General features: G+C 57.4%; 65 protein-coding genes and 1 tRNA gene (1 of these 66 only partly in view). 38 read left to right on the top strand and 28 right to left on the bottom strand.

All coding sequences use genetic code 11. The features are described 5' to 3' along the window. Window positions 1–11 precede the first annotated feature (11 nt). The 7 genes from RDK48_RS02800 to RDK48_RS02770 all read left to right on the top strand — a co-directional run bounded on the left by RDK48_RS02800 (window position 12) and on the right by RDK48_RS02770 (window position 8,509). Window positions 12–686, top strand: coding sequence for an HD-GYP domain-containing protein (locus RDK48_RS02800; RefSeq protein WP_298994460.1), 675 nt, complete (start codon window positions 12–14; stop codon window positions 684–686). Window positions 687–1,081: 395 nt separating this feature from the next. Next, window positions 1,082–2,701: a peptide chain release factor 3 gene (locus RDK48_RS02795; RefSeq protein WP_298994083.1), complete on the top strand. Its 1,620-nt coding sequence runs from the start codon at window positions 1,082–1,084 to the stop codon at window positions 2,699–2,701. Between the two features lie 327 nt (window positions 2,702–3,028). Continuing rightward, entirely contained in the window at window positions 3,029–4,132 is a 1,104-nt protein-coding gene (locus RDK48_RS02790; RefSeq protein ID WP_298994085.1) for an SGNH/GDSL hydrolase family protein, read from the top strand. Continuing rightward, complete coding sequence (locus tag RDK48_RS02785) at window positions 4,132–4,542, top strand: SxtJ family membrane protein (RefSeq protein ID WP_298994087.1); 411 nt, start codon at window positions 4,132–4,134, stop codon at window positions 4,540–4,542. Before RDK48_RS02790 ends, RDK48_RS02785 begins: the two co-directional genes overlap by 1 nt. A gap of 24 nt (window positions 4,543–4,566) precedes the next feature. Then, the gene (locus RDK48_RS02780; RefSeq protein ID WP_192111728.1) at window positions 4,567–4,716 is read left to right on the top strand and encodes a DUF5989 family protein; all 150 of its coding nucleotides are present in this window, start codon (window positions 4,567–4,569) and stop codon (window positions 4,714–4,716) included. Between the two features lie 48 nt (window positions 4,717–4,764). Further along, window positions 4,765–6,624, top strand: a complete 1,860-nt coding sequence (locus RDK48_RS02775) for a carbamoyltransferase (protein WP_298994088.1) — start codon at window positions 4,765–4,767, stop codon at window positions 6,622–6,624. A gap of 640 nt (window positions 6,625–7,264) precedes the next feature. Beyond that, window positions 7,265–8,509 carry a diguanylate cyclase gene (locus RDK48_RS02770; protein WP_298994090.1) on the top strand — a complete coding sequence of 415 codons (1,245 nt, stop codon included), beginning with the start codon at window positions 7,265–7,267 and terminating at the stop codon, window positions 8,507–8,509. A 71-nt stretch (window positions 8,510–8,580) separates the two neighbouring features. Here the strand turns inward: RDK48_RS02770 and brnQ are convergent, their stop codons facing one another. Then, window positions 8,581–9,882 (bottom strand): branched-chain amino acid transport system II carrier protein, encoded by a 1,302-nt coding sequence (brnQ, locus tag RDK48_RS02765; RefSeq protein ID WP_298994092.1) that lies wholly within the window; start codon window positions 9,880–9,882, stop codon window positions 8,581–8,583. A gap of 294 nt (window positions 9,883–10,176) precedes the next feature. Beyond that, window positions 10,177–10,605 carry a molybdopterin-binding protein gene (locus RDK48_RS02760; protein WP_298994094.1) on the bottom strand — a complete coding sequence of 143 codons (429 nt, stop codon included), beginning with the start codon at window positions 10,603–10,605 and terminating at the stop codon, window positions 10,177–10,179. 454 nt (window positions 10,606–11,059) lie between these two features. Here RDK48_RS02760 and RDK48_RS02755 point away from each other — a divergent pair, with 454 nt between their 5' ends. Then, window positions 11,060–12,433 carry an NAD(P)/FAD-dependent oxidoreductase gene (locus RDK48_RS02755; RefSeq protein WP_298994095.1) on the top strand — a complete coding sequence of 458 codons (1,374 nt, stop codon included), beginning with the start codon at window positions 11,060–11,062 and terminating at the stop codon, window positions 12,431–12,433. Between the two features lie 215 nt (window positions 12,434–12,648). Beyond that, window positions 12,649–13,998 (top strand): NADP-specific glutamate dehydrogenase, encoded by a 1,350-nt coding sequence (gene gdhA / locus RDK48_RS02750; protein ID WP_298994097.1) that lies wholly within the window; start codon window positions 12,649–12,651, stop codon window positions 13,996–13,998. A gap of 162 nt (window positions 13,999–14,160) precedes the next feature. Here gdhA and RDK48_RS02745 read toward each other — a convergent pair whose 3' ends face one another. The 5 genes from RDK48_RS02745 to RDK48_RS02725 all read right to left on the bottom strand — a co-directional run bounded on the left by RDK48_RS02745 (window position 14,161) and on the right by RDK48_RS02725 (window position 20,555). After that, window positions 14,161–14,724 (bottom strand): GNAT family N-acetyltransferase, encoded by a 564-nt coding sequence (locus tag RDK48_RS02745; protein ID WP_298994099.1) that lies wholly within the window; start codon window positions 14,722–14,724, stop codon window positions 14,161–14,163. Between the two features lie 34 nt (window positions 14,725–14,758). Next, the gene (locus RDK48_RS02740; protein WP_298994101.1) at window positions 14,759–15,268 is read right to left on the bottom strand and encodes a nitroreductase family protein; all 510 of its coding nucleotides are present in this window, start codon (window positions 15,266–15,268) and stop codon (window positions 14,759–14,761) included. A 243-nt stretch (window positions 15,269–15,511) separates the two neighbouring features. Continuing rightward, the gene (locus RDK48_RS02735; protein WP_298994102.1) at window positions 15,512–17,809 is read right to left on the bottom strand and encodes an FAD-dependent oxidoreductase; all 2,298 of its coding nucleotides are present in this window, start codon (window positions 17,807–17,809) and stop codon (window positions 15,512–15,514) included. 20 nt (window positions 17,810–17,829) lie between these two features. Continuing rightward, window positions 17,830–19,461, bottom strand: a complete 1,632-nt coding sequence (locus tag RDK48_RS02730; RefSeq protein WP_298994104.1) for a glutamate synthase-related protein — start codon at window positions 19,459–19,461, stop codon at window positions 17,830–17,832. Then, window positions 19,449–20,555, bottom strand: coding sequence for a glutamate synthase (locus tag RDK48_RS02725; RefSeq protein WP_298994106.1), 1,107 nt, complete (start codon window positions 20,553–20,555; stop codon window positions 19,449–19,451). The genes RDK48_RS02730 and RDK48_RS02725 overlap by 13 nt, the downstream gene beginning before the upstream one ends. A gap of 598 nt (window positions 20,556–21,153) precedes the next feature. On the opposite strand from RDK48_RS02725, the gene RDK48_RS02720 reads away from it, so the two are divergent. The 6 genes from RDK48_RS02720 to RDK48_RS02695 all read left to right on the top strand — a co-directional run bounded on the left by RDK48_RS02720 (window position 21,154) and on the right by RDK48_RS02695 (window position 28,470). Beyond that, window positions 21,154–22,908 (top strand): methyl-accepting chemotaxis protein, encoded by a 1,755-nt coding sequence (locus tag RDK48_RS02720; protein ID WP_298994108.1) that lies wholly within the window; start codon window positions 21,154–21,156, stop codon window positions 22,906–22,908. A 233-nt stretch (window positions 22,909–23,141) separates the two neighbouring features. Continuing rightward, a complete protein-coding gene (locus RDK48_RS02715; RefSeq protein WP_298994110.1) occupies window positions 23,142–24,101 on the top strand; it encodes a hypothetical protein in 960 nt (319 codons plus the stop codon). A gap of 92 nt (window positions 24,102–24,193) precedes the next feature. After that, the gene (locus tag RDK48_RS02710) at window positions 24,194–25,759 is read left to right on the top strand and encodes a carboxylesterase/lipase family protein (protein WP_298994112.1); all 1,566 of its coding nucleotides are present in this window, start codon (window positions 24,194–24,196) and stop codon (window positions 25,757–25,759) included. A 102-nt stretch (window positions 25,760–25,861) separates the two neighbouring features. Then, window positions 25,862–27,475, top strand: coding sequence for an NADP-dependent glyceraldehyde-3-phosphate dehydrogenase (locus RDK48_RS02705; RefSeq protein WP_298994115.1), 1,614 nt, complete (start codon window positions 25,862–25,864; stop codon window positions 27,473–27,475). A gap of 472 nt (window positions 27,476–27,947) precedes the next feature. Beyond that, entirely contained in the window at window positions 27,948–28,256 is a 309-nt protein-coding gene (locus RDK48_RS02700) for a cytochrome C (RefSeq protein WP_298994117.1), read from the top strand. A 138-nt stretch (window positions 28,257–28,394) separates the two neighbouring features. Next, window positions 28,395–28,470, top strand: a tRNA-Val gene (locus RDK48_RS02695). A 122-nt stretch (window positions 28,471–28,592) separates the two neighbouring features. Here RDK48_RS02695 and RDK48_RS02690 read toward each other — a convergent pair. The 4 genes from RDK48_RS02690 to RDK48_RS02675 all read right to left on the bottom strand — a co-directional run bounded on the left by RDK48_RS02690 (window position 28,593) and on the right by RDK48_RS02675 (window position 39,642). After that, window positions 28,593–32,207 carry an alpha/beta fold hydrolase gene (locus RDK48_RS02690; protein WP_298994119.1) on the bottom strand — a complete coding sequence of 1,205 codons (3,615 nt, stop codon included), beginning with the start codon at window positions 32,205–32,207 and terminating at the stop codon, window positions 28,593–28,595. A gap of 318 nt (window positions 32,208–32,525) precedes the next feature. Further along, complete coding sequence (locus RDK48_RS02685) at window positions 32,526–35,588, bottom strand: S8 family serine peptidase (protein ID WP_298994120.1); 3,063 nt, start codon at window positions 35,586–35,588, stop codon at window positions 32,526–32,528. A gap of 543 nt (window positions 35,589–36,131) precedes the next feature. Next, a complete protein-coding gene (locus tag RDK48_RS02680) occupies window positions 36,132–37,202 on the bottom strand; it encodes a 2,3-butanediol dehydrogenase (protein WP_298994121.1) in 1,071 nt (356 codons plus the stop codon). A 352-nt stretch (window positions 37,203–37,554) separates the two neighbouring features. Then, complete coding sequence (locus RDK48_RS02675) at window positions 37,555–39,642, bottom strand: sigma-54-dependent Fis family transcriptional regulator (RefSeq protein ID WP_298994123.1); 2,088 nt, start codon at window positions 39,640–39,642, stop codon at window positions 37,555–37,557. A gap of 394 nt (window positions 39,643–40,036) precedes the next feature. On the opposite strand from RDK48_RS02675, the gene RDK48_RS02670 reads away from it, so the two are divergent. The 18 genes from RDK48_RS02670 to RDK48_RS02585 all read left to right on the top strand — a co-directional run bounded on the left by RDK48_RS02670 (window position 40,037) and on the right by RDK48_RS02585 (window position 60,087). Beyond that, on the top strand, window positions 40,037–41,275 hold the full coding sequence (locus RDK48_RS02670) for a dihydrolipoamide acetyltransferase family protein (RefSeq protein WP_298994125.1): 1,239 nt from the start codon (window positions 40,037–40,039) through the stop codon (window positions 41,273–41,275). A gap of 16 nt (window positions 41,276–41,291) precedes the next feature. Next, window positions 41,292–41,654 carry a Lin0512 family protein gene (locus tag RDK48_RS02665; protein WP_022660107.1) on the top strand — a complete coding sequence of 121 codons (363 nt, stop codon included), beginning with the start codon at window positions 41,292–41,294 and terminating at the stop codon, window positions 41,652–41,654. A gap of 35 nt (window positions 41,655–41,689) precedes the next feature. Next, complete coding sequence (locus tag RDK48_RS02660) at window positions 41,690–42,652, top strand: thiamine pyrophosphate-dependent dehydrogenase E1 component subunit alpha (RefSeq protein ID WP_298994129.1); 963 nt, start codon at window positions 41,690–41,692, stop codon at window positions 42,650–42,652. A gap of 62 nt (window positions 42,653–42,714) precedes the next feature. Then, the gene (locus RDK48_RS02655) at window positions 42,715–43,680 is read left to right on the top strand and encodes an alpha-ketoacid dehydrogenase subunit beta (RefSeq protein WP_374042245.1); all 966 of its coding nucleotides are present in this window, start codon (window positions 42,715–42,717) and stop codon (window positions 43,678–43,680) included. 125 nt (window positions 43,681–43,805) lie between these two features. Continuing rightward, window positions 43,806–44,819, top strand: coding sequence for an ATP-NAD kinase family protein (locus tag RDK48_RS02650; protein WP_298994134.1), 1,014 nt, complete (start codon window positions 43,806–43,808; stop codon window positions 44,817–44,819). Between the two features lie 48 nt (window positions 44,820–44,867). Then, entirely contained in the window at window positions 44,868–45,182 is a 315-nt protein-coding gene (locus RDK48_RS02645; protein ID WP_298994136.1) for a DUF6506 family protein, read from the top strand. Between the two features lie 99 nt (window positions 45,183–45,281). Continuing rightward, a complete protein-coding gene (locus tag RDK48_RS02640) occupies window positions 45,282–46,061 on the top strand; it encodes an acetoin reductase (RefSeq protein ID WP_022660102.1) in 780 nt (259 codons plus the stop codon). 70 nt (window positions 46,062–46,131) lie between these two features. Next, window positions 46,132–47,511 carry a dihydrolipoamide acetyltransferase family protein gene (locus tag RDK48_RS02635; protein ID WP_298994138.1) on the top strand — a complete coding sequence of 460 codons (1,380 nt, stop codon included), beginning with the start codon at window positions 46,132–46,134 and terminating at the stop codon, window positions 47,509–47,511. 67 nt (window positions 47,512–47,578) lie between these two features. Beyond that, entirely contained in the window at window positions 47,579–48,943 is a 1,365-nt protein-coding gene (lpdA, locus tag RDK48_RS02630; protein WP_298994140.1) for a dihydrolipoyl dehydrogenase, read from the top strand. A gap of 106 nt (window positions 48,944–49,049) precedes the next feature. Beyond that, window positions 49,050–50,639 (top strand): lipoyl synthase, encoded by a 1,590-nt coding sequence (gene lipA, locus RDK48_RS02625; protein WP_298994142.1) that lies wholly within the window; start codon window positions 49,050–49,052, stop codon window positions 50,637–50,639. 10 nt (window positions 50,640–50,649) lie between these two features. Further along, window positions 50,650–52,680: a cytochrome c3 family protein gene (locus tag RDK48_RS02620; RefSeq protein ID WP_298994144.1), complete on the top strand. Its 2,031-nt coding sequence runs from the start codon at window positions 50,650–50,652 to the stop codon at window positions 52,678–52,680. 30 nt (window positions 52,681–52,710) lie between these two features. After that, window positions 52,711–53,136 (top strand): glycine cleavage system protein H, encoded by a 426-nt coding sequence (locus RDK48_RS02615; protein ID WP_298994146.1) that lies wholly within the window; start codon window positions 52,711–52,713, stop codon window positions 53,134–53,136. Window positions 53,137–53,139: 3 nt separating this feature from the next. Then, window positions 53,140–54,408, top strand: a complete 1,269-nt coding sequence (locus RDK48_RS02610) for a (Fe-S)-binding protein (protein ID WP_298994148.1) — start codon at window positions 53,140–53,142, stop codon at window positions 54,406–54,408. Between the two features lie 146 nt (window positions 54,409–54,554). Beyond that, window positions 54,555–56,135, top strand: a complete 1,581-nt coding sequence (locus tag RDK48_RS02605; protein WP_298994150.1) for a DUF116 domain-containing protein — start codon at window positions 54,555–54,557, stop codon at window positions 56,133–56,135. 4 nt (window positions 56,136–56,139) lie between these two features. After that, window positions 56,140–57,210, top strand: coding sequence for an NAD(P)/FAD-dependent oxidoreductase (locus tag RDK48_RS02600; protein ID WP_298994152.1), 1,071 nt, complete (start codon window positions 56,140–56,142; stop codon window positions 57,208–57,210). After that, window positions 57,197–58,234 carry a radical SAM protein gene (locus RDK48_RS02595; RefSeq protein ID WP_298994154.1) on the top strand — a complete coding sequence of 346 codons (1,038 nt, stop codon included), beginning with the start codon at window positions 57,197–57,199 and terminating at the stop codon, window positions 58,232–58,234. Before RDK48_RS02600 ends, RDK48_RS02595 begins: the two co-directional genes overlap by 14 nt. Window positions 58,235–58,305: 71 nt before the next feature. Next, window positions 58,306–59,394, top strand: coding sequence for a radical SAM protein (locus RDK48_RS02590; protein ID WP_298994156.1), 1,089 nt, complete (start codon window positions 58,306–58,308; stop codon window positions 59,392–59,394). A 96-nt stretch (window positions 59,395–59,490) separates the two neighbouring features. After that, entirely contained in the window at window positions 59,491–60,087 is a 597-nt protein-coding gene (locus tag RDK48_RS02585) for a GDSL-type esterase/lipase family protein (protein WP_298994158.1), read from the top strand. Here RDK48_RS02585 and RDK48_RS02580 read toward each other — a convergent pair whose 3' ends face one another. The 3 genes from RDK48_RS02580 to RDK48_RS02570 form a co-directional block, all read right to left on the bottom strand. Next, on the bottom strand, window positions 60,088–60,972 hold the full coding sequence (locus RDK48_RS02580; protein WP_298994160.1) for a MerR family transcriptional regulator: 885 nt from the start codon (window positions 60,970–60,972) through the stop codon (window positions 60,088–60,090). A 167-nt stretch (window positions 60,973–61,139) separates the two neighbouring features. Then, window positions 61,140–61,409, bottom strand: a complete 270-nt coding sequence (locus tag RDK48_RS02575) for a hypothetical protein (protein ID WP_192111684.1) — start codon at window positions 61,407–61,409, stop codon at window positions 61,140–61,142. 6 nt (window positions 61,410–61,415) lie between these two features. Then, window positions 61,416–62,504 carry a hypothetical protein gene (locus tag RDK48_RS02570; RefSeq protein WP_298994162.1) on the bottom strand — a complete coding sequence of 363 codons (1,089 nt, stop codon included), beginning with the start codon at window positions 62,502–62,504 and terminating at the stop codon, window positions 61,416–61,418. Window positions 62,505–63,075: 571 nt separating this feature from the next. Here RDK48_RS02570 and RDK48_RS02565 point away from each other — a divergent pair. After that, on the top strand, window positions 63,076–64,182 hold the full coding sequence (locus RDK48_RS02565; RefSeq protein ID WP_298994164.1) for a 1-propanol dehydrogenase PduQ: 1,107 nt from the start codon (window positions 63,076–63,078) through the stop codon (window positions 64,180–64,182). Window positions 64,183–64,304: 122 nt separating this feature from the next. On the opposite strand, the gene RDK48_RS02560 is transcribed toward RDK48_RS02565, so the two are convergent. The 14 genes from RDK48_RS02560 to RDK48_RS02495 form a co-directional block, all read right to left on the bottom strand. Beyond that, window positions 64,305–66,389 carry a right-handed parallel beta-helix repeat-containing protein gene (locus RDK48_RS02560; protein ID WP_298994166.1) on the bottom strand — a complete coding sequence of 695 codons (2,085 nt, stop codon included), beginning with the start codon at window positions 66,387–66,389 and terminating at the stop codon, window positions 64,305–64,307. A gap of 24 nt (window positions 66,390–66,413) precedes the next feature. Beyond that, on the bottom strand, window positions 66,414–67,448 hold the full coding sequence (locus RDK48_RS02555; protein ID WP_298994168.1) for a glycosyl hydrolase family 18 protein: 1,035 nt from the start codon (window positions 67,446–67,448) through the stop codon (window positions 66,414–66,416). A 77-nt stretch (window positions 67,449–67,525) separates the two neighbouring features. Further along, entirely contained in the window at window positions 67,526–72,448 is a 4,923-nt protein-coding gene (locus RDK48_RS02550; protein WP_298994170.1) for a hypothetical protein, read from the bottom strand. Continuing rightward, a complete protein-coding gene (locus RDK48_RS02545) occupies window positions 72,448–74,445 on the bottom strand; it encodes a hypothetical protein (protein WP_298994172.1) in 1,998 nt (665 codons plus the stop codon). Before RDK48_RS02545 ends, RDK48_RS02550 begins: the two co-directional genes overlap by 1 nt. 3 nt (window positions 74,446–74,448) lie before the next feature. Then, window positions 74,449–76,281 carry a glycosyltransferase gene (locus RDK48_RS02540; protein WP_298994174.1) on the bottom strand — a complete coding sequence of 611 codons (1,833 nt, stop codon included), beginning with the start codon at window positions 76,279–76,281 and terminating at the stop codon, window positions 74,449–74,451. 142 nt (window positions 76,282–76,423) lie between these two features. After that, the gene (locus tag RDK48_RS02535; RefSeq protein ID WP_298994176.1) at window positions 76,424–77,161 is read right to left on the bottom strand and encodes a hypothetical protein; all 738 of its coding nucleotides are present in this window, start codon (window positions 77,159–77,161) and stop codon (window positions 76,424–76,426) included. A 95-nt stretch (window positions 77,162–77,256) separates the two neighbouring features. Then, window positions 77,257–78,021: a malonyl-ACP O-methyltransferase BioC gene (gene bioC / locus RDK48_RS02530; protein ID WP_298994178.1), complete on the bottom strand. Its 765-nt coding sequence runs from the start codon at window positions 78,019–78,021 to the stop codon at window positions 77,257–77,259. After that, the gene (locus tag RDK48_RS02525; protein ID WP_298994180.1) at window positions 78,018–78,686 is read right to left on the bottom strand and encodes a pimeloyl-ACP methyl esterase BioG family protein; all 669 of its coding nucleotides are present in this window, start codon (window positions 78,684–78,686) and stop codon (window positions 78,018–78,020) included. The genes bioC and RDK48_RS02525 overlap by 4 nt, the downstream gene beginning before the upstream one ends. Further along, the gene (locus tag RDK48_RS02520) at window positions 78,676–79,845 is read right to left on the bottom strand and encodes an 8-amino-7-oxononanoate synthase (RefSeq protein ID WP_298994182.1); all 1,170 of its coding nucleotides are present in this window, start codon (window positions 79,843–79,845) and stop codon (window positions 78,676–78,678) included. Before RDK48_RS02520 ends, RDK48_RS02525 begins: the two co-directional genes overlap by 11 nt. Before the next feature lie 341 nt (window positions 79,846–80,186). After that, complete coding sequence (locus RDK48_RS02515) at window positions 80,187–81,677, bottom strand: 4Fe-4S binding protein (RefSeq protein ID WP_298994184.1); 1,491 nt, start codon at window positions 81,675–81,677, stop codon at window positions 80,187–80,189. Window positions 81,678–81,680: 3 nt separating this feature from the next. Continuing rightward, complete coding sequence (locus RDK48_RS02510) at window positions 81,681–83,090, bottom strand: aldo/keto reductase (protein ID WP_298994186.1); 1,410 nt, start codon at window positions 83,088–83,090, stop codon at window positions 81,681–81,683. Between the two features lie 234 nt (window positions 83,091–83,324). Then, window positions 83,325–84,089, bottom strand: coding sequence for a nickel pincer cofactor biosynthesis protein LarB (gene larB, locus RDK48_RS02505; protein WP_298994188.1), 765 nt, complete (start codon window positions 84,087–84,089; stop codon window positions 83,325–83,327). A 90-nt stretch (window positions 84,090–84,179) separates the two neighbouring features. After that, the gene (locus RDK48_RS02500; protein WP_308587790.1) at window positions 84,180–85,043 is read right to left on the bottom strand and encodes a LarC family nickel insertion protein; all 864 of its coding nucleotides are present in this window, start codon (window positions 85,041–85,043) and stop codon (window positions 84,180–84,182) included. A 161-nt stretch (window positions 85,044–85,204) separates the two neighbouring features. Next, a complete protein-coding gene (locus RDK48_RS02495) occupies window positions 85,205–85,741 on the bottom strand; it encodes a flavodoxin family protein (RefSeq protein ID WP_298994191.1) in 537 nt (178 codons plus the stop codon). Window positions 85,742–86,083: 342 nt separating this feature from the next. Between RDK48_RS02495 and RDK48_RS02490 the strand changes: the two genes are divergently transcribed. From RDK48_RS02490 to RDK48_RS02475, 4 genes are all read left to right on the top strand, one after another. Next, window positions 86,084–87,037, top strand: coding sequence for an AraC family transcriptional regulator (locus tag RDK48_RS02490; protein ID WP_298994193.1), 954 nt, complete (start codon window positions 86,084–86,086; stop codon window positions 87,035–87,037). Between the two features lie 229 nt (window positions 87,038–87,266). Next, a complete protein-coding gene (locus RDK48_RS02485) occupies window positions 87,267–88,259 on the top strand; it encodes a MoxR family ATPase (protein ID WP_298994195.1) in 993 nt (330 codons plus the stop codon). A gap of 3 nt (window positions 88,260–88,262) precedes the next feature. Further along, window positions 88,263–89,696 carry a VWA-like domain-containing protein gene (locus RDK48_RS02480; RefSeq protein WP_298994197.1) on the top strand — a complete coding sequence of 478 codons (1,434 nt, stop codon included), beginning with the start codon at window positions 88,263–88,265 and terminating at the stop codon, window positions 89,694–89,696. A 73-nt stretch (window positions 89,697–89,769) separates the two neighbouring features. Beyond that, window positions 89,770–89,821 carry the beginning of a hypothetical protein gene (locus RDK48_RS02475; protein ID WP_298994199.1) on the top strand. 431 nt of this gene lie beyond the right edge of the window, so only the first 52 of its 483 coding nucleotides appear in the window; its start codon is at window positions 89,770–89,772; the stop codon falls past the right edge of the window.

Below are 89,821 nucleotides of genomic sequence, written 5' to 3'. Positions count from 1 at the left end.
AAGGATACGTAATGTTGTGTCATTCCCGCCTTAACCTTGCCGAATGTGCCACCCGCCACGAAAAACTCGTTCCTTGCAGCTCTGCTGTGACAGAAATCATCCACCAGCTTGCGGAATCACTCGGCAAAGCCATAGACGCCAAGGATACCTATACCCTCGCCCATTCAGAAGAAGTTGCCATCATCTCGCAGTCTTTGGCCCTTGCAATGGGTCTGGGGCACCAGGTTGCCGACATAATCCATGTGGCCGGGCACCTGCATGACCTTGGCAAAATTGGCGTTCCTGACGACATTCTGGCCAAAACATCCGCTCTTGCTCCCAAGGAATGGCTGGCGATCCGCAAGCATCCAGACATGGGGGCCGACATCCTTGCTCCCATAGCCTGCCTGCGGGATTGCGGCATTGTGGATATGGTACGCGCCCACCACGAACGTTTTGACGGCAACGGTTACCCGCAGGGGCTTAAAGGCGGGCATATTCCCCTGGGCGCACGCATCATCACTGTTGCGGATAGTCTTTCTGCCATGCTGCAATCCCGCCCATACCGCCAGGCCAAGAGCTTTGACGAGGCCTGCCGTGAAATAATAAAAGGTACTGGCAGCCAGTTTGATCCGGATGTGGTCAAAGCCTTTATGAGCATCAGGGACAGGCTGCGCGACCTTGTTGCCATGTTGCGTGTGGGCTGAACATCCATCAATAAGTGCCAGAAAGTCCAGCATACGGTGTTGGCGCAACATCCTTCACAGGTTTGTAACCTGCTGAACCTGCGGCTCACACTGCAGCCGGGCATCTGCAATTCAAGCAGTCACCCCATGTAAACTGTTTGACTGCCTTAAAGTAAGTGGTTAAATTGTCGTTTTGGCAAATGAACGGCCCACGCTGTGTTTCGTGAGGTTTTGTCCTCGCGGTGTGGATGCGGATGGTTGCAGCGCAACGCAAACGCACGGCATTCGCCGTGCTGCTTTTTTGCCCAAGCCCGCGCAACCAGCCAGCTCTTATTATGCGGCAGACCTTTGCGCCGCTATGTAGCCGGATTCTGACCCCCCGGCACACTCCTGACCTCTGAATTCCAGGCAGACTTATGCAAACAAACATATCTTCGGCCATGAGTCGCGAAGCGCTCAGACGCCGCACTTTCGGCATTATTTCCCACCCTGACGCAGGCAAGACAACCCTCACGGAAAAGCTGCTGCTGTTCGGCGGGGCCATCCAGATGGCGGGCGCGGTCAAAGCCAAGAAGGCCCAGCGCCATGCCACATCTGACTGGATGGAAGTTGAACGCGAGCGCGGTATTTCTGTTTCATCATCAGTGATGAAGTTCACCTACGCCGACCATATCATAAATCTGCTTGATACGCCCGGTCACCAGGACTTTTCAGAAGACACCTACCGCGTGCTCACGGCTGTGGACTCCGCCCTCATGGTCATTGACTCGGTCAAAGGCGTTGAAACGCAGACCCGCAAGCTCATGGAAGTGTGCCGCATGCGCGACACGCCCATTCTGACCTTTATCAACAAGCTTGACCGCGAAGGCCGCGATGCCTTTGACCTCTTGAGCGATATTGAGCAGACCCTGGGCATTCAGGCCGCGCCCATGACCTGGCCCATTGGCATGGGCAAGAGCTTCCAGGGCGTGTACGACATTGAGCGGCAGGCCATCCGCTTTTTTGCGGAGGACGGCAAAAAAACCTCCCGCCCCAAGGAAGCTCTGGTCATCAACGGATTGAACGATCCGCAACTTGCCGAACTGATTGGTGAAGACGCCGCCGAGCAACTGCGAACGGAAATTGATCTGCTGGAAGGCGCGGGCTTTCCTTTTGACAAGGAACTGTACCTCAAGGGCAAGCAGACCCCGGTATTTTTTGGCAGCGCGGTCAACAATTTCGGCGTTCAGGAACTGCTCGACACCCTTGTGCGTCTTGCGCCCGGCCCCATCCCCCGCGTGGCGGAATGCGCCACGGGCGAACGTGTGGTCAATCCGCTTGAAGAAGATTTTTCCGGCGTTGTTTTCAAGATTCAGGCAAACATGGACCCCGCCCACCGTGACAGAATTGCCTTTATGCGCATCTGTTCCGGCAGGTTCGAGCGCGGCATGAAGGTCAAGCACCATCGCATCGGCAAAGAGGTGCAGCTTTCGCGGGCAATCACCTTTATGGCGCAAGACCGCGAAGGCGTTGAAGATGCATGGCCCGGCGACATTATCGGTTTGCATAACCACGGTACCCTGAAAATCGGTGACACGCTCACAACCTCGGAGCCGCTCAAGTTTACGGGTATTCCCAACTTTTCGCCCGAGCATTTTCGCCGTGTGCAGCTGGCTGACCCCATGCGCTCCAAGCAGCTTGCCAAAGGGCTGAAACAGCTTGCGGAAGAAGGGGCCATCCAGGTTTTTCGCCCGATCACTGACAGCTCGCATATTCTTGGCGCAGTGGGCGTGTTGCAGTTTGACGTTATCATTGCCCGGCTCAAGGCCGAATACGGTGTTATTGCCCTGTACGAGCCCTGCCCCATTTCTGCCGCGCGCTGGATAACCTCCAATGACAGGGCGGCGCTGGAGTCCTTTAAATCCGACCAGCAGTCGAACCTCGCCTACGACGGCGACGACTGCCTTGCCATCCTTTCCAGTAACGAATGGCGGCTCTCGCGGATTATTGAAGAATGGCCGCAGATAACATTCCACACCACACGTGAAATCAGATAGCCAGACAAAAACTCCAGCTGTTCACACCTGCATAAAATTGAATAACCGCACAAAATCCTGCAAAAAAGGTTTTTTGTGCGGTTATTTTCAATTCTGATTACATAGTGAGGTGCCGCAGGCCGTACCTTATGGGGATATAGAGTTTCTGCCCTCACAAAACCATGCTTGAAAAATTGGCAAAGCAGGCATATATGGTCTACTTGATTATGCTTACGCTTTGGCCTTCCCGTTCAGGTGCTCCCTCGGTGAGGAAGCCCCCACGCCTGAACCCCGAAACTTTCTTTCAACCACTCCTTTATGCTAAAAAGATTCCTGATTTTTCTGTTTATGCTGATAGCCATGCTTGAGGTGGCATCCTATTTCTACATCAAGTATATAAACACAAACATTCAGATGCCGTCTTACAGTCTGGTGAACGTTAACAGCAAGTTCTGGACGTTCAGCGACGAGCATTTTGGCGTATGGCACCACCCTTCATCCACATATTTGCACAAAAAGGCCTGCTTCACGGCCCAGTACGCTTCCAATGCCCTTGGCATGCGCGACAAGGAGCGCACCATGGATGCAGACCAGCCGCGCGTTGTTATTCTAGGCGATTCTTTTATTGAAGGATGGGGCAACAGCTCGGAAGACAGGCTCTCCAACCTGCTTGAGGCTTCGACCGGCAAGGAAGTGCTCAATTTTGGCACTTCCGGCGGTTTTGGCACCATTCAGGAATGGCTGCAATACAAGCATATGGTTAAACAGTTCAGGCATGATGTTGTTCTGCTGGGTATTCTGCCCCGCAATGATTTTGAAGATAACAGCCTGGATTTCTACTACACTCAGGACACGGACGATTACCGCCCATATCTGGTTGGCGATTATCCTGATTACAAGCTTTTTTACCCGGTTAAGAAGCTGCCCCAGCCGACTAAGGTTCAGGCCTTGGTCAAGAGCTTCAAACTCTCCCTGCTGGAATGGAGCTGCCTGTACCGGGTTGCTATTTATCTGAATGATTTCAAGATCGAAAACATGAAGCTTGTCCCCCGCTGGACACCTGAAAATACCGGTGATCCTTCGGGCGGCTCCATGTACTATTCTGTGCCCGAGAACGAATGGAACATCATGCGCTATTCACTGGAGCAGCTTGTGGCCGAAGCGGGGAACCGCAAGGTTATTCTGTTCACCATCCCTGCCTATCAGGATTTTGAACACTATGACGGCAAGGAGCCGCCCCTTGCCCGCAAGCTGCGCGAACTGGCCGGGCGCACCGGCGCGACTTATGTGGACTTGATGCCTGCCATGCTTGCACGCGGCGTCAAATACCCCGACCTGTATTTCAGTTGCGACAAGCACTGGAATGCCTTTGGCAACGCTGTTGCCGCAGACATTCTTGAGCCGTACGTGCGGGCCGCCCTGCAATCATCCCCCGCTGCAAGAGGAAACTGATGCAACACCGCAAACTACATTTCGGCTTTTTTCCTGCTGCCGTGAGCAACAAGGAATGCGCCGATACCGCTATGGCCATGACATTGATATGTCTGTTGGCTGTCATGTTCACCCGGTCGCTCACCCTGTTGCCCCTTGCTCTGGGGCTGCTGCTGGCGGGCATGGTCTGGCCCCGCTTGTACTCGCCCCTGGCAAAGATCTGGCTGGGCCTTTCCCTGCTGCTTGGCTCCGTCATGTCGCGTTTGCTGCTGAGCGTCATATTTTTTGTTGTGGTGACCCCGCTGGCGCTTGTCATGCGCCTTTTCGGGCATGACCCCATGCGCCGCAAAGGCTGGAAAAAGAGCACGGATTCCACCTTTGTTTCGCGCGACCATACCTTTGAAGCAAAAGATCTGGAACATCCTTTTTAGGATTTGTTCTTTCAGGAGATACCAATGGATTTTCTTAAAGACCTGCTGCAATTTTTTATGCAGCGCAAAAAATTCTGGCTGCTTCCCCTTGTGCTCGTTCTGCTGCTGTTTGGCGTGCTTGTAGTGATGACCAGCGGCTCGGCCATAGCGCCCTTTATTTACTCTGTTTTTTAACAGCATCTGGTCAGGCGCACCCAGCGCCAACGACACATGGGAGCCTTCATGCCCAGAGCCATTCTTGGCATTTCTGCCTATTATCACGACTCCGCAGCCGTGCTGCTGGTGGACGGTAAAATTGTGGCAGCCGCTCACGAAGAGCGCTTTTCACGCATCAAACACGATTCCGGATTTCCCAGCCACGCAGCTGCCTACGTGCTGCGCGAGGGCGGCCTGAATATTGCCGATCTTGAGGCAGTGGCTTTTTACGACAAGCCCTACCTCAAGTTCGAGCGCCTGCTTGAAACCTACAACGGCTTTGCCCCGGCTGGCCTGCGCAGCTTTCTTTCCGCAATCCCCGTCTGGATCAAGGAAAAGCTGTTCATGCGCTCCATGCTGCGCGAGGCCATCGCCAAGCTCGGCCCCGGCTCGCCCAAAATGCTTTTTCCTGAGCACCATCTTTCGCACGCTGCCAGCGCCTTTTATCCTTCGCCCTTTGACAGGGCCGCCATCCTGACCATTGATGGCGTTGGCGAATGGGCAACCACCACCATTGGCCTTGGCGAGAACGCCAGCATCCGCATCCTTAAAGAGCAGCAGTTCCCCCACTCGCTGGGCCTGCTCTACACGGCTTTTACCGCGTACTGCGGCTTCAAGGTCAATTCGGGCGAATACAAGCTCATGGGGCTTGCTCCGTACGGCGATGGCGACATGGAGCTTGTAGGCAGGCTCAAAAAAGCCATCTGCGACAGCCTTGTGGACATTCGCGAAGACGGCTCCCTACTGCTGAATATGGAATACTTTGACTATGCCACTGGCCTGCGCATGTACAAGCGCGACAAGTGGGAAAGGCTGCTGGGTATTCCCCCTCGCGATGCGGAGAGCGAAATCTGTCAGGAATACATGGCCCTGGCGCTGGCTATCCAGCAGGTGACGGAAGACATCGTGCTCAAGCTGGCCCACACAGCCCGCGAGCTGACCGGCTGCGACAATCTGGTCATGGCGGGCGGCGTGGCCCTGAATTGCGTTGCCAATGGCCTGCTGATACGCAGCGGCATCTTCAAGAATGTATGGATTCAGCCCGCCTCCGGCGACTCTGGCGGGGCACTGGGCGCTGCGCAGGCTGCCTGGCATATCTGGGGCGGCAACGAGCGTCCATCCCCCAACGGCATTGATGCCATGCAGGGATCCTATCTTGGGCCGGAGTTTTCGCGCAACGACATTCTGCGGGTTGCGCGCCGTTTTGACGCGCCCTATACCGAATACACCAACCTCGAAGAACTGTACTCCACAGTAGCCCAGCACCTGGCAGACGGCTCTGTGGTTGGCTGGTTTCAGGGCCGCATGGAATATGGCCCTCGCGCCCTGGGCGACAGATCAATTCTGGGCGACCCCAGAAGGCCCGAAATGCAAAAAAAGCTGAACCTCAAGATCAAGTTTCGCGAGGGATTCCGCCCTTTTGCGCCTTCTGTGCTTGAAGAATACTGCGCCGAATGGTTTGATCTTGACGCCAAGTCCCCCTACATGCTGGTGTGCGCTCCTGTGGCGCAGAAGCACCGCACGCAATTGCCGGAAAACGTACGTGAGCTGCCGCTCTACGACAGGCTGTATCTGCAACGCTCCACGGTCCCGGCCATCACGCATGTGGACTGGTCTGCCCGCATCCAGAGCGTTTCGCGCAGCACCAATCCCCGTTACTGGGGGCTGATAGACACGTTCCGGCGTGAGCAGGGCTGCCCCATGGTCGTCAACACCAGCTTTAACGTGCGCGGCGAACCCATTGTCTGTACGCCGCTGGATGCGTATACATGCTTTATGCGCACAGAAATGGACTTTCTTGTGCTTGGTGACATGATTTTTGACAAGCGCAACCAGCCAGAGTGGCAAGAAAAGATAGACTTCAAGTCTATGTTCACCCTCGACTGAAGCACTGCGGCATCAGCGCGTAAACCAAGAGCGGAACCCCATTTAGGAGTTCCGCTCTTGGTTTACGCGCTGAAATTGCACACTGTCAGAATGGCATCAGTATGCTCACGCAGAGTAAAAAAAGCTATTAATAATTGTTTATACAATCAAGTAATCTTATTGCCGTTCGCAAAAATATTATATAATTTGACAGCAGATCTATTTCAATTTCTATAATACCTTATACACAAGATGCATCACATGCATGTGACCTGGTAAATTGGGAGCTAGTGTGGAATTACACATTCCAACAATATTTGTAATGTTGGTTGCAGGTTGCATTACCCTTGCAGTATCTACGCTTGCGGCTTCTGAACGCCATGCAGGCGATGGACTACGCGAATGGGGTCTGGCCCTTTGCATTCATGCTACAAGTTATATTCTCTTTACCCTGCGTGGAAATATTCCAGATTTTTTATCTGTTGTGTGCGCAAACACTTTTTTTTCTATTTCCTATGCAATTTTTTACTATGCTGTTCATATTTTTCTTGGCATACATCCGCGAAACAGATTTCTATTTTGGGGGCCTCCCCTGGTCACAACGGTTGGTGTTCTGATTTCCTTTAATTCTGTGGTCTTTCGCGTTCTGTTGGTCAATGCAATGCTGGCTGTTCAGGGTTTTCTGGTGCAAAAGGCACTGCTGAGCTACAAGTTTGAATTCTCTGTGCGTGGGCGCAACCTGATGGTATTTGGCATTGGGCTATCAATCCTCTCGCTTGCGTGGAAATTCTGTGTAGCCATTATTGCCCCCAGTGAGGTAATGAGCATTTTTCTGACCACACCGGCGCAGGTAACACTGTACATTGTCACATTTATTTCTTTGATCATGGTATCAAACGGCTTTGCGCTCATGGCAAAGGAGCGCTCAGATGCGGCCTTGCGTAAGGCGGCCCTGCTGGACAGACTGACCGGCTGCTGGAACCGTGTACGCATTGAAGAGATTTTGCAGCAAGAGATGGCGCGCATGCACCGCTATGGGCATCCGGTTACGCTGTTGATGCTGGATCTGGACAACTTCAAGCGTATCAACGACCAGTTCGGCCACATTGCTGGCGATGAGGTGCTGCGAGGGGTTGGCAGGTTGCTGTGTACAGACATACGCGCAACTGACGTGCCGGGACGCTGGGGCGGAGAAGAATTTGTTGTGGTTTTACCCTCCTCCACTTTTTTTGATGCCGTAACCCTCGCGGAGCACATACGCGATCATCTTGAAAAACTGCATTTTTCTTTTAATGCAAGAGTTACAGTAAGCATTGGCGTGGCAGCCTGTCGGGCAACTGATACTATGGAAGAATGGATGCAACGGGCAGATATGGCTCTGTACAGAGCTAAAGTTAGTGGCCGCAATCAGGTCAGGGTGGAGGATCTGGACGGCAGTATCAGCAATTTTATTTGCAGCCCTTCAAGCGCATTGCGCCTTCAGTGGAGCGAAACATACGAATGCGGGCATGAGGAGATTGACAGGCAGCACCGCAATCTGTTTGCAACAGTCAACAACCTGCTGCAACTGGACAGCTCCGGCGCTGACAAAAAAGCAATTACCGCCGCCGTTGAAGGCCTGTTGGCGGACACGGTGGAGCATTTTCAGTTTGAGGAGCACATCCTGAACCAGATCGGATACCCGGATGCGCCCTCGCACTTGCAGGCGCATCAGCGCCTGCTGGACAGAGCCAACATCCTTCTGGCCCAGTTTCAGCGCGATGGTGCAGGCCTTGCGGCCTTGCTCCGTTTTATGATTTACGAACTCACAGCCCAGCATATCATGATTGACGACAGGTGCTTTGGCAAAATTGACGCTACAGCGCCTGGAACGCCCGCCCCGTCGCATGCTGCTGATCATGGCTAATCAGCGCTGATCTTGACTTCCGCAAAAGAGATGCGAGGCGCAAAGCGCCAGCAGCAATAGCTGCCTGGATACTACGCCCTGCCTTTGCCCTGGCGCACAAAAAAACCTGCAATGCCAAAAATCAGGGCGGGCAATATCCAGCCCAGCCCCACAGATTCAAAAGGCAGCAGGGCTGTCAGCTTGATGGGCAGCCCAAAATCTTCAAGCACGCTCAGGCCGCTGCTCAGCAAAGCGCCAACCGTAGCAAAACGGAAGATGTTGTCGTTCTTGATGTACTTATCAAACAGTGAAAGCACGATAACAGTCAAAGTGCCTGGGTACAGAAAAATCAGCACTGGCGCCGCAAGCGAAATGATGCTGTCCAGCCCCACGTTTGAGGCCACCATGCTGAACAAACCAGTGGTGATGACCACAGCCCTGTAACTGAAGCGCCCCTTGCTGAACTGCGAAATAAAGGTGCCCGTGGTGCCTATCAGCCCCACAGCCGTTGCCATGCAGGAAACACTTATCACTACAGCCAGCAGCCAATTGCTGGCACGCCCAAAAAGCCCGCCCACAAGGCTGGATACCAGCGCGCCTTTTTCCGTATCAGCCGGATACAGGCCGGAACCTGCCGCACCAAGATAGCACAGCCCGCCGTAGATTATGAACAACAGCACCCCTGCCACAAGGCTGGACAGGCCAACGGAAAGCGCCTTCTGACTGCCTGAGGTATAGCCCTTGGCCTTGAGCGTATTCACGATAATAAAACCGTAAACCAACGCGGCCATGACATCCAGAGTCTGATATCCGGCGAGAATGCTGTTCCACGCAACCTTGGCGTCATGCACGTTGGCGTCGATTTCTCCCAGCGGCCAGGCTACGGCGGCGCATACAATCAGGATAAAACCGCCGATCTTGATGGGTGAAAGGTAGCGGGCAATGGCGTCCACCATATTTGATTCGCGATACGCCAGTAAGGTAGAAATGCCAAAAAAAGCCGCTGAATAGAGAACCTTGGCAAGGCTGAACCCCTTTGACGAGTAGCCAAGCGGCGCAAAAGAAATGGCAAAGGCGGTAGCCCCGGTACGTGGAATGGCCAGCAACGGCCCAATGCACATAATGATTGCCAACATCATGAGCATAGCCGGGGTTCCGCCAAGCCTGTAAAAAAGCCCTTCCTTTCTGTCAATGCAAGAAGAAGCCAGCATGGCGTAAATGGTCAGCAGGGCAAGGCCCACATCTGCCGCGTAATAGCACAAAAAACCCGTGAACCACTGCGATCCCGCCGTCAGGCCAATGTAGGGGGGAAAAACCACATTCCCCGCGCCAAAAAGCATGGCGAACAAGGCCGCCCCAACCACAAATGAATCGCGCACGAGTTTTTTGTTCATAAAATTCCAGTAGTACGAGTATTACAGGGGGTCTGCCCTTTGCCGAGGCGCGGCGCAAGCCACCCGCGCCGCCTCAAATATCAGAAGGCGAGGCCGCAGGCTATATGGTCAGGTCAAATTTTTTTGGGTCAGGCGCGGCAGGTGTTCAAAAATAATAACTTTTCAGTATGTTATATACGCATTATATACGCAGGACAGAGCAAAAAATTCGGCTCTGCCGTTTATTGCAAACAGCAGAGCCGCTACCGGTCAAGGCCAGTGAGAATGGCCCTAACCTAAACTCGATGAATCGATCTATTTGGCTACAGCAAGAATAACCTGCGAGGCCTTAACAATGGCGGTAACCTTTTTGCCGGGTTCCAGGCCAAGGTTCTTGATGCTGCCCATGGTCACAATGGAGGCGATGGAAGCGCCGCCGGGCAGTTCAACGATAACCTCGGCATTGACCGCGCCGGGGGTGACCTTGCTCACGGTACCGGCAAACTGGTTGCGAGTAGAGAGCAGGTAGTTTTCTGCATCATTCATCAGCAGCACAAAGCTGGCCTTGATGAGAGCCATTGCGCTGGTGCCGGGCTTAAGGCCAAGATTCTTGGTGCTCACCTTGGTAATGGAAGCAACAATGCTGATCCCGCCTTCAACGGACAATTCCACTTCATCATTGACTGCGCCGGAGTTAACGGCAACAACTTTTCCGGAAAAAACGTTTCTTGCGCTGGTTTCCATATGATTCTCCTTCAGTTTGCGGAGTGACTTCAATAATCGGGGGGAGGACAACCTCCGCTTTGTATGGAGCAAGACTACAGGCTTTGCAGTAAAATAGCCAACCACTCGCAGCGTTACATTGATAAATATTAATATTCTGTTATTTCATGCGATTAAATTATCACGATTTTAATTAAATGCGTGATTATAAAAAATATTTTTTGGATGCCCCGGCAAAAGCACAGCGCCACCTCGATACACAGAATATGCAGTCTATCGCCGCCGCCAGAGCGCGCATGGTGACAATGTGTTCAAGACACCGTACTATGCTCAGCCACAAGCCGAGTTCTACTGCGCCTAGCGCGGAGCCAGCGGCCTTTCCCTACAACAGCAGCCTTCAGTGGGGCCATGACAGCCACGCAGTGATTAACCGTGCGTGTGACACATGCCCAACTGCCAATATCCGGAGAAGCGCATGAATACGTTTGATGTTGTCATTATCGGCGGCGGGCCTGGCGGAGCCAAGGCCGCAGGTATACTTGCCCGTGGCGGGAAATCCGTGGCGCTGGTGGAAAGCACCCATATGGGCGGCGTATGCCTTAACTGCGGCTGCATCCCTACCAAGCTGCTGCTGGGCGCAACCGCTCCTGCGGGATTGCTGCGTGGTCTTGAGCGCCAACGCGTAGCCAAGGGCAGCATTGAGGTGGATTACGATGCTCTGCAAAAACGCATTCAGCGTTTTGTCAAAGCCTCGTCCCAGACCTTGAGCAAGGGATTGGAGCAGCTTGGCGTAACGCTTATTGAAGGCCGCGCCGCCTGCACCAGCCCCTCGGAGGTTTTGGTGACAGCCGCAGACGGCACGGTGCTGAATCTGCGGGCAGAACACATAATCCTTGCTGGCGGTTCCCGATCCGCTGCATTCCCTGGCATGACGCCCGACCATGATGCCGTTCTGGACAGCACGGACATGCTGCGCGTGCCCGCTGTGCCGGAAAGCCTGATTGTTGTGGGCGCGGGGGCCATCGGCCTTGAAATGGCCGACTTTTTCAACGCAATGGGCAGCAAGGTCACCATTGTAGAAGCCGCACCCCACCTTGCCCCAACGGAAGATGCCGATCTTGGTCAGGAAATGGCAAAGCTCCTTGGCAAAACCGGCATAACCTGCATCACAGGCGTTAAGGCTGCATCGCTGACAACGCGCGAGGGCGCGGCTGTGCTCGTACTTGAGGACGGCAGGGAACTGACCGCCGCCAAGGCTCTTGTGGCTGTAGGCAGAACGCCCAACACTGATAATCTTGGAGCGGAAAAAGCCGGATGCACGCTTCAGGCGCGCGGGTTCATCACTGTTGACGAGCACCTTATGGCTGCCCCAAACGTTTACGCCATTGGCGACATTAACGGACAAACCCTGTTGGCGCATGCTGCGGAGCATCAGGGCGCGTATGTGGCGCGGCGCATTATTGGGGCGCAAAGCGGCCCTTACGCTTCCGGGCCGGTGCCTTCCTGCGTTTACGGCAGCCTGGAAATCATGCGTGTGGGCATTACCGCCAGGCAGGCCCAGGCCCAGAGCGGCCCGGTGGCTGTTTCCAAGGCGCAACTCATGGGTAACGCCATTGCCCAGGCCGGGGGCGACGCGTCCGGCTTTATCAAAATTGTGTGGCAGAACGACAGCATTGTCGGCATTGCAGCTCTGGGGCACGGGGTTTCGCACCTTGTCACAGCGGCGCAGTTGCTGCTCATAGGCCAATACCACGGCTCTGCGCTCAATGCCTTCATGTTTGCGCACCCGACACTGGACGAAGCGTTACACGCTGCGCTGGAGGCGCCACAAGAACCTTTTGCTGGCTGATGCCATAAATTTTCCCATTCCCGTCATTCAGCCCCGGTCAGCCTCTCAAGCCGACCGGGGCTTTTTGTCGCAAACGTCACATCCCCCATATCGGATTACGTATTTTTTTAAATTCTTGTCAAACTGCATCATCTTGTCTAAAAAAAACCTGCTTGAATCAATGTTATGCGGAAATTTTTTCGTGCAATCCTTATCCCCCCTATCAGGAGAGCAACATGCCTTATGTTGAACGAGTGTTAAATAACCTTAAAGAAACCTATCCCCATGAACCTGTTTTTTTGCAGGCTGTACAAGAGGTGTTGCAAAGTCTGCAGCCCATCCTGGACAAGCAAACTGAATACGCAAAAATGAAAATCCTTGAGCGGATTGTGGAGCCGGAACGCTGCGTCTCCTTCCGCGTACAATGGATGGACGACACAGGACAGGTTCAGGTTAACCGGGGTTATAGGGTTCAGTACAACTCGGCTCTTGGCCCGTTCAAGGGCGGTCTGCGCTTTCACCCCAGCGTGAATCAGGGCGTGCTGAAATTTCTTGGTTTTGAGCAGATTTTCAAAAACTCGCTCTCGGGCCTTGCCATCGGCGGCGCCAAGGGCGGCTCTGATTTTAACCCCAAGGGTAAATCCAAGACGGAGATCATGCGCTTCTGCCAGGCATTCATGACGGAACTCTGGACGCATATTGGCGCAACAGTTGACGTGCCAGCTGGCGATATTGGCGTGGGCAGTCAGGAAATCAGCTTTCTTTTTGGGCAGTACAAGCGCCTGACTCGGCGCTACGAGGGTGTACTTACCGGCAAAAATCTGCTCTTTGGCGGCTCGCTGGCGCGGCCTGAAGCCACAGGCTACGGCGCTGTGTATTTTGCCCAGGCCATGCTTGATGCGCGCGGCCAGAGCCTTGAAGGCAAGGTCTGCACGGTTTCCGGCGCGGGCAACGTGGCTATCCACTGCTGCCAGAAGCTTATTCAGGTGGGCGCAAAGCCTGTGACCGTTTCCGACTCGCGCGGCATGATCTATGACCCAGAGGGCATCAGGCTGGACGTGCTCAAGCAGGTGAAAGAAATTGAGCGCGGCCCCCTCACCCGCTATGCGGAGCTGGTTTCTTCCGCCAAATACACGCCTGTGGCGTCTTATCCCGCGGGTCGCAATGCCGTGTGGAACGTGCCCTGCTTTGCGGCTTTTCCCTGCGCGACGCAGAACGAACTGAACATTGCGGACGCGGAAACCCTGCTGGCCAACGGCTGCGGTTGCGTGGCAGAAGGTGCAAACATGCCCTCTACGCTTGACGCAGTGCATGCCTTTATTTCTTCCGGCATCGCATACGGCCCCGCCAAGGCCGCCAACGCGGGCGGCGTGTCGGTCAGCCAGCTTGAAATGGCGCAAAATGCCAGCATGCAGCGCTGGACGTTTGAAGCGGTGGACAACCAGCTCAAGCACATCATGTATGATATTCACCAGCGTGCCGCTGCCACTGCCGCAGAATTCGGCCACAAGGGCAACCTTGTGATGGGCGCGAACATTGCGGGCTTCCGCAAGGTGGCTGACGCCATGATCGCCCTGGGCGTGTAGCACTACGATTGGCAGTCATGCCCTGAGTATGCCTGACCGGCAAGTATGACAAAAAGCCTGCTGCGTTGCGGAATATTCCTGAGAAGGACAAATTCCGTACCGCACAGGCTTTTTTTGTGATTACGCTATGCTGCCGCAATTTTTTGCGCAGCTGCCTCGCGATTACAGTGCCTTGGTGGTGTCACCAGGGCCCAGTGCCCGCTGCATCAGCACAACATCAACCCATTGGCCGAGCTTGTAGCCAGCAGACTGGAGCAAACCCGTGTGCCTGAAGCCATGCGCCGCATGCAGGGCAATGGAACCAGCGTTGCCGCTGTGGCCGATAACAGCCACCATCTGCCGCCAGGGGCCGCGCTCGCACCTCTCAATGAGCGTTTGCAGCAGCGCATGCCCAAGTCCTTGCCCCATGGCCTCTTGCGCAACATAGATGGAATCTTCAAGGCAAAATCTGTAAGCCGACCGCGCACCGTACAGACCAGCGTAGCAATAGCCCACAACGGTATTGTCCTGCCGGGCCACCAGATAGGGCAAACCAGATGCAAGCACTGCCTGACGGCGGCGCTCCATTTCTTCCACACTGGGCGGCAGCTCTTCAAAAGTTGCCAGCCCGTGCAGCACATGCCAGGCATAAATGCCCTGTACTGCCGCCATATCATCCGGTTGCGCGTCATCTACAATAATGTGCGGCGCGCAGCCGGCGCTGGAGTGCAATGGTTGTGAATCCATGAGTGCAGGCCTCAAGGTTGCGGAGTAGCGATGTTTACCAGCCGTTCAGATGAACCTTGCTTTCGTTGAATCTGTCCGCCTCGGCAAAAGGCTGCGCAGGGTGCCCCATAACCACAAGACCAAGCATGTTGATCTGGGCCGGAACATTGAGCAGTTCGCGGATGGGTTCAACGCGGTCTTCAAAGGGGTACATGCCGCACCACACCGTGCCAAGGTTCAGGCCGCGCGCGGCAATCAGCATGTTTTCCAGAGCAGCCGTGCAGTCCTGCTGCCAGTAGCCGGGAGCTTTGGCTTCATCCGGATTGGCGCAAACCACAATCACCACAGGCGCTTCGGCGGCCATTTTGGCATAAGGGTGCCGCTCGGCAATGGATGCCAGCAAAGCTTTGTCGCGCACAACCACAAAGTGCCAGGGCTGTTTGTTGTGTGCGCTGGGCGCGCACATGGCGGCCTTGAGTACGAGCTGCAAATCTTCATCGCTCACAGGCTCAGCCGTGAATTTACGTATGCTGCGGCGGGTAAACAGCGCTTCAAAAACATCCATTGAAATTCTCCTGAAAATGCTGGCAGTGAAACCGCATACTGCGATTGCGCGCAAACCAGGGCGAAATGCAGCGCGGACTGAATACAGATAAACTGTGCCTTCCGCCAGTATGCAATAATTTTGCCTCAAACAAAAGTGCAGGATGCCCGACACTGGCGGCGCAAAAAGCCCCCTCTCTTACCCGTGTGGCGGGAGAAAGGGGGCTTTGCGTTCATTCAGGGCAGACAAAAGCCCGCCAGAGGTCTAGCTCATGTCCCAGTTGGGATACATGGTCCAGATGCCGCAGGGGCAGATGCCTGCGCAGATGCCGCAGCCGATGCAGCGGGCAGGATTAGAAACGTATTCAAATCCGCCGCCAGCGGTTTCGTTGCGGTCGATGGCCTTTTCCGGGCAGGATTTGAGGCACATCTTGCAATCGCGGCAGGTGCCGCAGCTCACGCAGCGGGAGAATTCATCCTGCGGCGTAGGCAGCTCACGGTCATGACACTTGGCAAAATAGGCCGTGTGCAGACGCGTGGAAGGCACGAGCTTTTTCTTTTCCGGCGTGTAGGTTTCGCCGCGCACAAAGGCATCAGCGGCAAAGGCGGCATCGCGGCCCGTGCCAATGGCATGCACCAGCAGACCGGGCTTGATAACGTCGCCCACTGCAAAAACGCCGTCCATGATGCTGAGGTCGGGCTTGGGCACGATCCATTCGCGGAACTTTTCCAGACCTTCCGGCAGGAAGGAGAGGTCGGGCGATTCGCCAATGGTGATAATGACCATCTTGCCGGGAATGAGCGTCCCTTCCTGGGTGATGATGCCGTTATCGGTGACTTCCTTGGTCTGCACGGGCCACACAAGTTTGCCGCCCAGTCCTTCAACATGCTCAATTTCGTGAGCAAAGGCGGCGGGCTTCTGCACGTCGATGCAGGTCACCTGCTTGGCGCCCATGGCGTATGCGCCCACAGCGGCGTCCATACCCGCGTTGCCGCAACCGATAACAATCACGCTGTCGGGCACGGCGGGCTTTTCGCCCTTGTTGATGGCCTTCAGAAAGTCGATGCCAGCCACGATCTTTTCGTGACCGGGCCAGGGGAAGATGCGCGGCACATGCCCGCCGGTGGCGACCACCAGAGCAGAGTGCTTTTTGCGCAGTTCCTCGAACTTTTTGGCGTCAACAGGGCAATTGTTCACAAAGGTCACGCCCATGTCCTCAATGCGCTTGAGTTCCTTGCGCAGCAGGTCATGGTTCAGACGGGCACGGGGAATCACCTGCTCAAGCTTGCCGCCCATAACGGAATCGGCTTCGTACACGGTGACGTCGTGGCCCAGCCGGGCGAGCTGCCAGGCAGCCGTGAGGCCGCCAACACCGCCGCCGATCACGCCAATGTGCTTGCCGGTGCGGGTTTTGGGCTTTTCGACCGTGATATCCGCAGAATAGGAACCGAGCTTGCCGATCTGCACAGGGCTGTCCAGATCAGTGCGCGTGCAGCTCTGCATGCAGGGGTTGGGGCACACGCTGCCGCAGACGGAACCGGGGAACGGCGTGTAATCCAGCACCATGCGGTAGGCTTCTTCCACATTACCTTCACGCAGAAGGTTAAGTCTGCGCTGGGTGGGGATGGACGCCGGGCAGTTGAATTCGCAAGGGGCGGCATACTCGGCGTTCTGCCACATGGGCACACGCAGGCGGTAATCGCCGCGCGCCACCAGGCCGTTGACCATAAAGTCATCGGGGGCCACATCGCTGAAAATACCGCTGGGTATCCATTCCTTGCTGCGGAACTGCCCAAGGCTCAAGACTTCCTTCTGGCCGCGCTCCTCAAACGGCAGCGGCGTGATCTTCTGCCACTGGCTCCAGTCGCACAGTTCGCTGCGCAGGCTGGGCTGATCAATGGCCATCAGAAAGTCGTCAAGACCAGCATCAAGCCAGGCGATATCTTCATCGTCCAGGGGATTAAGGCGCACGTCCTTGGGCAGCTGTCCAACAGGCCCACGGAAGTAAACAGCACCGCCAACCATGCCGACGCAGGAGCGTTCGCCCATGACCGAGGCAATGTTCTGGCTGTCATGGCCGCACACAACGGCCTTGCCGCCGCCCATGAATTCAAAAGAGAAGCTGCCCACGCTCTTGAGCACCCAGAGTTCCGGGGCTTCATAAAGGGGGTCGTGCTTCATCAGGGAGCCTGAGCGGGTACCCGCGCGGCCACCAATGTAAACAGTACCGGCTGCCGCGCAGTGGGCCGCAGTGTCACCCGCATCGCCGCGCACCACAATGCGCCCGCCCGCGTTCAACCAGCCTACGTCCGCCGAGGCGGAGCCTTCAACCAGGATTTCGGTGTTGGGCAGGCACATGGAGCCTACCCGCTGACCGGGGTTGCTGACCTTGAAGGTCAGCTTTTTTCCTTCCTTGTTCCACAGGGGGCCGCCGATATCGTGCTGGCCCGAGGCCTCAATATAAAAGTCAGTCTCACCCTTCTCTACCGCCGCCTCAATGGCCAGCAGCAAATCCTGGGTGGACATGCGCTTGTGTTCGTCTACCGTGCTAACGCGCAGCATGTTCTGCTCCTCGCCAAAATCTAACAGGCGTACTGGATATCCAGCTTGTCGGCCACAGCCTTGTCCGTGGTAACCAGGGCGTCGGAACGCCCAACCGGCAGCGAACTGTTGCCCACAGGGGCCAGCAGCTTGCGCAGTTCGGAGTCAAAGGCCAGCATGTAGTCCACAATGTTCTGCGCACCCCTGTCCACATCCAGCCTTTTGACCAGACGCGGATCCTGGGTGCATATGCCCGTGGGACATTTGCCGGTATTACAGGCATTGCAGCGGCCATGCTCATTGCCGACGCAGCCCAGCAACTGGATGAGGATCTTGCCGATGATAACGCCGTTGGCGCCAAGGCAGATCATCTTGAAGGCATCCGCAGCCGCGTTGCCGGTCAGGCCTATGCCGCCGCCAGCCCACAGGGGAATCTGCCCCTGAAGACCCTGGGCAACGGCAGCCATGTAGCAGTCGCGCAGCTTGGAAACAATGGGATGCCCGGTGTGCTCCAGCGAAACCTCGTTGGCAGCGCCAGTGCCGCCCTGAATGCCGTCGATGAAGAACCCGCCGCAGATCTTGTAGGGATCGCGCAACAGGTTGTTGTAGACGGAAACAGACGTGGCAGATGCCGCGCACTTGATAGCCACCGGCACGCGGAAGCCAAAGGCCGCATTGAGCGAAAGGTGCATTTTCTGCACGGATTCTTCAATGGAATACAGGCCCTGATGGTTCGGCGGCGAATGCAGGGTCGCCTTGGGTACGCCACGGATGGCCTGAATGTGCGGAGCCACCTTGGCTGCGGGCAAGAGGCCGCCGTCGCCGGGTTTTGCACCCTGACCAATCTTGATGAGCACACCCGCCGGGTCGGTCTTCATACGGGGCATGGCCTTGATGATGCGGTTCCAGCCGAAGTGACCGGAGGCGATCTGCAGGATCATGTACTTGAGCTGGTCGGATTCCAGCAGCTTGATGGGCATGCCGCCCTCGCCCGAGCACATGCGCACAGGCATGCCGCAGTGTTCATTAAGATAGGCTGCGGCAAGGGCAATGGCTTCCCACGCGCGGGTGGAGAGCGCGCCGATGCTCATGTCGCTGAAGATGGCGGGGTAAATCCAGTGCACCGGGGGGGTGCGCTCGGTCAGCACAAGGCTGTCGCCGTCAACGCGCAGGGGCAGTTCCTTGGCAAGCATGACGCGGCCAAGGGGGGAGCGGATATCAAAGGTGTGACGCTCGGAATCCAGCGCGGGGTCGGTCATCTGGCTGATGCGGCCCACAAAGATGGAATCGAGCGTGCGCGGCGGGTTCAGGTTGGTGCGCCCGCCCCGTTTGACGGGGCCGTGGTGACGCGCCAACAGGGGAAACCGCGTATCCTGGTTGCGCACGGGTTTGATAGCCGCGTTGGGACAGATTTTTTCGCACATGCCGCAACCCACGCAGGCGTTGGGTATGCTGGCCTTTTGCATGATGACCGGGCGCGCGGAATGTTCCTGCGTCGGGTCGGGAAAGGCCTTGCGCGAAAGCGTGATGCTGCGGCGCATCATGCCCACTTCAATGGCGTTGAAAGTACACGCCGCCACGCACGAGCCGCACATGGTGCACAAATCGGGGCGGTATTCTATCTTCCAGCGCAGGTCGTTAACACTTACGTCCTGAGTTCTTACTGATTCCATCGCTGCACCGCCAGATCGTTGTCAATAACCACCATTTCCCGCTCATTGGGATAGATGTCGTTGGAGATGTCGCGGTCAGGCATGATGGCGTTCAGACCGCAGACCTCGGAGGCGATGGCCACCATGTCCGAGTTTACGCCCACAACAACGGGCCGCAGCTTTTTGGAGTCGCAGCAGGTAATCATCTTGCCGTCAGGCAGAAGGCCGATGATGGTGTTGGGGCCGTTGATCTCCAGATGCGCGAGGGATTCGCGAATAAGATTCAGCACCTTGCGGTCAGCGCGCTGTTCCGCCTCCACAAAAGGCAGGGGCGTGATCACGTGCTTGTAATACTTGATGGGCCAGCGCAGCTCATGCAAGACATAATGCAAGGTGTACAGAAAGTTCTGCGAGTCGGATTCAAAACCCACATAACCCCTGTGCAGCGACTTCTGGAACTCTTTGTTCTTGGTGAAAAAAGTGTTCTCGCCGTTGGCGCACACAGTGTAGCCCTGCAAAAAGAAGGGATGCGCAGCGTAACGCACGATGGCGTAGTTGGTATTCTGGCGGCACTGGGTCACGATGTTGCGCGCGGTCAGGCGGCCATCGTCTTTCCATAGTCGAAAATATACAGCTATGTCGGCAGGATCACCGATTTCTTTAAGGGTCAGTACATCGGGCCAGAACGAATAGACAAAGCCATTCTTTTTCTCGGCCAACAAGCCCCGCAGCTCAAGGCGTGTGTCCAGCAGCAGGTTTTCGCGTTCTTCCTGACTACGGGAACGGTATTCCTCGGGGTAGTCATAGTTGCGGAAGACGTAACGGGGCATGGCCTCAATCTTGAGGCCGGGGCGTTTGTCCACTTCAGGCACCCACTGGGCAACCTGCACAAAACCCTTTTCTTCCATGTAGTCGTTGACCAGTTGCACACCCTCGGGGGTGCAGGCCAATGAAAGCAGGGGCTTGTCTTTGTAGTGGCTGAACACGCCCTCCAGGTCTTGCATAACCATAGCAAAACCGGAGTTGTCATGCCCTTCCTGCTGCGGCAGCATTAGATTGAGCGCCATTGAGGGGGGTACAGGCGTCTTGCTCTTGATGGAACCAATTCTGCACATAGCTGTTAACCTCGGGAAAATGCGTCACTTGAAGACCAGCCCGCAAAACTGGGCTACAGGGACGCGAATGAACCCTCTCGTAGGGTGCAAAGTTGACTGACCTTTTGGTATAGTCTGAAGACATGACCAAAACGCACCACGAGTTGAAGCATGGGACTGTCAAAAGACAGCCTCTGCGCTCCAACCGGCGGATCCACACTGGCGGTTGCGTTCGGCCTCTGGCGCAGGGGGGAAATTGAGTTTGCTACAAACCTTTTCGATGGGCAAGAATAAATTGAGGCCCTGCATCAAAAAAAAGTTACAGTGTTTAAGTTTTGATACCATGCACAAAAACTGGTGTTGATATGTGAAAAATCTAGTAAAGTTCTGCAAATATCTCTGGATGTGCATTTTTTTTTGCAAATTTGACATATTGCCATAACATAATGTTGGCATTATCCGATATTTTTCTTAGAATCAGACTCAGATGGGCATAATTTAAGCCCTTTTAAAAAGAATTTGATAACGCATTTCATAAAATATGGTTATTCCCCCTGCGAGGTAAAAGATGAATGTGAGAATGTGGCTTGTTACCCTTTGCTGTGGGTTTGTCGTAGGCATGGCGACCCTTTTTTTCACCAACACCCACATGTCCACACTGGTTTTTACGGAAGTAACCATTCCCCAGCTTTCGTCGGCATTACAGTCAAAGTATGAGTACGGCCTGAAAAGTGTTGTTGATGTTGCCGCCCAAGACCTTGCCGACAGGCTCAAGGGGGTTACCGACCCCAAGGAGCAGTACGCGCTGATTGAAAAATACACCGATTATCAGCGTTTCTTTCCCAACGACGAGGGCTACCTGTTTACCTATAAAACAGACGGCACTCGTATAAACGTGCCCACCAACAAGTCGCAGAACGGCAAAAATGTTATTGATCTCAAAGACAGCGATGGGGTCTATTTTATACGCGAGTTGATTGAAGCCGCCAAAAAGGGCGGAGCGTTCGTGGCTTACCGCTTTGACAAGCCGGGGGCTGGCATACAGCCCAAACTGGCCTACACACGCATGATACCAGGCACTGATGTTATTATCGGCACTGGCGTGTATATCGACAGCGTAGAGGCGGAACGCACTCGCGTTGCCAACCTGGTTGCCGAGAGAAACGACCATTACGATAATCTTGAGCTGCTTATTTGCGGGGGCATCCTTGCTGTCATTCTTGGCTTTGCATGGCTGATTACCCGCATTATCTGTCGGCCCCTGCGGCAAATTACCGTTGAAGCAGAAAAGGTCGCCCAGGGTCAGGAGGCCGCCCTGCCCACGCTCAAGGCATCCTGTCCGCTCGAAATCCGGCGGCTTAATAGTTCGCTGGGCATGATGATAGAAAACCTGCATGGCCGCATTCAAGAAGCAGCCGACAAAACCCGTCAGGCCGCCGAAGCCCTGGATCACGCAAAAGTAGCGCAGACCGCTGCCGAAGAAGCCAAACTGCGCGCAGAATCGGCCCGCAGGGAAGGCATGCTCGCCGCCGCCCATCAGCTTGAATCCATTGCCGAGGCGCTCTCCTCCGCTTCATCTGACCTCTCGCACCAGATCAAACGCTCTGATGAAGGCGCGGAAGAATCTTCCAAGATGCTTTCTGGCGCAGCCACCGCCATGAATGAAATGAACGCCACGGTTCAGGACGTTGCCAGAAACGCCGGGCTGGCATCGGGCGCATCGCTCGAAACCCGCGACAAGGCTCTTGCTGGCGCAAAGATCGTACAAAACGCCGTGGAAAGCATCACCGAGGTGCAGACCCACTCGCTTTCGCTCAAGGAAGACATGAACCGCCTGAACGAGCACGCGCAGGCCATCAACCAGATTATGGGCGTTATTTCCGACATTGCTGACCAGACCAACCTGCTGGCGCTGAACGCGGCCATCGAGGCCGCCCGTGCTGGCGATGCCGGCAGGGGTTTTGCCGTTGTGGCTGACGAAGTGCGCAAGCTAGCAGAAAAGACCATGGTTTCCACAAGCGATGTGGCCAAGGCCATTCAGGCCATTCAGGACAGCACCGCCAAAAGCATGCAGGGCGTTGAAAACGCTGTGGGTTCCATCGGCGTGGCCACGGATCTGGCCGGGCAATCCGGCGAGGCCCTGCAAGGCATTGTGGAGGTTGTGACCGCCACGGCTGATCAGGTGAATGCCATTGCCGCCGCCAGTGAAGAGCAGTCGGCAGCAAGCGAAGAAATCAACCGCAGCATTGTTGAGGTCAACGAGGTTTCGCGCCTGACGGCAGAGGCCATGAATCAGGCTTCCACCGCCGTTGCCGACCTCACCGAGCAGGCCAAAAAGCTCGCCGCCCTGATTCAGGAGATGAAGCAGGGCTAGGCCTGTCCTCCCCCGCCATCCAGGCTCCCGGTTTGCGCTTGCACGGCGCAGACCGGGAGCCTTTGTTTTATGTATGAATGCTTCTTGCCGTATTATTGTACTTATTGACGAGGTATTCTATGTTTTCATATACAAAAGAATGTTACTGGTGCAGCACAAAATGCATGCACGAATAAGTCCACCAAGGCATTTTCAATATATTTCTGTGAAAATCCCGTAGTATCGGAGTACCCATGAAAATTGAAATGGGAGAATCGCTGATAAGAACTTGGATACGCCATTGCATAGGTTGCCAAATGGCTGAGCTGAACTGGAAACCATCGCCAAAGTGGCCAGCCGAAATTACTCCTGAGCTTGAACAATGGTTTAATGAAGGTAAGGTTCAATTTTCTGAAGAAGTTGTTAAAAAGACATCAAACCTTACACAGTTTCTTGGTCAAGCCGAAATTGATGTACTTGGTATACGAGTTGCCCAAGGGAAAGTTGAAAAAATTATCGCTGCTGATATCGCATTCCATACGAAAGGATTGCAATATGGCTTAAAGGACGCAACAACGGCAAGGGTCATTAAAAAAATGTTCCGTACCGCGCTGACGCTTGAACGCCACTTCCCCGGCATTCCGGCTAAAATTTTGTTCCTGTCCCCAAAAGTAGCTCCTTCAAGAGAGTCTGATATCAATGATGCGGCACAAATTCTGCAAACATTCTTTGATGGCCGTCGCAAACACTTTTTATTCAGCACAATTATCAATAATGATTTCAAAGGCAAAGTCCTGGACGAAATTATCTTACTTCAAAATAAAGTGGCTGACACGAGCGAACTTTTTCTGCGTGCTGTGCAACTGGTGGCACTCTTCAGCCAAAGATCGCAAACCCCACCACCCAAGCCAACCAATACTTCCCAAATGCCAGACTCCACAGTGCATGTTCAAACGCTTCCCATTGAACTGATTCCTAGTGACCACAAGACATTCAAAGCTTTGCTTCTCAAACACCGCAAGGCAACAAGGTATGAGCATTATCAGGATGGAAAAATTGAAGAAAAACCATGGAATGCTATCCAACTTTCTGAGCGTTCCGATATTGTAGGCAATTTGCGAAGCAGAAAATGCTACAAACAGGGAACATGGCAAAAACGCGGCATCTCAAAACTGGTAGTTAAAATTAACAGTTCTGATGTTCAGTCGGGATAATCACGACAGTTTTCATTTTGCGGCTATTCCAAAAGTTACTGATGTGATAAGGCTGAATATGACCGGACATTGTCCTGACATGGGAAACTGTTATGAAAAACCGCATCCTCATCCTGGTGGTGTTGCTCTTGTGCGCCTGTGCCCGCCCAGTATCCCGTCATGAAACGTCCGCTGACACTCTTGCAGCCACACAGTATGGCGAAGTGCAAGGTTTTGCGGCGGCTGGCGTCAAAACATGGCTTGGCATTCCTTATGCCGCACCGCCTGTAGGTGAACTGCGTTTTCGGCGCAACCAGCCGCCTACCCCCTGGCAGGGCGTTAAAAAGTGCGCAGCCTTTGGCAACAAGCCCATCCAGTACATGAACATGTTCGGGCTTGAGCGTTCGCGGGTTCCCGCCAGCGAGGATTGCCTGTACCTCAACGTGTGGGCGCCCCTGACCGCCGCCAAAGACGCCAAGCTGCCTGTATTCGTATGGATATACGGCGGCGCGTACCACATGGGCGAAGGCAGCGACCCCATGTATGACGGCGCATCCTTTGCCAGAGACGGCGTGGTATTTGTCAATTTCAACTACCGCGTCGGCCCCTTGGGTTTTTATGATTTTTCCATGTACGACAAGAGGTTTGAATCCAACTGCGGCGTTTCAGACCAGATTGCCGCCCTGCGCTGGGTGCGGGACAATATCGCCGCATTTGGCGGCGACCCGAACAACGTGACCATAGCGGGCGAATCCGCAGGCGGCACGGGCGTGTACAACATGCTGGCATCGCCCGCTGCAAAGGGGCTGTTCCAGAAGGCCATCGCGGAGAGCGGCGTCACAGGAAATACCGAATCCCGCCGCATGGTCGAGATGAACAACGCCATCTTTTTTGAAAAGCTGGGTATCAATCCGCGCACAGACATTGCCAAATTACTGGAAATGCCCGCGCAGGACATGCTTGCGGCGGCTACGTTCACGCTCAAGGAAGGCCCGCGCCGCCACCCCGGCATCTTCATGCCCGGCCCGGTCAAGGACGACCTGCTGCCCCTGCACCCGTGGGAAGCCATGGCCCAGGGCAATGCCCGCGACGTTAAGGTCATTCTTGGCACCAACCGCAACGAAGGCACGCTGTTTGCCCTGCTGGGCCTGCTGCCCAAGGACTGGCAACAGGTGGAAAAGATGCTGCGCGATAACGGCGCGGCTGCCAGTATCCCTGCGGTCTCGGAGCTGTACGCCAGCGAAAAAGGCATGAAAAAACTGACGACCCTCGCGGGCGACCGGGCCTTTGTGGTGGATATGGTCAAAAGCGCCGATGCCCAGAGCTCCTTTAACCGCACCTACGTGTACCGCTTTGACTACGCCCCCTTGCTGCCGGAGCTGTTCTTGCTGGGCGCGGCACACTCAACGGAGATTTCCACCGCGCTTGCCACCAATGATCATCCCTTCTGGCTGCTCACGCCCGCATCTCGCCGCAAGGAGCTTACGCAATCCATGCACGGGGCCTGGCTGAACTTTGTAAAAACGGGCAATCCCAACGGCCCCGGCGTTGCGCCCCTGTGGCCTCAATACGAGGCAGGGCGACGGCTCACCTACATTTTTGACCAGGCTAACACCGTGGAATCGAATCCCCACGGCGCAGTCTATGAGGTGTGGAAAGATATTCAACTGTACCAGTAAGTTGCGGGTCGGCTTCATTGACATGGAGCGCTCGGCTTCTTACCCTCCACACGACAACAACTTTTTCACTGCTTTCATCTGCTGAAAGTTCAGGAGGCACACATGACCGAAGCCAATACCCAGCCCGGCGCTGATTTTTCGCCGGATGTGGACAATATACCTGAAGATTGCGTTCTTGAGCCACTTCACGAGCGCCGCTATCTTGTGGGCGGGCGCTTGCTTGAGTGGAATGGCCCTATGCACACCGTGCATTCGCCCCTGTATGTGAACGGTGAGCAGCGCGTCATCGGCTCCTGCCCGGAACTGACCGAGGCGGAATCTCTGACGGCAGTGGAAGCCGTAACCAAGGCGTGGGACAATGGACGCGGCGCATGGCCCACCATGCGAGTGGAAGACCGCATTGCCCGTGTGGAAGAATTTGCCCGCCGCATGATAGCTGTACGCGATCAAGTGGTGCGCCTGATGGTGTGGGAAATCTGCAAGCCGCTCAACGATTGCCGGGCGGAATTTGACCGCACCATTGACTATATCCGCGCCACTGTGGACGCCCTTAAAGACCTTGACCGCGCCTCCTCGCGCTTTGTGATCGAGAGCGGCATTTACGCCCAGATCCGCCGCGCGCCGCTTGGGCCGGTGCTGTGCATGGGGCCGTTCAACTATCCGCTCAACGAAACCTTCACCACGCTTATTCCGGCCCTGATCATGGGCAACCCGGTTATCGTCAAAACGCCCCGCATCGGCAAGCTGCTCTACGCGCCCCTGCTTGAGGCCTTTGCCGACTGCTTCCCCGCCGGGGTGGTGAACATCCTCTTTGGCGACAGGCGTGTGGCCATTCCCGCGCTGGAATCTGGCCGCATCAGTGTGCTGGCCTTTATCGGTTCAAGCCGCGCGGCCGATGCCCTGCGCCGTCACCATCCCTCGCCCCACAGGCTGCGTTGCGTGCTGGGGCTGGACGCCAAAAACGCAGCCATCGTGCTGCCCTGCGCCGATATGGATTTGACCGTGTCAGAGGCCGTGACCGGGGCGCTGAGCTTTAACGGGCAGCGCTGCACGGCCCTGAAGATCTTTTATGTGCACGCCTCGCGCACTGAGGAATTTCTGGCAAAATTCAGCGAGGCCATTGCCGCCCTGCCCATGGGCCTGCCCTGGAAGCCGGGGGTCAAAATCACCCCTCTGCCCGTGCCCGGCAAGATAGACGACCTGCGTGAACTGGTGGACGAAGCAATTGCCAAGGGCGCGCGCATTGCCAACCCGCGCGGCGGCACCTTTGACCGCACCCTGTATTACCCCACGCTGGTTGCGGGCGTTACCGCAGACATGCGCCTGCACACGGAAGAACAGTTTGCCCCTGTGGTGCCTGTGGTTTCGTACAATGATGTGTCGGAAGCCGCAGAGGCGGTGATAGCCTCGCCCTTCGGTCAGCAGGTCAGCATATTCGGCACTGACCCCGATGCCGTGGCTGCACTCATCGACCCCATGGTCAATCAGGTGTGCCGCGTCAACATCAACAGCCAGTGCCAGCGCGGGCCGGATACCTTCCCCTTCACAGGCCGCAAGGACTCTGCGGAAGGCACGCTTTCTGTCAGCGATGCGCTGCGCGCCTTCTCCATCCGCACACTTGTGGCAGCCAAGGGTTCCGCACCCAACAAGGAACTGATTTCGGACATCGTTCGCAACAGAAAATCCAACTTCCTATCCACGGATTTTCTGTTCTAACTTCTGAAATTGCAGGTGAAATAAAACTTGAAGTGAAACTTTAAATGGCGTTTATTGGTCTGCTCCCCGTCTGGTGGACAGATTAAAAAGGGCCAAAGCGAATAATCAAACGGCCAGCTTTTTCCGAAATTCTATCGGAGAGAGCTGGCCGAGACTTTTTTAAACTCCCTCCGTGTTGTAACGCATCTGCCTCTGCTTCCTTGGAATGGATATGCGGATTGTGCAGAACTTCCACGCAAATGCATCATTCTGAGGTGTAAAAAATGATTCCATACAGGCCATTATGCAGTTGGTCGTCCAGCGAGAATGACTGGCGTGTCAGGCTTGCAAGCTGCCGCAAGCCTACGCAGTAGAGCCGCATAATACCCCTTGTGGTGTGCTGGCCTTGAAGCATATGCTGAATGAGACCAAAAGTCTGGCTGCTGTGCGGTCAGGCTGGCTTTTCAAACAGAGTAACCCACTGGAGGGTTCCATGACCTTTTCTGCTAACTCACTGAAAATTCTTTTGGCTGCCGGGCTGCTGCTGGCTGGTACTGCGGTTGCGGCTCAGGACAGCGCGGGTACAGGGGAGGAGATGTACAACAAGCTGTGCTCGGGCTGTCATTCGGCCAGCCCTGCGGCAATGAAGGGCAAACCTGTAGATTCGCTGGTGGCTGGCATGGAAAGGGTCAAAAACCTGAGCAATGCCACAGGTGCCGCAGCCCGAATGCAACAGACGGTGCAGGGCCTGACCCCCGCGCAGATGAAGGATATTGCGACGTATCTTAACCAGATGAAATAACTGTAATCGAAGCAAAGTATCAGGCTGGTATTCTGACAGCCCCGGCACATCGACCGGGGCTGCTCTAGTGAAACGGCAAAATTGCGCTTGCAATGTGCTGAATAACAGGGCATATAGCTGCCTGTGCTACGCTGTTTCGGGCAGTTAGCTCAGTTGGTTGAGCACCGCCCTTACAAGGCGGGGGCCACAGGTTCAAGTCCTGTACTGCCCACCAAATATGAAAGGGGTTATCCTAAACGGATAGCCCTTTTTTGCATGTAAAAACTCCCTTCTAGTCATATCTATAGCATAGCGCCGTTATGCGTGTGTCCACGCTGCGGGATGCTGATGTCGGCCTCACCCCATCGACATCCCGCACTCATCTTCCTCTGTCGGCACATCTTCACCCTGCTGCCCTAAAAAATCGCAGATATGCTCTGCCACGCCATCAGCAAGGCCGGGTGAAAGCATGCTTTGATGCGTGCCCGCAGTCCAGCGGAGGGTGATGTTTTTCTCAGGCAAAAAGCGGCTCCAGCCCTGATACTGGTCGTTAAAATCAATGTAAGGATTACTGGCAAAATCCAGAGCGCGGATATACAGAATACGCAGGTCAGACGGCGTTGGGTTGTCATAACGTGCTGCGGCAATGGTATTGAGCCTGTATGTCTGCAACAGGTTTTCCATCTGCGCAGGGCTGAAATTGGGCGGCAGCAGCCCGGCTTTTTCGCCGCATTCCAGCAGATACGTCATTCTCTCAGCCCTGTTCATGGCCCGCAGTTTGTCCACATCAAAGGCCAAGGCTTCATGGAGATGGTTTTTCAGCAGTTCCACATCGCCCTTGGCGGCAAGCTGCTTGTCCCTGGTATTGTCCAGCACTGTGTCGAGAATCAGAACCGGGCCAGAGTCGCCCCCGAGCGCGGCATACTGGCAGGCCGCCTCATAGGCCAGAAGGCCGCCGAAACTCCAGCCGCCAAAAACGATGTTCTCCGTGGCTACCTTGAGGATTTCATCCAGATAAATCGCGGCCAAATCCTGAACACTGTGCAGCTCCGTATTCAGAACAGTTTTTTCAGCCTGAAAGCCCGCAGGCTCCACGGCATAGAGGGTGTAGCGCCCACCCAGCAGCCGGGCCAGATCGCTGTAGCAAAACACGCTGCCCCCCACAGGATGAAACAGAAAGAGATTTTTTCCGCCTTCACAATGGCAAAGCTTGATGATGGGGCTGTTGCGCACGCCTGCCTTACCCTCTACAAGCTCTGCCAGCCGTGCAATGCTGGAATGTGCCATCAGTTCGTTGACGGCAATATGAACGCGCAACTCTTTTTCAATCATGGCAACAAGGCGTACGGCCATGATGCTGTGCCCGCCCATGCTGAAAAAGCTGGCCTCCGCATTGATTACATCCATGCCCAGCAGCCGCTTCCAGATGGCGGCAAGAGTCTGCTCCACAGCCCCTTGCGGGCAGCGCCCTGCAACGGCCTCTGCCCTGCCCAGCGGGGACGGCAGCGCCCTTTTATCCACCTTGCGGTTGGGCGAGAGGGGCAGCTCCGCCATCGGCACAATATAGTCCGGCACGCAAAAGGGCGGCAACTGCTGCTCAAGATAGCTGCGCAAATCAGCCGGATTCACAGCACCCACTACATAGGCGGCGAGACTTTTGTCGTTACCAGCCTGATAAAAGTCCGCCGCCACGGCCAGCTGCCGCACACCGGGAAAGCTCCCAACGGCCTTTTCGACCTCGCCGATCTCGACCCTGTTGCCCCTGATCTTGACCTGCTGATCTTCCCGGCCCCGGTAGTACACAAGGCCGTTCTGAATAAAGCCATTGTCGCCAGTGCGATAGCAGCGCCGCCCGGCATATTCGGTAAAAGCATCGGCGCTCTCGCCATTCAGATACCCGCGCGAAACACCCGCTCCCGCGATCCACAGTTCTCCGGTAACAGAGTCCGGCACCGGGCGCTGATGTTTATCCAGCACAAAAATGTTCACGCCTTCAAGCGGTCTGCCAATGGGAAAGGCCGTAAAATCCGCATGATTGGTGCGGTCAATGCGAAAGGCGCTGCTGTCTACCGTGCATTCTGTTGGGCCGTACACATTGAACAGCACCACATCTTCATTGCCGGGTATGGCATAAAATTTTTGAATGACATCTGGCCGCAGCACCTCGCCAGCCAGCAGCACACGTTTGAGCGGCAGGGGCTGGCGGTGCTCCTGCAAATAGTCCACCAGCACATTAAAAAAGGCCGGGGTCATGTCGCACAGGTCAATGCCTTTTTTGCGGGCGCAGGCGCAAAATGCCGCAGGATTTTTGCGCTCCTCGTCTGCCATGACATACAAGGGCTTGCCGCAAAACAGTGAAACCGCCAGTTGCTGGATGGACGCATCAAACGAGAGCGGCGCAACCAGCCCCACAGTGCCGCACCCTTCTGAAAACTCCCGCAGGGCATGGATGATGTGCAGGAGGTGGCGGTGCTCCACCACAACGCCCTTGGGCTGCCCTGTGGAGCCGCTGGTGTAGACAATATAGGCGGCAGCGTCCGGCCTGACCGCCGCAAGCGGGGCAACTGGGCAGGCATCCATATCCCTCAGGCCAAAGCTCTCTCGCATGGCTCTGGTTCCGTGGGGTCTGGCATCATGAGCGCTTCTGCAAATCTGCACGTCATACCGAAAGACATCCGACTGACCATTGTCAGAGGGCGCGGGAGCCGCAGCGGGTGAAAATTTCACCTCAACCGGATATGGGCATTCTGCCGACCAGGCACTAAAGAAACGCCGTGGCACAAACAGCTCTGCCGAGCCCTCAAAACGCAGCAAGGCCGACTGATCGCCCGTAGCAAGAGCATGCTCCCTGATGGCTGCCCGCAGGTCGTCCTTGCGGTCCATATCGCGCACAGCGCCCACAAAAATGCTACCGCCCGCCGTGAGGCGTTCTACCGCGTGGTCAAGCACCCTGCGCAGATAATTGTAACCGGGAAAGCAATCCACAACGCCGTTGAGCACCACAAGGTCAAAGCGCTCGTCGAAAAAGCAGATGTCTATGGCTTCCATGCGGTGGATAGTCACAGAAGCGCCGCAGGGCAAGGCCTGCACCCTGTCCAGTTCATTTCTGGCAATGTCGACCGCCGCGTACCGGCTGGCGGCAGAGGCAAGAGCCTGCGCCACCACGCCGGAGCCGCTACCGACATCAAGCACGCTTTTGCCGCTGGACTGTGCACTTTTGGGGATGCTGCCGGGGGCACGGTTGGGGGCCAGACCTGTTTTTTGCAGCACGCTGCCAGCCATACGCTCAAGCTGCGACAGATCAAGGGGGTGTGCATCCACATCGTCCAGCCAACCGTGGTCGCTGCCCTGCTCTGCAAGGTGCTCCCAGTATTCCGTGCTGCTCAGGCCGCCACTTTCCAGCACATCCGTAAAATTGGGGGCGTCCAGACAAAGCACGTGGGCAATGTTGGGGTTGCGGTAACGATGATATTCCGCCTGGGGCAGAGAAGCGCTGTCCGTCACCAGCAACCGCACGGGCCTGAGCATGGCTTCCTGACGGAGGCGCGGCAGTTCGCGCTCCACGGGCACATACACGGCACCGGCCCGCATGATGCCAATGGCGGCGGCAAGATACATGGCTCCGCGCTTGCAGAGCACCCCCACTGCCGCTTCCGGCCCATAGTTTTTGGCCTGCACAAAGGCGGCTATGCGCGCGGAAAAATCCTTCAGTTCTCTGAAGCCCAGGCTTTTTCCGCCACCAGAAAGGGCAATGTTGTCCTGGTTCTCATCTGCAATGGAACAGAACAGGGCTTCAAAGCCGGCCCACCTGCCAGACAAGCCAGACATACTGGATGAACACGGCATGGCATTGCCAGCAGTGGAGAGGCTTGAAGGCAACGTGGCTGGTTGTCTTTCGGCAGCAGCTCCCGCCGGATTCTGAGCCGCAGCCTTGCTTCTGGGCATCCCAAAGGTGATATCGCCAATCTTCATTGTGCGTTTTCCTCAATACCTTCCAGAAAGCTTATCTGATATGTCAGATAGTCCTGCGCCGTCGCAAAAGCCACTTTCGGGGGGAGATTGTGGTTAAAACGCAGCATGGTTGCGCTGTCTTCTTTGTGCACAAAGCAAAGCAGCGCCACCCCAGTTGATCCGGGGCGACAACCGACTTTATTCCTTTTTTCTCTAAGACAGGAACAGTATTTTTTCAATGGATTAGTTCGTGGAGCGGATAATCAAAAGCGCATATAACGTAGATCGGTAGAGGAGAACGACAAGTCCAATGGCATGGATGAATCATGCAAACAGCCGCTAAAATTCCAGGCCACAACTGAAACCGCCGAAGCAGGAAGAACTCTGAGAACGAAATAGCTCCGCCCCAAGCTCAACCTGCGCAAAAAAACCACTGGTATGGTTCGCCCGCACACTGCTGTGAACCAGCATGGCGTCCCGGCCCGGCATATCTGACCGGCTTTCAAAACCTGGGCTGTATCCCTTGAATTTGGCGCTGCTGCTGAACGTTCCGTCAAGCCAGTCATGCCGCCAGCCTGCCAGAGTATCCCATGCGAGCGTTGTGCCATTATCCAGGGTGCGGGCAAGATTTGCATGCGCGCCCAAGACTGACGAGAGATTGTTGTAAGTGGCGGCATCAACCCTGAGTGCCGAGGCCCCGGAGCCGTCCTCGGTAAATCCAGGTCTGGAACTCAGGCTATATTCCAGCCATGTCAGAGGGCCAGCTTCCACGCCGCCCCAGACGGTTGCCCAGTTCCAGTCCTTGCCGCCGCCCGCGAGCGTATCTGCGGTTAGGCCCGTCCAGTCGCTGCTGTGATTGCGCGCGAAACCATTAAAGTTGACGGTCCGCTGCATTTGCACATCCTCAAAGCCCACGCGGGCCATGCCCATCACATAGGCACCATCCCACCAGCGTGGCTTGAAGAGCGCGTGGCCGCCAACAGATGCGGCCAACGTTTCCGCCCTTGCCTCGCCCGCACTATGAATATCTGTGCGGCGGCCTGCGAGCGCCACATCAAATCCTGCAGTCAGTCCGCTCTCCCACAGGCGGTCAACACCAAAGGCCGACCCTGCGCCTGACGCCGTGAAGCCCGCTGAGCCGCCATTGGCGTTCATGTTGCTGTAGCTGCCAAAGGGCAGCGCCCATGCCTGCCAGCCAGCAGCATCATCACCGCTGGACACGCCAGTACCGCTCACGCCTTGTTGGCCGCTGGCCCCCAAGAAGCGCCGCACCATAAGCAGATTGAGCTGCCGCTGTGCTTCAAGCCCGGCCCGAGCCACGGCATCATAACTGTTGGGGCTCAACTGCTCCATTGCCGGAGCAATGCCGCTGCCGGAGGTATCGCTCCAGTCCAGGGCCTGAAATAGGTTTTGCATATCGCCTGTTGCCTGCCCAGCTATCTGGTAAAGAGCGCGTCCAACACGGCTTGTGGTGGTACTGTCGGCATAGCGGCTGTACGCGCTTGATGCACGTTGCTGGCCCACCAAGGCCGACCCGAGGCCATTGCTTGACGCGACGCTGAAATTCAATGTTGGTGAAGAGGAACTAACCCCAACGCTGTTAAATGCGCCCGTGGAGCTTGTCGCCTGCACGCTGTTCATATTTATTGAATAGTTCTCTGCATAAAATCCCGGCGAGGGAGAAAACCGCAAGGCTCCGTCAATATTTGCAGAATTTGCACTGAGTACAGAATATTGGTTTCTGGAATTGAAACCGATTTGCAGCGTACCCTGGCTTGTCTGGGTGTAGTCATTTACTGTGAGCGTCAGGCCGCGATAGCCCGGAGCAACAGTGCCGTAATTGACGACTTTCTTCTGTATTACTCCATCACCCAGCAATACACCGCCCTGGCGCACGAGCACATCGCTGTTTTGCAGCACGCCGCCAGTGCCGTCTGCCCTTTTGCTCACGGCCAGGCCCCCGCCATCAACCACGGTCGCCCCTGAATAGCTATTGACGCCGCTGAGAACCAATAGGCCAGCACCCGTTTTACGCAAGCCCACATTCTTGCCACGCAGGGCCGTGGCGTCCGCCCCGGCCAGAAAACTGGCATGATGGTAGGCATCATTCCACTGGCGTTGGGTGATGTCATTGCTGAATTCTGCGAAGTAGCCCTTGGTGTTAAACGTTTCAAGCGCATAATTGCCAGGGCCCAGTTCAGACAATGTCACCACATCCGAAGCTGACATGCGGTTGGCATCCAGCCGGGCGATGCCGCGCACGGCCTTGCCCGCGTCCAGCAGCCCCTGACCAAACACGTCTTCCTTTGTCAGGTCGTTCACTGCTTTCTTGCCCTGATCAACCAGCGCTTTCAAAGCATCTGCCGTTGCGCCTTGATAAACTTGTTCAATCCACTGTTTGATTGTCACATCATTCGGAGCAGGAACACTGTGATCTATAACAGCAATAATAACCTTATTGGGATTACCATCTTTATCAACAGTATATTGAACAAGGTGCGTTGGCGCTACAAAAGTATTATCCGCTGTGGTCAATACAGCATCAGCCAGCTGTTTGCCGGTCATCCAGGGAAAAGCCTGCGCCACCAGCCCCACGGTGCCGCTCACATAGGGCGCTGCCATGCTGGTGCCGCTGTCCAGCATATAGCCGTTGGTGGTGGCATTGAGCGAATTGATATTGCTGCCGGGAGCCGCAACAGTCCAAAGATAGGCTTTGCTCCCAAGGTTACTGAAATAACTGACCCCAGACGGGCCAATGGTGCGTGTTCCGTCCGTCGCTGTGGTGATCCCGGCTATATTGAGGGAAACCACGCTGATCCAGCCTGTGAGGTCCGGCGCATAACGCGGCATCATGCCCTCAACACTGGGAGCTATCATGCTGTTGTTGCCAGCGGCAAACACAATGACCTTGCCGTAATCGTCACTGAGCTTGCGGAGTGCTTTGATCTCACCATCCTGGCCAGATATGACATCTGCGGGAATGTCTTTGAGAGGGTCAAGCGATGGGTAAAAATCCGTGCCCCAACTGTTGTTGATGACGCGAATATCCGGATACGCAGCAAAGAGGCTCAACAAATCAGCCGGAACAAGATTTTCGTTGCTCCCCGACGCTGTCCCAAGTGTGACCGCCGAAACAAGGTTGGCGTCAAAAGCCACACCGTGCATGCCAACACCATTGCGCATGGCTGCCATAATGCCCGCCACATGGCTGCCATGCGTATCATATGCCCAGTTTGGCACGTATGTCTGACCCGTGGTCTTATCGAGCGGCAAGGCCATCATTATGACTTTGCCAGCCAGCTCCGGGTGGTCGCCGCGCACGGAAGTGTCAATCATGCCCAGCGTGATGCCTGCCCCGGTATATCCCAGAGCGTATGCATCGGCAGCATGAATAAAATTCAACCCTGTGCTGTTCCAGTATTCATTGGTTTTAAAACTGTCAGCGCTCGCTGCATTGCTATGAACAGGTATACTAAATGTAAACAGAAACAGGAGGAGAATCTGAAACAAAGCAGGATAAAAACGTACCCAATATCCGCACGAATAAAGAACCATGAATGCTCCGACAGGATTAAGTGGAACTTCCTGTCCTTTTTGTTGTTGCGGGAAACAGCACCTTACTTCAGATTCATAACTTTAACTGATTGATCTTCTGACCGGGCGGCAGAATACTTCCCCATCGTCAATAACGCTTACTATCAAAAATATCTTTTTATTTAAATAGATTATTTTTTTAAAAAATTTTCTGCCTCAAGTTTGAAACGAGAAACTTTTTGCGGCTGATCACTCTTGCTCAAAAAGCTGCTCTGTTCCATTTTTGCACTGTCTGCAAACTAACCGAGGGGTTCCGGACCATTCCGCAACCCCTCTTTCATATCCTGCCGCTCATACACAGGGACAGTGTCAAGCTGACAGGATCATCCCTCAAACACGCCATCAAGCGCGTCAGGGACGCACAAGTATCTTGATGTTTTCATCCTTGTTGTTAATCAGCTCAAGAAAGCCCTTTTCCATGATGTCCTTCAGCTCGATCTTGCCGGTAATGAGGTTTTCCGCCTTGATGACGCCCTTGGCCATGAGCGCGGCAAGGCCCTTGAAATCCTCAATGGTGTAGGCCAGCGTGCCCATGACCTTTTTGTCCGTACCGCTGAGGCTGAAAAAGTTGAAGGAACTGGGTTCTTCAAAAATTCCCACAATAATGGCCGTTCCCGTGTTGCGCAGCACATCTATGGCCAGCGGCCCTGTGTGCTTGTTGCCGATGCACTCAAAGGAAACATCGGCCCCGGAGCCGCCGGTCAGTTCTTTCACCCTTGCAACCGGGTCGCATTCCTTGGGGTTCACCACAATGTCAGCGCCGCATTCCTTGGCCTTGGCAATGCGCGCGCGGGACATTTCAAGCACAATGATCTTGCCCGCTCCAGCGGCTTTGGCAGCCATAATGGTGCCGAGGCCGATGGTTCCCGCGCCAAGCACCACCACATTGAGGCCCAGAATGCTGCCCGCCATACGCACGGCCTTAAAGCCCGTGGCCAAGGGTTCCATGACTGCTCCGGCCTCGGGCGAAACACCCTCGGGCATGATAAAGCACAATTCCGCAGGCACATTCACATAGGGGGCGAATGCGCCGTCATTGTGCAGGCCCGTAAAGGCAAGCTTTTCGCAAACATTGTAGCGCCCCTCGCGGCAAGGCTGACACTCGCCGCAGTGCTGGCAGGCATCTGGCGCAACCATGTCGCCAACCTTGACATTGGTAACGCCGCTGCCCACCGCCACAACCTCGCCGCTGAATTCGTGCCCGAGAATGACGCTCCCCTGCTTGCCCGTAAGCGGATGCGGGGCCTCAGTGGGAATAAATATGGGGCCAGCCAGGTATTCGTGCAGATCCGAGCCGCAGATGCCGCACCAATCAACCTTGACCTGAACCCAACCGGGAGCCGGAGCGGGGGGAACGGGTACAGTCTCAACGCGGATGTCTTTTTTGCCGTGCCAAACTGCCGCCTGCATGGTTTCCGCCATAACTGCCTCGCTTGTTAGATGTTGAATCCGAATACACCCATCATTGCACAGGTCATGCCGTAAAATCCGCGCCAGCAGCGGATGAGCGGACATGCCCGGCAGACCTTGCCCTGGCTCAATCGAGAAAAATTGCACATGCAGACAGGTATACCGGAGCAACTGACAGTGTTCTGAAGTGGAACAAGGAAAGACTATGGTGGACGGAAGTGGAACAGAGAGATCAACAGGTCGCGAGGTGGTAAAACGCAAGTGGCTGCCGCAAAAAAGGCCTGCTCCAAACCGCGCGCCACAGGTGGGCTTTCGGTTCAGAGCAGGCCGGGTTGTTTGCGTTCTGAAAAATTACACAGCAAGGCTAGTCTTGGGGAACAATCTTGCGCAGTTTGGCGTACAGGGTATTGCGGCCGATGCCCAGTGCCTTGGCAGCCTGGAGCATGTTGCCGTTATAATGCTTCAATGCGCAGCGGATGACCTTGGCCTCCTGATTGTCCAGGTTAAAGTCGGTCATTCCGGGCAGGGCCGCCACTGTTTGCCCATCGGTTTGTCCGCTGGCTGTATTGGTCCCACTAGAACAGGACTGCAAATGAGCTGGCAGATGTACGGGCAAAATACAGCCGCCCTGCGCCATGTTGACGGCAAATTCCACGCTGTGCACAAGTTGACGCACATTGCCGGGCCAGTCGTAATCTTCCATCACGCGCAAGGCCTCGGCAGAAAACCCGCCAAAAGGATGCCCGTAGGTACGGCACAGGCGTTTGCAATGATATTCCGCAATAACAGCGATATCTTCCCTGCGTTCGCGCAGAGGCGGGATTTCCAGCGCGAGCACATGGATGCGGTAAAACAGATCTTCACGAAACGCGCCCGACGCCATCAGTTCATCCAGATTGCGGTTGGTGGCAGTGACCAGCCGGAAATCGACCATTCTGGTCTGCTTGCCGCCCACCCGCGTGACGCAACGGTCTTCCAGAGGGCGCAGCAGATTGACCTGCATTTCCAGCGGCATTTCAGAAATTTCATCCAGAAACAGGGTTCCCTTGTCGGCCAGTTCAAACTTGCCGGGGCGGCCCTTTTCCACTGCTCCGGTGAACGCCCCCCGCTCATAGCCAAAAAGCTCGCTCTGGATAAGTTCGCGCGGTAAAGCCCCGCAGTTTACAGCCACAAAAGGCCCTTCGGAACATCGGCTGGCCTTGTGGATGGCCCGTGCAAACAACTCCTTGCCCGTGCCCGTTTCGCCCAGCAACAAAACCGCCGCAGGGCTTTTGGCCATATGCCGTGCCTGTTCCACCGTGCGGGACATTTTTTCGCTGCGGTAAACAATATCTCCAAAGGGACGCGTGCCTTCGCGGCGCGGTATATGCGGCACAGGGGCAATAGGCGCGGGACGGGCTTCCACTCCGGCCTGAAGGGTCACAAGGGCATAGCGCGCTTCTGACCTGCCCGCCATAAAGGGCATGACGCAGGCTGTGAGGGCGGGATTGGTCAGGCAGCGCAGGGGGACCCCTTCGGCCTGGCAACTGTTTTCCGCCTGCTGGCGCGCGTACAGGGTATAATCAAAAAAAGCCTCGGCGCGCCCGCCGCGCACATCGCCGCTAAAACCTAGCAGGCGCTCTGCCTGGGCATTGGCATAGGTAATGATGCCGCTCTCATCCACCATCAGCACACCAATGGGCATGGAACTGAAGAGCGTGCTGAGCAGCGTGCGGGATTTGTTCTCCATGTTGCTCAGCGAGGCGTTGAGCAACAGTCGCTCTATCTCGCGGGCCGCGCCAACTGCCAGCCACAATGCTTGCCGGTGATCAGCCCTGGTTGGCCCGGAAATGTCAAAACAGCCCCACAACTGCCCGAACGGAGTAAAAATGGGCGCGGCAGAACAGCCCCAGGCCTGATGGCTGCTGCAAAAATGTTCCTCGCCCATAACCTGGGCTGGCATGCCGTCAGAAAGGGCCAGACTTATGGCGTTGGTGCCCACGCTTTTTTCAGACCACACCGCGCCAGGGCCAAAATAGAGCTGATCGGCCTGAAGCAGCACTTCCTTGTTGCCGCAGGTGCGCAGCAACCGGCCATTGGCCTCGGAAACCGTCATGAGCAGGCCTTTTTCCTTGATCTGCTCATACACCTGACGTTCCACGCCAGCCGCCAGTTCCGCATATATTTCGGCCTGGGCGCTGATCTGGCTCATGGGCGTAAATTCCGCGCACTTGGGCAGCAGGGGGTCCACCCCCAGATCGCGGCAGCGCATCCACGAAGCCGCTATGGGCCGGGGCAAACTGTCGTCAACAATCCTGCCGGTTCTTATAAAGGATTCCCAGGTTTCCCGCCGGTTCGCTCTTGGTGCGCCGCTATAGCTGTTGAACAAAAACCCCGAGCGGTTGACGCCTTCCGCCATCAGAGGTTCCTGCCGCATTTCAAAGACATCGCCATTTCTTTGCAGAACATACATGACTTATCTCCCGGACGCGCACGCCCTTTCAACAAGCATGCCGGTTCGCTGGTCTTTCCACTTCAAAAAGGCCATCTGCCCCACTTCTGAATAATGCGACCCCGCAGCTTTGTTTTAAGCAATAGCATCGTCCGTGAAAAAATGGAATAGCTCTTTGCGCATGGCTACATTCATATTGTGTCCAAAAAAACAACTCCATGAATTTTTTATATATTGTAGTGTATCATAACTGGTCTTACAGAACAGCATTCTGTTCGATTTTGGAACACTACCAAATACACACATAAAGTATTTTATAAATTATTCATTGATTATTACCTGTTATAAAGTGGTATCAGAGTTGCAATCAAGCAGGCATAAACGCGTGCGCCACATCGGCGCAAGGAGGTAGCGGATGGCCTACGAAGTGCAGATGCCCAAATGGGGCCTCACCATGAAAACAGGCAAGATTGCGCGCTGGCTTGTGGCCGAAGGCGGTGCGGTGGCAGTGGGGCAACCCCTGCTGGAAGTGGAAACAGACAAGATCACCAATGTGGTCGAGTCTCCGGCAGGCGGCGTTCTTTTGCAGATTGTCAGCCCGCAGGGCGAGGTTGTTCCGGTCATGCAGGTTATCGGCATCATCGGCGAATCGGGCGAGGCTGTGGCCGCCCCTGCCTCGCAAAGCGCTGATGCGGCGGCCAGCCCTGCCGCTCATGCCCCTTCCGGGGCCAAAAGCCAGGGATCGGCAACACAGGCCAGCACGGCGCAAGGAGAGGTTCGCGCCATGCCCGCAGCCCGCAAGACCGCCAAAGAGCTGGGCGTTGATCTGGCAACGGTAACGGGCACAGGACGCGATGGCATTGTTACGGAAAAGGATGTTCGCGCCGCCCACGAAGCTGCGGCAAAAGCCCCTGCTCCGGCCAGCGTAGCCCCGACGCAACCATGCCCCGCCCCTGATGCTGATGCGGACGAAGTCATCCCCATGGACGGGCTGCGCAAGCTTATAGCGGACAACATGCAGGCCAGCCTGCAAAACGCGGCGCAACTGACCGTTTTTGTGGAAGCCGACGTTACCGAAATGGTTGCGTTGCGCGATACCATGCTGGCCCGCAACAAAAAAGACCCGGAATACCGCCTCTCGTTCAACGACATCATCGCTTTTGCCGTGTGCCGCGCACTCAGGCAGCACCCCGTCATGAACACCACCCTGCAGGCAGACGGCGTCCACATGCACAAGCATGTGAACCTTGGCATCGCCGTTTCGCTCGATACGGGCCTCATTGTTCCCAACGTCAAGAATGCGGACACCTACAGCCTTGAAGAACTCAAGGCCAAGGTGCGCGACGCAGCCAGCCGCGCCCGCAAGGGCGGCCTTTCCATGGACGAAATTTCTGGCGGCACGTTTACCATTTCCAATGTGAGCATGCTTGGCGTGGACGGCTTCACCCCCATTCTCAACCCGCCGGAGACAGGCATCCTCGGCGTTGGTCGCGTGGTGGAAAAGCCGGGTGTTTTTGAATGCCAGGTGTGCGTGCGCAAGATGATGACTCTTTCCCTCACCTTCAACCACATGGTCACCGATGGCGGCCCGGCCATGAGTTTCCTGCGCACCCTTGCGGACATGCTTGAACAGCCCGTGCGCATGCTGGGCTGACCCGCGGAGGAATCCAATGCTGCAACGTTACGTGGTTGAACTGGGCACCGGGGCAGATCTGCACGGCGCAAACATGACCAAGGCCGCATACCGCGCGGTTAAGGACGCCATTTCGCGCAGTTGTTTGTGCGGCCTGGTGGAGATACTCGGGCGCGGATCTTTTCAGGGTGTGCATGTGCATGCGCGCATTGCCGTGCCCGAACCTGACCTGGTGGACAAGGAGGCAGTGCTTGCCGCCATTCCCATCGGGGAAAAGAGCATTGAGGTCGTTACGGGCGGCTTGCGCACTCCGGGCCTCGAAGTTGCCTGCTTCAGCCCCGGTTGCAGTGACATCGTGTTGGCCTGCGCGGCCCTGACCGTGTCGGTAGATATTGACTGAGTCGGCACCACAATCAGCAATCTGAGGAGAGTACCATGAAACATCCCGACAAAAAGGTTCTGCTGGAAATGTTCAGCACCATGACCAAGATCCGCCTTTTTGAAAGCGAGCTGCAAAAGTTTTTTGCAGCTGGCAAAATACCCGGATTCGTTCACCTCTACCTTGGTGAAGAAGCCGTTGCCACAGGCGCGTGCGCCGCGCTGAAGCAGACGGACATGATCACCAGCACCCACCGTGGGCACGGGCATTGTATTGCCAAGGGCGGCGACCTCAAGCTCATGATGGCCGAAATCTATGGCCGCTCCACCGGTTACTGCAAGGGTAAGGGCGGCTCCATGCACATTGCCGATTTCAACATCGGCATTCTTGGCGCCAACGGCATTGTGGGCGGCGGCGGCCCCCTGGCCGTGGGCGCGGCCTTCAGCTGCCAGTACAAAGACACCAAGGGCGTGTGCGCCTGCTTCTTCGGCGATGGCGCGTCCAACCAGGGCACCACGCAGGAATCGCTGAACATGGCCAGCGCATGGAAGCTCCCCGTCATCTTTATCAATGAAAACAACGGCTACGGCATCTCCTGCCCGCAGAGCAAATCCATGGCCATCACCGACATTGCCGACCGTGCCGCCGGATACGACATGCCAGGCGTTGTCATTGACGGCAACGATGTGCTCGCCGTGTACGAAGCCGTGACCATGGCCGTGGAACGCGCGCGCAAGGGCCAGGGTCCCTCGCTCATAGAATGCAAGACCTACCGCTGGCGCGGCCACTTTGAGGGCGATGCCTGCGTGTACCGTAGCGAAAAAGAACTGGAAGAATGGAAGGCCAAGGATCCCATTCCACGTTTTGCCAAAAAACTGGTGGAAACCGGCACCGCCACTCAGGCGGAGCTGGACGGCATCTCCGCGTCTGTGGCGGCCGAGATTGAAGCCGCCGTCAAGTTTGCGGAAGACAGCCCCTTCCCCAAGCCGGAAGACCTGCTGGAAGACGTGTACGCCTAAAGCGTTTGCCTGAAACTGCGGAAACCACCTTCAGATTTTTCAGAATGGAGAAAAATATGGCGATCAAAACCTACCTGCAAGCGCTTAACGATGCCATGCGCCAGGAGATGGAGCGGGACGAAAACGTGTTCATCATCGGTGAAGACGTGGGCAAGTTTGGCGGCTGCTTTGGCGTGACCCAAGGCCTTTTTGACAAATTCGGCGAACGCCGCGTGCGCGATACCCCTATCACGGAAAGCGCCATTGTGGGCGCTGCCGCCGGTGCCGCCGCAGCTGGTCTGCGCCCTGTGGCAGAGCTGATGTTTGTGGACTTTATCGGCGTTGCCTTTGACCAGCTCTTCAATCAGGCCGCCAAAATGCACTACATGTTTGGCGGCAAGGCCAAGGTGCCCATGGTGCTGCGCATGCCGCAGGGCGCTGGCGTGGGCGCTGCGGCCCAGCACTCCCAGAGCCTTGAAGCATGGTTCATGCACATTCCCGGCATCAAGGTGTGCATTCCCTCTACCCCGGCAGACGCAAAAGGCCTGCTCATCAGCGCCATCCGCGACGACAACCCCGTGGTCTTTCTTGAACACAAGATTCTGTACGGCGTGGAAGGCGAAGTTGGCGACGAGGCGACGCCCATTGAGCTTGGCAAGGGCGACGTAAAGCGCGAAGGCACGGACGTAACCATTGTAGCCACCTCACTCATGGTTCACTCCGCCCTTCAGGCCGCAGAAACCCTGGCCGCTCAGGGCATCAGCGCCGAAGTGGTAGACCCCCGCTGTCTGGTGCCGCTCGACAAGGACATCATCCTCAATTCCGTCAAAAAAACCCACGCCCTTGTGGTTGCGCACGAAGCCGTCAAAACCGCCGGAGCCGGTGCGGAAATCGCCGCCATGGTAGCCGAGGAAGCCCTGGACTATCTGGACGCGCCCATCGTGCGCGTGGGCGCTCCTTACTGCCCCGTCCCCTTCAGCCCGCCGCTGGAAAAGGCCTACATTCCCGGCGCGGATCAGATCGTCGCTGCGGTCAAGTCGCTGCGATAATTAAGCCGCTTTCAAGGGGCAGGCACAGGCACAAGGCCTGCCCCATCGCGGCAGCATACGATTGCAACAGCTATTGCAAGCAATGCAGCAGGCCCTGCCTGCGCACTACATCCACCGGAGCCAACGTGAAAGCAGCCATTATCGCCAATCCGGCATCAGGCAAGGACATACGCCGCATAGTCGCGCACGGCAGTGTTTTTGACAATCAGGAGAAGGTGCGCATGGTGCGCCGGATTCTGGTTGGTCTGGCCGCCGCCGGGGTACGTGATGTTCTGTATATGCCCGAGGGCTACGGCATCGTGCCGCGCGCCCTGAGCGATCTGGAAGCTCTGGAAACGCCTGTGAACGTGGCTCCGGTGGATATTTACCTGCACAACACGCAGGAGGACACCATCAACGCCGCCGCTCTCATGCAGCAGGAGGGGGTTGCGGTCATCATCGTCATGGGGGGCGACGGCACAAGCCGCGCCGCCTGCAAGGGCGCGCGCAAAACGCCCATTCTGCCGCTCTCCACTGGCACCAACAACGTTTTTCCTGTCATGGCCGAAGCCACAGTGGCTGGCCTTGCTGCGGGCGTGCTCGCCTGCGGCGGTGTAACCATTGACGAAGGCTGCCGCGAGGCCAGCCTGCTTGAAGTGCATGTGGACGGTCAGTTCAGGGATATCGCTCTGGTGGATGTGGCGGTGTACGACGACCTTTTTCTCGGCTCCCGCGCCATCTGGGACATAACCAGAGTCAGCCAGATTGTTGTTTCCCGCTGTCGGCCAGACAGCATCGGCCTCTCCACTGTAGCCGGGCAGCTCATGAACATCTCGCCCGAAGAACCGCGCGGTCTGGCCCTTGATCTTGACCCCGATTTTGCCTGCCGCGTGCGCGCCGCCATCGGCCCTGGCCTCTTTGCCGACGTGGGCGTCTCCCGCGTGCGCCAGCTGCTACCCGGCGATGATGTGCCTGTGGCCCTCACGCCCTGCGTGCTGGCGCTGGACGGCGAACGCGAGGTGGAGGTTCGGCGCGGGCAGCGCGCCAGCATACGATTGTCAGAAGACACCATGCGCGTGGTGGATGTGGCCCGCGTCATGGAATACGCCCGGCAGCGAGGGCTGTTTTTGCGCGGCGCGCAGGTCTGTTACGCCAACTAGGCCCAGACCGGCAACAAGCCTGATCACCCCAACACCAGGAGCATGGTTATGAAACTCAAGGCTGCATTCATTTTTCTGAGCCCCCGTGGCGAAGGCAACGGCGTCAAGGCCGAGCACCGCAGCTGGACGCGCACCCCCGGCGTGGAACTGCTGACCATTGGCGTGACATCCTACAGGGAGGCCGTTGAAGCGGCGCAAAAGGCCGTTGATGAAGACGGTTGCGTTGCCATCGAGCTGTGCGGCGGCTTTGGCTACGAGGGCGCGGCGATGGTCGCACGGGCGGTCAAGGTGCCTGTGGGCGTTGTGCGCTTCGACATCCATCCCGGCCTTGGCAATGCCAGCGGCGACGGAATTTTTGCCTGATGCAACAAGCAGTTTGCGGCCCACAGGGTGCTGCCATCCACGACATGCCCGGTTTGCGCCGATTTGCGCCGGTCATGCGGCAACACGGAGGATACGATCATGACTATTAACGGCAAAGTTGTTCTGGTTACTGGCTCCGCCCAGGGTATCGGGCGCGGCATAGCTCTGCGCCTGGCCAAGGACGGCGCGGATATCTGCCTTGTGGACATGAACGCGGACAAACTGGCCGCCACTGCCGATGAAGTGCGCGCCCTTGGCCGCAAAGCCACCACCTTTATTGCCGATGTAAGCGACCGTGCGCAGGTTTTTGCCGCCGTGGACCATGCGGAAAAAGAACTGGGCGGCTTTGACGTGATGATCAACAACGCGGGCATCGCTCAGGTCAAGGCCCTGCTGGACGTCACCCCCGAGGAGCTTGAACGCATCTTCAGAATCAACGTCAACGGCGTGCTCTGGGGCATTCAGGCAGCAGCCACAAAATTCATGGCCCGCAAGCAGAAAGGCAAGATCATCAGCGCTTCTTCCATTGCCGGGCATGACGGTTTTGCCCTTATCGGCGCATACAGCGCCACCAAATTCGCCGTGCGCGGCCTCACCCAGGCGGCGGCGCGGGAGCTTGCCTCCAGCGGCATCACCGTGAACGCATACTGCCCCGGCGTGGTCGGCACCGACATGTGGGTGGCCATTGACGAAGGCTTTTCAAAGATCACAGGTGCCCCCAAGGGTGAAACCTACAAGAAATACTGCGAAGGCATAGCCCTTGGCCGCCCCGAAACACCGGAAGACGTGGCCGCCTTTGTTTCCTATCTGGCAGGGCCGGATTCCGACTACATGACCGGACAGGCCGTGCTTATCGACGGCGGCATGGTTTACCGCTGACGGCATCGGCCCGGCTGACGGCAAAAAGGCAGCCTTCCGCCCCAACACACAACATCGCAGGAGAACAGCAGTGAGCATAGAACTTGCCATGCCGAAACTTGGTCTGACCATGAAGACCGGCAAGGTTTCCAAATGGTTTGTGGCCGAAGGCGCCGCAGTCAAGCAGGGCGATGATCTGTTTGAAGTGGAAACCGACAAGATCACCAACAAGGTGGAAAGCCCAGCCGATGGCGTGCTCTTCCAGATTATGGTGCAGCCCAAACAGGAAGTGGCCGTGGGTGCCGTGCTTGGCATTCTGGCCGAACCTGGTGAAACAATCGCCCGGGTTGAAGGCGCGTCTGACTCCCCCGCTTCCGCCACAGCGGAAGCGGGCGCGCCCAAGCCAGCAAAAACCAACGCGTCAGTCGCCGTGCAACCCTCTAGCACTGGCGGGATAGCGTCTCCCGCCGCTCGGCGGCTGGCGCGTGAACTTGGCATTGACCTTGCCTGCGTCGCAGGCTCCGGCCCCGGGGGCCGCATTGTTGAACGCGATGTGCAGGCCCGCCACGAAGTTATCGGCAAAATCAGGATCACGCCCCTTGCCGCTGCCGTGGCTGCCAAGGCAGGGCTGGATATCTCCACCCTCACAGGCACTGGCGAAGGCGGCAAGATCGTGCGTGAAGATGTTGACCGCGTTCTGCACCCCGAAAAGTTCGCTGCGGCCCAGAGCGCGGGGCAAGGTGCGTCTCAGTCAACCTGCTCCAGCGCCGTTTGCGGCAGCGAGCCAGGCTCCGTTCCCATGGAAGGCATGCGCAAGATCATTGCCGACAACATGCTGGGCAGCCTGCAAAACTCCGCCCAGCTCACCCTTGTGAGCGAAGCGGATGTAACCGCCTGCGTGCACATCATCAATGACTTCAAGGCCCGTAACAAAAAGAACAAAGACTTCCGCCTTTCCATGAACGACATGCTCATTCTGGCCGTTTCAAAGGCCTTGAAAAAGCACCCGCGCATGAACGCCACCTTTGACGGGCAAACCATCACCCGTCACGGCGAGGTGCACATGGGCGTGGCCGTGGCCCTGCCCGAGGGCCTGATGGTACCCGTGCTGCACCATGCGGACAGGCTGCCCCTGCTTGAAATAGCAAGGGAAGCCCGCCTGCTTGCTGGCCGCGCCCGCAAGGGCGAGCTGACGCCCGACGACATGAGCGGCGGCACCTTCACCATCACCAACATGGCGCATTCCGTGGTGGATTTCTTCACGCCCATTCTCAAGCCCGGCGAAACGGGAATCCTGGGCGTGGGCCGCGTGGTGGAAAAGCCCGTTATCCGCGAGGGGGCCGTGGTGGCCCGCTCCATGATGGGATTGAGCCTCACCTTTGACCACCGCGTTGAAGACGGCGCGCCCGCCGCTGATTTTTTGAAAACACTTGTGGAATATCTGGCGGAACCGGCCCTGCTGCTTTTTTAGGGCATTCCCGGCAGGGCTGCGGCAATGCCGCGCCCATACAGCAACCAGCACAGATCAGGAGAACACAATGTACGATGTAGTTGTCATAGGTGGCGGCCCCGGCGGCTATGCTGCGGCCATTCGCGCTTCGCAGCTCAAGGGCAAGGTGGCCTTGGTGGAAGGCGGCAACATGGGCGGCACCTGCGTTATGCGCGGCTGCATTCCCAGCAAGATATGGCTGCGCGCCGCTACCCTGCTGGAACAGTCGCGCAAGGCTGGCGAATTCGGTCTGGAGCTCACCGTGGGCAAGCTGGATTTTACCGCTGTTCTTGCCCGCAAGCAGGGTGTTTCCAACGATATCCGCATGGGTATGGAAGCGCTGCTCGCCAACAACGGCGTGGACGTGATCCCCGGCATGGCTGTTGTGACCTCGCCCACTTCTGTGGATGTGGCGGGCAAAAAGGTTGAGGCCAAGAGCATCATCATCGCCACGGGCAGCACCCTTGCAAAGCCCGATGTTCCCGGTCTGGAGCAGGCCGCCTTTACCAGCGACCAGCTGCTGGACATGACGGAAGCCCCGGCCTCGGTGCTTATTACCGATCCCACCTATATTGGCGTTGAAATGGCTACCCTGTTGAGCATCTTGGGCAGCAAGGTCATCTATGCCGTGCCCGGCCCGCGCATTCTGCCTGACGAAGATCAGGATTCCAGCCAGCGCATGTCCCAGTCCCTGCGCGAGCGCGGCGTGCAGATCATTGCCCGTCACACCCTCGTCAAGGTTGCGGGCAAAACCTGCACCCTCAAAAACGGCGACAAGGAACAGACCGTTGAAGCCGACAGGGTGCTGGTATCTGGCCGCAAACCCGTTGCCTCCAATCTGGGTCTGGAAACTCTGGGCGTTAAATTCAATGAAGACGGCGGCATAGCCGTTGACCAGCAGTGCCGCACCGCCTGCCCGAGCATTTTTGCCATTGGCGACTGCACAGGCGGCTGGATGCTCAGCCATGCGGCCTCTGCCATGGGCATCTGCGCGGCGGAAAACAGCATGGGCGTGACCGCAAAATTCCCCTGCCACCTTGTTTCACGCGCCATCTGGGGCAACCCGGAAATGGGCTCCGTGGGCCTTTCTGAAGAACAGGCCGAGCGCAAGGGCTACGAGGTCGAGGTGGGTGGTTTTCCATATTCCATCAACGGCTATGCCATGTTGCGCGGCGAAGTGGACGGCGCTGTAAAGATGGTTGCCGATGCCGACACGGGCGAAATTCTGGGCGTGCACATTGTGGGCAGCAACGCTTCCGAGCTGATCGGCGAGGCAGTGCTCGCCATGCAGCTTGAATGCACGGTGCGCGAATTCGCCAAGGGCTTCCGCGTGCATCCGGCCTTTTGCGAAACCGTTGTCGATGCCGCGCGCGATGCCGCCGGGTGGGCCCTGTACCTGCCCAAGCGGGGCTGACGCCATTGAAGGAACCGGCGGGGGTGCCGTTGGGCCCGGGGTACAGGCCTCCCCGGCCCCCCGCCGTAAACAAGCCGAATCTGTTCTGCATTACAAGGAAGCAGCCATGTCCGCCTTATCCCTTTGCCAGCAAGATACCGATGCCAGTTCCGCGCCCGGCCAGCCTGTTCCGCTGGAGGTGCTGAATATTGGGCGCATCGAATACGGCGAAGCCCTGAACTTTCAGAAGCGCCGCGTGGAGTCGCGCGTCAGCGATGCCGTGGACGATACCCTTCTGCTGCTTGAGCACGACCCCGTCATCACCATGGGGCGCGGCGGCACAACGGCCCATCTGCACGTGACCGAGGAACAGTTGCAGCGTCAGGGCGTGGGCCTCTACTGGGTGGAACGCGGCGGCATGGCAACCTTTCACGGCCCCGGCCAGCTTGTGGCCTACCCCGTTATCCGCCTGCGGCAAAAAGACCTGCACCTGTATATGGAAAAACTGCTGGCCGCCATTGCCTCGGTGGTGCGCTCCTTCGGGCTTGAGCCACAATTGGGCGTTCACGGCCCCGGCGTGTGGGTAAACGGCGGCAAAGTCGCCAGCGTGGGCGTGGCAGTGCGCAAGTGGGTGACCTTTCACGGCATGGCCCTGAATGTGAATACCGATGTGGACTGGTTCCGCCTTATCACCCCCTGCGGCAACCCTGCGGAGCGCATTACCTCCATAGCTGCCGAGCTGGGAAGTCAGGTTGATTTTGCCGAAGTTTCACGCCGTTTTGTGCAGGCCTTTGCGCATGAATTTGATTTTGCGCCCCGCACCGGGCTGGCTGCAAACCGACCGGCCTGGCTGACTGTTTCCCTGCGGCCTGATGCCGGGATACGCCCGGTGGAGTACATGCTGGCCGACCTCAATCTGCACACAGTGTGTCAGGAAGCCCAGTGCCCCAACAAGGGCGAATGCTATTCGCGCGGCACTTCAACTTTCATCATCATGGGCGACAGGTGCACCCGAGGCTGCCGCTACTGCGCCGTTGCCAAGGGAAATCCCGCGCCTCTCGATTCCAATGAGCCGGACAACGTCGCGCAGGCCGTGCACAGGCTGGGCTTGCACCATGCGGTCATAACGTCTGTTACGCGGGACGACCTGCCGGACGGCGGCGCGGATCATTTTGTGCGCACCATCAAGGCCATACGCCAAACAAGCCCGCAGACCAGCGTTGAAGTGCTGGTGCCGGATTTTCAGGGCGACCGCAACGCTCTTGATGCGGTGTGCGACGCCCGCCCCGATATGTTCAATCATAATCTTGAAACAGTGCGGCGGCTTTTTGCTCAGGTGCGCCCTGGGGCCAGTTATCAAACTTCACTGGAAGTGCTGCGCTACGCCGCCGATCAAGGCTTGCGCGTAAAATCCGGCATCATGCTGGGCCTTGGCGAAACATGGGGCGAAATTCGCCTCGCCCTGGCCGATCTGCTGGCGCACGGCTGCCGCTTTCTGACCCTTGGCCAATATCTTGCGCCCTCTGGTGCGCATGTGCCTGTGGCGCGGCATCTGGCCCCTGACGAATTTGACCACTGGAAGGCAACAGCCCTTGCCATGGGCTTTACGGGCGTGGCTTCCTCCCCGCTGGTGCGCAGCTCGTACCGCGCGGAGGCCATGCTGACCAGTCTGACAGACGCGGCCCCGCTGGCTGCCCATACTTGCGAAGCGTGCTGAGGAGAAACGTATGAAGCTGAGGATGCGCAAACGCGGCCCAATCATGGCCGCCCCGATGTTTCCGGCGGCCCGTACGCTGACGGCCCATGCTGTTGCGGCCTGCATGATAGCGGCCTGTATCGTGCTGTCAGCGGCTGCTTTGCCCGCCCATGCTGCCAGTGACCAGCAGAACACCGAGGTTAGGCCGGGCAGAACGTGGTTTATTGATGAGTCTGGCTTTCATGCCTCTGCCCACGCCAACATGTCGTGTGCAGACTGCCACGCAGAACAGGCCGATCACCAGCACCCACGGGCAGACAAACTCAACAAGCCCGCCAGTACGGCATTTGACCGGGAAACCTGCCTGCAATGCCACGGCGAAGTTGAAGATAATCTGGCAAAAGGGATGCACGGCGGCAAACCGGTAATGAAAACGCAGGACTATAACAACTGCGTCACCTGTCACAACCCGCACTATGTTCTCGCGCCCGAGGCCAGAGCCAAGGGTCTGCGCCCTGCGGGCGACATGAGCCAATCCTGCGGCGTGTGCCACAAGGCCCAGACAGACCTGCCCAAACCAGCACCCGATGTGGCCGCATGTCTTTCCTGCCACGGACTCAGAACCGGCAAGGGCATAGCCGCTGGCACTGGCGTCTCTGCCGCCAAGCCTCAAGGCGGTTCCACAGCAATGCCTGTGACATTTAACAAAGACAAGGAACCGCAGGGGCCGGTGATGTGCCTCTCTTGCCACGGGCCGGAATCAAGCGCTGCCGCGCCTGCCGGGAGCATGCCCAGAATCTCCGCCGAGGGCATGAAATCCATGACCCACGGCGACATGAACTGCCTCACCTGCCACAAAGATGCGGCACGCTACCCCCACAACAGGCAGGAGCGCGTCAACTGCCTCACCTGCCACACACGGCATGACGAAAAGAAAATCCATGATGCCCACAGCAATGTGAGCTGCGGCGCGTGCCATCTTTCCGGCGTCACCCCGGTGCTTAAGGACGGCAAGGTTGATTATGTCATCAATTCCGGGCCGCTCAACGTACATTCCATGTCGCTTGCCAGCGGCACAGCCTCCTGCGTGCGCTGCCACAGCGCCGGTCCCGTTGCCGTTGGTGCCACTACAGATGCAACAGGCACGAATGGAACGGATTTAGGCGGCTCCACAAAAGGATTTGCGGGCAACGGCAAGGTTGGCGCTGCCAATGCCATTCTGCCGCCCAAGAGCGTGCTCTGCATGGGGTGCCACGCTGCCACGTTCAGTGTGCAGGATACCCCAGGTCAGATCGGTCTTGGCGTATTTGTGCTGGTATTTGCTGGGCTGGGGCTGTTCTGGCTCTCCAGCGCCAATCTGGGCAATGGTTCGCCGCAAAAGCCGCAGGCTGCTGATGCCGCAACGGGTCAAAGCCACGGCTGCCCCGCGCCGCACCAGCACGCAAATGCGGAAAACCGATGGGCGGCCCTGTGCTGCGATGTCTTCCTGCAACGGCGGCTCTACCGGGAGTCACCCCTGCGCTGGGCCGTGCATGCGCTCATATTCTTCCCCTTCCTGTTCCGCTTTGTCTGGGGCCTGCTGGGCCTGACGGGCTCGCTCCTGTCGCCGGCGCAGGAATGGCCCTGGCTGCTGCTGGACAAAAACTGGGGTGCCGGAGCCTTCCTCTTTGATCTGAGCGGGCTTGCCCTGTTGCTGGGCCTGTTGCTGGCCGCCGTGCTGTGGCGGCGCGAAAAGAGCGCTGCTGCAAACGCGCCGCGCCACGACTGGCCTGCGCTGTATCTGCTGCTGGGCATCACGCTTACGGGCTTTGTGCTTGAAGGCATGCGTATCGCCCTCACGGGCATGCCAGAAAGCAGCGGCTATGCCTTTGCCGGGCATGTGCTGGCGCTGGGCCTTGCTCCCCTTGGGCAGGCAACGCTGGCGCGCGTCTACGGCTGGGGCTGGTACGTCCATGCGCTACTGACCGCGCTGACAGTGGCTTACATACCCTTCAGCCAGTTGCGGCACATGTTCACGGCTCCCCTGTTCCTGCTTGTTCAGACCATTCGAGGCCGCCACTAAGGCCTAACCCATTACATTAAGGAGTAAATCATGGAAATTGCCGGATACAACATGCCCGAGGAACTGTACTACGACCAGTACCACTTCTGGACCCGCGTGGACAGCGACGAACTGGTCATCGGCATGGACGACTTTGCCGAAAAGCTGGCTGGCCAGATCGTGTTTGTGCAGCTGCCCTTTGTGGGCAAGGCCGTCACCGCCGGTAAAAAGTTTGCCAAGGTGGAATCGGGCAAATGGCTTGGCACCGTCTACAGCCCCGCCGATGGCGAAATTACCGCGGTCAATGAAGAGCTGGAGGCCAACCCCACCCTTATCAATGCCGACTGCTACGGCAAGGGCTGGATGTACAGGATCAAGCCCGCCGACATGAGCCAGATCAATACCCTCATTCACGGCGGCAAGGACGTTCTTGAAGCATGGCTGCAAGAGGACATCAAGAAGTTCAAAAAGGATTAAATCATGCGTCACACAGCATTCAGCATACGACAGCGCATGGCGCTCGACGCCTGCACCGAATGCGGGCAGTGCCTGACAGTGTGTCCGGCGGTGGCGGCATCGGGCGATGCGGATCTTTCGGCTCAGGTGCGCATGGACAACCTGAAAAAGCTCCTGCGCGACCGCAATTTCTTCTGGCGGGCCTTGGGCGAAGTGCTGGGGCGCGAACCTGTGGCCACGCCGGAGCGCCTCAAGGAATACGGCACTTCGGTGTTCCGCTGTTCGCTCTGCGGCGATTGCGAGGAAGTATGCCCCGCTGGCCTGCCCCTCAAAAATCTGTGGCTCGCCCTGCGCGAAGAACTTTCGCGCACGGGCGATGCCCCGGAAAAAATCCGCATGATCCGCACCAACCTTGAAGACAGCCACAACGTCTTTGCCGAAGACAACGACGAACGCGGCGACTGGGTGGACGACATGCGTACCCCCCCCAAGGGCGGCGGCCAGAAGGCAAAGGCCGATGTGGTCTATTTTACGGGTTGCGTGGGTGCGTACTTTCCGCTGGCGCAAAAAATTCCCATGGCCTTTGTGGAAATTCTGGATGCCGCAGGCGTGGATTTTACCATCATGGCTGGCGATGAGTGGTGCTGCGGCTTTCCCCTTGTGGGTTCAGGCCAGAGCGCCGACCTGCCCGCCATCATCAAGCATAATGTGGAGGCCGTGAAGGCGCGGGGCGCGCGCAAGGTCGTGTTTACCTGCCCCTCCTGCTACCAGATCTGGCGCGAATCCTACCCGCCGGAATTCGAGCTGTCACACGCCTCTGAAATGGTCATACAGCTCGTGCTTGAAAACAGGCTGCCCCTTGGCGAGCTGCCCATGACAGTGACCTACCACGACCCCTGCGATCTGGGGCGCGGCGGGCGCGTGTTTGACGAGCCGCGCGAGGTCATGGCGCGTATTCCCGGCCTTAAGCTTGTGGAAATGGAGCATAACCGGCGGCACTGTCTGTGCTGCGGCGGCGGCGGAAATCTGGAAATGATCGACCCCGATCTTTCAGCGGCCATGTCCAAGCGCAAGGTGGAAGAGGCCGTACGCACCGGGGCGCAGGCCATTGTGACCAACTGTCAGCAGTGCGTGCGCACCATGACCACCTATGCCAAGCGCAACAAGGTGAACATAGAAGTGCTCGACATGAGCCAGCTTGTGGCCCGCTCGCTCCAGGCGCACGCCAGTGAAGCAAAAGCCAGGGCCACCAGTGCGGCGGAAGCGACTCAAGCGCTAACTGCCCAGGCTTGACGGTAAGGGCAGACCATAATTCCCGGCGGGCAGAACATGTGCAACATGAGCCGCAGCCGCGACAAAAACGCAGCACAAACAGGGTGTAGACGCGGTAAGGACAACCCCGACCGCAAGAGGCGTGTATACCCGATCAGGAGGCGCATATGCAGTGGCGATTGCTTGATTTGCCGCCGCTTACAGCGGCGGAAAACATGGCCCTTGACGAGGTGCTGCTTGAAATTCGCGGCAGTGGCCGCTCGCAGGATACATTGCGTTTTTTGCAGTTCAATCCGGCAACGGTTCTGGTGGGTTTTCATCAGTCCATTCAGGAAGAAATCCGCCTTTCCTACTGCCGCGAACAGGGAATCGACATCAACCGCCGCATCACAGGCGGTGGCGGCCTGCTGTTTGATGAAAACCAGATCGGCTGGGAGCTTATTTGCGACAAGGCCTTTTTTGGCGTGGGCATCCCCAACGCCAATCTGTTCCGCCGTTTGTGCGAGCCAACCGTCACGGCTCTGCGCGGCATGGGCATTGACGCGGCATTTCGCCCCCGCAACGACATAGAAGTGGCTGGCCGCAAGATTTCCGGCACCGGCGGCACGGACTGCGACGCGGCATTTCTGTTTCAGGGTACGCTGCTGGTGGATTTTGACGTGGAAACCATGCTCAAATGCCTGCGCGTGCCTGTGGAAAAGCTGAAAGCCAAGGAGATTGATTCCGTCAAAAAGCGTGTCACCTGTCTGGCGTGGGAGCTTGGGCATGTACCCGCCAGCGCCGATATCAAGGCTGCCCTTGCCGATGCCTTTGAGCGGCACATGGGCATAAACCTTGTGCCCGGCGGCCTGACCGCCGAGGAAGAAGACCTGCTGGCCGAGCGGCTGCCCTATTTTCAGTCGCAGGAATGGATAGACATGGTGCGCCCCACCTATGAAAAAACAGAGGTGGTGCAAGGCGCGCGCAAATCGCCCTACGGCCTTGTTCGCGTGACCATGCAGCTCAACATGCCGCGCCGCGTGCTTAAAAACGTGTTTATTACCGGAGACTTTCTGTCTTTTCCCGCACGCGCCCTCTTTGACCTTGAGGCTGCCCTGCGCGGTCAGCCCCTGAATACGGAGCACCTCTGCGGCATCATCCATGACTTTTTCAACGAAGGGCATATCGCCATACCCGACATGAACGCGGAAGACATCTGCATTCCCCTGCGCATGGCCATGGAAAAAGCCGCCATTGCCCGCCACGGCATCCCCATTGAACACTGCAACCGCATCTTCACCACCAACGGCAACTTTGATCAGGTGCTGGCCGCCGGGCCGCAAGCCCTGCTGCTGCCCTACTGCGCCAAACTCAAGGACTGCGACCTCCGCTTTACCAAGGCCTGCCGCGCCTGCGGAGAGTGTTCCGTGGGCGAAGCCTGGGCTCTGGGGCATGAGCGCAAACTGCGCACGGTCTGCATAACCAATTTTGAAGATCTCATGGAAGAACTGGGCAGGCTCAAGGGGCAAGGCGTGTCCGCCTTCATCGGCTGCTGCTGCCAGCCCTTTTACATCAAACATGCGGAAGATTTTGACCGCATGGGCCTGCCCGGCATTCTCATAGATATAGAAAACACCACCTGCTACGAGCTGGATCAGAGCGAAGCCGCCCATCAGGGGCAGTTCCGCAGCCAGACAAGCCTGAACATGCCCCTGCTGCACTCCATTTTGCGTGTGGCGCAGCAGGCGCAATGCCATGCCGGGAGGTAGCCCCATGCGCGTACTCAACTGCGATGTTCTTGTGGTGGGCGGTGGCCCAGCCGGATCAAGCGCCGCGCGGGCCGCGGCTCTGGCTGGGGCTTCCGTAATTGTTGCCGAGCGGCGGCGTATCGTGGGCAGGCCCGTACGCTGCGCGGAATACATTCCAGCTATGCTTGTTGGGCAGGCCAACGTGGGGGACGAATACATCGTGCAGCGCACAACGGGCATGCGCAGCTTTCTGCATGGCCGCTGCATACAGGATATGAGCGCCCCTGGCTGCGTGATCGACAGGGAGATGTTCGATCAGGCCCTTGCCCGCGCCGCCGTGAGCAGCGGCGCGAGGATTCTTCCCGGTCACGCCGCTGTTGGCCGCGAAGGCGGCGCGGGCGGCAGAGTGCTGCTGTCCGCGCCGAACAGCGCCACTGTAGGCGTGTCGGCCAAGGTTGTTATTGGGGCTGACGGCCCTGTTTCGCGCGTGGCGCGCTGGCTGGGGCTGCCCCGCCCGCACTGCCTGCCGTCCATTCAGGTGCGCCTGCCCCTGCTGGAGCCTCTGGAACACACCCACATCTATTTTGATGAAAGCATCCGCGCTGGCTATGCCTGGGTTTTCCCCAAGGGCAATGTGGCAAATGTGGGCCTTGGCATGCTCTCCACCCCCGGCACACCGGGCCTGCGCTGGGCGTTGCGGCGCTTTGTGCGTGGCATGGCCGGGCTTGGCCTTGTGGCCGACAGGCCGCTGGGCCTCACAGGCGGCTGGATACCCGCAGGATCGCCCCGTCCTTGCGTGTATGGCGACACTGTGCTTGCAGGCGATGCCGCAGGGCACACCCATCCCATCACAGGGGCCGGTATTTTTCAGGCTGTGGTGGGGGGCGAAATGGCTGGCCGCTGGGCCGCCAAGGCTGTGCTGGAGGGCGATCTGAGCCTTCTGCTGGGCTACGAGGAAGAATGGGCCGATTTTTACGGAGACGCCCTGTCGCACGCGCACCAGCGCCGCCTGCTATGGGAGGCGCATACAGGCGCGCTCGACAAAGCCATCAACAGATTCTGGATAGGATTCAGGGAATACTATGCTGCAAGCTGAACAATCTGGCGGTGTTTCCGCCTCCGGCACTTACGGCGGCTACTATTCATCGTGGTCGGCGGATATCCCCCCTGAACTGCGGTGGGATAGTGCGCGGCTTAATGAAGCGCGTGAACTTTCGTGGAAAATCCACGGCAAAAAAATACTGTTCTATCTGCCCGGCATGTATGTGCGTGACGGCGTGCAGGGGCAGTACCCGGCGCTTTCCATCACCGGGGCCGACTGCAGCCAGCAATGCGCCCACTGCGGCGGCAAGCTGCTGCTCAATATGCCTGACGTCAGCTCCCCCCAACGCTTGTTGCAAAAATGCCGCGATCTGGTGGCGCAGGGCGCGCAGGGGGTGTTGCTTTCCGGCGGCTGCAACGGGCGCGGGCAGGTGCCGTGGCAGGATTTTACCGACACCATTGCGGCCATAAAGCAGGAAACCGGGCTCTACGTTTCCGTGCACTGCGGCATGGTGGACGACCGCGCGGCTCTGGCCCTGCGCAGGGCTGGCGTGGATCAGGCGCTGCTTGACGTTATTGGCAGCGAAAAGACCTATGCCAGCGTTTACCATCTGCCGGACGGCCCCCAACTGCTGGAGCAAAGCCTTGAAGCTCTGGCTGCGGCGGAGCTGCCTGTGGTTCCGCACATTGTGGCAGGGCTGCATTTTGGGCGGTTTGCGGGCGAAAACCACGCGCTGGAAATTCTGGCGCGTCATCCGCCCGAGCTGCTGGTGATCGTGGCCTACATGAACCTTGCTGGCACAGCCATGGAAAACGTGCGCCAGCCAGACCCGCGCGGCGTGTGCGGCCTTGTGATCCGCGCGCGCGAGCTTATGCCCCACAGCCAGATAAGCCTCGGCTGCGCCCGCCCGCGGCGGGATGCAAGCGCGCTGGAAATTCTTTCGCTACGGGCAGGCATCAACCGTATGGCCCTGCCCTCGCACGAGGCCGCCGCACTGGCTGCCCGCATGGGCTTACAGGCGGAATTTCGCAAAACATGCTGCTCGGTGCTGCTGGGCGCGGGAACAGAGGGTTGGTAGCCACCGCCGTCAGGCCTGCCTAACGGGTACCATACAACACTTGCCGCAATAACTTTTGCTGGAGGCAACATATGAGCCAAGCCACCCAACTTGAGAACCAATGCCCGCCCTGCTGGCAACAAACACAGCCCCAAAGCCCCGAGGTTGCGCGCATGAGCCTTGCTGCCGCCATGACGCTCGATTTCGCCCCCGGTTCCTTCTACCGCAACGCCTGCCTTTCGTGCATCAATCTGCTGCTGACCTACCGCTCTGGCTGCGCGGCAAAGTGTGCCTACTGCGGCCTCTCTGGCGCAAAAGAAAAGAAGGAAAGCTCAAGCAAAAGCTTTATTCGCGTGACCTGGCCCGCATTTACCGTTGATGAAATTGTGGCGGGCATTGTGCGGCGTCAGGAGCGCGTCAAGCGCGTCTGCATTTCCATGCTCACCAACAGCCGCGCACCGCGCGATGCCGCAGAGATATGCCGCCGTTTGCGTCAGGCCATTGATATTCCCGTTTCCATGCTGGTTTCGCCCACCATCCTTACCCGCAGAAACCTTGAGGAACTGCGCGAGGCCGGTGCGGACAAGATCGGCGTAGCCATTGACCTTGCCACGCCCGAGCTGTTTGACCACTACCGGGGTTCAGGGGTCGGTGGGCCGCACTCATGGAAAAGATACTGGCAGTGCCTGGGCGAAAGCCTGGATATTTTTGGCCAGGGTATGGCCGGGGCGCACTTTATGGTGGGCATGGGCGAAACCGAGCAGGACATGTGCCGCGCCATGCAGCGAGTGCACGACATGGGCGGCAACACGCATCTGTTTTCGTTTTTTCCCGAAGGGGGGTCGCCTCTGGCGCACCGCCTGCCGCCGCCCATAGACCACTACCGCCGCATTCAGCTTGCGCGCTGGCTCATCGACAACGACCACGCCCACGAACGGTTCTTTACCTATAACGACCGCCGCGCTCTCACGGGGTACGGCCTGCCCAAGGCCGATCTGGATGCGGTCATCGACTCGGGCGAACCGTTCCGCACCTGCGGCTGCACCGGGCGCGACGGAGAGGTGGCCTGCAACCGCCCCTACGCCAATTCGCGCCCCGGGCCGGGAATCCGCAACTATCCTTTCAAACCTGAAGAGGCGGATGTACGCCACATCCGCCTGCAAATGGGCTTGCCCGCCTGATGCGGGCGCAGGCGGCCCTTGCCAGTACGCCCCTGCTGGCGCTGGCCGCCTGTTGCAAATATTGCCCGATCATCCACAAGGGAATACGCTGCAAACATGATTATTGCTTGTCTGGGCGACAGCCTCACATACGGCTACGGCATTCCGCGCCCCAAGGTATGGACAACCCTGCTGGCGCGGCGCACGGGCATTGACGTGCGCAACTGCGGCATCAACGGCGATACCACGGGCGGCATGCTGGCCCGCTTTCACCCCCAGGTGGTGCAGGCGGGCGCTGACGCGGTTCTGATCATGGGCGGGTTCAATGATCTGGCGTTGGGAACAGGGCTTGGAACCGTCAAGGCCAATATTTTTGCGCTGGTGCAGCACAGCTTCAGCGCACGGGTGCGCCCGGTGCTGGGGGTGCCCATTCCTGTGCATGCGCCCATAACCTTTCCCCTGCTGGGCAGCGTTGACCTGCCGCGCGCCTGCGCGGACTATGCCGCCCTGCACCAGTGGTTGCGCGTGCTCGCCGAGGATTTCTCGCTGCAATGCGTGGATTTTTCGCAGGCTTTTGCGGGTTTGCCCGGTCAGGCAGGCTCACCGGATGGCAATCCCTCTGATAGTATGTCCGCACTCTACACAGACGGCCTGCACCCAAGCGAAGCGGGCCACGAGCTGATGGCGCAGCAGGCGGCCCGCATACTTGGCTGATTACAGATCGTCGTCTGCATCGAAATGGAATTTTGGGGTGTGCACTACACTCCCTCGGCGGCTTACCTTGACCAGTACTTCTGTAACAAAGAGCGAATCGTTGTTGGTGGTCCAGAAGTCGGTAATATAGCGCTCGTGAGAGCCATTGTCGCAAACATAGTTGTTTGAGGCGCACCAGCGCTGCAATTTGCGGTAGGTGCTGCCGATGGTTTCGTGCGAACCTATGTGGTAGCAGCTTGCCGCCAGATACCCGCCATAATCCGCCATATTATCTTCCCCACAGGGGAACACGGTTTTTTGCAGCAGTTTGACGGGCTGTTCCTCGTTTTGCACCCTGTTTTCTATGGAAGAGAAATTGATGATGACCGGCCCGGTGATATTATTGCCCACTTCTTCAACATAATTGGTAAAATCCATGTTGATAATGGCAGACTTGATATCTGAAACAAAGGTCTGATCCATAAAAAGCATGCGTTCTGGCGGAATGTACTTCACCGAAACACTCTGCTGGCAGTTTTCCAGCACAATTTCCGCTTCGTGCAGCAGTTCAAGCCAGTCGCGCACAGATGTAAGCCGCAGAAACAACAGCTTTTCATCCTGCTGCAACAATTCAATCTTGCTCATGAATATTTTTCGCAGCGCGGAAAGGGAAGTATTGCTGCCCACTTCAAAAGCGGCGCGGATTTCGCTGAGGTTAAACCCCATCTGCTTGTAGTATTTCAGCGGCGGGATGGCGAGCAGTTCGTCCTGCGTGTAGTAGCGGTAGTTGTTGCCCCCGTGCCTTTTGCAAGAAATAAGGCCGAGGTCGTCATAAAAACGCAGAGCCTTTTTGGAGATCTTGGAGATCTCGCTCATCTGGCTGATGGTGTACCCTTGTTTTGTCATGGCGTTGCCCGGATTTTTGAAGGGTGGGCAAAAAGGGATGATTATGCGCCTGCCCGAACCTTACAACATCCTATATCGAGCATTTGCGCCACCAGCCAGAAGCAAAAACGAGGCCGGGCACATCCCTTATGCCGGGGAGAGGCGCACCCCTCCCCGGCAGTGGATACTTAGTTGGAAATGTAGCGGTTTATGGTTGCTGCACCTTCGGCATGGGCACGAAAGAACATGCGCACCTGGCCTTCATCATCCAGGTCATAGCGCGATTCTTCCAGCAGGCCGTTGGCTTCTGCGGTCAGGAGGGCGTTGAGCACGTCAGACTTGTTGAAAGCCCTAAACGAGCTGTAGCCGTCTTTGAGCGCACACAGCACATCTTCTGTGCAGGCCTCGTTAACCGTTGTCATATACTTGAGAATGGCGAAATTAAGCGGCTTTTTCATGGCAAATTATCCCTTCTTTCTGAAAAAATCCAGCGGATTGACGGCAATGATAAAGATGCCGACGATCATCACGACTGCGGCCAGCCAGGCAATGGGGGCAAGGGCGTAACCGTCGATGCCGAACCACAGACCAAGCACCAGCCAGCAGAAGAAAGGTCCCCAGAAAGAGAACGCGCCGTTGCACGACATGCCAAGCGCCGTACCGCACATGGCGTTGCCCTTGTACCAGAGCATAAAGGCGAAATACGCGCCGAAACCAGCCACTATAAACCAGGGCATGGCGTCAACATCGGTAAAGACAGTGCGGATCATCCCAAAGGCCGAGTCGCCGCCAATAAAGGCAAACAGGGGCACAAGGATCAGCAGATTGGTCAGGGCCGAGGTAAGCTGGCGGATGGTGATGCCGATTTCAGGGTCAATCATGGAAGTAGCGTAGCCGCCCACGCAGCCTTCAAGCCCCCAGCCAAAAGCGGCCAGAAAGCCAAAGGCGATACCCACAAAGAGGTTCGGCGGCGCGTTATCGGCAAGGCCCGTGCTGCCGATCATGGCACTGGCCATAAAGCAGATAAAGATACCCAGCATGGTGCGCGGGGTCAGGGGCTGCTTGAAGAGAATACGGCTCAGAATGGAGCCGATTGCCGGGCAAAGCGCGCTGATGGGCACAATGATGGAACCGGCGCTCTGCAGGCCAAGCACGTAGCAGGTACTGGCAAGGGGGCCGCCGATAACTGCGGCTGCCATGAGGATAGCGCCGGGCTTGGAGGCCATGCTGCGAAAAACATCGCCAAACTTGCCCTTGCCAATGGCAATCAGCACAGCCCATACGGCGCTGCATGCGTCAGTGGTGGCCGCGCCGAGCGCGCCAAGCAAAAAGAGCTTGGAAAATTCAGAAAGCTGGGAATCGCCGCCGTACCATACGCCCCACACGCCCAAGGTCATGGCGAGCGTCATGAACGCGGTGTATGTTCCGTATGCTACCCCAGACATGGTGGCAGTAACCATGCCACGTCTTCTGAAACTTGTGGCAAGCTGCTTTTTGGCTGCCTGCGCCGAGGTTTCCATACCTGTTGACCCAAATTGTGCTGTTTGCTCCATGGCATTCTCCTTCCCTCGGGAATTGGTGTCGGCTGCGGGCTGACCCAGCCCTCAACGGGAGGCTCGGCCCACTTTGATTCACCGTAAGCATTCTCCGCACTGGAAGATCAAGGCCTTTTACAAAAAAATGCCCCTTGATGGGCATCTTTTTACATAAATTTTGTCCCGGATGTCGATAATTAAAAATAGTAATTATATTTAGTAGATATAATTACTGCAATAATAACCACCTTAATAGTCTGTTTTAATTTGAAATCCATAATCAGGCCTGCTGGTTTATTTTTTCACACAAAAAGACATTGGATAGTAAAAAAGTTTGCAAAAACCCTTGACCTTCCCCCTAGGGGTAAAGGTTGACTTAGCATCATGCCCGCACTGCCCTTTTGCAAGCATGCCGTGCAATGTCGGGTTATCACCGAGCTAACAGACTGGTATCAGTAGTAAAAATATCCACGCCACCTAGGCGTGAAAATGGCTGCCCAAGCGCAAGCAAGCGTGAACCGCTGACGATAAAAGAATACGCCGACGCCAAGATATCCTTTCTTTCTTTGCGCCGCCTGTGGAGGACGACGTGACCCAGTTTTACGGAAAAACAAAGATCTGTTACGGCCCTTACGCTCTGGAAACCCTTGAGACCTTTCCAGCCAGCCATGCCTTTGTGGTGACAGACCCCTTTATGGTCAAAAGCGGATTTGCCGATCAGGCCGTGAGCCATCTGAAACGCAAGGGCATTGGGCACACGCTCTTTTCTGGCGTGGAGCCTGACCCATCCCTTCAGGCAGTGGTTGAAGCCACGCGCCTTTTTTTGAGCAGCCAGGCAGACATGATTATCGCCCTTGGCGGCGGCTCGGCCATTGACATGGCAAAAGCCATCTCCTACTTCGGGCACAAGGCAGACAGCACCAGAAAGACAACGCTTGTCGCCATTCCCACCACCAGCGGCACAGGTTCGGAAGTGACCTCCATTGCGGTTATCACCGACAAGGTCAATTCGGTGAAAATTCCGCTGAATGACGAAATGCTCATTCCTGACGCCGCCATTCTTGATGCCCGCTTTACGCGCACCGTGCCCCCGCACGTGACTGCTGCAACCGGCATGGACGTGCTGACCCATGCGGTGGAAGCCTATACTTCGCGCTACAGCAACGTGTTTACAGCTATCTACGCGGAGCAGGCCATCCGCAATGTTTTTACCTACCTCAAGCGCGCCTATGACCACGGCGACGACATGACCGCGCGCGACAACATGCTCATCGGCTCGTGCATGGCCGGGCTGGCATTTACCAACAGCGGCCTTGGCGTTACCCACAGCATGGCCCACAGCCTTGGGGGCCTGTTCCACATTCCGCATGGCCTTGCCAATGCCGTTCTGCTGCCCTTTGTCATAGGCTTCAACAGCTTTGACGCGGGCGTCAAATACACAGAAATTGCGGCCTTTATCGGCCTTGAAAGCGCCACAGTGGAAGAAGGCACGCGCAACCTGATAAACGCCGTGCGCGACCTCAACACATCCATGAAGATTCCCGCACGGGTGCGCGAGCTTAAAGTGGACGAACAGGTCTACCGTCAAAGCCTGGATTCCATGGCCGTTAACGCGCTGGAAGACATCTGCACCAGCAGCAACCCGCGCATGCCCTCGCACGACGACATCGTTACCCTGCTCGAACAGGCTTGGTAGTACAGACCTCATAGCAGGTCTGCTGTATTTTCTGCAAACGCCTACAAAAAAAGGAGTTACCAAAAAGGTGACTCCTTTTTTTGCGCCTGTGCACGTGATGGCAGCGATAGCCTTGTTTGCCGTCAATACAGGCCAATATTAGGCCTCTGCCCTGCCTGCAACGGCCTGCCCGCATAATCAGTGTTGAATTCTGTCGGCACGCCAGCGCCAATCAGGGGGGAATCCTGCCCCGGCCTGAACGATATCTCGCCGCCCACAGGACCAGATTGCGAGGGGCAGCGGTATGTCCACGGCCCTGTTGATTGGCACTGCTCCTTGACTATGGCGGCTATTTCCGCAAGCCCGGCTGTTTTTACAGAACGGTTTTCGCGCAACACCTCAAAGAGTTCTATCCACTGATTGGCTGTCCATTCGTTGGCTCCGTGGCTGTAGAGCCCCATGATGGAACCGTGGTACTTCAGATAATCCAGATACATGCGCAGCATTTCCTTGAGATTGGGCGTTGGCGCGCCGGGCACGATATCTTTCAGAGAAATGCTTTGCAGGGCAGAGAGATCGACGCGTTCAGCGGCGGATAGGAAGCGCTGCGCCATATGGCTGCGCGCAACCTGAAAACCCGTAGCCTGCATGGCCTGCCGGATATTTGCATTGGTCTCGCTGTAGGGACACACAAAGGCCGCGCAGATCATTTGTGCGGCACGATATTCGCGCAAGCCTTGCTCTATCTTGCGGCGCGATTCTGACAGCATGTAATGCATGTAGGCCCTGGTATCCATGACCAGTTCCGCATTGTGCCGCGCAAAAAAGATATCCTGCTCCTGCACCGGGGCCAGCAGATAGGCGGGAATTTTCTCGTGGCTCAGGCTCACAAGCTCCGCCCTAAGGCCTTTCTCCTGCAACTGGCGCACCAGCGCCCCCATGGAAAGATAGGGCTGGGCTGCAAGATCGATAACGCACAGCTCCTTGCCGTCCACAACCACCCGCAATTGCTCTGCCTGATCTATGGACAGGGAGGCTGATGTGCCCGCCGGATCAAACCAGCCCACGCGCAATACCTCGGCAGAGGTAATGCTGGCATGCACGGCACCGTGGGAGGCCACTTCAAATCCCGCGTTCACCTCAGGAATAATCATCTCCCAGTATTGCGGCGAGAGCGCGTCCGTATTCAGCGCAAGGGTGATTTTCAGCCCCAGCTTTGCCGCAGCTGGCGTGAGTGAACGCCATACCGGGGCATTAACGGTGTCGTCCACGCAGAGGTTTATCAAGGCATTGCGCCCGCCCAAAAAACGGGGAGAGGCCGTGATGCTGTTAACGGCGGTAACTTCCGGCTGCTGATCGAGAGGCCTGGCCTGCCATTTCATAAAATCGCCGGGCGCTGGCGCGTACAGGCAGTTTTCAAGGCGCGCTTTGGGAGCGGAGGCAGACTGTAAAAACAGGCTTGGCTCCGGGCTGAGAAAAAACACACTGTTGACAGCAGAAATCTGCGCTCCTACCCCGGCCTGACGCATGGCGACAAAACGGCAAGCGGCAAAAAGGCAGTTCACAAAACGCACATCCTGCTCGCCTCGCAGCAGCACAGCGCCGCCGGGGTTATCGCGGAACAGGCAGTAAGCCAAGGTCACCCTGCTCTTGCGCCCTGCCAGCCCATTGAGCGCCAGCATGGCCGTGGGCCCGGTGCCGCCCGTAAAGGTGCAGCCCAGAAACACGGGATTGCCGCCGTATACCTCAATGCCCGGCACCGGATTTTCAGAGGTAAAATGGCAGAACTCAAACCGCCCGGCAAAGCCACGCAGATTTATGGCGGCGCTGTCGCCAATACGAAAGGTAATGCCGCGCCACACACTATCAGCGCTGTCGGCAAGCACAGGTCCTGGCTTTCCTGACGGAGCTGCGATAACAACCTGAGGGACATTTTCGCCGGGCGCACTGCCCACAACAGTAATTCCCTGTGTGGAAATCCGTATGGATTCCCGGTATTCCCCCGGCGCAACAATGATGACATCGCCCGTGCGGGCTTTTTGCAGCGCGGCGTTGATGCTGCCAAGCGGCCTGTCTGCGCTGAGTCCGTCGCCGCCGCTGAATCCCGCGCCCACATAGAGGCTCCGCGAGGGTTGAACAACTGCCGCAAAAACAGCGCAAGAACTGGCGCACAGCAGCAAGACCGCCACGCACACAATGGTTCCAAAGGTGTGCAAACGTACCTGCATATTACTGCTTTGCGGCGTCATCTCTTACTTTCCTGAAATTTTTGCCAGAGATTCCGGCGTATTGCCGCCAAGCCGCCACAGGCTCACATCGCCGAAGCCAAGGCTGCGCCCCACATCGGCCCAGTGCGCAAGGGTTTCACCATCCGCATACCAGATTTCGCAAATGCTGCCGTTGATGCCCCCTTTTGTAAGCAGGGGGCTGCCGGGCGTGTTGTCTGCCGCCTTAAAGTACAGGGCATGGCTGGCTGGGTCGCGTTTAGGCTGTACGCCCGCGCCCTGCGCCCATGCGGCGGCCTTGCGCTCGGTAAGTTCCACAACGCCCCGGCCCGTCCAGGCAAAACCGCCCGCAGAAAGCGCCAACCCCGGCTTTACAGGCCAGTGGGCGCACCACTGGGCCAACTGGCGCAAAAAGGCATCGTCAGCCTTGGCCCCCGGCCCATTGTGGCTGCCGTGCAGGTTATAGGCCATCACCACATACTGCGGGCCTGCGGGCAGATTGCCTTGCAGGTACTTCTGCTTTGGTTCCATGACCAGCCGCAGTTTTTTGCCCTGGGCAGCCAGCGTGGTGGAAAGCTCCTGCGCAAACGTGAGCAATCGGGGCCAGTCATCCATGCTCACCCTTTCGTAATCAAGTTCCAGCCCGGTAAAGGGATAGGCCGTCAGCAGGGCCAGCAGATCGCTGCGGTGCGCGGCGCGGCTGGCGTCTGTAGCCATGAGCCTGCTCACAAGGGAGGGATCCTTTTGCACAGATTTGCCGGGGGCTTCAACCACGTCATTAACGACTGAAAGAAACACGCCCTGCGCCTTGTTGGAGCTTTGGCCCAGTGAGGTACCAAGCCCGCCGCGCAAGGCCTTTTTCATGTCATCGGTGAGGAAGGGTCTGCCCTGCCTGTCAAAATACGCGGCAAACATGAGCGCGTTTTTAAAGTTGCCCTGGCGCAGTTCTGCAAGCCCGTTGGGCATGTCCCAATCCGCCACCCAAGCATCGGCTGCCACCGCCGGAAACGCGCAACACAGCACAAGCAGTCCCGCAGAAGCGGTAGAACGCAGACATTTCATAACAACCTCCCCGGCACTATGGCCCGGACGGATTTGGCGCAAGGGCCAGAGACCCGGCGCATAACGCTGAATGCTTCTTAAAAAACGTATTGCAGGTTCAGCGAATATTCATCCATGTTGTAATCGGGCAGTTCCATACGCCTGTAGCCAAGGGCAAGGCTCCAGTTATCGGCAGGAACCCAGTTCAGATCAAGGCTGTAACGCAGAACCTGCTCCCAGTTTTTGTCCTTGGATATGGCTGTTCCGTATCCGGCAAAGCCGCGCACGTGCATCTGGTCAAAAAGCGCCACATCAAACGAGGCCACAGCCATATGATTGACGTATTCCTGCGGCGCATAGTAGTCGGCAGGATTTCTGTCACTGTCGGCGGCGCTGAACAGATAGCCTATCTGGAGTTGCGGCTTGTCCCACACAATATAGCGGGGGCTGACGGTGCCGCCCACAGTGCGGTTGCCATCCGTGCGCTGTGTGCCGAAGATTTCGGCCTGAAGCACACCCCAGTCCAGTATGCGGGCCTCGGTATTCAGGCCAAGCCTGTCGGCGTACACGCCCTTTTTGACGCTTTCCGCCGTCTCGATTGACTGTCGGCTGTAGCTGAGGGTGTACGGCCCGTTGATGCGCAGGGGATCGACCGAATACACGCCGCGCCAGGCGGCCCGCGCTTCCATAAAGGAAGAACCGCTGTCCGGCTGCACATCGCGCACCATCAGATCAAGCCAGTGCTGCTTGAAGGGGAAATAGCGCAGCCCAATGCCGATGGCATGGCCGTGCAGCGAATTGTGGTCGCTCTTCCACCACAGATCGGAAACCGAGGCCTGAGCAGAAAGATTCTCCTGCAAAAAGGTGGAAGCCTTAAGTTCGTATTCCGCAAAACTGCGCCCGGCATTGTCTGTCCAGCCGTGGGGGCTGAACGTGGCTCTGGGCCGCAAAAGCCGCTGCGCGCGATCAAGCAGTTCGTCCGTGCGCGGATTATCCGGGTCGAGCCGTTTTGCTTCGCGCGCAAGCTCATTGGCATAGGGGGCATCTTCATCAAACAGCGCGTTGCTGGCGCGGTAATAGGTGTTATCCGCAGGCGAAAGGCCAAGCGAGGCCGCCCTGGCAAAGAGCATTTCCGCACGTGGCAACTGCCCGTGCCAGCTTGCCAGCAAACCCTCTGTCTGCACCGCAAGGCGCGTGGGATGGCTCTGCGGCATGGAGGCTATGGCCTTGGCGTCCAGCTGCGCATACACGTTGCGCACGGGCACAAACAGCGGATCAAGGCTGTTGGTGTGATAGCCGTTGGCCGTGGGCACAAAGGCCACGGCAAAGACCCCTCGGGCAGCTTCTGTATAGGCCTGTCGGATTTCCGCATCGCCGTCGAGGCTGATCTGCCCGTAATCGCCGCCGGGGTACATCCACGCCGTCACCGCAAAGCCCTGAGACTGCGCGAGCTGGCGCGCCTCGGCCATTGCCGAAGCCCAGCGGTGTTTCATTTCTTCGACAGTTTCAGGCCGTCCGTCCACCATTGCGCGCCGAGCCCAGAAACCGCCCCTGCGGCCTGTTACATCCACAATGGTGCGGCCAGAGGTATCCGTGAGCGCCAGTTCCCAGCGGCCTGTGGACACAAGCCTGCGCAAGAGCGCAGCATTGGGCAGGTCGTCCGGCGTGCCGGGAATAAACGACTGCCTGCTCACCAACAGCACGGCCCTGCCGCCGCGTTGAGCCAGAGCGGCATCTATGGCTTGCAGTTCTTCAGGCCGCGTCTGCCCGATAACGAGTAGTAGCGGTATTTTGCCCGGCGCAGCCGTGGCCGCGTCTGTGGGTGCAGGAGCCAGAAATTCCGGCAGGGAAACTGGCCGATAGTTTGCGCCAAGCTGATCCAGATATGCGGCAACATCCTGCGGAGTATAGCTTTTGCCGTCCGACTGCGAGGTAATGTTGGCAAAGCACAGGGCCATGCCCGCCCCGTTTGGCCCACGGGCCGAAAGGGACTGCACCACAGGCAGGGCACGGTCAAAACGCGACACCGCGCCGGAATGCACGGCTGACTGCAACTGATAGTGCATGTCGTAGGGATATTCCTGCGCCATATGGCGGGAGATTTTGGCCGCTTCCTTGTAGTCATGGCGTTGCAGGGAGGTATCCAACACGCTTTCCAGCGCGTCGCGCTGTATGGTGTTGCGGGCAAGCAGGCCTTCAGCATGCGTCTGCGCATCATCAAGGAGCGACCTGTCGGGTTCAAGCGCAGCCTGACCGCCGGAGCGCAGCTCCGCAAGTTTTTCCCTTTCCTGCGGTGCAAGGCGGTCAGGATCAAGCGTGCCTCGGGCAATTCGTATCTGCTCGCGCTTGAGCTTTTCAAGGCGGTCAGCCTGCATCCTGTACTCATCGCGCAGGGAGCTGTTGTACAGCGACTGCACATAGGCGGAATCCGGATCATCGGCCAGATAGGTCTGAGCGTAACCCCGCGCCGCAGGGTAGCGGGCTTCAGCCAGTGCGTCTTCGGCCTGACGGCGCAGAGCCGTGAGTTTTTCCGGGTCTGGCAGGCCGCTTTGCTGCAAAATGGAAGCCGCCTCCGCCCAACGGTTCTGGGCGCGCAAAGCCGCCACCAGCAGCGGCGCCACAGGCCTTGTGGTTGCCCCCTTGGCCATGAGGGAACGGAAAATCGCCTCTGCCCGACCGGCATCGCCCAAGGCAAGGGCGCACTGCCCTTCATACAGCCGGGCGGTAGGCCCTGCGGCATTTTTAAATTCGCCGTAAAGCGCACGGGCGCGGGTGTAGTCTGCCAGCGACATAAAAATATTGAAAACTGCGTACCGCGCGGCAAGATTGCCAGGTTCCGCGCGCAAAAAGCTGTCAAAATGGCGCATAGCCACATCCGTCTGCCCCTCAAGCATCCTGATGCGGCCAAGAATGAATTCATGCCGGGGCGAAGCATTGACAGGTGCCGCGTTCAGATGAATCTCCGCAGCTGTCATATTTCCCTGCATGGCGGCGGCAAGGGCCATACCCAGATGCGCCTCGGGCAGATCAGGGCTGAGCGTAAGCGCACGCTGCCACAAAGGCACCGCAGCCTGCGCGCTGTCGCCCACTGCAAGGCTGAAACCAGCTTCGCTCAACATTTTAGCGGCCTGTGGCGCGGGTATACCCTGAAGCTGTCTGCTGGCCAAAAGCTCAGGGATCAATGCGACATTCTGCTGATCCAGAAGCTTACCCAGATATTCCGACAGCATGGAGAGATAGAGCGACCTGCTCAACTGCAACTGCCCTGCCCCCGCATCAGCGGCGGGAATACTGACCGTGTGGCTTTCCTGCGGCGGATCAAGGGCAAGCAAGGCCCTGGCGCTGGTTTCCACTGCGCGGATGTCGCCGCCTTCAAGCGCGCCTGCGGCAAGGGCCAGCGCATACCAGGGGGCATTGGCGCCCGAAGGGGCAGCCATGGAGCGCAACAGCGGGTAAGCCGCAGACCACTGATTGTCCTTTATCAGATACAAGGCAAGGGAGAACACGGGCATTTCAGGGTACTGCATGCGGAAAAGTTCCATGGCGTCCGCAGTTCTGCCCTGCTGCAACAAGACCGCGCACATGGAGGGGCCAACCTTCTGCCCATGCTGGGGATCAAGAGCAATGGAATCGCGCCACGAAACATAGGCGTCGTCTATTTTTCCGCTGTCCCACAGCTCCCAGCCGTTGTTGCGCATGAGTTCGGCCTGCTGCTCCTGCGGGGCCTGCGCACCGCTGAACCCAAGACTGGCAACAATCAGCCGGATGTCGTCCTGTGCGTGAACAGCGCTGACATCGTCAACATGCTCCACAACGGCCTGACGGGCTTTTTGCATGGCATCCCGATTTTTGCTCTTTCGGGCGAAGAGAAATTTGCCAAAGTTTACGGCAATGTTGCTGCCCCCGGCCTCAAGCCTCTGCTCAAGAGCCTTGAGTTCGACGGTTTTTCCGGCCTGGGCGAGGCGGTAATAGAGCTGCCCCTGCAAATACAGGTCGTGCGGGGCTATTTTTGCAGCTTTTTCAAGTATATCGCAGGCATCCTTGATACCGCCAGAGGCTGCGTAGGCATCTGCCGCGCGCACCGCCCAGACCTGCGGGCTTGAAGCCATGCGCCAGCCCTGCTCGTAAACAGTGGCGGCCTTTTTCTGCTCGTTGAGGTTCAGGTAGGCCTGCGCCTTGATGGCGTTCAATGTTTCCTGACTAAAGCCCCGCCCTGCCGCCTGTCGATAAAAAGTTTCGGCTTCGTCCTGCTTGCCAGCCAGTTGCAAGGCGCGGGCGGTCATAGCCTCAAATACGGCCCGCAGCGGTTCAGAGCCTTGCGGCCAGTCATTCTGACGGCGCAACAAGGCGGCTGCCACGGTGCCGTTATTGGCAAGGCAGGCCTTGAGCACCGCCTGTTCCTCGTCCGTGAGTTTGCCAACGGCCCCTGCAGCGCGCAGGGCGGGCAAAAAGACCGCGTTGTTCTGATCCTGACGTTCCGCCAGCAGTTTGAGAAGCTCCGGCGTCACCTGCACAGAAAGGCCGCTGAAAAACCTTGCCAGATCAGTGGAAAGCCCTGAGGAATCACTGGCCCGGCTGCTCTGGATATTTTCTGCCGCAAGGGCCGCAAGCCGCGCATCGTCCGGTCTGGCTTCAAGCGCCAGCGAATAGAAACGCGCGGCATCCTCATGCCGCGACAGGCGCGAAAGCACAAGGGCCTTTTGCGTGATGAAGGGCAGAAAACCAGGATCCAGATCCATGCCCTTGTCGATTTCACCCAGAGCCTCCGCGTACATTTCGCGGCTGATGGCATAGTTGGCGCGATTGTAATAGTAGGCTGCCGAGAGCTTTTCCGGTTCCGCGCCACTTGTCTGCTCCTGCCCCTTTGCGGAATTGGCGCTTTTGACAGGTTCCAGACCTCTAGGCTGATCGAGGCGCGCCCGGCTATCCCCAGCTGGAAATTCCTGCGCGCACACAGCGCTTGCGACAAAGCCGCAGCACAGGGCCAACAGCAGACTGCAAGAAAGGATACTAATGCGCATCAGTTGCCCCCCGCGGCGTACAAAATGCCCTTTTCTGCGGTAGCATAAAGGAAATTGTTTCGGTTATGCCTATGGGCAAGGGGCGTCCAGAGAGAGTCGGGGATTTCCGCCCGCGTAAAATCAAGCAGGTAATGCTCTGCGGGCAAGGTAACACCCGAGGCCGCAAGCGCTGCCGCCGCATCACTCGTAAGGCGCACCACGGGGCGATAGCCTGCGACGGCAATGGCCCTGAGGGTCGCCGCCACATCCTCCCACGAGCTTTGGGCAAGGGGCTGCACCATGATGCCGTCCCACAGCCTGCGGCTCTGCGCAATGCTGAAGGGCGCTATCAGCAGCATGCTGTCATCCAGAACAAGGTTGCCGGGGGCAAGAGCGGCAATGGTCATGCTGCCCTCTGCCCGTGCGCGCAACACCTGACGCGAAACCCTTTCGGCATCTGCGCTGCCAGCACTGGCCCCAGCTGCCAGCGGCACCACGCATGCGGTGACTTCCTGCGCCCTGGCCGGAGCCGCACCGCCAGAACTGGTGCTGCCTGTGGACTCGATACGCCAGAGCGAAGGAACACGCACAATATTCAGCGAGCCGAAATGCCCTTCGTACCCCTCCACATCGTCAGTGCCCAGAGCAACTGCCCCAAGCCGCAGTGTGGGCGAAACTGGCAAAAATCCTGGGCCGAGCGCCTTGCCATCAAGCAACACTTTAAGTCTGTTGCCCTTGAGCAGGATACCAAAGCGCCAGGGCGGCTGGGTGGAAAGGGTTTCATCCGCAATAGTATACAGCCCCTGACCGGGAACGCGCTCCTGCACCAGCAGACGCGCCCCGTGCAGGGTCACGCGCAAAAAGGCGCTGGGCGTGGCATAGCGCAGGTAGACGTAGCGATCCACGTTTTCCTTCTGTGCAATGGTCATGGACAGCGAAACATTATCCCACAGGTTGCTGCCGCGCAGCATGACAGGGTCAGCCCTGCCCTCCTGCGGGGTCAGCACAATATCCTGCCCCAAGGCTTCCACCCTGGTGCGGAATGATACCCAGCTTTCGGCGGTATCGCCCTCGGCCAGAGAAAACCGCGTGCGCTTGGCAGTTTTGAGCGAGAGCACTTCCAGAAGATGCTGTTCCGTCCACTCCGGCTTGACCTGTACGCGTGTGAGCGCAAAACGGTCATCCACTGCTGAATTGAACGCCGCCCCTTCCCTGGAAAAGGTCAGCTCAAAATACTGCTGGGCCAAACTGCGATTGGCCTCCTTCACCGCAAACGGCATGGCCGCGTTGAAGGAGTTGGCGGGCATCATCACAAAGGCCTTGGGCGGTTCGGACATGAGCTTTGCCAGCGGCTCGAACGAATCTTTATAATACGACGCCAGACGGTCGCGCATTTGCTCATCTGTTTCCGCTGGCTGGCCAGTGGGATCGCGCAAAAAATCTGTCAAAAAGTAGCCGGGCGTCACCTTTGGCATGTTCTCGTTGATGGGCACCAGCGCAAGCCCCTGGCTACCCACATCCCAGAAAGGGCTCTTTGCCAGCGCCGCCACATTGGACTTGGTGATAAAAAAGTTGTTCCAGCTTTTAAGTGTGGCGGTTGTCGTAAACAGGGTGGCATGCACCCCGGTTTTGCCCATGATCTCCTGTCCAAAGATGACGGAATCCTTGCGGCCGCCTTCCATCATGAGGTACAGGGCTTTCTCTGGCAGAGGTTCTCCATCGCGATAAAAACTGATGACATCGTCAGTAGTTATCCACTGATACCCAGCCTTTTCAATGGCTGCCACGTGCTCCGCAAACTGCTGGCGCGAGTTCAGCCCCGGCTTTTCATCGCGTGTGAGCGAACCGTAAGAAATGGCCGTAAAACCATCGCGTTGCGTCCACGATTCACGGTCAAACTGCGGCGGCCTGCCCCTCTCAATAAAGAGCTGAACAATAAATACGCACAGGCCGATCAAAAATACCCATTGCAGGCATGACCGCATGATCTTCCAGGTATCTTTGGAAAGCGCGCGCATGTCCTAACCCTCACCGTGCTTGCCGTGATCGGCTGGCTGCCCCGCTCCTGCTGCAACGGCGCTTTCAGAGGGCATGACGAACATTTTCTGCTCGTAGCGCAGCTTTTCCTGCGCGGCCACGTCGGCGGAGGTATTGCGTGTGCCCCATTCCGACTTCCAGAACGTAAGCACTGCCACAGGAAGCTGCCACAGCAGCACCGCCAGATAAAACACGCAAAAAACAATGCCGTAGGGCCACAAATTGCTACGTTTGAACAGCAGATAGGAGGCGCTCATGAGCATGCTGGTGACAAGAATGCCCGCAAGGTATTTGTAGGGAAACAGGCCAAGCTCAATTGGAATGACGACCATGGTGCGCACTACCACCAGCGGGGCCAGCACAGGCAGCAAAAAACCGATATAGAACGAAAGCGCCATGAAAGGCTCTTTTCTCCACATAAAGGAACTGGCGCGCAGAGTTTCACGCAGCCATGAACGCTTCCAGCGCATTTGCTGCCGGATAAAGGTACGCATGCTTGAGGGCACAATGGTGGAACACACCGCCGCATCCTGATAACCAGTGCGGTGGTGGGCAAGGATGTAGTTTGTCAGACTTCTGTCGTCGCCAAACGTGGCCGGATAGCCAAAGAATTTCTGGTTGAGCCATTCATCGAGGTAGTGCAGCACAAGATCCTTTCGGTAGCAGGCAAGGGGGCCGGAAAGACAGGTCACGCCGTCAAAAACGGATTCCGCCGCCTTGATGAACCGAAAGGCCACATAGTAGCGCACGGCCTGCATCTTGGTGAGGGCATTTGTCCATTTGTTCTGCACTTCTGTTCTGCCAGAGACAGCCCCCATCTTGGGGTCGCGGAAGGGCTGCACCACTTCCCGCACGGCGTCCGGCTCCAGAAAACTGTCCGAATCCACAAAGACCAGCAACTCAAACTTGGCGTGTTGGGCCCCAGCCGCAAGTGCGTGGCGCTTGCCCATATTGTAGGGCTGCTCAATAACCACAAAGCGGTCGCCGGTTATTTCCTTGCGAATCTGCTTTTCGATGCGCCGCACACGCTCCATGGATTTATCCGTGCTGCCATCGTCCACAAGGATAACTTCGAGTTTTTCCTGAGGGTAATCCTGATTGATGGCGCACTGGATGGTTTTTTCAATCCATTCTTCTTCGTTAAAGCAGGGAATGACAATAGTGACCCCGGGCGTAAAGTCAGGATCAACAGGAACGTTGCGGTAAAAAAAGGAAAAGACAAACCGGCTTACCAGAAAAACGGACGCAACAATCCCGTAGGTAAATACGGGCACGTCAAACATGAAGTAAAAAAGGCTTTCCTGCCGCATGTAGGCAACGGCATATACAGAAATGGCAAGCAGAACCACAGAAGTAGCAATCAGGCGCAGCCACTTTTTCAGGCGCAGATAGTTATCCAGATTGCGCACAAAATTGACGGCAACCTTTTTTTCACCATCCTCGCCTTCCACAATACGCACAACGTCTGCGGGGATGCGCACACGCGATTCATACCCTTCCGGCAGGGTGCCCGGCGGCATGGTAAAGCGCAGCACAAACTTTTGCCCCTCGGCGGGAAGCGGTGCATCCTCAGTCCAATGCAGCAGCATGCCCGATGACGAAAGGTCTTCGCTCAGGCAGCGCACCGGGGCGGATTCTTCCGAAGCATCATATACCGACACCTGAAGCTGGGCTTCATAGCGCTGGTGAGCACCACGCCTCGACCCGCCCCGACCGGGAATGTCAGGGGCGAGACGGCGATCACTCTTGGCCTTGGGGTAAATTTCAACGTCCAAGGGCAACTGGGGAGTGAGCTTGGAAGAAGGTTTGGTGGACAACAGCATTCGTTTAACCCGGTTCTGGTGCGGTGGCTGAAAAAGACAATACAAAAAGCCAAATTTTTGCCAATGAATGCTTAAAGCAAATTCTATACCGCGTCAAAAAAAGCTATCTGCCCACATGACCCCGCCAGCGCTGCCGCTACTGAAGTGCCTTGCAAATCTTCAGCACTGCGGCGTCCGCCGCGTCATTTGCTGAAGGCTCAAAGCTGACAATTTCCCCATTGCAGTATGAAACCTGAAACATTTTTTCCGGCGCAGAATCGTCAGCATCGTCCTTTTCCGTCAGGGCTATGGAATACAAAATGCCAAAGTCGCCCTCGGCATTTTTGTAGGGGATGGCCTTTTCTATCCGAATCCTGATGGAATCAGGGTTTTTAAAGCCATACACCATGCTGTATGTTTCAAGATACCGCACAAGTACATTGCGCAATATATCTTCATCCATGACCTGATACGAATCACGCGGAATGAACTTTTCCGTCATTGCTTCGTTATAGGTCAAAAATTTATCCACATTTTCCCTTTCTGCGTTGTCAATATACAAAAAATCCTTGCAATATGCGGTCAGTTTGTCTGGTTTGCTGGCGGTCTTTTCGATGTTTTCCGCCAGTTTAAGTCTGTACAGCACATAGTTGGGAGGCAAGGCCCTATACTTGATATTAATGGCGTTTGCTTCATCAAGGTTTTGAAAAAGGTTGTTTTCAAATTTGCCTTGCGCGTCTGCCAGATCACGCCCCTGCATTTCAAGATAGGCCTTGGCAGATTCAAAACCATAGGCTTCGCCAGATGCTTCGGCAAAGACGGCGCAAGCCGGCTGCCAGAGACATGCGAGCAAAAGACAGGCAAACCATTGCAGAAGTCTTGCTGATGGCTTCATGCAACTCTCCTTCCCGTGCTGGGTTGGTGGAATACAACGGAAATAGTAAAAATCGACAAAAAACAGCGCATCAGGCAGCACAAATTGTTGCGCACCTACAGGTTGCGGCAAAGATTCCCCTTGCTTGCAGCAAGAACATACACAGGCCGATATGTCAGCCTGACGCCCTGCCCTGTGCCGTAGCGGGAAATGTAACCGTCAACAAACTCAAGATATCTGCGTTTGTTCCAACCCACAGACCTGATGCCTGTTACGCCAGTATGCCTGAGGTGCAGCAGCACGTCATGTGGACTGGCAAAATCCAGCGTGATTTCGCCCTGCTCCATTGCAACCAGATTAAAATCCTGCTCAAGATAGTTTTGCAGGGTGGCAGCATCAGCATAGTCCAGCCCAACACCCGTCAGCTCCGCAACTTCGTGCAGGTTGCCAGGCAAAAAACTGCTGAAGGCCAGTAGCCCACCCTTGGGCAGATACTGGGCGCAACGGCGCAAAAAACCTTTGATCTCCGCAAACCACTGCACGGTTGAGGCACTGCAAATGGCATCAAACGGGCCGCAGAAGTCCAGCGTTTCCGCATCCCCCTCGCGCACGGAAAGCACGTCTGGCCGTTGCTGCGTGAGGGTCTGCACTTGCGGGCTGGTATAAAGATCATTGACAGTGAGGTTTTTGGGCTGCGCGCTCAGGATATGCTGCGTCAGCATGCCCGTACCCGCGCCTATTTCCAGTATGGCTGCACCACTTGGAATGTGCGGCGCAGCAAGCGCCCAGAGGTGCGAAGCAATCTGCCGCTGGGCCTGAGCCTCAGCATCATAACTTGCGGAAGCAGCGCTGAAGCGCCGCCTGACAAATGAAGCACTCATGGCAGTTCTACAGGTACAAAAGGAATATCCGGCAGATAGTGCGGCTCGTCCAGCTCCAGCACCGGGATTGCAGACCAGGCTTTACGCATGTTTGCAATGGGGAATATCCTGTCTTTTTTGCTCAGAATTGCCATGTCCCAATCAGTAAACTGCGCTCTGTCCTTGTAGGCAGCGCATTCCTTGATATGCTTCAGCTCCGCCAGCAGAGAATCCACACCGCGTGCCAAACTGTGCGGTGATCTGCGCGCTTCAAACACTGCCCGGTGCGCGCCGCACATACGCCTGTTGAACCGTTCCACGCTTTCGGCGGAAAGGTTTTCAAGCGTGGCATCATAGACCGCCATTGGTATGCCAAGGCTATCATCAACAGGCGTGAGCGTTCCGTTAATGGCTATGGCGCGGCTCACAGCGCACTGCAAGCCCGGCAAGACCAGGGATGCCGCGTACACGCCAAGCGACCATGCCCGCACCCGTACCCCGCTGTAAGGACGCAGAGCATCCGCATCCAGCGTCATATTGGTATAGTCGTAGCACACGGCAAAATCGCAGTGCGCCGTGTGCGGCGAATCCGCAGCCCAGGCAAAGGGGCGACTGTCCATGCCCCACCCGGCAAAAAACAGTTCCAGGGTCGGACAACCGGCGCGCCGCAGAAAATCAATATTCATGCAGCAACCTGCTCAGCAGGGCTATGAGGGATTCAACCTCCTCACGCGCGGTTCCCGCTGTGAGCGAAATGCGCAGGCGCGAGCTGCCCGCAGGCACTGTGGGCGGGCGTATGCCCATAATGTAAAAACCCTCGCGCTGTAAATGCCCGGCAATGGCAAGGGTGCGCTGGTTTTCGCCCGTAATGACGGGCACAATCTGCGAGGTGCTGCGCACCGACTGCCCAAGGCCATCAGTAAAAGCATGCATCATGCCCGCGAGCGCGGCAAGATGCTCCCTGCGGGCCGCCACCTCTGCGCTGGCAAACTTTGCAAGCACAAAGCGGCTCCAGGCAATGTTGACCGGAGGCAGGGCCGTGGTAAAAATAAACGGGCGCACGGTATTAACTAGGTATTCCCGCAGGGCTGACGAGCAAATCACATACGCGCCCAGCGAGGCCCAGGCCTTGCCCATGGTGCCCACCAGAAAATCAATGTCCGCCGCGCAGCCTTGCTCCTCGCAGCAGCCAAGCCCCTTTGCGCCGCGCACACCCACGGCGTGGGCCTCATCCACATAAAGCTGCACAGTGGGATTGGCCTTTTTCAGCGCCACCAGCCGGGGCAGATCGCAGGCATCGCCATCCATGCTGAAAATGGATTCGGTGACGATGATTATGTTTTCGTAGTCCGCAGCGTGCTTTTCCACCAGCATTTCGAGCTGAGCGTAGTCATTGTGCCTAAAGCGGATGCACTTGCCCTCGCTCATACGAATGCCGTCAATAAGGCTGGCATGCACCAGCTTGTCAGCCAGAATAAGCGTGCGGCTCGTGCACACGGCTGGCAGAATGCCCTGATTGGCGTGGTAGCCGCTGCCGAACACCAGTGCGGCCTCCGCGCCATAGGCCGTTGCCAGTTCCCGCTCAAAGGCCTCCTGCTGATCGCAGGTGCCCGTGAGCAGACGCGAGGAACACGCCCCCATGCGCAGGGAGGAAACATCCTGCTGCGCCCAGAACTCCTGCCTCAGGTCGGCATCGTCACCAAGAGAAAGATAATCGTTGGAGCTGAGGTTGATAAAGGGCGCTCCGGCCCGCTCCCTCTCGCGCTGCACTGCATCAATATTGCGCAGGGCGCGCAGGCTGCCGTTCTGCTTCTTTTCATCAAGCCACTGTGTGTATTGCATCATTCTCTGTCCATTAGGCATATCTCGGCTGGCAGCAAGGGGCCAGCCGCATATCAAGGCATGCAGAAATTTTGTAAAAAGCGGCTCAAGCGCCATCCAATACAACGGCGCTGTAAACAAGGCAGCCGCTGCCCTAACTGGATATCGTTATCCCTAAAGGGCGGCAAGTCAATCATGACGCATGGAGGCTGCGCTGGTTGAAGTTGTCACTCTGGCCGTTGTTAAACTGTTTTTCTGTGAAATCAGGCAAAATTGCAAATGGCTGCCTGGACCGAAACCGCAAGCAGCCATTGTCAGTTACAAAGCCTGGAGGCCTGCCCGTGGCAGGTATGGATCCAGCCAGGTCAGATGCGTCTCTGCTCCGCAACGCCCTCCACATGGATTGCGGCAAAAGGACGCGCCGGGCAAACATATTCGCATGCGCCGCAGCCAGTGCAGCGCTCCGCATCTACAACCGGCTTTTTGGGGGCATCATCCGGCCCCACCAGATTTATCACCCGTGGCGGGCATATCTTGGCGCAGGCAGTGCAGGCTACTTTGTCCGTCACGGTTATGCAGCTCTCAAGGGCAACAACGGCCCGTCCGATCTGCATGGAACTTTTTACTGCCGGGGTAATGGGCCGTATGGCCCCTGCGGGGCAGACTTCCGAACAGGTCACGCAGTTGACGCGGCAGTAGCCCCGCTCAAAAGAAAGCGCTGGGCGCAGCATGCCGCTGCCGATATCCGATGCCCGCAACACCTGATTGGGACAGGCAGAAACACAGAGCTGACACCCGGTGCAGCGCGCGCCAAGCTCCTGCGCGGACTGCGCGCCCGGCGGCACAATGGCCGTTTGCCGCTCAGGGCTCTGCCTGCGGGTAAGCGCCGGAATGGCCGAAGCGCTTCTGCCAAAGGCAAGCCCGGGTACGGCAATGCCAACCAGTGCCGCAAGCACGCTGCGACGTGCACCGTTGTGTTTGTCCTGTGCCGCTGTTTCCGCAGGAGCTGTAGCCTGCGCCTGTGTGTGCTCCTCAGCATGTCCTTTTGACAATCTGGGGGCATAGCTGACGGCCCCGTGACGGCACACTCCCACGCAATTGAAACAGGTCACGCAACGGCTTGCGTCAACGCTTCCGGCTTCTGCGTCAATACAGGATGCCTTGCAGGCCTTTTCGCACAGGCCGCACTTTTTACAAGCGCTTTCGTTTATGCGGGGCTGGAACAGCGAAAACCGGCTCAAAAATCCCAGAACAGTTCCCACAGGGCAGATGGTATTGCACCACAGCCGCCCGGAGCGCCATGACAAGACCCCAACCACGGCAAGAGTGACAGCCGCTGCTGCCAGTGCTGCCAAACCTTTCTGCCATACCAGTGTGGGGGCGACATCATAGTTTCCCGCCCGTTCCGAGACCCAGGCAAACGCGTTGCTGCCCGTTGCCCAAAGGGGGGCCAGCAGATCAGCCGCCATACGGCCAAAGGCGCTGTATGGTTCAAGCAGCGAAAAAACCAGCGGCACGCCCGCCAGCAGGGAAAATACAAAAATGCCAAGAAATGCCAGCCGCAGCAGGCTACGCGGGGAGGAGTAGCGGAAGCGGTACTTGCCCGCCCTTGCGCCGATAATGTCCTGCACCACACCAAGCGGGCACAAGGCGGAGCAATAAATCCTGCCGAAAACCAGTGTCAGGAGGGTTATGCCCGCCAAAACGCCAAGGCTGCCAGCCAGCACCGCAGGCACAAGCTGCACCTTTGCCATAAAGGCAAGCGATGGCGCAAACAGCCCGCTCACATCCACAAACAGCAGGCAGATTGCAGCAAAACAGAGCGCGGCCAGTATGATGCGAACGATCCGTAACATTGGCTATCCCTGCCTTGTTCTCAGATTTTCAACAAACTTGCCCAGGCGGGCCATTTCATCCGGGATGGCGATCATCTGCGGGCAATGCGTGAGGCATTTGCCGCACCCTGTGCAGCGCGCCGCCTGCCGCAATTCGGGAACAGAACGTTCATATTCCACAAGGTAGGCCCGGCGGGCCTTTTCATAGTCAGGGTCGCGCGTTCCCTTGGGGATCAGCTCATCATCAAGGCAGCGGTTAAAATGGGCAAATACAGACGGGATATCCACGCCATAGGGGCATGGCATGCAATAGCCGCATGTGGTGCAGCGGATGTTTGACTGGGTCAGAAAAACATTAAGCGCCGCCTGTAGAACTTCCATTTCGCGTTCGGAAAGCGGCTCGTAAGGGGCCAACGCCCGCAGGTTGTCCTGAAGGTGCTCCATATAGGTCATACCGCTCAGCATGGTGATCACGTTGGGCAAGCCCGCCACATACCTGAAAGCCCATGATGCGCCCGAGGCCTCGGGTCTTTCAGCCTGAAGGATGGCAAGCGCCTTTTTGTTCAGCCGGGCAAGCCGGCCACCCAGTAGAGGCTCCATGACTATCAGCGGCAGGCCGCTTTGCTGCATTTTTTCAAACATCCACTGCGTGGGCGCAGGGTCTTTGGGAATGAACTTTGCCTGATTGGGCGCTATTTTGTATTCGTGCAGCATGTCGTGATAATTGAGCTGCACCATGGCAAAATCCCACGCGACATCACGCGAGAGCAGATATTCAAGCGTGGGCGCATTGCCGTGAAACGACCAGCCAATGTTGCGGATGCGGCCGTTCTTTTTCTCTTCAAGCAGATATTCGAGCACGCCGTTCTTTTCATAAACGGTCTGATAGGCTTCAACAGACTGAATCGCGTGCAGCAGATAGTAATCGAAGTATTCTACCTTGCATTTTTCAAGCTGCTTTTCAAAAATTTCCCTGGCCTGCTCCCTTGTGGGCATAAGGAAGGTAGGCATTTTGTCGGCCAGATAAAAGCTTTCGCGGGGATAACGCTGCAAGGCCTTGCCGATGACGCTTTCTGAAACGCCGCGATGGTAGGGCCACGCCGTATCAAAATAGTTCACTCCGTGGGCAATGGCGTAGTCCACCAGCGCGAAGGCCCCCTGCTCGTTCACATCCGGCCCGGTGGGGCTGTCTGCACCCGGCAGCATGGGAAAGCGCATGCAGCCAAAACCCAGCAGCGATACCTTGTCGCCATTTTTGGGATTGACGCGGCAAGTCATTTTTTCCGCAGGCGGCACAGGCTTTGGCTGCTCAAAACTGGGCAAAAGGCGCAGCTTGTCCAGCCCGTAGAGCACAGCGCCCCCTGCAACGCCTGCCCCTGCCGCCTGCAAAAGACGGCGGCGCGATACCCCGGAAGACGTATCATTCTTGTCCATAACAGCTCCGCAGTGGAAGTATGTTCAGGATATCAGCAGGCTGGCTGCCTGCTCTGTGCACTCTCGTATGACTACCGTGCAGACGGCCCGGCATATATGTACGCCAAGCCATGCGCCAGCGCAGCATTTCGCTGAAAACAAAGGCGTGTGCCTGACAGAACAGCGCCGTCGCACCGAACAGATTTGTGGGGGGAATATAAAGGCAAGTGTCCGCTCTGCCGGACAGTTCAGGCTTTAGGTTTTGTTGTTGTTCTCGCAGGCATTGATCATGCGGCAGGCGGCGCAGGCAGCGCCGAAGCCGTTGTCGATATTGGTTACAGTGACGCCGCTGGCGCAGGAGGTGAGCATGCCAAGCAAGGCGGACAGCCCCGCAAACGAGGCCCCATAGCCCACAGAGGTGGGAACCGCCACAACGGGTTGGGGCACCAGACCGCCGACCACGCTCGCCAGTGCTCCCTCCATGCCCGCAATCACAATAACGGCGCGGGCGGCAAGCACCTCTGGCAAGTTGTTGATCAGGCGGTGGATGCCAGCCACGCCCACATCAGCAAGAATTTTGGCGCGCACGCCAAGCATGCGGCAGGTTTCACGGGCTTCTTCCGCCACGGGCAGGTCTGAGGTGCCCGCAGTGACAATGGCAACTTCGCCCTGCTTCCAGGCAATGGGTTTAACGACCAGCGTGAGGGCTCGCCCAAGAGAATTATATTCAGCATTGGGGCATACGGACTGCACATGGGCGGCCATTTCTGCCGAAACCCTTGTGGCCAGCACATTGCTGCGGTCGCCCACGCGGAGGAATATTTCGCCCACCTGCTCAGGGGTTTTGCCTTCGCCGTAAATGACCTCAGGAAAGCCATTACGCGCCGGGCGCTGCAAATCAAACTTGGTGTGCCCAAGGTCAAGCACAGAACTCTCGCGCAGCAGATTCATGCCATCGGCAACAGAGAGGCTTCCGTCCCTGATATCTGTGAGCAGCTTTTCCAGTGAACCACCTGACATTTCTCTACTCCGACATGGAGGGCTTCATGCCCGCGATCTTTATTTGCCCCGTACAATCCCTAGCGTCAAGATACGCCAGAGCAGGCAGAATCATCTGGCAGGGCCAGCGACTGCGGCTTCGTCCGCTTCCGCAAGATGCACCCGCAGCATATTGGGCCGCTCGGTACGGCGATGCCCAATGCCGTATCCCGTGCTCAAGGTAGTCATGGCCGGGGCTGCCGTGAAGGCGACAGCCAGAGCGGCAATAATGGCCGCCCCCGTTGGAGTTGTGGCCTCATGCTCCACCCCGCCGCGCGTGGTGGGGATGCCATGAAGAATCTCGACTGTCGCCGGAGCAGGAACTGGCATCATGCCGTGCATGCAGCGCACAAAGCCGCCGCCAAGCTCCAGGGGCGAAGACCACACGGCATCAACGCCCAGAGCATGAAAACCGATAGCCGCGCCCACAATGTCCACAATGGAATCCGTAGCGCCAACCTCATGAAAATGCACGTCTTCCAGAGCCTTGCCATGCACCTTGGCTTCTGCCTCGGCAATGCGGCGAAAAATACTCAGGCTCGTCTGCTTAACCGGGTCTGCCAGCGCGCTTTGCGTGATAATTGCCGCGATGTCGGCCAGATTTCTGTGCGGCAGGTGCCCGGCTTCCACGAGGCTGTGGTCATGCACGCGGTCAGGCGCACCAGTATGCGTATGTCCGTGTTCATGCTCGTGCCCGTGGGTATGCTCATGCCTATGTGCGTGCCCGAGCTGTTGGCCGTTCAAGTGCACATAAACCTGCGTCCCCTGAATGCCATTACACTTTTCTGGCTGACACTGGAGCGCAAACTCGTCATCAATGGCGAGCTTTGCCAGTTCGGCCTTCAGGTAATCGGGGCTGACCCCAAGATCAATCATGGCGGCCAGATTCATATCGCCGCTGATTCCGGCAAAACAATCGTAATACAGTATCTTCATAAAGCCCCGGCAAGAAATGTGCATCTGGAAAAATAGGGACAGACTGCCGCCGCCCGTGCGCAATATAGGTATTTTGCCCGCAACAGGGAATAGACAATACGGTTTGATTTTTGCCTATTCCTGCATGATGGCGGCGATCCGGCACACCGCATGTGCTACCTCTACACGTTTTTGCCCAGCTCAAAAGCCTGCTTCATGCTGGGGGAGCCCTTTATATCACCCTTGTTCCACGCGCCGACGCCGTACACAACGCCCTTTTCCACCGATCCTTCAAGGCAGTAGGCAAAACCCCTGAAGCACTCGATGGTTCGCTCCATGTGCGACAAGTCAGTGTCCGCAGCGGCAATAATGTAATACATGATCTTGTTCTTGATTTCAGTGTAGCGAGCAACCGTCCTGTCCATGAGGGCTTTTATCTGCGCGCTCACAGAATAGAAATACACGGGCGAGGCCAGCACAAGAACATCAGCCTTGATCATTTTTTCCAGCATGGTTTCCATGCCGTCCTTTTGCACGCAAACGCCCTCATGGCTCTGGCAGTATCCACAGCCAAGACACGGAGCGATTTTATGCTCCTGCACAAAAATCTTTTCCACCCTATGGCCTGCCTCCTGCGCTCCAGCCATGAACTGCTCACACAGCAGATCAGAATTGCCGCCCTTGCGTGGGCTGCCGCAAAAAATCAGGATGTTTTTCATTACTCGCTCCATATGCACTGCTTTGTAAGTATTTAATCCCTTGCCAGTTGCTGTTCAGACGCCGATTTTCAGCCATTCAAGCGCATCCCTGCAAACTTCAACCTGAATATTTAAACCATTGCTTTAACTTTTTGACAGGCATTTCACCGGGAAAAATGCCTTTGCGTCAGGCACGCAAACTTGCTCATATTGCCCTAGCCGCTGCTTTATTCTTTTAAGAGTCCTGACTAAAAGCGTATAGTCCGATTCTCTCAAATTATTGCCTGATTGTCCGATGATTCAAACTATTGTGTTGTTTTTATCCGTCCTCTTCTGGTAAAAAACCAGAAAGGGAGAACGACCATGCCTCAGCAAGACAAAGATAAATGCGACATGCTGAATATTCAGCGGCAGGCGCTGGCCCGCGACATTGCCCGCCAGACCGAGCAAAACCACCGTCTGGAAACGGCAGTGCCGGGGCTTGTGCTTGTGCGGTACGAAGCGCCGACCCAGCCCGCAAGCTGCATATACGAGCCAACTATCTGCCTTGTTGCTCAGGGTGCCAAGCGCGTTATGCTGGGGGGCGAAGAATATCTGTATGATGCCAACCACTACCTGATTTCATCTGTCGGCCTGCCCGTAGTGGCAAACGTGGTGGAGGCCAGCCCGGAAGTTCCGCTTCTGGGCATGGTGCTCAAGCTTGATATGCGCATGCTGGCCCAAATGATGGTGGACAGCAATCTGCCGGTTTCACGCGCGGCAAAATCCGGGCGCGGCATGCGGGTCAGCGAGGTGTGCATGCCCTTGCTCAACGCCTTTCAGCGGCTGCTTGACCTGCACAACAACCCGCAAGACATTGCCGTGCTCTCCCCGCTGATTCACAAAGAGATACTTTACCGACTTCTGCTGGGCGAACAGGGGCATTATCTGCGCCAGATTGTGGCAGCTGGCAGCCACGGCTTCCAGATCGCACAGGCCATTGACTGGCTCAAGAAAAACTACGTGCAGCCCTTGAAGATAGACAGCCTTGCCAGACAGATAGGCATGAGCACCTCGACCTTCCATCTTCATTTTCGCGCCATGACCAGCATGAGCCCGCTGCAATACCAAAAGTGGATGCGTCTGCACGAGGCCAGACGGCTCATGTTCATGGAGCACCTGGACGCCACCAGCGCCGCCTTTCAGGTGGGGTACGAAAGCCCCTCGCAATTCAGCCGCGAATATCGCCGCCAGTTCGGCACCCCGCCCCTGCGCGATATAAAGGGCCTGATCAGCACCCAGAGCGACTGCGCTTCCGGCAGCCACAAGACAATGTGAAGCAATCCGCACACTAAGGGCACTTTGAGTTTGCGATGCAGTACGGTGGCAAGGCTCGCGCCGAAGCGGGGCAACCTCCCCCGCCATGCTTCTATTTCTTCGTGTCCATCTCCCGCATTCTTGATTGATATTGACTTTCAATTTCCTTTCCTCCATCTTCATACTTCATCGTGTGCCTCTCCACGAACACACGCGCCTCTCTCCAATCACAGCTAGTTCAGGAAGAAACATGACGCCTTCACAGGTTATTTCCGCTTTGCAGACCCTCACCAGCATTCATCAGCCCGTATTTCTGTGGGGCGCGCCGGGCGTGGGCAAAAGCCAGATAGTGTCCCAGGTCGCCGCCATGCGGGGCATGGCCCTGCGCGATATCCGCGCCGTGCTGCTTGATCCCGTTGATCTGCGAGGCTTGCCGCGCCTTACAGATGCGGGAACCGCCGTATGGTGCCCGCCAGCCTTTTTGCCGGGCCCGGACGACCCGCCGCAAGGCATACTCTTTCTTGACGAACTCAACGCCGCCCCGCCGCTGGTGCAGGCGGCCTGTTACCAGCTCATACTCGACAGAGCCATTGGCGAATACCGCCTGCCGGATGGCTGGTCCATTGTTGCGGCTGGCAATCGGGAAAAGGACAAGGCCGTCTCGTACCGCATGCCTTCTGCTCTGGCTAACCGCATGGTGCATCTGGAGTTTGACGCCAGCCTTGACGACTGGCTCGCCTGGGCGCAGGGAGCGGGCATTCGACGCGAGGTCTGCGCGTTTTTGCGTTTTCGCCCCCGCTTGCTGCACGATTTTGACCCGCAACGCATGGAAAAAGCCTTTGCCTCGCCCCGCTCGTGGGAATTTGTTTCGTGCATGCTGGAGGCCGCACCCGCCCGCGAGGTGGAGTACGAGTTGTTTCAAGGCACGGTCGGCCCCGCAGCCGCAGCGGAGTTCATGGGTTTTCTCTCTGTATGGCGCGAGCTGCCCACGGTGGATTCCATCCTGGCGCAACCGGATGCCGCAACCGTGCCGCAGGAGCCAGCCGCCCTGTACGCCACATGCGAGGCCCTGAGCCTGCGCGCGGCAGAAGACACCATGGATGCCCTCACCACCTATGCCGAGCGCCTGCCCGCTGAATTCAGCGTACTGCTGATGCGCGATGCTGTCTGCCAGAATACGGATGTGGTGAACACCCCGGCCTTCAACCGCTGGGCAGAAAAAAACGCGGAAGTTCTGCTTTAAGCCATGCACACATTCGAGAACCAGCATCCAGACCAGCAAAAGGCAGTCCCCACCATCACAGATGCAACCCTGGCAGCCCAGCACTGCATCACGCGCGCAAGGGCAGCTCTGGTCATGGAGCATCCCTTCTTCGGCTCTCTGGCCCTGCGCTTGCGCTACAAGGCAGACCCCTCCTGCGCGGATATGTGGACAGACGGCAAAACCCTTGGCTACAACCCGGCATTTTCCACCGCCCTTTCGCAAAAATCGCTGGTGGGGGCAATGGCGCACGAGGTTCTGCATCTGGCCTTCGGCCATCATCTGCGCCGTAAAGGGCGCAATGCAAAACTGTGGAACCGCGCCTGCGATCTGGCAATCAACCACATTTTGGTGGAGTCAGGCTTTACCCTGCCTCAGGGTTTTGCGCACAATCCGGCCTATGCGGGCATGAATGCGGATGAAATCTTTGACGCATTGGCAAGCCTGCAAGACGCCCCCACCAACAAGGGCGCGCAAAACGCGCAGGTTGCGCAGGGCGTGGAACAGACAGAAGGCGCTGGCGCAACCGCCTTTGATGGCGGCAAGCAGACCGAGCAACCGGAGCAGCCCACCCCGCCGCAAGGCGCACAAAACAGCGAGCAGCAAAAAGACGCGGACGCCGACCCGCAATCCGCCGCTGGCAACAAGGCCGCAGCCAGGCGCGAAAAAGGCCGCCCGGAGCAATCAGAGGGCACAACCAGCTTCACCGGCGAGGTGCAGGATCACCCCGATGCGCAAGGCATGCAGAACGATCAGGCCCTCAAGGCCGCCGAGCAGGAGGCGGATATAGCCATGATGCAGGCCATGCAGCGCGCCCGCAACATGGGCAGCATGCCCGCAGGTCTGGCCCGGCAGCTTGACCGGGCGTGGCGGCCCAAGCTGGACTGGCGCACGCTTTTACAGCGCTTTTTGGAGCAGTGCGCACAAAACGACTATTCGTGGACTACGCCCAACCGCCGCTATCTGTACCAGAACATCTACCTGCCTGCCCGGCGGGAGGCCCGCCTGCCCCACGTGGCGCTGGCTGTGGACTGCTCCGGTTCTGTGGACGAGCAGGCGCTGGCCATGTTTTGCGCAGAGCTTACAACCGTGCTTGAGGCCTACGACACCACGCTCACAGTGCTGTTTCACGATACCAAGGTGCAGAAAACCCTCACGCTTACGCGTATGGACATCCCCGCCAGCCTAGCACCTGTGGGGGGCGGCGGTACGGATTACCGCCCTGTGTGCGCGCATATTGAAGACGAGCGCCTGGCCCCCACCTGTCTGATCTGGTTTACCGATCTGGAGTGCGACCGCTACCCCGCCGAGCCGGAATACCCGGTACTGTGGATTTGCAGTGCGCCGCACGAGCAACAGCCGCCATTCGGACAGGTGATATGTCTGACGGAACCAGCAGCCGCACTGGGCACGGTCTGAACCAACCGCTTTAATCAGGTGCCTTAGTTGATGCCAGCCCCCAAGCAACACCCCAGCCCCACACAAGGTCGCCATGCATATTGAATGGAAAATCACCAAGAAACGCGGTTACATGCGGCCCGTCC

Origin of the sequence: uncultured Desulfovibrio sp., assembly GCF_902477725.1 — a bacterium.
GTDB lineage: Bacteria > Desulfobacterota > Desulfovibrionia > Desulfovibrionales > Desulfovibrionaceae > Desulfovibrio.
Note: the sequence above shows the minus strand (reverse complement) of the source record. Positions and strands in the feature narration are given on the sequence as shown.

Bases quoted from the DNA above. Each gene is read 5' to 3' on its own strand.
- RDK48_RS02490 (WP_298994193.1), top strand. From the start codon at position 86,084: ATGCCTCAGCAAGACAAAGATAAATGCGACATGCTGAATATTCAGCGG.
- RDK48_RS02550 (WP_298994170.1), bottom strand. From the start codon at position 72,448: ATGCGCATTAGTATCCTTTCTTGCAGTCTGCTGTTGGCCCTGTGCTGC.
- RDK48_RS02495 (WP_298994191.1), bottom strand. From the start codon at position 85,741: ATGAAAAACATCCTGATTTTTTGCGGCAGCCCACGCAAGGGCGGCAAT.
- RDK48_RS02735 (WP_298994102.1), bottom strand. From the start codon at position 17,809: ATGCTGCGCGTTAGCACGGTAGACGAACACAAGCGCATGTCCACCCAG.
- RDK48_RS02770 (WP_298994090.1), top strand. From the start codon at position 7,265: ATGCTGGCTGTTCAGGGTTTTCTGGTGCAAAAGGCACTGCTGAGCTAC.
- RDK48_RS02615 (WP_298994146.1), top strand. From the start codon at position 52,711: ATGGAAATTGCCGGATACAACATGCCCGAGGAACTGTACTACGACCAG.
- brnQ (WP_298994092.1), bottom strand. From the start codon at position 9,882: ATGAACAAAAAACTCGTGCGCGATTCATTTGTGGTTGGGGCGGCCTTG.
- RDK48_RS02710 (WP_298994112.1), top strand. From the start codon at position 24,194: ATGAAAAACCGCATCCTCATCCTGGTGGTGTTGCTCTTGTGCGCCTGT.
- RDK48_RS02775 (WP_298994088.1), top strand. From the start codon at position 4,765: ATGCCCAGAGCCATTCTTGGCATTTCTGCCTATTATCACGACTCCGCA.
- RDK48_RS02680 (WP_298994121.1), bottom strand. From the start codon at position 37,202: ATGGCGGAAACCATGCAGGCGGCAGTTTGGCACGGCAAAAAAGACATC.
- RDK48_RS02620 (WP_298994144.1), top strand. From the start codon at position 50,650: ATGAAGCTGAGGATGCGCAAACGCGGCCCAATCATGGCCGCCCCGATG.
- lipA (WP_298994142.1), top strand. From the start codon at position 49,050: ATGTCCGCCTTATCCCTTTGCCAGCAAGATACCGATGCCAGTTCCGCG.
- RDK48_RS02525 (WP_298994180.1), bottom strand. From the start codon at position 78,686: ATGAATATTGATTTTCTGCGGCGCGCCGGTTGTCCGACCCTGGAACTG.
- RDK48_RS02510 (WP_298994186.1), bottom strand. From the start codon at position 83,090: ATGGACAAGAATGATACGTCTTCCGGGGTATCGCGCCGCCGTCTTTTG.
- RDK48_RS02580 (WP_298994160.1), bottom strand. From the start codon at position 60,972: ATGACAAAACAAGGGTACACCATCAGCCAGATGAGCGAGATCTCCAAG.
- RDK48_RS02480 (WP_298994197.1), top strand. From the start codon at position 88,263: ATGCACACATTCGAGAACCAGCATCCAGACCAGCAAAAGGCAGTCCCC.
- RDK48_RS02555 (WP_298994168.1), bottom strand. From the start codon at position 67,448: ATGAAATGTCTGCGTTCTACCGCTTCTGCGGGACTGCTTGTGCTGTGT.
- RDK48_RS02720 (WP_298994108.1), top strand. From the start codon at position 21,154: ATGGCGACCCTTTTTTTCACCAACACCCACATGTCCACACTGGTTTTT.
- RDK48_RS02670 (WP_298994125.1), top strand. From the start codon at position 40,037: ATGGCCTACGAAGTGCAGATGCCCAAATGGGGCCTCACCATGAAAACA.
- RDK48_RS02520 (WP_298994182.1), bottom strand. From the start codon at position 79,845: ATGATGCAATACACACAGTGGCTTGATGAAAAGAAGCAGAACGGCAGC.
- RDK48_RS02795 (WP_298994083.1), top strand. From the start codon at position 1,082: ATGCAAACAAACATATCTTCGGCCATGAGTCGCGAAGCGCTCAGACGC.
- RDK48_RS02600 (WP_298994152.1), top strand. From the start codon at position 56,140: ATGCGCGTACTCAACTGCGATGTTCTTGTGGTGGGCGGTGGCCCAGCC.
- RDK48_RS02740 (WP_298994101.1), bottom strand. From the start codon at position 15,268: ATGGATGTTTTTGAAGCGCTGTTTACCCGCCGCAGCATACGTAAATTC.
- RDK48_RS02645 (WP_298994136.1), top strand. From the start codon at position 44,868: ATGAAACTCAAGGCTGCATTCATTTTTCTGAGCCCCCGTGGCGAAGGC.
- gdhA (WP_298994097.1), top strand. From the start codon at position 12,649: ATGCCTTATGTTGAACGAGTGTTAAATAACCTTAAAGAAACCTATCCC.
- RDK48_RS02660 (WP_298994129.1), top strand. From the start codon at position 41,690: ATGAAACATCCCGACAAAAAGGTTCTGCTGGAAATGTTCAGCACCATG.
- RDK48_RS02605 (WP_298994150.1), top strand. From the start codon at position 54,555: ATGCAGTGGCGATTGCTTGATTTGCCGCCGCTTACAGCGGCGGAAAAC.
- bioC (WP_298994178.1), bottom strand. From the start codon at position 78,021: ATGAGTGCTTCATTTGTCAGGCGGCGCTTCAGCGCTGCTTCCGCAAGT.
- RDK48_RS02610 (WP_298994148.1), top strand. From the start codon at position 53,140: ATGCGTCACACAGCATTCAGCATACGACAGCGCATGGCGCTCGACGCC.
- RDK48_RS02675 (WP_298994123.1), bottom strand. From the start codon at position 39,642: ATGTATGTTCTGCAAAGAAATGGCGATGTCTTTGAAATGCGGCAGGAA.
- RDK48_RS02700 (WP_298994117.1), top strand. From the start codon at position 27,948: ATGACCTTTTCTGCTAACTCACTGAAAATTCTTTTGGCTGCCGGGCTG.
- RDK48_RS02690 (WP_298994119.1), bottom strand. From the start codon at position 32,207: ATGAAGATTGGCGATATCACCTTTGGGATGCCCAGAAGCAAGGCTGCG.
- RDK48_RS02705 (WP_298994115.1), top strand. From the start codon at position 25,862: ATGACCGAAGCCAATACCCAGCCCGGCGCTGATTTTTCGCCGGATGTG.
- RDK48_RS02575 (WP_192111684.1), bottom strand. From the start codon at position 61,409: ATGAAAAAGCCGCTTAATTTCGCCATTCTCAAGTATATGACAACGGTT.
- RDK48_RS02760 (WP_298994094.1), bottom strand. From the start codon at position 10,605: ATGGAAACCAGCGCAAGAAACGTTTTTTCCGGAAAAGTTGTTGCCGTT.
- larB (WP_298994188.1), bottom strand. From the start codon at position 84,089: ATGTCAGGTGGTTCACTGGAAAAGCTGCTCACAGATATCAGGGACGGA.
- RDK48_RS02585 (WP_298994158.1), top strand. From the start codon at position 59,491: ATGATTATTGCTTGTCTGGGCGACAGCCTCACATACGGCTACGGCATT.
- lpdA (WP_298994140.1), top strand. From the start codon at position 47,579: ATGTACGATGTAGTTGTCATAGGTGGCGGCCCCGGCGGCTATGCTGCG.
- RDK48_RS02500 (WP_308587790.1), bottom strand. From the start codon at position 85,043: ATGAAGATACTGTATTACGATTGTTTTGCCGGAATCAGCGGCGATATG.
- RDK48_RS02595 (WP_298994154.1), top strand. From the start codon at position 57,197: ATGCTGCAAGCTGAACAATCTGGCGGTGTTTCCGCCTCCGGCACTTAC.
- RDK48_RS02790 (WP_298994085.1), top strand. From the start codon at position 3,029: ATGCTGATAGCCATGCTTGAGGTGGCATCCTATTTCTACATCAAGTAT.
- RDK48_RS02590 (WP_298994156.1), top strand. From the start codon at position 58,306: ATGAGCCAAGCCACCCAACTTGAGAACCAATGCCCGCCCTGCTGGCAA.
- RDK48_RS02755 (WP_298994095.1), top strand. From the start codon at position 11,060: ATGAATACGTTTGATGTTGTCATTATCGGCGGCGGGCCTGGCGGAGCC.
- RDK48_RS02715 (WP_298994110.1), top strand. From the start codon at position 23,142: ATGAAAATTGAAATGGGAGAATCGCTGATAAGAACTTGGATACGCCAT.
- RDK48_RS02800 (WP_298994460.1), top strand. From the start codon at position 12: ATGTTGTGTCATTCCCGCCTTAACCTTGCCGAATGTGCCACCCGCCAC.
- RDK48_RS02515 (WP_298994184.1), bottom strand. From the start codon at position 81,677: ATGTTACGGATCGTTCGCATCATACTGGCCGCGCTCTGTTTTGCTGCA.
- RDK48_RS02785 (WP_298994087.1), top strand. From the start codon at position 4,132: ATGCAACACCGCAAACTACATTTCGGCTTTTTTCCTGCTGCCGTGAGC.
- RDK48_RS02730 (WP_298994104.1), bottom strand. From the start codon at position 19,461: ATGGAATCAGTAAGAACTCAGGACGTAAGTGTTAACGACCTGCGCTGG.
- RDK48_RS02745 (WP_298994099.1), bottom strand. From the start codon at position 14,724: ATGGATTCACAACCATTGCACTCCAGCGCCGGCTGCGCGCCGCACATT.
- RDK48_RS02545 (WP_298994172.1), bottom strand. From the start codon at position 74,445: ATGCGCGCGCTTTCCAAAGATACCTGGAAGATCATGCGGTCATGCCTG.
- RDK48_RS02485 (WP_298994195.1), top strand. From the start codon at position 87,267: ATGACGCCTTCACAGGTTATTTCCGCTTTGCAGACCCTCACCAGCATT.
- RDK48_RS02570 (WP_298994162.1), bottom strand. From the start codon at position 62,504: ATGGAGCAAACAGCACAATTTGGGTCAACAGGTATGGAAACCTCGGCG.
- RDK48_RS02535 (WP_298994176.1), bottom strand. From the start codon at position 77,161: ATGAAGCCATCAGCAAGACTTCTGCAATGGTTTGCCTGTCTTTTGCTC.
- RDK48_RS02725 (WP_298994106.1), bottom strand. From the start codon at position 20,555: ATGTGCAGAATTGGTTCCATCAAGAGCAAGACGCCTGTACCCCCCTCA.
- RDK48_RS02780 (WP_192111728.1), top strand. From the start codon at position 4,567: ATGGATTTTCTTAAAGACCTGCTGCAATTTTTTATGCAGCGCAAAAAA.
- RDK48_RS02665 (WP_022660107.1), top strand. From the start codon at position 41,292: ATGCTGCAACGTTACGTGGTTGAACTGGGCACCGGGGCAGATCTGCAC.
- RDK48_RS02640 (WP_022660102.1), top strand. From the start codon at position 45,282: ATGACTATTAACGGCAAAGTTGTTCTGGTTACTGGCTCCGCCCAGGGT.
- RDK48_RS02560 (WP_298994166.1), bottom strand. From the start codon at position 66,389: ATGCAGGTACGTTTGCACACCTTTGGAACCATTGTGTGCGTGGCGGTC.